This window comes from Nocardioides marmoraquaticus (assembly GCF_054777915.1).
On record NZ_BAAHAA010000017.1, the window covers coordinates 1 to 82,289 of the forward strand.

The 82,289-nt window shown below is 69.6% G+C and carries 81 protein-coding genes and 2 pseudogenes; 29 read left to right on the plus strand and 54 right to left on the minus strand.

The window, feature by feature from the left end:
- The 4 genes from ACYU8I_RS13030 to ACYU8I_RS13045 form a co-directional block, all read right to left on the minus strand.
- A partial coding sequence (locus tag ACYU8I_RS13030; RefSeq protein WP_460841483.1) for a flavin-containing monooxygenase occupies window positions 1-865 on the minus strand: 865 nt, incomplete at its 3' end.
- On the minus strand, window positions 862-1,650 hold the full coding sequence (locus tag ACYU8I_RS13035; RefSeq protein WP_460841485.1) for an SDR family NAD(P)-dependent oxidoreductase: 789 nt from the start codon (window positions 1,648-1,650) through the stop codon (window positions 862-864). The genes ACYU8I_RS13030 and ACYU8I_RS13035, both read right to left, overlap by 4 nt.
- Window positions 1,647-2,519, minus strand: a complete 873-nt coding sequence (locus ACYU8I_RS13040; RefSeq protein ID WP_460841487.1) for a cytochrome P450 — start codon at window positions 2,517-2,519, stop codon at window positions 1,647-1,649. The genes ACYU8I_RS13035 and ACYU8I_RS13040 overlap by 4 nt, the downstream gene beginning before the upstream one ends.
- The gene (locus tag ACYU8I_RS13045; RefSeq protein WP_460841490.1) at window positions 2,428-3,177 is read right to left on the minus strand and encodes a cytochrome P450; all 750 of its coding nucleotides are present in this window, start codon (window positions 3,175-3,177) and stop codon (window positions 2,428-2,430) included. The genes ACYU8I_RS13040 and ACYU8I_RS13045 overlap by 92 nt, the downstream gene beginning before the upstream one ends.
- Before the next feature lie 187 nt (window positions 3,178-3,364).
- On the opposite strand from ACYU8I_RS13045, the gene ACYU8I_RS13050 reads away from it, so the two are divergent.
- On the plus strand, window positions 3,365-4,414 hold the full coding sequence (locus ACYU8I_RS13050; RefSeq protein WP_460841492.1) for a helix-turn-helix domain-containing protein: 1,050 nt from the start codon (window positions 3,365-3,367) through the stop codon (window positions 4,412-4,414).
- 27 nt (window positions 4,415-4,441) lie between these two features.
- Here the strand turns inward: ACYU8I_RS13050 and ACYU8I_RS13055 are convergent, their stop codons facing one another.
- From ACYU8I_RS13055 to ACYU8I_RS13065, 3 genes are all read right to left on the minus strand, one after another.
- Window positions 4,442-4,693, minus strand: coding sequence for an adenylate/guanylate cyclase domain-containing protein (locus ACYU8I_RS13055; protein ID WP_460841494.1), 252 nt, complete (start codon window positions 4,691-4,693; stop codon window positions 4,442-4,444).
- A gap of 288 nt (window positions 4,694-4,981) precedes the next feature.
- A complete protein-coding gene (locus ACYU8I_RS13060; protein WP_460841496.1) occupies window positions 4,982-6,094 on the minus strand; it encodes a TerC family protein in 1,113 nt (370 codons plus the stop codon).
- A gap of 659 nt (window positions 6,095-6,753) precedes the next feature.
- The gene (locus tag ACYU8I_RS13065; RefSeq protein WP_185254967.1) at window positions 6,754-7,053 is read right to left on the minus strand and encodes a DF family (seleno)protein; all 300 of its coding nucleotides are present in this window, start codon (window positions 7,051-7,053) and stop codon (window positions 6,754-6,756) included.
- A gap of 294 nt (window positions 7,054-7,347) precedes the next feature.
- On the opposite strand from ACYU8I_RS13065, the gene cmtR reads away from it, so the two are divergent.
- Together cmtR and ACYU8I_RS13075 are read left to right on the plus strand one after the other, a co-directional pair.
- Window positions 7,348-7,707 (plus strand): Cd(II)/Pb(II)-sensing metalloregulatory transcriptional regulator CmtR, encoded by a 360-nt coding sequence (gene cmtR / locus ACYU8I_RS13070; protein ID WP_284536484.1) that lies wholly within the window; start codon window positions 7,348-7,350, stop codon window positions 7,705-7,707.
- Window positions 7,704-8,303: a cadmium resistance transporter gene (locus tag ACYU8I_RS13075; protein ID WP_284536485.1), complete on the plus strand. Its 600-nt coding sequence runs from the start codon at window positions 7,704-7,706 to the stop codon at window positions 8,301-8,303. The genes cmtR and ACYU8I_RS13075 overlap by 4 nt, the downstream gene beginning before the upstream one ends.
- Before the next feature lie 177 nt (window positions 8,304-8,480).
- Here ACYU8I_RS13075 and ACYU8I_RS13080 read toward each other — a convergent pair whose 3' ends face one another.
- Window positions 8,481-8,900 (minus strand): hypothetical protein, encoded by a 420-nt coding sequence (locus tag ACYU8I_RS13080; RefSeq protein ID WP_460841500.1) that lies wholly within the window; start codon window positions 8,898-8,900, stop codon window positions 8,481-8,483.
- 264 nt (window positions 8,901-9,164) lie between these two features.
- A complete protein-coding gene (locus ACYU8I_RS13085; protein WP_460841502.1) occupies window positions 9,165-10,019 on the minus strand; it encodes a helix-turn-helix transcriptional regulator in 855 nt (284 codons plus the stop codon).
- Between the two features lie 101 nt (window positions 10,020-10,120).
- Between ACYU8I_RS13085 and ACYU8I_RS13090 the strand changes: the two genes are divergently transcribed.
- Window positions 10,121-10,879 (plus strand): SDR family NAD(P)-dependent oxidoreductase, encoded by a 759-nt coding sequence (locus ACYU8I_RS13090; protein ID WP_460841504.1) that lies wholly within the window; start codon window positions 10,121-10,123, stop codon window positions 10,877-10,879.
- A gap of 101 nt (window positions 10,880-10,980) precedes the next feature.
- Here the strand turns inward: ACYU8I_RS13090 and ACYU8I_RS13095 are convergent.
- From ACYU8I_RS13095 to ACYU8I_RS13110, 4 genes and pseudogenes are all read right to left on the minus strand, one after another.
- A pseudogene (locus tag ACYU8I_RS13095) lies at window positions 10,981-12,295 on the minus strand (IS256 family transposase).
- Between the two features lie 41 nt (window positions 12,296-12,336).
- Window positions 12,337-12,471, minus strand: a complete 135-nt coding sequence (locus tag ACYU8I_RS13100) for a hypothetical protein (protein ID WP_460841506.1) — start codon at window positions 12,469-12,471, stop codon at window positions 12,337-12,339.
- A 153-nt stretch (window positions 12,472-12,624) separates the two neighbouring features.
- Window positions 12,625-13,230 (minus strand): alpha/beta fold hydrolase, encoded by a 606-nt coding sequence (locus tag ACYU8I_RS13105; protein WP_460841508.1) that lies wholly within the window; start codon window positions 13,228-13,230, stop codon window positions 12,625-12,627.
- Between the two features lie 280 nt (window positions 13,231-13,510).
- Complete coding sequence (locus ACYU8I_RS13110) at window positions 13,511-14,485, minus strand: hypothetical protein (protein ID WP_460841510.1); 975 nt, start codon at window positions 14,483-14,485, stop codon at window positions 13,511-13,513.
- A gap of 169 nt (window positions 14,486-14,654) precedes the next feature.
- On the opposite strand from ACYU8I_RS13110, the gene ACYU8I_RS13115 reads away from it, so the two are divergent.
- On the plus strand, window positions 14,655-15,245 hold the full coding sequence (locus ACYU8I_RS13115; protein ID WP_460841512.1) for a TetR/AcrR family transcriptional regulator: 591 nt from the start codon (window positions 14,655-14,657) through the stop codon (window positions 15,243-15,245).
- A gap of 61 nt (window positions 15,246-15,306) precedes the next feature.
- Here the strand turns inward: ACYU8I_RS13115 and ACYU8I_RS13120 are convergent, their stop codons facing one another.
- The 4 genes from ACYU8I_RS13120 to ACYU8I_RS13135 all read right to left on the minus strand — a co-directional run bounded on the left by ACYU8I_RS13120 (window position 15,307) and on the right by ACYU8I_RS13135 (window position 19,637).
- Entirely contained in the window at window positions 15,307-15,852 is a 546-nt protein-coding gene (locus ACYU8I_RS13120) for a hypothetical protein (protein ID WP_460841514.1), read from the minus strand.
- Window positions 15,853-16,035: 183 nt separating this feature from the next.
- Window positions 16,036-17,454, minus strand: a complete 1,419-nt coding sequence (locus tag ACYU8I_RS13125) for an alpha/beta hydrolase (protein ID WP_460841516.1) — start codon at window positions 17,452-17,454, stop codon at window positions 16,036-16,038.
- A gap of 465 nt (window positions 17,455-17,919) precedes the next feature.
- Window positions 17,920-18,585 carry a response regulator gene (locus ACYU8I_RS13130; protein WP_460841518.1) on the minus strand — a complete coding sequence of 222 codons (666 nt, stop codon included), beginning with the start codon at window positions 18,583-18,585 and terminating at the stop codon, window positions 17,920-17,922.
- Between the two features lie 14 nt (window positions 18,586-18,599).
- On the minus strand, window positions 18,600-19,637 hold the full coding sequence (locus ACYU8I_RS13135; protein WP_460841520.1) for a sensor histidine kinase: 1,038 nt from the start codon (window positions 19,635-19,637) through the stop codon (window positions 18,600-18,602).
- Window positions 19,638-20,176: 539 nt separating this feature from the next.
- On the opposite strand from ACYU8I_RS13135, the gene ACYU8I_RS13140 reads away from it, so the two are divergent.
- A complete protein-coding gene (locus ACYU8I_RS13140) occupies window positions 20,177-20,527 on the plus strand; it encodes a DUF6968 family protein (protein WP_460841522.1) in 351 nt (116 codons plus the stop codon).
- Between the two features lie 95 nt (window positions 20,528-20,622).
- On the opposite strand, the gene ACYU8I_RS13145 is transcribed toward ACYU8I_RS13140, so the two are convergent.
- The 6 genes from ACYU8I_RS13145 to ACYU8I_RS13170 form a co-directional block, all read right to left on the minus strand.
- The gene (locus tag ACYU8I_RS13145; RefSeq protein WP_460841634.1) at window positions 20,623-20,751 is read right to left on the minus strand and encodes an aromatic-ring hydroxylase C-terminal domain-containing protein; all 129 of its coding nucleotides are present in this window, start codon (window positions 20,749-20,751) and stop codon (window positions 20,623-20,625) included.
- A gap of 21 nt (window positions 20,752-20,772) precedes the next feature.
- The gene (locus ACYU8I_RS13150) at window positions 20,773-20,985 is read right to left on the minus strand and encodes a hypothetical protein (RefSeq protein WP_460841525.1); all 213 of its coding nucleotides are present in this window, start codon (window positions 20,983-20,985) and stop codon (window positions 20,773-20,775) included.
- A gap of 171 nt (window positions 20,986-21,156) precedes the next feature.
- Window positions 21,157-21,318: a hypothetical protein gene (locus ACYU8I_RS13155; protein ID WP_460841527.1), complete on the minus strand. Its 162-nt coding sequence runs from the start codon at window positions 21,316-21,318 to the stop codon at window positions 21,157-21,159.
- A 122-nt stretch (window positions 21,319-21,440) separates the two neighbouring features.
- Window positions 21,441-21,884 (minus strand): FAD-dependent monooxygenase, encoded by a 444-nt coding sequence (locus tag ACYU8I_RS13160; protein WP_460841530.1) that lies wholly within the window; start codon window positions 21,882-21,884, stop codon window positions 21,441-21,443.
- A gap of 57 nt (window positions 21,885-21,941) precedes the next feature.
- Window positions 21,942-22,811 (minus strand): DNA-3-methyladenine glycosylase family protein, encoded by an 870-nt coding sequence (locus tag ACYU8I_RS13165; RefSeq protein ID WP_460841532.1) that lies wholly within the window; start codon window positions 22,809-22,811, stop codon window positions 21,942-21,944.
- A complete protein-coding gene (locus ACYU8I_RS13170) occupies window positions 22,811-23,614 on the minus strand; it encodes a DUF5131 family protein (protein ID WP_460841535.1) in 804 nt (267 codons plus the stop codon). The genes ACYU8I_RS13165 and ACYU8I_RS13170 overlap by 1 nt, the downstream gene beginning before the upstream one ends.
- A gap of 104 nt (window positions 23,615-23,718) precedes the next feature.
- Here ACYU8I_RS13170 and ACYU8I_RS13175 point away from each other — a divergent pair, with 104 nt between their 5' ends.
- Window positions 23,719-24,639 (plus strand): NAD(P)H-binding protein, encoded by a 921-nt coding sequence (locus tag ACYU8I_RS13175; protein WP_460841637.1) that lies wholly within the window; start codon window positions 23,719-23,721, stop codon window positions 24,637-24,639.
- A 127-nt stretch (window positions 24,640-24,766) separates the two neighbouring features.
- Here ACYU8I_RS13175 and ACYU8I_RS13180 read toward each other — a convergent pair whose 3' ends face one another.
- From ACYU8I_RS13180 to ACYU8I_RS13205, 6 genes are read right to left on the minus strand one after another with little or no spacing between them, the layout of a single operon-like run.
- Complete coding sequence (locus ACYU8I_RS13180) at window positions 24,767-25,612, minus strand: TauD/TfdA dioxygenase family protein (RefSeq protein WP_460841536.1); 846 nt, start codon at window positions 25,610-25,612, stop codon at window positions 24,767-24,769.
- A complete protein-coding gene (locus ACYU8I_RS13185) occupies window positions 25,609-26,670 on the minus strand; it encodes a D-alanine--D-alanine ligase family protein (RefSeq protein WP_460841538.1) in 1,062 nt (353 codons plus the stop codon). The genes ACYU8I_RS13180 and ACYU8I_RS13185 overlap by 4 nt, the downstream gene beginning before the upstream one ends.
- Before the next feature lies 1 nt (window position 26,671).
- Window positions 26,672-27,985, minus strand: a complete 1,314-nt coding sequence (locus ACYU8I_RS13190; protein WP_460841540.1) for an ATP-grasp domain-containing protein — start codon at window positions 27,983-27,985, stop codon at window positions 26,672-26,674.
- 10 nt (window positions 27,986-27,995) lie between these two features.
- Entirely contained in the window at window positions 27,996-28,808 is an 813-nt protein-coding gene (locus tag ACYU8I_RS13195; protein ID WP_460841542.1) for an O-methyltransferase, read from the minus strand.
- Window positions 28,805-30,043, minus strand: coding sequence for a sedoheptulose 7-phosphate cyclase (locus tag ACYU8I_RS13200; RefSeq protein ID WP_460841545.1), 1,239 nt, complete (start codon window positions 30,041-30,043; stop codon window positions 28,805-28,807). Before ACYU8I_RS13200 ends, ACYU8I_RS13195 begins: the two co-directional genes overlap by 4 nt.
- On the minus strand, window positions 30,040-30,690 hold the full coding sequence (locus ACYU8I_RS13205) for an HAD-IA family hydrolase (protein WP_460841547.1): 651 nt from the start codon (window positions 30,688-30,690) through the stop codon (window positions 30,040-30,042). Before ACYU8I_RS13205 ends, ACYU8I_RS13200 begins: the two co-directional genes overlap by 4 nt.
- A 171-nt stretch (window positions 30,691-30,861) precedes the next feature.
- Here ACYU8I_RS13205 and ACYU8I_RS13210 point away from each other — a divergent pair, with 171 nt between their 5' ends.
- Window positions 30,862-31,380: a TetR/AcrR family transcriptional regulator gene (locus ACYU8I_RS13210; protein WP_460841549.1), complete on the plus strand. Its 519-nt coding sequence runs from the start codon at window positions 30,862-30,864 to the stop codon at window positions 31,378-31,380.
- Window positions 31,381-31,800: 420 nt separating this feature from the next.
- Here ACYU8I_RS13210 and ACYU8I_RS13215 read toward each other — a convergent pair whose 3' ends face one another.
- From ACYU8I_RS13215 to mobF, 10 genes and pseudogenes are all read right to left on the minus strand, one after another.
- On the minus strand, window positions 31,801-32,712 hold the full coding sequence (locus ACYU8I_RS13215; protein ID WP_460841552.1) for a LysR family transcriptional regulator: 912 nt from the start codon (window positions 32,710-32,712) through the stop codon (window positions 31,801-31,803).
- A gap of 9 nt (window positions 32,713-32,721) precedes the next feature.
- Window positions 32,722-33,969, minus strand: a complete 1,248-nt coding sequence (locus ACYU8I_RS13220; RefSeq protein WP_460841554.1) for an LVIVD repeat-containing protein — start codon at window positions 33,967-33,969, stop codon at window positions 32,722-32,724.
- Entirely contained in the window at window positions 33,966-34,487 is a 522-nt protein-coding gene (locus ACYU8I_RS13225) for an aldehyde dehydrogenase family protein (RefSeq protein WP_460841638.1), read from the minus strand. Before ACYU8I_RS13225 ends, ACYU8I_RS13220 begins: the two co-directional genes overlap by 4 nt.
- Window positions 34,484-35,062 carry an aldehyde dehydrogenase family protein gene (locus ACYU8I_RS13230; RefSeq protein WP_460841640.1) on the minus strand — a complete coding sequence of 193 codons (579 nt, stop codon included), beginning with the start codon at window positions 35,060-35,062 and terminating at the stop codon, window positions 34,484-34,486. The genes ACYU8I_RS13225 and ACYU8I_RS13230 overlap by 4 nt, the downstream gene beginning before the upstream one ends.
- Window positions 34,986-35,411 (minus strand): annotated as a pseudogene (locus ACYU8I_RS13235) (aldehyde dehydrogenase family protein); the annotation flags it as partial. The gene ACYU8I_RS13230 and the pseudogene ACYU8I_RS13235, both read right to left, overlap by 77 nt.
- Window positions 35,408-35,926: an SRPBCC family protein gene (locus ACYU8I_RS13240; protein WP_460841556.1), complete on the minus strand. Its 519-nt coding sequence runs from the start codon at window positions 35,924-35,926 to the stop codon at window positions 35,408-35,410. The pseudogene ACYU8I_RS13235 and the gene ACYU8I_RS13240, both read right to left, overlap by 4 nt.
- On the minus strand, window positions 35,923-36,897 hold the full coding sequence (locus ACYU8I_RS13245) for an alcohol dehydrogenase catalytic domain-containing protein (RefSeq protein ID WP_460841557.1): 975 nt from the start codon (window positions 36,895-36,897) through the stop codon (window positions 35,923-35,925). Before ACYU8I_RS13245 ends, ACYU8I_RS13240 begins: the two co-directional genes overlap by 4 nt.
- Complete coding sequence (locus tag ACYU8I_RS13250) at window positions 36,894-37,499, minus strand: carboxymuconolactone decarboxylase family protein (protein ID WP_460841559.1); 606 nt, start codon at window positions 37,497-37,499, stop codon at window positions 36,894-36,896. Before ACYU8I_RS13250 ends, ACYU8I_RS13245 begins: the two co-directional genes overlap by 4 nt.
- A 76-nt stretch (window positions 37,500-37,575) precedes the next feature.
- Window positions 37,576-37,941 carry a tautomerase family protein gene (locus ACYU8I_RS13255; protein ID WP_460841642.1) on the minus strand — a complete coding sequence of 122 codons (366 nt, stop codon included), beginning with the start codon at window positions 37,939-37,941 and terminating at the stop codon, window positions 37,576-37,578.
- Window positions 37,942-38,374: 433 nt separating this feature from the next.
- Complete coding sequence (gene mobF / locus ACYU8I_RS13260; RefSeq protein ID WP_460841562.1) at window positions 38,375-45,124, minus strand: MobF family relaxase; 6,750 nt, start codon at window positions 45,122-45,124, stop codon at window positions 38,375-38,377.
- Window positions 45,125-45,520: 396 nt separating this feature from the next.
- Between mobF and ACYU8I_RS13265 the strand changes: the two genes are divergently transcribed.
- Complete coding sequence (locus tag ACYU8I_RS13265; RefSeq protein ID WP_460841563.1) at window positions 45,521-45,961, plus strand: hypothetical protein; 441 nt, start codon at window positions 45,521-45,523, stop codon at window positions 45,959-45,961.
- Between the two features lie 4 nt (window positions 45,962-45,965).
- Window positions 45,966-46,466 (plus strand): hypothetical protein, encoded by a 501-nt coding sequence (locus ACYU8I_RS13270; RefSeq protein WP_460841565.1) that lies wholly within the window; start codon window positions 45,966-45,968, stop codon window positions 46,464-46,466.
- A 388-nt stretch (window positions 46,467-46,854) separates the two neighbouring features.
- On the opposite strand, the gene ACYU8I_RS13275 is transcribed toward ACYU8I_RS13270, so the two are convergent.
- Together ACYU8I_RS13275 and ACYU8I_RS13280 are read right to left on the minus strand one after the other, a co-directional pair.
- Window positions 46,855-47,097, minus strand: coding sequence for a hypothetical protein (locus ACYU8I_RS13275; RefSeq protein ID WP_460841567.1), 243 nt, complete (start codon window positions 47,095-47,097; stop codon window positions 46,855-46,857).
- Between the two features lie 94 nt (window positions 47,098-47,191).
- Window positions 47,192-48,808, minus strand: a complete 1,617-nt coding sequence (locus ACYU8I_RS13280) for a ParB/RepB/Spo0J family partition protein (protein WP_460841569.1) — start codon at window positions 48,806-48,808, stop codon at window positions 47,192-47,194.
- 334 nt (window positions 48,809-49,142) lie between these two features.
- On the opposite strand from ACYU8I_RS13280, the gene ACYU8I_RS13285 reads away from it, so the two are divergent.
- Window positions 49,143-49,610: a hypothetical protein gene (locus tag ACYU8I_RS13285; RefSeq protein ID WP_460841571.1), complete on the plus strand. Its 468-nt coding sequence runs from the start codon at window positions 49,143-49,145 to the stop codon at window positions 49,608-49,610.
- A gap of 79 nt (window positions 49,611-49,689) precedes the next feature.
- Here ACYU8I_RS13285 and ACYU8I_RS13290 read toward each other — a convergent pair whose 3' ends face one another.
- Window positions 49,690-50,037, minus strand: a complete 348-nt coding sequence (locus tag ACYU8I_RS13290) for a hypothetical protein (RefSeq protein ID WP_460841573.1) — start codon at window positions 50,035-50,037, stop codon at window positions 49,690-49,692.
- The gene (locus tag ACYU8I_RS13295) at window positions 50,034-51,212 is read right to left on the minus strand and encodes a TRAFAC clade GTPase domain-containing protein (protein ID WP_460841575.1); all 1,179 of its coding nucleotides are present in this window, start codon (window positions 51,210-51,212) and stop codon (window positions 50,034-50,036) included. Before ACYU8I_RS13295 ends, ACYU8I_RS13290 begins: the two co-directional genes overlap by 4 nt.
- A 741-nt stretch (window positions 51,213-51,953) precedes the next feature.
- On the opposite strand from ACYU8I_RS13295, the gene ACYU8I_RS13300 reads away from it, so the two are divergent.
- From ACYU8I_RS13300 to ACYU8I_RS13330, 7 genes are all read left to right on the plus strand, one after another.
- On the plus strand, window positions 51,954-52,769 hold the full coding sequence (locus tag ACYU8I_RS13300; RefSeq protein ID WP_460841577.1) for a GIY-YIG nuclease family protein: 816 nt from the start codon (window positions 51,954-51,956) through the stop codon (window positions 52,767-52,769).
- An 81-nt stretch (window positions 52,770-52,850) separates the two neighbouring features.
- Window positions 52,851-54,047 carry a DNA cytosine methyltransferase gene (locus ACYU8I_RS13305; RefSeq protein ID WP_460841579.1) on the plus strand — a complete coding sequence of 399 codons (1,197 nt, stop codon included), beginning with the start codon at window positions 52,851-52,853 and terminating at the stop codon, window positions 54,045-54,047.
- Complete coding sequence (locus tag ACYU8I_RS13310; RefSeq protein ID WP_460841580.1) at window positions 54,044-54,448, plus strand: hypothetical protein; 405 nt, start codon at window positions 54,044-54,046, stop codon at window positions 54,446-54,448. Before ACYU8I_RS13305 ends, ACYU8I_RS13310 begins: the two co-directional genes overlap by 4 nt.
- Window positions 54,449-54,495: 47 nt before the next feature.
- A complete protein-coding gene (locus ACYU8I_RS13315) occupies window positions 54,496-56,958 on the plus strand; it encodes an ATP-binding protein (RefSeq protein WP_460841582.1) in 2,463 nt (820 codons plus the stop codon).
- A gap of 155 nt (window positions 56,959-57,113) precedes the next feature.
- On the plus strand, window positions 57,114-58,739 hold the full coding sequence (locus ACYU8I_RS13320) for a DEAD/DEAH box helicase family protein (protein ID WP_460841644.1): 1,626 nt from the start codon (window positions 57,114-57,116) through the stop codon (window positions 58,737-58,739).
- A gap of 61 nt (window positions 58,740-58,800) precedes the next feature.
- Complete coding sequence (locus ACYU8I_RS13325) at window positions 58,801-59,382, plus strand: hypothetical protein (RefSeq protein WP_460841584.1); 582 nt, start codon at window positions 58,801-58,803, stop codon at window positions 59,380-59,382.
- Between the two features lie 149 nt (window positions 59,383-59,531).
- Window positions 59,532-60,833, plus strand: a complete 1,302-nt coding sequence (locus tag ACYU8I_RS13330; protein ID WP_460841586.1) for a sigma factor-like helix-turn-helix DNA-binding protein — start codon at window positions 59,532-59,534, stop codon at window positions 60,831-60,833.
- A gap of 4 nt (window positions 60,834-60,837) precedes the next feature.
- Here ACYU8I_RS13330 and ACYU8I_RS13335 read toward each other — a convergent pair whose 3' ends face one another.
- From ACYU8I_RS13335 to ACYU8I_RS13365, 7 genes are all read right to left on the minus strand, one after another.
- Window positions 60,838-61,326, minus strand: a complete 489-nt coding sequence (locus tag ACYU8I_RS13335) for a very short patch repair endonuclease (protein ID WP_460841588.1) — start codon at window positions 61,324-61,326, stop codon at window positions 60,838-60,840.
- 7 nt (window positions 61,327-61,333) lie between these two features.
- Window positions 61,334-63,214 (minus strand): ABC transporter ATP-binding protein, encoded by a 1,881-nt coding sequence (locus ACYU8I_RS13340; RefSeq protein ID WP_460841590.1) that lies wholly within the window; start codon window positions 63,212-63,214, stop codon window positions 61,334-61,336.
- A 202-nt stretch (window positions 63,215-63,416) separates the two neighbouring features.
- Window positions 63,417-65,012 (minus strand): hypothetical protein, encoded by a 1,596-nt coding sequence (locus tag ACYU8I_RS13345; RefSeq protein ID WP_460841592.1) that lies wholly within the window; start codon window positions 65,010-65,012, stop codon window positions 63,417-63,419.
- 5 nt (window positions 65,013-65,017) lie between these two features.
- On the minus strand, window positions 65,018-65,356 hold the full coding sequence (locus ACYU8I_RS13350; protein ID WP_460841593.1) for a hypothetical protein: 339 nt from the start codon (window positions 65,354-65,356) through the stop codon (window positions 65,018-65,020).
- A 662-nt stretch (window positions 65,357-66,018) separates the two neighbouring features.
- Window positions 66,019-67,257: a nucleoside/nucleotide kinase family protein gene (locus tag ACYU8I_RS13355; protein WP_460841595.1), complete on the minus strand. Its 1,239-nt coding sequence runs from the start codon at window positions 67,255-67,257 to the stop codon at window positions 66,019-66,021.
- Between the two features lie 67 nt (window positions 67,258-67,324).
- The gene (locus tag ACYU8I_RS13360) at window positions 67,325-68,668 is read right to left on the minus strand and encodes an NUDIX domain-containing protein (protein WP_460841597.1); all 1,344 of its coding nucleotides are present in this window, start codon (window positions 68,666-68,668) and stop codon (window positions 67,325-67,327) included.
- A 10-nt stretch (window positions 68,669-68,678) separates the two neighbouring features.
- Complete coding sequence (locus ACYU8I_RS13365; RefSeq protein ID WP_460841600.1) at window positions 68,679-70,580, minus strand: BTAD domain-containing putative transcriptional regulator; 1,902 nt, start codon at window positions 70,578-70,580, stop codon at window positions 68,679-68,681.
- A 481-nt stretch (window positions 70,581-71,061) separates the two neighbouring features.
- Here ACYU8I_RS13365 and ACYU8I_RS13370 point away from each other — a divergent pair, with 481 nt between their 5' ends.
- The 4 genes from ACYU8I_RS13370 to ACYU8I_RS13385 all read left to right on the plus strand — a co-directional run bounded on the left by ACYU8I_RS13370 (window position 71,062) and on the right by ACYU8I_RS13385 (window position 74,731).
- On the plus strand, window positions 71,062-72,519 hold the full coding sequence (locus tag ACYU8I_RS13370; RefSeq protein ID WP_460841603.1) for an ATP-binding protein: 1,458 nt from the start codon (window positions 71,062-71,064) through the stop codon (window positions 72,517-72,519).
- A gap of 160 nt (window positions 72,520-72,679) precedes the next feature.
- Window positions 72,680-73,720, plus strand: coding sequence for a hypothetical protein (locus ACYU8I_RS13375; protein ID WP_460841605.1), 1,041 nt, complete (start codon window positions 72,680-72,682; stop codon window positions 73,718-73,720).
- A gap of 2 nt (window positions 73,721-73,722) precedes the next feature.
- Window positions 73,723-74,151, plus strand: coding sequence for a hypothetical protein (locus ACYU8I_RS13380; RefSeq protein ID WP_460841608.1), 429 nt, complete (start codon window positions 73,723-73,725; stop codon window positions 74,149-74,151).
- On the plus strand, window positions 74,138-74,731 hold the full coding sequence (locus ACYU8I_RS13385; RefSeq protein WP_460841609.1) for a hypothetical protein: 594 nt from the start codon (window positions 74,138-74,140) through the stop codon (window positions 74,729-74,731). The genes ACYU8I_RS13380 and ACYU8I_RS13385 overlap by 14 nt, the downstream gene beginning before the upstream one ends.
- On the opposite strand, the gene ACYU8I_RS13390 is transcribed toward ACYU8I_RS13385, so the two are convergent.
- Entirely contained in the window at window positions 74,728-74,955 is a 228-nt protein-coding gene (locus tag ACYU8I_RS13390; protein ID WP_460841611.1) for an Lsr2 dimerization domain-containing protein, read from the minus strand. The two genes, ACYU8I_RS13385 and ACYU8I_RS13390, sit on opposite strands and share 4 nt — an antisense overlap.
- 179 nt (window positions 74,956-75,134) lie before the next feature.
- On the opposite strand from ACYU8I_RS13390, the gene ACYU8I_RS13395 reads away from it, so the two are divergent.
- Window positions 75,135-76,229: a DUF4192 domain-containing protein gene (locus ACYU8I_RS13395; protein ID WP_460841613.1), complete on the plus strand. Its 1,095-nt coding sequence runs from the start codon at window positions 75,135-75,137 to the stop codon at window positions 76,227-76,229.
- A 423-nt stretch (window positions 76,230-76,652) separates the two neighbouring features.
- Complete coding sequence (locus ACYU8I_RS13400; protein ID WP_460841615.1) at window positions 76,653-77,417, plus strand: hypothetical protein; 765 nt, start codon at window positions 76,653-76,655, stop codon at window positions 77,415-77,417.
- A 55-nt stretch (window positions 77,418-77,472) separates the two neighbouring features.
- On the opposite strand, the gene ACYU8I_RS13405 is transcribed toward ACYU8I_RS13400, so the two are convergent.
- Window positions 77,473-77,730 carry a hypothetical protein gene (locus tag ACYU8I_RS13405; protein ID WP_460841616.1) on the minus strand — a complete coding sequence of 86 codons (258 nt, stop codon included), beginning with the start codon at window positions 77,728-77,730 and terminating at the stop codon, window positions 77,473-77,475.
- 191 nt (window positions 77,731-77,921) lie between these two features.
- Between ACYU8I_RS13405 and ACYU8I_RS13410 the strand changes: the two genes are divergently transcribed.
- From ACYU8I_RS13410 to ACYU8I_RS13430, 5 genes are all read left to right on the plus strand, one after another.
- Window positions 77,922-78,176, plus strand: coding sequence for a hypothetical protein (locus ACYU8I_RS13410; protein WP_460841618.1), 255 nt, complete (start codon window positions 77,922-77,924; stop codon window positions 78,174-78,176).
- Window positions 78,173-78,955, plus strand: coding sequence for a hypothetical protein (locus ACYU8I_RS13415; protein ID WP_460841620.1), 783 nt, complete (start codon window positions 78,173-78,175; stop codon window positions 78,953-78,955). The genes ACYU8I_RS13410 and ACYU8I_RS13415 overlap by 4 nt, the downstream gene beginning before the upstream one ends.
- Before the next feature lie 101 nt (window positions 78,956-79,056).
- Entirely contained in the window at window positions 79,057-79,659 is a 603-nt protein-coding gene (locus tag ACYU8I_RS13420; protein WP_460841622.1) for a helix-turn-helix domain-containing protein, read from the plus strand.
- Window positions 79,656-80,261, plus strand: a complete 606-nt coding sequence (locus tag ACYU8I_RS13425) for a thermonuclease family protein (protein WP_460841625.1) — start codon at window positions 79,656-79,658, stop codon at window positions 80,259-80,261. The genes ACYU8I_RS13420 and ACYU8I_RS13425 overlap by 4 nt, the downstream gene beginning before the upstream one ends.
- Before the next feature lie 137 nt (window positions 80,262-80,398).
- On the plus strand, window positions 80,399-80,635 hold the full coding sequence (locus ACYU8I_RS13430) for a hypothetical protein (protein WP_460841628.1): 237 nt from the start codon (window positions 80,399-80,401) through the stop codon (window positions 80,633-80,635).
- Between the two features lie 447 nt (window positions 80,636-81,082).
- On the opposite strand, the gene ACYU8I_RS13435 is transcribed toward ACYU8I_RS13430, so the two are convergent.
- The gene (locus ACYU8I_RS13435) at window positions 81,083-81,343 is read right to left on the minus strand and encodes a hypothetical protein (RefSeq protein WP_460841630.1); all 261 of its coding nucleotides are present in this window, start codon (window positions 81,341-81,343) and stop codon (window positions 81,083-81,085) included.
- Window positions 81,344-81,361: 18 nt separating this feature from the next.
- Window positions 81,362-81,961 (minus strand): hypothetical protein, encoded by a 600-nt coding sequence (locus tag ACYU8I_RS13440; RefSeq protein WP_460841632.1) that lies wholly within the window; start codon window positions 81,959-81,961, stop codon window positions 81,362-81,364.
- Window positions 81,962-82,289: the final 328 nt, after the last annotated feature.

Sequence of the window (82,289 nt, forward strand, 5' to 3'; positions counted from 1 at the left end):
CGCCCGTTCCCGAAGCTCCTCGGGATACTTCCTCGGTGCTGCCATGACTCTCATCCTTCCGTGGAATGAGAGCCTCCATCAGACCCGGCACGCGACACATCTCGACGAATCCTTGGCTGATCAGCCGGGTCGCGCTGCGCCCCCCGGGCGCGCTCAGCGCCCGCTGCACCCACCGTGGCACGGGTAGGTCGGGCTTGGGGAGGCACCAGATCGGGGTGCGCTGGAACACCGTCAGGGTGTCCACCTGCTCGGCGATGGCCGGGATCAGCTGGATCGCCGAGGCGCCGGTGCCGATGACGGCCACGCGCTGGCCGGACAGGTCCAGGTCGTGGTCCCAACGCGCGGTGTGCACGGTCGTCCCGCGGAAGGTGTCGATGCCCGGGAGGTCCGGGGCCTTCGGGGTGGTCAGCACACCCGAGCCGTTGATGAGGAAGCGGGCTCGCACGGTGGCGCCGTCGTCGAGCTCCAGGCGCCACAGATGCTGCTCCTTCTCCCAGACGGCGCGGACGACGTGGGTGCTCAGCCTGATCCGGCTCGTGAGTGCGTAGCGTTCGACGAGCCATTCGGCGTACTGCTTGAGCTCGTCGCCCGGGGCGTAGGTGCGCGTCCATGTGCTGCGCTGGGCGAACGAGAACTGGTAGCTGAACGACGGGATGTCGACCGCCACGCCGGGGTAGGTGTTCCAGTGCCAGGTGCCGCCGACGCCGTCACCGGCCTCGAGGACGACGAAGTCGTCCAGGCCTGCCTCGCGCAGCTTGATCGCGGCTCCGATGCCGGAGAAGCCGGCCCCGACGACCGCCGTGTGCAGGACCGCTGCGGCCTTCGCATCGGCCTGCACCCCGTCGTGCGTGACGCCGGCGCTCACAGCCGCCCCACGAGGTCGCGCGCCCTCGAGGGCAGGAGCCGGATCCCCAGGTAGCCGAGGGTCGACTCCAGGCCGACGGGCGACACGGCGGTGTTCTTCGACGCTGCCTTCACGATCGCCCTCGCGACGGCCTCCGGGGGGCGGGCGTGGCGGAAGGTCCAGGTGAGCCGGCCGTGCTCGTCCTCCCCCACGCCGCGCAGACGACTCGTGTCGATGATGGGGGTGTCGATGACACCAGGGCAGATGGCGCTGACCCCCACGCCGTGCCGGGCCCAGTCGGCGCGCAGCGACTGCGAGAGCATCAGCACCGCGGCCTTGGTCGCACAGTACGCCGTGGTCCGTCGGCTGGGGACGTAGGCCAGACCGGACGACACGTTCACGACCTGGCCCCTGCCGCGTTCCCGCATGAACGCGCCGAAAGCGTGGCAGCCGTGGACGACGCCATCCAGGTTGATCGACCGGATCCAGGCCCAGTCCTCCAGGGTGCAGTCGAGAAAGTCTCCGGCCAGACCGACACCCGCGTTGTTGACCAGGACGTCGACCGGTCCGTGGTCGTGCTCGATGTGTCGCGCCATCTCGGCCACGTCGTCAGCGACGCTCACGTCGCACTCGTACGCGTCGGCGTGGCTCCCGCACAGCCGGGCCGTTTCCTTGGCCGAGACGTGGTCGACGTCGACGCAGACGACGGCGCTGCCGGCGCGGGCGAAGGCTCGCGCCGTGGCACGGCCGATGCCGCTGCCGGCTCCGGTGACGACGACCCGGTCGGGGTTGTAGATGCCAATCATGACCGTCCTCCGTTGGTGGGGTCGACGTGCACGGGACACGGGTCGGCGGCGCTCGCGACCGACCCGGTGCCCGGTGACGCCGCGGTCAGGGCTGGGCAGCGACGGCGTACGACGGTGCGCAGCCCGTGCTTCGGCCTCAGGGTCAGCGACTGGGCCAGCACCACCGGGTGACCCGGCTCCAGGTCGAACACGTACCGCTGGCTCAGCGTGGCCGCGATGGCCACCATCTCCATCAGGGCGAAGCTCTGGCCGATACACACCCGACGGCCACCACCGAACGGCAGATACGTCGAGCGCACCGGGCGCGCCGCACCCGGCATGAACCGCTGGGGGTCGAACGCGTCGGGGTCGTCCCAATAGCGCTCGTCGTGGTGGATGGCATGGACCGGGATCAGGACCGAGGTCCCCTTGCGGATCCGATGGCGCCCGAGGACGTCGTCGGCGAGCGCGGTGCGCGGGATGAGAGGGACAGCACTGTAGTAGCGCTGGGACTCCATGACGCAGGCCGTCGTCCACGGCAGCTGGCTCAGGTCGTCGGCGGTGACCCTGCGCCCCGCCAGCACGCTGTCGACCTCGTCGAGCATGCGCTCGCGGTGCTGGGGATGCAGCGCCATCAGGTACCAGAACCACGACAACGCGTTGGCCGTCGTCTCGTGCCCGGCCAGCATGAAGGTCAGCGCCTCGTCGCGGACACGCTTGCGCGACCAGGAGCCGTCATCCGCCCCGATCAGCATGTTGAGGAGGTCAGGCTGATCGGTGGGATTCGCGTAGCGCTCGTCAAGCACGCCGGTGACGGCCGCGTCCAGGCCGCCGGCCACCTCCTGCAGGACGCGGAACGGCGGCGGGGCCGGCACCCGCGAGTAGGACATCCGGGTCAAGCCCCCACACACGAGGAGGCAAGGCCCCCACGAGCCCGATCCTCAGCAGGACCTCCGTCGCCTCGAGCCCCCTGGTGGCCAGATCGTGCATCCTCTCCACGACCTCGCCGAAGTCCTGGCTGAACAACGCGTTGGCCACCACCCGCAGCGTCATCTGCACCATCTGCTCGTGGATGTCCACCACGCTCCGCCCGTCGGCGCCCGCGAGCCCCTCCGCCATCTCCTCCGCCATCTCTTCCACCGGGTCGACCATAAGCGCCACCAGCCGATGGAGGCGCCGCTTGGCGAACATCGGGTTCACGGCGCCACGGTGCTGGGCCCACGACTCACCCTCGTCGGTCAACAAGTTGAGTCCGGCCGCGGCCTTGATGGGCTCATACTCCAACGACTTCACGTAGTTGAGCCGATTGGCGTGCAGGACATGATCGATGTGGTCGACGTTGGTGACGACCACGAAACGCCGGGTGCCGATCCGCGTGCGGGTGAACTCGCCACGCGTCAGCTTGCCCAACACCCCGCGGTGGGGATCGAGGCCGACGAGCAGCGTGTCGATCGTCGCCGAGAGCGTCCCCAGGGTCGTCGTACGAGACTCGTCCACCACCGGATCGGGCACCCCACGATCGCCTGGTCCCGCGTCCTGCGTGGTCACTGACATGCTGCGGCTCCTTCGTCGCGGACCGCCGGGTGAGCCCGGCGCGTCACTAGACACTAGGAACCGTTTCCCCCTCCCGTAATGACTCCAACGGACGCGCGCTTGATAGTTTCGGACAATGAAGCTGCAGCCGTCGGCGGCGTCCTCACCCCCAGACTCGACCTTGTCCATGCTCGGGTTGGCGATGCTGACCGATACCGCGCGCACGACGTGGGGGGTGAGCCCGGCGACGGTCCTGGCCGGCACCCACGTCGACGCCGATCGGCTCGAGGAGCGGCACTCCACCATCGCCTCGAAGCAGCAGTTCCGTGCCGTTCGCAACGTGGTCGGACAGGGCCCCGACCCACTCTCGTTGGGCGTCTCGGTGGGGTTGGGCACCAGCCTGACCCAGTTGGGCCTGTTCGGCTTCGCGGTGATGGCCTCCCCCACGATCCGCGAGCTCATTGCCATGGCGCTGCGCTACTTCAGCCTGACCACCCTGGTCCTGACGGTCGATCTGCACGAGGACGCCGAGGGGGCCCGCCTGGTGCTCGGCGACTCCCACCTGCCCGACGACGTGCGTCCCTACTTCGTGGGGCGCGACGCGACCGGGATCGCGACCGTCGTCCTGCCGTTCCTCGGCACAACGCTCGAACGGTACGGGCGGCACCTAGTGGTCGCGCTTCGCCACGACGACTCCCCCTTGGCCACCACCCTCTCGCAGTTCTCGGTGGGCGCGATCGAGGTCACCGAGAGCGATCGACTCGAGGTGCGATTCCCGACCGCACTGCTCGACGAACCCCTGCCCCAAGCAGACCGACACACGGTGCAGACCTGCCTGGAGCAGTGCGAACGACTGCTGCAGCGCCGGTCCGCGCGCTCCGGGCTGACCGCCCAGGTCCGCACCCAGCTGCTCGCAGACACTCGCATCCCGGCCACCTGCGACGAGATCGCGGCCGCGCTGAGCGTCCATCCACGCACCCTGCGCCGACACCTGGCCGACGAGGGGACCTCGTACCGGCGGCTGCTCAACGAGGTGCGCAGCGGGCTGGCGGCCGAGCTCCTCACCGAGGTCGGCCTCACCGTCGAACAGGTCTCCCTGCGCCTCGGGTACACCGAGACCGCGGCGTTCTCCCGCGCATTCTCGCGCTGGTACGGCGTGCCGCCCAGCAGGTACCGCCGACTCGACGCCCCGAGGCCGTCGCCGCAGGAGGCCGCACCGGCCGCTCCACCGCGGACGAGCCACGTGACCTGACCCGGCCATCTCGAGCAGACCCAGGACTCACGACCCGGACGACGTCCACGGGATCCGGTGCACCAGATGGGAACCCGCCAGCCCCGTGAGCGCCACCTCACGGGAATCGGCGACGTCTGCGTCCTCGTCGAGCGCGGCCAGAGTGGACTCACTCACCAGGATCTCGGCTCCCACGGCGAGGTCGGCCACCCGGGCGGCGTAGGCGACGTTGCGGCCGAACAGGTCGTCGTCGCGGCGCACGGCCGTGCCGCGATGGATCGTCACGCGGAGCGTGACCACAGCCGGATCGTCACGCGGAGCGTGACCACAGCCGGATCCTGTACTGGCACGCTCCGCGAGCCAATCCTGCACTGGCGCGCTCCGCGAGCCGATCGGCTCGCGGAGCGACCCCGGTGCCCGATGGGCTCGCGGGTCCGAGGGTTGGGTGCGTGGTAGCTCCACACCTCACTGGGAGGTCTTTGTCATCGCCCAGCAGGCGCACCCCGCATCCGTGGTCAGTTCACCCTGCTAGCGCCCGGAGGGCGGCTGTGGGCCTTCTAGCGGCCGCGTCTTGACCGCTAGACAATGTCAGTGGATGGTGGAGTCGAGGCTTCTGCCGGGACCGTCCATGTTGTCGAGTCCGAGGCGTCGGCGCTGGCGTCGGGTGCCACCGATGATCTCGGCCGGCGTGTCGTCCCCGTACTCCGCTTCGTGGCCGGCTAGCAAGCCGCCGTCCTCGTCCCGGACCCGGAACGGCTGCCGGTCGGCGACCTCTGGTGCGTGCCGGTCCTGTCCGCGGGTCTTGCGCATCGACAGAGCGATGCTGGTGCCGATGATCGTCGCGACCACAGCCAGGCTGATCGTCGTCGGGATGTAGTAGACGTCGATCTTGAGGAGCATCTTCATCCCCACCCAGATCAGCACCAGCGCGAGACCGGCCTTGAGGTAGACGAAGCGGTGGATCAGGTCGGCGAGCAGGAAGTACATCGCCCGCAGACCCAGGATCGCGAACGCGTTGGCGGTGAAGACGAGGAAGACCTCGTCGGTGACGGCGAAGATCGCCGGGATCGAGTCGACGGCGAAGATGATGTCGGTGACCTCTACCAGTACCAGCACGGCCAGCAGCGGGGTAGCCACGAGTACGCCGTTGCGGCGGATCCAGAACCGCTGGCCGCGGTACTCGCTGATCATCGGCACCATCCGCCGCAGGGTCGCGAGCGTGCGCGATTGGGACGGGTCGATGTGGGAGTCGCGCTGCATCAGCATTTTCGCGCCGGTCACCAGCAGGAACGCGGCGAAGACGTAGAGGACCCACGAGAAGCTGGCAATCAGCGCCGAACCACCGGCGATAAACACCGCCCGGAACACCAGCGCACCGACGACGCCGTAGAACAGCACTCGGTGCTGGTACTCGCGCGGGACGGCGAAGAAGGCGAAGATGATCGCCCAGACGAACACATTGTCGACCGCCAGTGACTTCTCGATCAGGTAGCCGGCGAAGTACTGCTGCCCGAACTCGGCGCCGTACACGCCCCAGATCAGCATCCCGAAGGCCACGCCGAACGCGACCCACACGGCCGACCAGGTCGCAGCCTCGCGGACCGAAATCACGTGGGCGTCGCGATGCATGAACAGGTCGAGGACAAGCATCGCCAAAATGACCCCGAGTACAGCGGCCCACGCCCAGAAGGGGACGTCCATCAGTAAAACCTCGTTTCATCGCAGAAGGTGAAACGAAGGTCTCCCCCGAGCCGTCAGACCCGGCCAACGAGTCATCGCTCCGCAACGCCGGAGCTGTGAGGCTCGAAGTGGCGACGTTACGAGGGTGGGGTACTCCCCTTCGATCCGCGTACGCGGAGTAACGATTATGACGACATCAACCTCGGCCTGTCAAAACATGGGCCCTGATTGGTGCCCGGTCGCGCCGCTGCGGTGCGCGCCGGCGGACCCCTGCGTGGTCACAAACCGCAAGCCGATCGCCGAACGGAACGTCCGGACATGCCGAATTCCGGACGACCCGCTGTGGTGGTGGTCTTATTCCCCTAAACGAGCCCCACCGAACTCCAAGTCCGCTCTGTCAGGGATTGATCGCGCGACACCACAGGGGCCCACGGGTCCTCGGTCGCCCCGGCGCCGGATTCCCGTCGGCTACGCCTGCGCGTGCTCCAGAGTGGCCTTCTCCTGAGCCGTGTGAGGACCGCGGTGCCGCCACGGAAATACCCACCGGAACGGGCTCAAACCCGGGCGCTTGCACCAGCAGTCGTCGGCGCAGCCGCACGTCATCATGCCCGCTGCTTCCGCGACCTTGTTGCCGACCGCGACGAGCAGGTACCCCCCGAGAACGATGAGTACGAGGCGCTTCACGACAACACCTCCACCAACTGCTCGACCGTCGGCGAGCCACTCAGACCCTTCGGGGTCGAGTAGACCCGGCAGGCCAGCCCGACGTGCTGCTCACCGGTCGCGAAGGGGTCGCGGCCGTCGACCCGGATCGTCGGGGAGCCGGTGAAACCGAACTCTTCGGCCTGAGTAGTGGTCTCCACCTGGCGTCGTTCCACCGTGATGTCGTCACGCCTCAGGGTCGTCAGCGCCTGCGCCAGCCGCTCATCTGCCACGGTCCAGTTCGGGCAGCCCTCGAAGTAGAGCAACTCGACCTTCATGACCAACCTCCCGAAGCCGCGTGGTGGGTCACCCCGACCCCTTGACCTTTAGTATCTCCCGGGCTCCCTCGACGGGAGCGTGGCGCTCGACCTCCGATCCGGACACGTCCTGACAGCCGCGATGAGTACGTCTCTCCACCGCCTGTCGGCGTACCGGAACACCCGGAACTGCGATGAGAGCGCGTCGGCATTCTGTCGGCCACACTCGCGGATGCGCGTCGAGCCAACGGCCGACATAGGGCAGGGCTACCCCCCACAGATCAACAGTTCAGCGACTGCTGTATTGTCTCAGCCATGTTGACCGTCGCCACGCGCCTGGACGTGATGAATCGGCTTGGTCGGGCAATGGCCGATCCGACCCGTTCGCGTTTGCTCATGATCCTGTTGGAGCGGCCCGCGTATCCCGCCGAACTGGCGGCAGATCTTGGCTTGACCCGATCCAACGTGTCGAACCACCTCTCGTGCCTGCGGGACTGCGGCATCGTTGTCGCGGAACCGCAGGGTCGCCAGATGCGTTATGCCATCGCTGACCCGCACCTGGCGCGAGCACTCACCGCCCTGGTGGAGGTCACGCTCGCGGTCGACGAGAGTGCACCGTGCATCGACCCGGCCTGTTCCCTGCCGGAGTGCGGCAGCGGAGGGGTCGGCGCGTGATCCTGACTTCCGCACTTCAGGCGTTCGGGCTGTTCATTGCCACCAACATCGACGACATCATCGTGCTCTCGCTGTTCTTTGCCCGAGGAGCCGGACGAAGCGGGACCACAACTCGAATCTTGGCCGGTCAGTACCTCGGCTTCGCTGGCATCTTGGCCGCAGCGGTGCTCGTCTCATTGGGGGCAGGAGCCTTCTTGCCCGAGGAGGCAATCCCCTACTTCGGCCTCATCCCGTTGGCCTTGGGCCTCTGGGCGGCATGGCAGGCTTGGCGTGACGGCGACGATGACGATGACGAGGCGAAGGTCGCGGGCAAGTCTGTGGCGGCCTGGACGGTCGCCGCAGTCACCTTCGCCAACGGTGGTGACAACATCGGGGTCTACGTTCCTGTCTTCCTCAACGTGGGTCCCGCCGCGACTGCCGCGTACTGCGTCGTATTCCTCATCCTGGTGGCGGCGCTGGTCGTGCTGGCGAAGTTCGTTGCCACTCGTCCGGGTATCAACGAGGTCCTTGAGCGTTGGGAGCATGTGCTGTTTCCGATCGTCCTCATCGGACTGGGCATCGTGATTCTGTGGGGCGGCGGAGCGTCCGGCCTCTGATGTGACGACGCGAGTTGGACTCTAAGGTGGAGGCCGTTGCGATGTCAGGTGGCATTTTCGACCGGTGCGGCCATCTGGATCTGCCGCGTTGAGGGCGGCTACGCTCGTCCGGATCCCCGTTGCGGGCATCGCATCCTGCTATGGCCGTGATCTGCGCTGACAGCTCGACGAGCGGGCTCAGACCCTCCCTGCGCCCCGTCGACGATCGGTCAGGATTCGGAGCGCGAGAACGTTGACAAGCGCTGCGCAGGTCAATGCGAGGACGCCGACGACGTCCGTGGTGACCACAAACCAGTGCGGCAGACCTCCTGTTGCCGATGAGTTGCACTCGCCAGCCGCCGTGCACGATGCAGAGCCCGAACTCCCAGAGGGGTTGGCACCGGGAACAAGCGCCAGTAGGCCGTACGCCAGGTAGTAGCCGGGCACGGCAATCATGCTTGCTGGAAGCGACAGCACTGCGGCGAGCAGAATCGTGGAAGTCGAATCGCCGGCGAATCCCACACCCGCCACGACGGCCACGCAAAGGGCATACATCGCGCCGACCGACCGCTGCAACGGCGAGACTTGCCGCACAGTGCCTGCCAGGCCACCACCCATGCCGTGAGGCTAACTGGTAGTTCTCGACCTACCCCCTGCAACCGCAGGATCTGCCGCTGGGGTCTGCTGCACGAGCAGGTGACAGGTTGGCTGTCAGTGCCCTGAGTGGATCGTCACGCGGAGCGTGACCAGTGCGGGATCCCGCTGTGGTCACGCTCCGCGTGACGATCCCGCTGTGGTCACGCTCCGCGTGACGATCCCGCTGTGGTCACGCTCCGCGTGACGATCCCGTTCCGGGTCTGCATTGTGCAGGCTGCGCCGAGGTCAGCACCGCGAGTCGGGCGTGGTCGTGGCGGTCGACCAGCTGGTTAGCAGGGTCAGGACCCGAGCGGTCGCTGAGTCGGGCTCAACGGTGTACACAACCAGACGCTGGTCCGGGTCGTGCGGTCCAACCACCGACTCGATACCGAAGACCAGCGGCCCCGCGACGGGGTGGTTCACGCGCTTGATCAGCGAGGTGCGGAAGGTGACCCGGTGGTCGTCCCACCACGCGGCGACCTGCGGATCGCCGGCGCGGAGCTCGGCCAGCAGCGCGGTGAGCACCCGGTCATCCGGATGACGGCCCACCTCGTAGCGCAGCGCACCGACGGCGGAGGCGGCGAAGTCGGCCCAGTTCGCGATCCGCTCGTGGGCGGCGGGATCCAGGAACAGCCATCGGACGAACGAGGCGCCGGTCTCGGCCGGCCAGCCGATGACCTCGCGAAGCAGCGCGTTGGAGGCCAGGACCTCGGAGCGGCGCCCGAGCAGCAGCGTCGGGACGTGGTCGAGCTGTGCCATCAGCCGCAGCATCCCCGGGTCCGCGCGTGCCGCGAGGTCGCGCGCCACGCGTCGCCGTGCGGCGGGAGCGGCCAGGTTGCGCAGGTGCGCGGCCTCGACGTCGTCGAGGCGCAGGGCACGCGAGAGCGCCTCGACGACGTCGTCGCCCACGCTGTGTTGACGTCCCTGCTCGAGCCGGCTGTAGTGATCGGTGCTCAGACCGACCAGGGCCGCCACCTCCTCCTTGCGCAGGCCCGGCACGCGGCGCGCGCCCGGCAGGGGTGTGATGCCGGCCTGCGAGGGGGTGAGCCGGTCGCGTCGGGAACGCAGGAACGCGCCCAGAGCGGAACGGTCGGTCGCCATGCCTGCACTGTAGGAGCCGCCGGCCACGCCAGCCTGGGCATGGCGTGCCCATGCACCGTTCGTCCTGGCATCCGCGGCACGCCCCGAGCACCGTGGGAGCCATGAACTCTTCCTCCTCAGTTCGAACCGCGCTCGTCACCGGGTCCACCAGCGGCATCGGCGCGGCCACCGCCCGCACCCTGGCCGCCGCCGGGTGGCACGTCGTCGTCACCGGCCGTGACCGGTCCCGCGCGGAATCCGTGCTCGACGCCATCACCGCATCCGGTGGCCGGGCCGACTTCGTGCCCTCCGACCTCACCGCGGGCCCCGAGGACCTGCGCTCCTTCGTGGCGGCAGCGACCGAGGCAGCCGCCGGCGGCCACATCGACGCCGTCGTGCACAACGCCGCGCTGTGCCCACCCGTGGACACCGTGGCGCTGACCGACGCCGACCTCGAGGCCACGCTCGCGGTCAACCTCCGAGCCCCGCACGTGCTGACCGCCGCGCTCGCGCCGGCGATGGTCGAGCGCGGCAGCGGCGCGATCGTGGTCATCGGGTCGTGGATGGCCCACGTCGGCCACGCGTTCGTCGGCCTCTACTCCGCGACGAAGGCCGCCGAGATCCAGCTGGCTCGCAGCTGGGCCGCGGAATTCGGACCCCACGGCGTTCGCGTCAACACCGTGTCGCCGGGCGCCACCAGAACCCCGATCAACGCCGCCGACGACGACGTCATCGCCCAGATGACGGCCGGCACTCCCGCCGGGCGACCCGGCACACCCGAGGAGGTCGCCGCCGCGGTGGCGTGGGTGCTGTCGCCCGACGCGGCCTACCTACACGCAGCCGAGCTCGCCGTCGATGGCGGAATCACCGCGACCCGTTGATCGAACCATCTCATCGGTCGGCGATCCTGCACTGGCGCGCTCCGCGAGCCGATGTGCTACCGGGAGCGGGTCTGTCAGAAAGTTTGTGTTCGCTTCATCGGCTACTGAAGACCCAGGCGGTCGCCGTAGGTCATGGACAAGACGTTCAGGACGCTCTTCCAGCTGTTGATCCGTCCTGAGGGATTGGGCCGATCCTTCTCCCGGTGACGTGCGGCCAGGTAGAGAATCTTGAGCGCGGACTGCTCGTCGGGGAAGTGACCCCGACGTCTGGTCGCGGCCCGGAACCTGGCGTTGAGCGACTCGATGGCGTTGGTGGTGTAGATCATCTTGCGGACCTCGACTAGGAACGCCAAGAAGGGCGTGAACTCCGGCCACGAGCGTCGCCACATCTCGATCATCGCGGGGTAGATCGGCTCCCACTGCTCGGCGAAGTCCGCGAACGCCGCCTCGGCGGCCTCGACGGTCGGCGCGGTGTAGATCAACCGCAGCTGCTTGGTGATGGTCGACCAGTACTTCTTCGAGGCGTACCGCAGCGTGTTGCGGACCAGGTGCACCACACAGGTCTGCACCGAGCCCTGCGGCCACGTGGCCGTGATCGCGTCCGGCAGGCCCTTGAGGCCGTCGCAGCACACGATGCATGCGTCGAGGATTCCACGGTTCTTTAGTTCGGTCAGCATGTTGAGCCACTGCTTTGCTCCTTCGCCGCCGGTGGGTCCGACCCACATCCCGAGGATGTCGCGTTCGCCGTGAGGTTGATCCCCACCGCGACGTAAACCGGCCGGTTCCCTACTGTGGCGGCGCCTGAAGCGGACCCGGCGTTGGCGCGTACCTAGAGCACGATCGCGTCGATGAGGATCACCGGATAGACCGGGTCCAGCGGCCTGGCCTGCCACTCCCGCATGTCGAGCAGGACCTGGTCGATGACCTTGCTGACCAATCGCGAGAGATCTCGGTGTCGTAGACCTCTTCGAGGTGCGCGGCGACGTCGCCGGTGGTCATGCCCTTGGCGTAAAGGCTGATCACCGCTTCGTCGAAGCCGGCGAGGCGGCGTTGGTGCTTGGCCACGATCTGGGGCTCGAAGGTCACCAACCGGTCCCGGGGGACGCCGATGGTGACCTCGCCAATCTCGGTACGGACCGTCTTCGGGCTGGTCCCGTTGCGCAAATTCGGACCACCGGCCAGCGACCGGCCCACCGGGTCGCCCTTCTCATAGCTCAAGTGCTGGGCCATTTCGACCTCGAGGGCGGCCTGCAGGACCTGCCGGGTCAACGCGGTCAGCAGGCCGCCCTCGCCGGTTAGCTGGACGCCGCGGTGGGCAGCAGACGCGACCAGCTCCTCAGCCAGCCGCGACATGTCAGAGGGATCGAAGCCGTCCCGAACCGGGACAAGCTCGCCGAACGACAAGTTCTCTGTCATGGACGTGATGTTCCTTCCGCCCACGGCCACAGCCGCGGACCTCACGCCGACTCAGAAACACAAAGTTCCTGACAGACCCAGTCGTAACCCATGGCGCTCGGGAAACGGCGGCCGGTGACCATCTTTGCCTCGCCGTTGCGATGGTTGATGTCCATCGGGTTGAGCGCGGTCGCCACCACCCGAACCGACACTTCGCACGACCAGGGATCGGGGATCGACCTCCTCGAGTTGCGTGACCTCGGGTCCGCCGTAGCGGTGGTACTGGATTCGCTGCATGATGTCCACCGTGAGCGTGATGAGCTTTGATGGTGGCATCTGCACTGGCCGGATCAGGTGAGGCGGTCCCAGAACGCACCGAGAGCGTAGGCGGCCTGATCTGGGTCTTGCACCATCCACCAGTGCCCGACGCCGTCCAAGGTGGCTACCTCGGCGCCGGACGCGTCGGCGACGTCGTGACACATCGCCTTGGTGCCGGTCATGTCGTCGTCGCTGGCGTGGAGAATGAGGCCGCGTCGGGTGGTGGCGGTGGGGAGGTACCTACCGGCCTGCGCCATGGCCGGTTGTGTGGCGGAGCGGTCGAGCGTCAGGATGGCGCGGCCCATCTGCTCGTCCAGTGCAGCCGCGAGCCGTTCGGCGACGGGGCTGCTGATGCCCAGGTCGTGCATGGCAGCAGTGCGGTCTGTGAGCGGTGGAATGATCATTGACGCGACGAGGTCTTCTCCCTCGCCCGGGGTCTGCCAGGTTCTCGCGAGTGAGTGCCACTCGTAGCGGGGGTGAAACACGGCCGCGCTGTCGGTGACCCAGCTCCGAACCAGGTCCGGACGCTTCATGACCGCGTTGAGGACGTGAACGCCTCCCCAGTCGTGGCCGATGAGATCGACCGGGGCGGCAAATGCCCGTAGCTGGGCGATTAACCAGTCTCGGTAGCCCGGCATGGTCGCGTTGAACCAGTCGGGGAGGTGTGTGCCGAAAGCCTGGCGGGGAGAGGCACATCACGTCGTCGCGGTTGAGACTCGCCAGTAGCGGCTCCCACACGGCTGCGCTCTCCGGGTTGCCGTGGACGAACACCTTCGTCGGTTGTTGCGTTGGTGTCGTAACTCCCATGAGTGGTCCAATTCCGGTCGAGTGAACCGATGTCTGCACGCTGCACGGGGCGAGATCTGACGGTGATGAGCGCTTGGCCGCTTGACGAGTCTGTCTACTTGGAGCTGCGCACTACCACGCGCGGCGTGCGTGGCGCCGTATCGCGTGGGCGGCGAGGGACGCGATCATGCCGGTTCCCGCGAGCAGTGCCCCGGTGAGGCGGTCGATCCGGGTCACGGGTTGTCCTCGGAGGGCCTGTTGAAGGGTGATCCCGGTGATCGCGGCCCAGGCACCGGCCGTAGTGGAGACGATTCGCGTTCGGGTTCCCTCCGCGACTTCATCCCGTGCGAGACCTCGAAGTGCGAGGGCGAGAAGTGGAAGCCCTTGTAATGCGTGCATCCCCACGAAGTGCGCTACGCGAAGGTCGCCGTGCTGGGTGTTCCAGCCCAGGAAGGGGAGCCCTCCAGTTGGATCGTCGCCACCGACTGAGTGCGAGCCCAACATGGTCGGGCGGTCTTCTGCTCGTTGTTCTGCTGTCGGCCGACCCATCGCGAACCCGACGGACAACCCTGACACCCCGATCGCCAGACCAGACCGCAGAGCCCAATCCAAGGACCGGTCGCCCAGGGACCGGCTGAAGACAGTCAGCAGGGTGCCGATCACCAATGTCACGCCGTAGACCGCCGGCAGGGCAAGGCCCATCACCGCGTACAGGCGCGAGTCCAGCGCCGTCGAGACATTGAAATGGCTCCGACGCTGCCGCGCGGCCTGCAGCGAGATGACGGCGATCTCGACAAAGGCGGCCACGGCCCCGAAGGTCCCGGCCCACCAGCCGATGCGATGCAACGAGGGCTTGGACACCTTCGAGAGCATCCACGCCAGCGTCACGGTGTAGGTCCCGAGCGAGATCGTGAACTTGAACGGCTTCACCCACACCGAAGCACCGTCGAGTCGCCGTCGGTCCACCAACGAGCCAAGTCCAGCCGCAGCACCCCAGACCACCATGAGAGAGGTGAACCCGACCAGCGGGCGATGCCAGCCGTAGACGATGCGAGCGCTCATCCTCAGGGAGCTCAACGAGGTGAGCGAGAACGCCTCGTCGGTCACCAGTCGAGAAGTTGGGTCATGTCCAACAGGACCCATGAGATCTGAGCGGAGGCCCGACGTATCGAGCCGTCGGGCGGCAGACGTCGCGGCCAAGGGCATACGGGGTGTTGAAAACACCTCTCCAAAGTAGGCACCGCCTACTTATGTTGTCAACGCCTACACTGCTGCCGTGGTCCAGGATCAACGTCGCTATCACCACGGCTCCCTCAAGCAGACCCTCCTCGAGGAGGGGCGCCGGTTGCTGGTCGAGGAGGGCGAGGGCGCGGTATCGCTTCGCGAACTGGCCCGCCGGGCCGGAGTCAGCCATGGCGCACCCCGACGTCACTTCGCCGACCGTGAGGCTCTTCTCGACGCACTCGCCGCGCAGGGGTTCGACGAGCTCAGTGCGCAGCTGCTCGAGGCCAGATCGCCAGGCGACATCGAACAACGGCTCGCCAACTACGCTCGAGCGCACGTCGCCTTCGCTGCCCAGAACGGTCCATTGATGAGGCTGATGTTCGCCCGACCTGGCCGCTTGGCGAGGCCTGAGTCTGCCGCCTCCGTGTCTGCGGCGAGGTTCGCCGGCATTGGTGCTGCGATGTTCGAGCCCGAGGAGGACGGCCGGTTCGACTCTTTGCCATGGGTGCTGACCGCGACCTTGGAGGGGATCGGCGGACTCCTCACCAGTGGCCGACTGCCGTTGGAGCACGTCGACGACGTCACCGCTCACGCGGTGAGGATGTTGCTGCCCGCAGTACGTGGCCGCGCTCGAACCACATGACGAGGGAGCCTTTCGTTTTTCGCCAGACCGGACTCGTAGGTCCCCTTCCGGTGGTCGATGGTCACCTGAGCACGAGAGCCACCGCGTAGCCGGCGGCGGTGGCGCAGGGCACGGTGAGCCAGAACGACCGCGTCAACGACCGGCGGAAGACACACACAAGAGCAACGGCGACAGCGGCGTCGAAGCAAGGGTGAGCCAGAGCTCGCCGAACGCGGCTTGTGTGAACGCCACCTGCGTCATTCGGGCGAGCTCGCCACACAGCAACCCGATGACCGCGGCCAGCGAGACTCCTGCGCGTGCGGAGCCCGGCGTCGTGAGCTGGGTGTCCGAGGTAGCCGAACACAGGCCCGGACACCAAGGAGAGGGCGCCGAAGGGAAGGAGTCCCAGCAGGTAGTAGTCGAGGTTGGTCGCGAACGGAACGTAGTACACGATGCACATCGACAAGAGGAGCGTCGTGGATGCCCGCCTCGATTGCCTGAGGTCGGAGGCCCAGAGTCCAGCCAACACAGCCGCGACGACGTAGAGGCAAAGTTGACTCATGAAGACCTCGACCGTGTTGGCTACTCGGTAGCCGAAGGCCGCCACCGCACCGAGCAGGCCGCCCATCCACGTGCAGTGAAACACGGTCTCGCGAGATCCGAGGTGGTTCGACTGCGGAACTCTCGACTGCGGCGCTTTGGACTGCGGTGCTGACGTCTCATCACGGCTCGACAAAAGGAGATTGCCGCCTCTCGCGTGGCTGGTTCAGCACGGCGGGTAGCCTCCAAACGTGCTGCAGCATGGTCGGCATCAATCCGACTCGGGCCGGAAGGGACCGCGATCCTGCCGACAGACTGTGCCCACCGCCGGGAGCGCTCCTCGCAGCAGATAGCGGTTGACCGCTCGGTCTATGCAGGTGCTCTTGTTGAGCATCGCGGTGTGCCCGCCGCCGGTCTCGGTCAGGAGGCGGGCATGGGACAACTGGCGCGCCATGCGGATCGAGCCGCTGAAGGCGGTGTTGGAATCGGCCCGAGTCCCGATGACCAAGACCGGCGAGGTACTGCGATCCCACGGACCGGTGTATCGGTCGGCGTCACGAGCTCGCCACGTGGCGCAGGGTTGCGCGAGCCAGGTCCACGTGCGGCCGAGTCCGAAGGGCTTACGCCGCTCCGCGAGGCGCCCCTGGCGGTCGTAGGCGTACGGATTGCTCGGGTTGGGGCTTTCGCCGCAGAGCACGCCGAGCGTCCCGGCGGGACTCGCGCTCGGGGTCTGGGCGAGCTGCCTGAGGAGCTCTTCGACCTCAGCCGGCACCGGTTGATTCGACCGGGTCTGCCGCCAGATCGTCTGCAGCAGGCTTGCCAGCTCCCGCCACCCCGGCGACGCCGTGGTCGCGACCTGCGATGCCAGCAGGGACCCGGTCAGGCTGGCGGTCTGCGCGAAGGTGAATCGGAACGAGCCGACCGTGACGGGCCGCTCGTCGAGACGAGTGAGAAGCACTCGGTACTTCCGGGTGGTCGCCCGGGGAGAGTTGTCGGCGAAGGCGCATCGTGATGTGCCGGCGGTGCCGCATCGCCGCAGGAACAGTCGCAGACCGCGGTTGGCGCCGCGCGGGGATCTGATGCGGGAGAAGGTGTTGATGCGGCCGTCGGCGGCGGTGCCGTTCCACTGTTCCGGCGGGACGTTGCCGTCCAAAACGATCCGGCCTGCGCGTCGGGGGAAAAGGTTGAGGTAGGTCGCGCCGAGATAGGTGCCGTAGGAGGGTCCGTAGTAGTTCAGCCTCGGTTGGCGAAGGATCCGCCGGAGGAGATCCATGTCGCGAGCGACGTTCGCGGTGCTCATGTGCCGTTGGATGGGTCCCCCGTTGCGGGCACACGCGTCGCTGTACTGCCGGTAGGTCCTGACTGCTCGACGCACCTCGCGGGCTCCGTTCGGGAACCCGGCGGGCAGTCGGGACAGCAGCGCGGCCTCGTCCTCGGCGCTGTCGAAGCAGGTGAGCGGGGTCGAACGTCCGATCCCGCGCGGGTCCAGCGCCACCACGTCGAACTTGTTCCGCATCGCGGAGGCGAAGAGAGGGAGGGTTCCGGACAATGCGTCGGTGGGAGCTCCGCCAGGGCCGCCCGCGTTCCAGAAGATGATCTTTCTAGGTGAGGAATTCCGAGACGGCAGGGTGGCGCGATGCCTGATCACGGCGACGTCGATGGTCCGCCCGTGCGGATCGTCGTAGTCCAAGGGCGCCGTCATGGTGGTGCACTGATAACGCGTCGCCTGCGGGCAACGAGTCCAGTTCAACCTCTGGCGCACGTAACGAGACAGCGCGGATCTTTCACTATCTGACACGCGTTGAGGGCCGACCAGCCCATCACTCGCGATGTCTGCCGACAGACCTGGCCGAGGATCGCGACCGTCGTGGTAGGTAATTGCGGCCGGCGTCGAGACAGTACCCGTCGCGGACGTGCTCGCCGCGGACGGACCTGTCGTTGGCGCGCTGAGTAGGGCGATGGCGGCTAGAAGAGTGACGGCCGGTCGGAACGTGCGACTGCGGGAGGCCATCGGCGCTCCTCCTGGAACTGGTGGGTATTCGTGCTGACCTCCTCGACGCTAGGGACGGGTGTCTCGACACCACCAGAGCCGAAGGACGCAACTGTGGACCTGCACCTTTGGGTGCAAGACCCCCGAGATGTCCCTGGCGCGACGTCAATCAGGCAATTCGACGACGCGGTTGCGGTAGGCCCACACTGCGACTTGCAGCCGGGACTGCGCGCCGAGTTTCGGCAGGATGCGCGCCATGTGGGACTTCACCGTCGCGGTCTCGACGACGAGCTCGCCAGCGATCTCGTCGTTGGACAGCCCCTGTGCAATCAGGTGGACGATCTCCAGTTCGCGCACGGTGAGGAGTGCGACGGGTCGACCGGAAGGAAGCGGACGTTCTCGTCGGCGTGCGACGACCTCGCTCAGGACTCGCTTAGTCAGCGAGTCGCTGAGGGTGCCGTTGCCAGCGGCGACTGATCGCACGGCGCGGACGAGGACGTCGGGGTCGGCGTCCTTCAGCTGGAATCCAGACGCGCCCGCCTCGAGCGCGGCGAAGAGGTAGTCGTCGAGCTCGAAGGTGGTCAGCACGAGAACCGGCACCGGGTCATCGACGTCGGTCCGGCACAAGGCACGGGTGGCGCTGATGCCGTCCATCACCGGCATTCGAACGTCCATGCAGACCACGTCGGGGCGCAGCCGGGTGACCAGATCGACGGCCTCGCGTCCGTCGGCCGCCTGGCCGACGACCTCGATGTCGGCTTCTGCGCCGAGCAGGGTCGCGATCCCGGTCCGGGCGAGGGGTTGATCGTCGGCGACGACCACGCGGATCACGGACCTCGTCTCAGTCATGGGGCCGCCGCGACCGGCTCGCGGGGCAGGCGCATGGTGACCTGCCAGCCACCGTCGTCTGTCGGACCGGCCTTGAGGTCGGCGCCGGTCAGTTGAGCGCGTTCTCGCATGCCGAGCAGTCCGTAGCCTCCGCGGGACGGGCCGTTCGACGATGAAGCGGCGGGGGCACACGGCCGTCCGTTGCGGACGGTCACGATGACGGCGTGGGGTGCCCGGGCATCGAGATCGACCTCGCACGCCGCGCCTGGCGCGTGGCGAGCGGCGTTGGCCAGGGCCTCCTGAACCGCCCGATACGCCGCGAGCTGAGCCAACGGACCGACGCCACGTCCTGGGTCATCCTGGCCGTCGGCAACGAACTGCCGACCGTCAGCAGTGAACTGCACGTCCACTCCGGTGGCCGCAACTCGTGCCACGAGTTCGGGCAGGCTTCCCAGCGCCTCGGGGCCGAGGGTGTCGCCGGATCCGGGTTCGCGGAGCAACCCGATCAGGCGCCGCAGGTCGCTGAGAGTGGCGGTGCTCTGCGCTCGTACCTTCACCACGGCCTCGGTGGCGGCCGCGGGGTCGGTGACGATCTGCCGCTCCACCGCTGCGGCGAGCACGGCGATCGCGCTCAGGTGGTGCGCGGCGATGTCGTGGAGCTCGCGAGCCATGTTCGCGCGCTCGCGGGCCAGAGCGGCATGCACCATTGCGTGGTGCTCCCTGGCGACGGCGCGGTCCTCGGCGGCCCGAGCGGTGCGGACCTCGCGCTGCGCTCGAACCCACGTCGCGGCGAGGATGGTCAGCAGCAGTGTGCCGACGTACTGCAGCGTCAAGCCGATCAGATCACCCTGCGAAAGAGTGTCGTAACTGGCGATGGCCATGGCACCGCCGAGGATCAGCAGCCCGGCCGTGCCGAGAAGAGCCGGGACCAGTTGTAGCAGTGGGTGGCGGCTGACGGTGGAGAAGACACCGATGACCACTGCAAGCGCAGCGATGGTCGTGGCGTCCTCCGCTCCTGCGAGCGCGACCCCTGGCGCGGTGAGCGCGAGGATCACGATCCCGAGCCGGGGAAGCGAGCGTGACAGCGGGAGAAGAAGAGCCTGGAGCGTCAGGATCGCCCCCGTTGCCCACCAGGTGAGGGAGCCGGTGGCCGGTAGGACCGCAGCCTCGTCGTCCAACAAGCCCGCGACAGCGAGGGACGACACGGATAACGCCGCGCATGCCGCAGCAGCCACCAGGTCTGGTCGTCGGGGGACCTTTTTCACCGCTCACCTCCACTGACGAGGATGGTAGCGACGGAGAACGCCCTCGCCGCGGGTCTCGCAACCTCACCGAAGGGCGCACCGGCGCCACACCTCCGGCCGCCGACCGTCGAAGCCCACCTCGAGCGGCGTGAGTGGTAGCCGTCGGCACTGCGATCGGATACAGGTCCTTACTCTCTCGTCACCATCACGAGGGGCCAGAACCTCGGTGGCGTGCTTTGGACAGCACACGACGATCCGAAAGGCTTGGCTACGACGGTCTGATGCGCTCGCAAAGTTTCAGGAGAACTCCGTGCCCCAATCACGAGAATCGGCTCAGTAGACTTGCCGGCATGGTCGGCGGAGACGAACCCCGCGAAGTTGACGTCATCGCCGCGCGTTCGTTGAGGGTTGGGTCAGGTCGGGTCGAAGTGGCATTCGGTCGACCCCGATTGGTTGCCGACGACGAGTGGGCATGCCGCTTCAGGATCCGCGGCTCATCAAGCAGTCTCGTCGCTGATGGTCACGGCATTGACGCTGTTCAAGCGCTCCTCGATGCCGTGACGCGCGCTGGTAACAGCCTGGCCAGGGATGAAGACGTGCACTGGGCCGGCGGGGCTGGCTCGGGCCTGCCCGTGTCGACCTGGGATGCCCACCTGGGCGAGGTGCACAGCGTGTTGGTCCATCAGCTGCGGCGGGATTAGTCGTTCTGCGAGGGGTGAAGCGAGAGGTCGTGATGGTCGAGGTTCCATGCGGACCCACCTGCAGTCACGCCTCGACTCGCGAAGGGGCGGGGTCATCACCGTGAGCGCCCGAGCACAGCCGACAAGGTACGGCGAAGTTCGGCGTACGGGTCTGGACCCTGAGTCATGGATCGCCAGGCAATGTGCTTGTCGTGTCGGACGAGGAGGGCACCGCTCTCCTCGATCTCGGGGAGCTTGGCCCAGTCCTAGTAGAGATCGCTGACGTCGCGACCCGGGCCGATGACTACGGCTCGCAGCGAGATGCCGAGCTCGTCGGCCAGCCGTGGTGCGGCGTCGGCCCACGCCTCGCCGGCGATGCCGGTGACGATGGTGAACTTCGTGTACGGGGCGAGGTCCATCATCGCGAGGCGGTTCATGGTGTCGCCGACCCAGGCGTGTGGGAGCCGGGAGCCGGGCACGGTCGAGGCCTCGTAGAAGAGGTCGGGGTCGCGGGTCGGTGTGGGTCGCGGGGATCCCGTCGGGCATGATCGCCGAGGATTCGTAGGACTGGCCCAGCTCGACGCCGTGGGCGTTGAACTCGTACTTTTGATCTCCATCGCCTTGATCAGCGCTTCGCGCTTGGCGGCGCCCTAGGGGGTCTTGGCCTTGCGCTCCTCGATCTGGCGCACCATCTCGGCCTCGTCCTCAGCCTCGGTCACACGGAGGGCGACGAAGAGGTCGGAGAACTCGCGGCTGGACTTGTTGGCCCGCTTGACGACCTGCTCGGCGATCGGTGCCCGAGCGGGCGCCATCGGCGTCGATGAAGTACTTCGCTTGGACGACCTGGTGCTCGCCGGTGAGCCGGTCGAGGGTGAGGACGTCGACGCCGTCCGCGTCCCTGGGTGTGGGAGACGTACTCGGTCGAGGAACGCGCCTAGGTTCCGCGTTCGGCGGCGTTGCGGACGAGGATGGGCTCGAGGTAGGTCTGCGGGATGTCGACGGTCAAGCAGGGTGACGCGAGCCGGTAGTCGGCCTTGCGATCGGGCCGGGTGCCCCAGGTGCGGATGCGGCCGATCTCCTCGCCAGCGATGGAGGTGCAGAACACGGTGTCGCCGACGAGCTCGTGCGGGGTGGCATCGGCCAGCACCTGCTCCTGGACGCCGAGGTCGCGAAAGACCTCCATCGCCCGCTGGTTGGTGATGTGCGCTTGCGGCGTGTTCGCTGTCCAGCGGTACTTGGTGATCATGACGTTGGGGACCCCGAGGCTGGAGAGCAGCAGCGCGGCCGCGGCGCCTGCGGGTCCCGACCCCACGATCAGCACGTCTGTCTCGATTGGCGTCCGGTCCGCTTCGGTGTTGTCCTGGCCGTTGCTAGTCATGGTTCGAGGTCCCCGGGCTTTCTCGGCTGGTTCAGAGCGGCTGCGTGTCCATTGTGGCTAGGCACGTTTCGGCGTCATTACATCTAGCCGCTCCGCTGCAGATCGGATGTACAGCTGGCTCCAGGTTCGCCACGGTGACCAGTTGTCCGCGATCCGTTCCAACTCATCGGGGGTGGCGTCGTGCCCGAGGTGGTAGAGCTTGCCGACGAGTCGGTTCAGCTCGGTGACGGGGCTCGCCAGGTAGTCGGTGTGGCCGAGTGACCGCACGACGATGATGGCTGAGGAGAAGGGCCCGATACCCGGGATATTCTCGACGTGCCGACGCGCCTCCTCCGGTTCCATCGCGCCGAGTTCGTGGGTGTCGAGGTGGCCGTCGTGGGCGGCGCGCGCGACGGCGATGAGCCGTTGGCGGCGGGTGTCATCCAGACCGGGCAAGTCGGGGGGATCGAGGAGCCAGGCCGGTGGCGGTAGGCAGGTGACCCTGCTGCCGCGGACATCGAGCAGCGTTCCTGCCGCCTCGGCGAGGCGGGTGCGCATGTGGCGTGCCTGGGCGCCGGAGCGGCGGGCGGTGAGGATGCAGAACACGGCTGCCTCGTAGGCGGAGTGGATCTGTGGGGGGCGTAGTCCTGAGGCGGCGTGCTGTAGGTCGGCGATCAGTTGGTCGCGGTCCCCGACATCGGCGAAGGTTGAGGCGTCGACGTCGAGGCCGAGGATGCGCTCGACCTGACCGCGTGTGCCGGGGTCACCGTGGACCTTGACCGTGCCGTCGTCGAGCTGGGAGACGGCGACCGCAGTGGGCTCCAAGGATCCGTCGTGGCAGAAACCGAGGAGCAGGTGTTCACCGGAGGTCTGGGGCTCGCGGTCGATGTAGGCGAAGTTGATGGTCTCGGCGAGGTTGAACGGTCCTCGGGGCTTGATGGTGTACATCAGGCGGCTCCCGCTCGACCCGATGGGCCAGCCTGCCGGCCGGACGGGCCGGCCTGTCGGCCGAACGATGCGAGCTCGCGGGGCAGGCCGTTCCACTCCACCCCGTCGAGCTCGCGACCCTGATCGCGGGTGCGGGTGCCGCTCCACTGCTTGAAGTAGAAGGGGATGTCGGCGGCGAGGGCCTGGTCGCGCAGGCTGCGCGCCCACTGCGGGTCCATCGGACGGTGCCCCCTCCCGGCCTCGCCGGCGACGGTGACCCAGCTGATGTCGGTGAGGTCGAGTCCGTCGAGGGGGCCGAGCAGCGGCTCGCAGAACAGCATCTTGACCGGGGCCGCGCTGCGTTGGAGGTCAGTGAGCCGGTGCAGATAGCGCTCGCTCTCCACCGAGGCCCCCAGCCACAGGTTGTCGGGCCAGGCGTGGCTCTCAGCGATCCTGCGGGCCCGAGCAGGCCTCTTGGTCAGCACCCAGTAGGCGTGCTGCGGGGTGCGAGCCACCACGTCGAGGACATCGGCGATGAAAGAGGCAGGAACACGAGGATGGAACAGGTCCCCCATCGAGGACACGAAGACCACGCGCGGTTTCCTCCACCGCAGCGGCTGCGCGAGCGTGCCCTGGTGCCAGGCGATGCCGAAGCCCGGCCCGGAGGTCCGTGGGTCGCCATCGGTCTGGTACTTCGCCTGACCGTAGGCCTTGAGACGACGCGACAGATTCAGCGCATAGCAGTGGTCGCAGCCGGGTGAGACCTGGTCGCATCCGGTGACTGGGTTCCACACGACGGTGCTGAGCTGAGGAGTGAGTTGCATGAGACGCCCTTCCATTCGAGAAGACACTCTGTATGCTACTAAACAGATTGTTCACTAACAAGCAGTCGGTAAGGACTGCTTCTACTCAGCTCATGGAGGACCTCATGATCGTCGTCACTGGCGCCACTGGACAGCTCGGACGAGATGTCGTCAGGCACCTCCTCACTCTCGTCGTCCCAGAGAGGATCGGCGTGAGCGTGCGCGACCCGCAGGCCGCCACAGCATTGGCTGAGCGAGGGGTGCGGGTCCGGCGGGGCGACTTCGCGGAGCCCGAGAGTCTGTCCGCCGCGTTCGAGGGCGCGGAGATCCTGCTGCTGATCTCCTCCAACGCGGCTGCCTACGGCGGAGATCCGTTGCAGCAACACCGCGATGCCTTCAAGGCCGCAGCGAAGGCAGGGGTGGGTCACGTCGTCTACACCAGCCATCTCGGCGCCGGCCACGAGTCCGCGTTCCCGCCCTGCCGCCACCACGCCGCCACCGAGGACATGCTCGCCGACCTCCTGACCGGCTCCGCCACACGCTGGACGGCCCTGCGCCACGGCTTCTACGCCGACACCGCCATCCAGACCGTCACCACGGCGCTCGACGAGGGTGCGGTCCGTCTGCCCGCTGACGGGCCGGTGTCCTGGACCGCGCGCGCCGATCTCGCGGTCGCGGACGCCGAGATCCTCGCCCAGATCGACGGCGGCAGCCAGGAGTGGGACGGCGTCTCCGCGCCGCTCGCCGCAGCGGAGACCCTCGACGCCAGCGGGCTCGCGCAGATCGCCGCGACGTTCACCGGTCGCGATGTTCCGCGCGAGGTCCTCACCGACGATCAGGCGCGAGCACGATTCACGGGCCTCGGGATGCCCGACAGTGCGGTGGAGCTCACCCTCGGCATCTATCAGGCCGCGCGAGCCGGCGAGCTCGCCGCGACCGGTCCTGACTTGGAGCGTCTCCTCGGCCGCCGGCCGACCTCGGTCCTCGACGCGTTCGAGGCATCCCGGCCGGACGAGCAGGCCGGACAGACCGACCACCCGGGCTGAGACCGAACGCGGCGTTACGGCTGGCAGGACTTCGGTACCTGCCCGCCGGAGCCGTCACCGGAGATCCGGTGCGCCGCAGCTCGTACAGGACACCTTCCAGTCGTTTGCGATACCAATTGAAGCCGACTCAACGCCCGGCGAGGTAGGCCGAGCCCGCAACCATGCCGCGGTGCATCACCCGATCGCCCTCCACGCCCGCGTGGTCGGCGCGGTGAAGGACGCAGGCGTTGTCCCACACGACCAGGTCGCGCGGCGCCCAGGCATGGGACAGCGTGTTGTCGGGACTAGTGGAGTGCTCGAGCAACTGGGCGACCAGCGCGGCCGCCTCGGTCTCGTCGAGTCCGCTGACCCCGGCGCAGCGCGCAACGGTGGTCAGGTAGAGCGCCTCGCGGCCGGTGATGGGGTGCGGGCGCAGGATCGGGTGGTCGGCCTCGATCTCGACGCCGTCCTCGCCCGCGGTGGGCTCGACGCCTGTGACGACGTGGCGGATGGTGCGGCCCTCAACGAGCCGGCGCAGGTCGTCGGGCAGCGACTTGGCGGCGCGGTACTGATTGGTGAACTGCGTGGCGCCCCCCCGCTCGGGCACGGTGACCGCCCGCAGCGCGGTGTAGGCCGGCGGCGAGCTGACGTAGCTGGTGTCGACGTGGAAGCTGCTCTTCGGCGGGGTCCCGCTGTCCCAGCGGCCGACGTTGCTGATCACGTTGAGGTCGGGGTAGCCCTCCAGCGGGGTCTCGCCCTCGGTGAACGTCAACTCGCCGAATGCATGCAGGAATTCGAGGAACTGACGGTCGTCGAGCACCTGGTCGGGCAGCACCGCGACGCCGTGCTCCGCGAGCAGCCCGCGCAGCATCGGTACGGCGGCCGCCGGTTCGTCTGCGATCTGCAGCCCGGTCACGCGGACGCCGACGGGGTCGAGGACCTCAGTCTCGATGGCCCTGATGGTCTGGTCGGGGCTCTGGTCAGGAGTGGTCATGCGCTCACCTCACGTGGACGGCCCTGGCGGGTGGCCAGGGAGACGGATCGGTCGAGCAGCCGGGCGAGCGGGATCCCCGCGGCCTCGGCCATCACCACGACCACGGAGGTCGGGGCGAAGGAGCAGTAGAGCGACGCCTCGAGGAAGTGGGGCGTGCCCTCGGGGTCGACGCGGAAGTCGAACAGGCCGTGGTGGCGGCAGCCCAGCGCGTCGTAGGCGCGCAGCGCCGCCTCGTGCACGACCTCAGTCAGCGGGTCGTCGAGCGGCACGACCCAGGCGTGGGCGGCGTCCTTAGCCACCAGCCCCAGGTCGCCCTGGTCGTCGCGGCGCAGCTTGTCGGCGTGGTCGCGCACCGGCTTGGTGGTCGCTTCGACGGCGTACTCCTCGAGCGGCAGGCACACCGGGCCCTCGCCGAGGTCGACGACGCCGGCGCGGACCTCGCGGCCGAGCTCGACGTAGGCCTCGACCACGGCGCGGTCGCTGTGCTCACAGGCCGACCGCACCGCGTCGTCGTACGCCGCCGGCTCGCGGACCAGGGTGACCCCGAGGGAGTTGTCGGCGTCGGCGGGCTTGACGACCACGGGCAGCGCGAGGCGCAGGTCGTCGACCGGGTCGCCGGGGCGCACGACCTGCGAGGCCGGGACGGTGACGCCGGCGGCGGCCACGACCGCGGAGGAGCGGGGCTTGTCGGCGCCGAGCGCCATCACCTCGGGCGGGTTGCCGACGTAGGGGACGCCGAGCAGGTCGAGCAGGCCGCGGTAGGTCGTCATCCCGGGTCGGCAGAACATCTGGGGCAGCGCGGCGTCGACGTCGAGGGTCGCGAGGTGCGCGACGGCGTCGGGGATGGCGAGCTCGGGCGCGGCGGCCAGGGCGGCGTCGTCGAGGGAGGCCGGGAACCGCCAGGCGCCGCCCGGGGAGACGTGGGCGACGACGTGGTCGTGGTCGGTGCCGGCGGCCTCGAGGCAGCCGCGGGCGTAGAGCCGCGAGACGTCGTCGAGCAGCGGGTCGACGGCGGAGCCGGTGAGGTGCAGCAGGGTGCGGCGGGTGGTGGGGGTCATCTCAGTCCCCCGCCGGCTCGACGAGCTTGCCAATGTTGACGTCGACCTTGAGCCACGGGCGCCCGGCGCGCAGGTTGCCCCACAGCAGCGACGGCAGGTGCAGGTGGTGCAGGGCGAGGAACGGCAGCGGGTCGTGGCCGTCGAGGACGGCCTCGGTGCCGCGCGCGATCGTGCGCAGGCGGGTCGGGGCGGTCGAGGGGTGGCGCAGCACCTGCCACAGCTCGTGGTGCAGCCAGTAGGTCGGGCGGCCGCCGACGGGCGGCTCGACCGGCTCGGCGCCGTCGTCGAGGTGGGCCGCGGCCACCTCGGACCGCCCGGCCAGCAGGGTGATCGCGGAGTGGGTGCGCGGGTTGCACTCGATGGCGCGCACCGTGCCGTCGGCGTCCTCCATGAAGTCGAAGGAGACCTGGCCGGTCAGGCCGTGGGCCGCGACGAAGGTCTCGACCCAGGCGCGGATCGCGGGGTGCTCGACCTGCTCGTAGGTCAGCTGCCACGCCGAGGAGCGGCAGCAGACGTAGACCTGCAGCCGCCCGGACCGCGCGGTGCCGTGGGTGCACCACTCGGTGCCGGTGAGCAGCTCCTGCAGGATCCAGGGCTGCTCCGGCGAGATCGGCAGGTCGCGCACGAACGCCGCGGTCTCGTCCGGCGTCGGGCGCGGCAGCGGGGTCAGGTCGAGGCGGCGCACGGGGTCGTAGGGGATCGACTTGAGCACCCACGGCCCGGGGTGGGCGGCGAAGTCGAAGTCGAGCACCTGCTGGGGGTCGGTGATCCGGTGCGTCGCGGGGACGGCGAGCCCGACCTCGGCCGACATCTCGGCGAAGGCGTGCTTGTCGTCGACGCGGCGCAGCGTCTCGGTGTCGAGGTGCACGACCTCGCAGTGGCCGTCGAGCAGCTCGGCGGCGCGGGCCTCGGGCAGGCTGGAGGCGGGGCTGGAGACCGGCACCCAGACGTCGACGTCCTCCTCCTTGACGATGCGGAGCAACGCGTCCGCGTAGTCGGGCGAGGACAGGTCGGGCACGACGTGGAAGGCGTCGACGGCGCGCGAGAAGCGGTGGCCGGTGTAGCGGTAGCGGGCGGTCTCGACGAGCACGACCCGGTGGCCCGCGGCGTGGAACAGCCGCGCGAGCACCAGCGCCTTGGTCATCTTGCCGCCGCTGACCAGGACCGTACGACGTCCCGCGAGGCCCGGGTCGGGCGCGCTCGGTCGCGGCCCGCGGCGGGCCACGGCCGCGCCGACGAGCAGCAGGTTGAGCGGCAGCGTCGCCTCCAGCGCGGCGATCGCGGCCAGCGACTTCGCGCGCGCGGCCAGGCTCATGCCACCCGCCTCATCGTGCCCGCCTCACCAGGGTCACCCCGTCGCGCAGCGGCAGCAGGACCTGCTGGACGCGGTCGTCGGCGGCGACGCGGTCGTTGAAAGCGGCGATGGCCTCGCCGTTGGCGGTGCGCTCGCCGGGCAGCCACGGCTGGCCCTGCATCAGGGTGTTGTCGACGACGACCAGGCCGCCGTCGGCGAGCAGGTCGAGGTCGAGCAGGGCGTCGAGGTAGCCGGCGTAGCCGGCCTTGTCGGCGTCGACGAACACCAGGTCGAACCGCTCCCCCGCGTCGGCCAGGCCGCGCAGGGTCGATGCGGCGTCACCCACCCGCACGTCGACGAGCGCGCCTGCGGTCGTCGACGCGAAGGCCGAGCAGGCGATGGTGGCGGCGTTCTCGTCGACCTCGCAGGCCACGAGCCGGCCGCCGTCGGGCAGGGCCTCGGCCATGGCGAGCGCCGAGTAGCCGGTGAACATGCCGATCTCGAGCACCGAGCGGGCCCGGGTGGCCGCGACCAGCATCTGCAGGAACACGCCCTCGACGTGGCCGGAGAGCATCTCCTGCTCCAGCCCGGCTTCCCACGCCTCGGTGCGCGTGCGGATCTCCAGCGCCACGAGGTCGTCGGAGGCGGGGGTGGTGCAGCGTGCGACGTAGTCGTCGAGCCCGGCCACCAGGCCGTGGGCCCGCTCGAGGTCGCGTCGTACGTCGTCGGGCAGGTCGGCGCCACCGACCCGCGTGACCAGCGAGGCCAGCAGGTCGGCGGCGATGCCGACCGGCGTGACTGGTCGCGCCACGGCGGGGACAGCCGGACCGGTCGTGAGGCTCACGACTTGGGGGCGGTGTACTGGTCGATGCCCTCGCCGCTGCGCGGGTAGGTCGCGCACACGGCCTTGTGGACCCCGAGGATCTCCTGCAGCTCGGTGATCGTCAGGTCGTTGACGAACTGGCAGGTGCCGATCGGGTCGGGGACCGCCGCGCGCAGCATGCCGTCGCGGGTCTGCATAATCGACGGGGTGGCCCGCTCGAGCAGCTCGCCGGTGAAGTACGGGCTGTCGATCGCGAGGCCGACTGAGCTGAACAGCCCGAGGACCCGGTCGCGGTCGGCGGTGCTGATGTAGCCCCGCTGCTCGGCGATGGTGGCGGAGTAGGCCATGTCGACGCTGATCGCGTGGCCGTGGAACAGCGGCGGCTCGGGGGTCAGCTCGAGCGTCGGGCTCCACGTGTGGCCGTAGGCGATGACCCGGTCGAGGTCGAGCTCGTGGAGGTTGGGCACCTCGAGCTCGAGCATGGTCTTGATCGCGTCGTAGGTGATCGTGTCGGCGACCTCGCGCAGGTGCTCGGCGCCCTCGGCGTGGCCGAAGGAGCTGTGCAGCAGGTCGTCGGCGTACTTCTCCAGCGACTCGAAGATGCCGAGGTGCGAGACGGTCGCGATCTTGATGATCTCGGCGATGCCGTTGCGGACCTGGTCGACGGGCAGCGTGCGCAGCAGCGAGAAGTCGAGGAAGACCTGCTTGGACGCATGGTAGGCGCCTAGGCGGTTCTTGTGCTTGCCGTGGTTGGCGCCGACCTTGATCGAGACGCTGGCGTCGATGAGGCCGATCAGCGTGGTCGGGATGCGCATGTAGTCGGTGCTGCGCTTGTACGACGCGCACGCGAAGCCGGCGACGTCGGTGGTCAGGCCGCCGCCGACGACGAGCACCCGCTCCTTGCGGTTCAGGCCGAAGTCGGCGAACGCGTCGACGATGGTCTCCAGGGTGCGCAGCGACTTGGCGGTCTCGGCGATGCGCACCGGGACGACGGTCAGGTCGATGCCGTGGGCGTCGAAGTAGGCGCGGGCGCGGTCGCCGTGCAGGCGCAGGACGTTCTCGTCGATGACCATGAGCACGCGGCCCTGCTCGCGGAACGAGTCGGCGAGGTCGGTGTTGTCGACGTCGAAGACGCCGGCGACGTACTCGAGCGTGTAGTCGATCTTTTCGTAGGCCTCGACGCGGAACGTCGTGTCGGTGGCCGTCAGGCGCGCGGTCGGGGTCGCGCTCGGGGTCCCGGTCTGGGTCTCGGTCATGCGCGGAGGTCCTCGAGGTCGACGGTGTCGACGCGGCGCACCGAGCCGAAGTCCTGGCCCTGCGTGTTGCCGTTGGGGAACGCGACGACCGCGACGCCGGCGGCCTTGGCCGACTCGACGCCGCCCAGGTTGTCCTCGATCGCGACGGCGTCGGAGGCGTCCTCGCCGAGCTGCTGCAGGGCGTAGGCGTAGGCCTCGGCGTCGGGCTTGCGGTTGCTCACCTTGGACTGGTCGACGACGACGTCGAACTCACCGAACGGCACCTTGTCGCCCAGGGCGTCGCCCAGCGCGGCCAGGTTGTCGGCGGAGGTCGTGGTGACCAGGCCGACCTTGAGGCCCTGCTCCTTGGCGGCGCGGAAGGTCTCGGCCACGCCGGCGCGCGGCTGGATGTCGGTGGAGCGCAGGGTCTCCTGGTAGATCCGCGACTTGGTCGCGTGCACGGCGTCGGCGTCGACGTCCTCGCCGCGGTCGGCGGCGTAGGCGGCGACGCGGTCGCGCCCGCCGTTGGAGCCGAGCAGGCCGGCGTACTCCTGCTGGTCCCAGTTCCAGTCGAGGCCGTGCTCGGCGAAGGCCTGGTTGAAGGAGTCGCGCTGGATCTCCGAGGTGTCGGAAAGGGTGCTGATGGAGCCGAACAGGATCGCGGACATTCAATTCTCCTGAATAGAGGTAGGGTGGCAGGGTCGTCTAACGAACAATCTGTACAGTAGTAGACCTGAAGTTGAGATCGCAACCCTCTGGTAGGCAGGACTCATGACGCTTGGTGGCGCACCCGAATGACCGACCCTCGCATTGTCCGAACGCGTAACGACATCCTTCCGATGGTGCTCGATACCCTTCTGCGTGATGGGGTCGACGTGGTGACGCATTCGCGCGTGGCCGCTCAGAGTGGTTACAGCAAGGCGACGATCTACAAGCACTGGCCCACGCGTGCGGCGTTGATTGCGGAGGCTCTGCTCAGGGTCGGCGAGGTCGAGCATCACACGACCGACGGGCACCTGCCCACCGATCTGTTCAATGAGCTGCTGGTGTATCGGGACGAGATGGAGAAGCACCAGCTGGACCGCGCCCTGGTGACCCTGGTAAGCCTGCTTCCCTCGATGCCCGAGCTTGAGGGGGTCAGGATCAAGCTGGTGACGGACGGAGAGCGCACCCTTAGGCGCATCCTCTCCACCCGACTCGAGGGAGAGGCCCTCGAGGCGGCCACCCTGATGATGGTCGGGTCGATCCTGCAATCCGCCCTCCTGCATGGCAAGTTGCCTAGCCGCGAGCTCGTGAGGGTTGTCGTCGACACCATGTTGCGCAGCATGGACGCGCCCCAAGATCCGGCCAGCAGTTGACGCCACGTGTGAGGTGGACTCGTCAGCCGGCTTTGTCGCGAGCTCCGGCAGGGCGCATCGGCGGGTATTGCAACCGATCGGCAACCCCAGCGACCGTCGACACCCGAAGCGGACTCTTGAGCACGTGACCGCCGCCGGTCCGGTCCGCCTCCGAGATGGTCATCGGAAGCACTAGGCGTGTTTCTTCGCCTGTGGCGATCTCAGCTCCGTGCAGGTAGGCCGCGTTGTCGGAGAGCGCCCAAGCGACCGAGGCGGCTATCTCTTCGGGCGTGCCGGGGGCCGGCCGTCACTCCACGATCACGTCGCCGTCCCCGCATGTTGAGGAGCACGAATGCCGCGGGACGCCGCGGTGGTTCGGACCAACTGCAGTTCGGCGCCCCACGCGCGCGTTCTCGCCTTTGATGTGATGGGCGGGACACCTCACGGCTGTAAGAGGTCTTCGGAGATGTCGCGGAGGCACTCGATCAGCTCGCCCAGACGGTCCGCTCGGTGTCCGGGCAGGGTGGCGAGGACCGCGCGTCGTGACACGGTGGGCCCGTCGACGATCCGCACGGCGCGGATGCCAGCGGGCGCCGAGCCCAGCACGTACGGCGGGACCGTGGTGGCGCCGACCCCGGCGGCCACCAGGGTGAGCTTCGACCACCAGTCACGCGCCTGGTGCACGACGCGTGGGCGGCCGGGAAGGGCTGGCCACACCCCGAAGCCCGGATCCTCGCTGGTGCGCGGACTGTCGATCCAGGCCACCTGGTCGAGGTCGGCGAGTGTCGCTCGCCCGTCGGGCCCGAGAGGGCTGTCGACGGGCACGGCCACCACGAGCTCGCCTTCCAACAGCGTCGCCAGCGTGAGAGCAGGCTCCCGATCGTCGAATGCCGCGTAGGGAGGCTGGGCTCCGAGGACGGCGAGGTCGACGGTGGAGGCGCGCAGGCTGCGCAGCAGCGACGGCGTCGACCCCTCTCGCGTGACCAGGGTGAGGTGGGGTGCTCGCTCGCGGAGCAGCTCGAGCACGGCGGGCAGGAGAGGCGGGCCGAGGCTGGTGAACACCCCGAGCCGCAGCACGGTCGACCTGCCCCGGGCGCCCCGGACCGCATCGACGGCGCCGTCGAGGTCGTCGAGCGCCGTCGACGCCGTGGCCATCAGCGTCCTCCCCGCGACCGTCAGCCTCGCTCCGCCGGGCGTGCGGTCGAACAGGCTGACGCCGATGGCCTGCTCGAGCGACGCCACCTGCCGCGAGACCGCGGACTGCGTGTAGCCCAGCGTCTCCGCGGCCGCGGTGAAGCTGCCTCGCTCGGCGACCGCCCGGACGACCCGAAGGGAGGTCGAGGTCCACTCCATCGGATCAGGCTAGGCGGGGGGAGCCGTCATGCGGAGCACCCAGAGCCCCTGGTTCTTGTCGGTGACGTAGATGAAGCCCCGCCGGTCGACCAGGACGTCCTCGGACTGGACGACGAGGTCTCCGTTCGGCAGTGGGCCGTACCTCCGCGTGGGGTCCGGTGGGAGGAACCACGCGACCTCCCTCGGTTGGCGGGGCTCGGAGACGTCGAAGACCCGCAGCCCTGCGTTGAAGTACGTGACGTGGACAAGGTCGCCTTGAGGCGCCACGTCGGGGTTGTGGTGCAGCTGACTCTGGTTGTGCGGGCCGCTCCAGCCGGGACGGTCGAGGAAGTCGGCGTAGGACGCTCCGGCCGGCGGCAGCGGGCGCGGGAAGATCGAGACCAGCTCCAGGTTGCCGGGGTCGGAGATGTCGACCACGGAGATGTGGTCGTGGCCGCGGAGGAAGGGCGGGACGGTGCCCCGAGGTTCCACGACGCCTTCGGAGTTGAGGTAGGCCAGGGAGCGCTCCTGGTGCAGCACGATGCTGTGGACGCCGAACTGCAGGCGGAAGGGCGGACTGAACGGCAGGTCACCGACCAGCCGGGGCGCCGAGACGTCGCTGATGTCCAGCACAACGGCTCCGGCGGAGCCGTAGGGCAGGTAGACGAGGTCGCCGTCGAGCACCGGAGGTCCGTGCAGCGAGATGCCTGGCTTGGTCGGGGTCTGCCCGCCGGCGGTGTGCTGGCCCGGGACCCACCAGCGTCCGGCCTCGACCGGGTGCTCAGGATCGGCCAGGTCGAGGATGACGTAGATGTTGCCCTCGTAGCCGTCCATGTTGGCGGCGAGATGGGCGTACCTGCCGCCGTAGTAGCCGTTGCGGTGGGTGCCGGTGCCCCCGGTCCTGAACTGGCCCAGCCGGCGCGGCGACGCGGGGTCCTCCAGGGACCAGATGAGCACTCCCTCGTCGAACGGCCGCGACGGATCTCCACCGAAGCCGCTCATGTGCTTCTCGAGCGCGGTAACCAGGTAGTCCTCAGCCAGGTCGACCTGCAGCGTGGCCGTGTTCTCCGGCCCCTCGATGAACCTCAGCAGCTCGGTGCGGCTGGGGTCGGTGACGTCTAGGATAGACCAGCCCGAGTCCCAGAAGTGCGCGAGATAGAGCAACCAGCGCTCACCGGACTGCCTGATGGTGATCTTGAAGCCCGGCCGGCCGGCCAGGTCGTGATATCCCACGGGCTCGATGCCGTGCCCCTGCCAGTCGCTCGGCAGCGTGCTCACAATATGTCCTCTCGTCGTTGCCAGAACAAGGCGCGAAGGATGCGCGTCTTGACAGCTGTGTAGGGCGGGTAGGCTGCGGAGCGGTCGGGCCACGTCGGCTTGCGCAGGACCGCCCGGTGGTGGCTGAAGGTGTCGAAGCTCCACCTGCCGTGGTACGCACCCATGCCGCTCGCGCCGACGCCGCCGAAGGGCAGGTCGTTGACCAGCAGGTGGTACATCAGGTGGTTGACGACGGCGGCACCGCTGCTGGTCCTCCTCAGGACCGACCTCGCCGTGGCGCGACAGGAGGTGAACAGGTAGAGCGCCAGCGGCCGCGGCTCGTCGTTCACATGTGCCACCGCGTCGTTGATCGACCCGACGGTCACCACGGGTAGGACCGGGCCGAAGATCTCCTCCTGCATCACGGGCGACTCCGGGCTCGGGTCGCAGACCACGGTGAGATCGGCGCGCTGGCGGCCGATGTCGACGGCGCCGCCGCCGATGAGGCGTCCACCGGCAGTGGCGACCAGGTCCCTCATGCGCTGCGCCTGGCGCCGGTCGACGAGAGGGAGCCCGGTGGTCGGTCGTGACTCCAGGGCGCGCGTGAACTCCCCGAGGAACTCCTCGCGCACCGCTCGCTCGCGAGCACGTAGTCCGGGGGGATGCAGGTCTGACCGCTGTTGAAGGTCTTGGCCCACACCAGGCGTCGCGCCGTGACCCGCAGGTCGGCGTCCGCCGCGACGATCACCGGGCTCTTGCCACCCAGCTCGAGCGTGACCGCTGTCAGGTGCTTCGCAGCAGTCGCCATCACGGCGCAGCCGACCTGGGCGGATCCCGTGAACAGGCAGTGGTCCACCTGCTGCTCGAGCAGCGCCACCGTGACGTCGGCCTCCCCTTCCAGGACCGCTACGGCTGCGGGGTCGAGGTAGCGCGGGACGAGCTCGGCCAACAGCCTTGAGCAGGCAGGCGTACCCTCCGAGGGCTTCAGGATGGCGCAGTTGCCGGCAGCCAGCCCCCCCCACCAGCGGTGCCAGCAAGAGCTGCACGGGATAGTTCCACGGCGCCACGACCAGCACCACGCCCAGCGGCTCGGGCACGACTCGTGCGCTGGCAGGCAGCAGGCCCAGGGGGAGCGCGACGCGCGAGCTCCTGGCCCACCGCCACAGGTGGCGCCGTGCGTGCGCGGCCTCGCCAGCAACGGGGGCGAGGTCTGCCAGCCAGCTGTCCACTGCGCCGCGACCGAGGTCGGCGGACAGCGCGGCCACGAGCTCGTCCTCGTGCTCCTCGAGCATCCTCACGAGGCCGGCGAGCTGCTGCCTGCGCCACGACAGAGACCTGGTCCGTCCCGATCGATACGTCGCGCGCAGCCTGGCGACCGTCTCGCCCGCGACTGCGGCTGCCGGCGCACCCGGATCGACCGCGGCCGCGCCGGCGGCCTGGTCCGTGATCCCGTCGCCGTTCACGTCCGGGCCGATCGTTCGCGTCGGCTGAAGTGGCGCCTCGCGGCGCGAGCCGTACGCGCAAGTGACCAGCCGTTGAGAAGTGCCGCAGGGCCGAACAGGCCACTCACCCCAAGTTCCGGTTCGATCGCCACGGTCCACACGAGCGTGCTCACGCCGTCACCGCCGATCACTTGGTAGTCCTCCGCGAACGCCGCCAGGCCGCGCCGGTTGGCGGCGAGCGCGGCGAACGAGTAGCGCGACCCCTCCTCCCACCGGAAGAACCGCTCGCGCAGCCGCAGCCGCGTGGGCAGGGTCACGACCCGGGTGGTGCCGACCCCGAAGGGACGCGGCGAGGTCCACTCGCAGCGAACACCTAAGCCAGGGTCGGTGGGCCACGCGCCGATGCTCTTGTCGGAGACCAGGCAGGCCCACACCGTCTCGGCGGGGACGTCGGCCTCGATCTCGAACCGGTGGACGCGAGCGGCCGAGGTGAAGATCGACTCGTCCACCGACGCCTGTGCGTGCCATGCGTTCATGCGGACCCGCGCCTCTCGCCCGGTTGGTCATCGGGGATGAGCGCGAGCTTCCCTCCGGGGTGTCCGGTCCTGACCAGGTCGAGGGCACGCTCGGCCTCGGAGAGCGCGAAGGTGCGTGACATCGGCACCGTGAGCGCCCCCTGCTCGGCAAGGTCAGCCAAGGCGGCGCGAGCACCGAGCCGGAACCGGTAGCTCTCCGGGTCCCGACCCTGAAGGAACCGGATCCCCAGCCGCAACGATTCCTGGTGATCTGCGATCGAGACGATGCGGTCGCGGTCCTCGACGAGGGCGAGCGCGGCCGGTGCGCCCTCGGCCGCACTGGCGCACAGGTAGGCGGCGTCGAGGGATCCGCCGGACAGCTCGTGGAGCCTCTCCGGCAGTCCGGGTCCGTAGACGAGTGGCTTGGCACCGAGACGGCTCACGAGCGGGAAGCTCGCCTCGCTGCAGGTTCCCAGGACGCGCGGACCGCGGCCGCGCAGCTGCTGGAGCAGGCTGACCCCCACCGCCGAGGAGGCTCCGTGGACCAGGACGGTGTCGCCGTCGACTGGGGACACGGCATGCAGCATCTCTGCGGCCGTGGTGCCGGCGACCATCAGGTTCGCGGCCTGCTCGAAGGCCAGGGCTCCCGGCTTGGGCGTCAGCATCTCCGCCTCGACCACCAGCCGCGAGGCGTACGCACCGAGCACGGGGTAGACGATCACCTCGTCGTCCACCGACCAACCGGTCACGTCGGCCCCGATCTCGCTGATCACGCCGGCCGCCTCGAAGCCGACGACCACGTCCTCGGCTCGGGGCTCGGTCGTGGAGATCGACTTCCAATCGGTCGGGTTGACGCCGACGGCGCGTACCGCGACGACGACCTGCCCGGGATCTGCCGGGATCGGCTCGACCGAGCGGTGCGCGAGGGTCTCGCCGACGACACCGGCCGGTGCGTACACCTCGAAGACGCGGCCGTCACCCCAGCCGGTCATGCGCGCTGCTCCTCGACCAGACGGTCGGTGGGCACCGGGACGTCGAAGCAGACCAGGATCGAGGACACCATCTGGTACTGCGCGATCAGGCCCAGCAGCGACACGACCCCGCCCTCGCTGAAGCTGTGGACGGCCTCGGCATACACCGCTGCCGGAACCTCCTGTCGCTGGACGAGGCCGCTCGCCAGGCGCTGGGCCGCCGTGGCCTCGACCCCGAGTCCGGACGGCTCCTCGCCGGCCAGGATCGACTCGACCGCCGCACGCGGCAGACCCTCGGCCGCCGCGGCGCGGGTGTGTGCGTAGACCTCGTAGTCGGCGCGCCAAGCGGCACCCACCGTGAGGATCACGGCCTCACGCACCTCTGGTGAGAGGCCCGCGGCACCCACGGCAGCGGTCAGCGCGCCGAAGCCGCGGGTGACCGCAGGATTGCGCAGCATGGCGTTGAAGGGTCCGACGAACCGGCCGTCGGCCGTCCGGGCCAGGAAGTCCCCGTGCTCGGACTCCGGAACCACCAGGCCCGACAGGACCTCGTGGATCCCACGCTGGTCGCCGTCGAGGTCGTCGACCCCGATGAGCGGTATCCGGCCGCCCAGCTCGTTCACGTCGTCAACAACAACTGACACGTCATGCACCCTTCTCTTGCACCTGGTGTCGATCTGGTCGTCGTGGGAGCCGGGCCTAGGCGCCGGGCACCTTGTCACCCGTGATGCGCTCGTCGAACCCAGTGTTCGGGTCGAGGACCCGGCCGTCCGCCCACCAGGCCTCGGACGGGGACGGCACCTGGTTGAGGTAGATGTCGCGGGACTCGAGGCCCGCCAGCTCACCGAGGCGGACCACGGTGGCCTTGAAGAGCTCCTGCAGGGTCTCGGTTGGCCGCGGCCCGAAATAGAACTGCACGAAGACGGCCTCCCGGCGTCGCTCGAGCCCGAACGCCACGGGAGCCGAGATCAGATTCTCGTCGTCGAGTTCGTGGAATACGTGGTAGAGGTCGTCTTCGGGAATGCCCAGCACCTCGACAAGCGACTGGTGGATTGCGTCCGAGATCGCCTGCTTGTTCGGCGCTCGATCCGGTCCTCATGTAAACCTTGGTCATCGGCATGAGTGCTCTTCCTTCCTCCGTGTGGTCGGTCTCCTCGACCCAACGTTGCATCGGGGCATGATTCAAGCGAGAATTAGGCACCCCCTCCATGCGTGCAACGCATGGAGGGGGTCCACGACCGCGCAGGGCGGTCCCTCAACACGGCGCTCTTCGTCGAACGTCCCTGTACCGACGCACTCGACCGCGTCATGCCAGTCCCAGATAGACCAGCGACACGGCAGCAATCAGCGCGACAGAGAACTCCCGTGAGCCTCGTCGTCCCGGAAGTTGAACCACGTACGACGACGCTGCAGGACACCACAGGCGAGCGACCGTCCGCGTCCCGCAAGCCCCGTCCGGAGAGCTTCCCGGTGACGGTGCCCCGTCCAGCACGACGGCTCACCTACTTGGACGACCTCTTCTGGTGGCGGTCGGTTCGTCAGGGTTCATCGCGGGAGGTTCGTCAGTCTTCCCGGCATCTCGACAGCCGCCGCCGCCGCGCGACGGCTGGGAAGGCTCGGAACGATCGCGGCCAGGCGCGGCAGGTGTCTGGGGCTGACCCTCGACAGGGTCCGGGCTCGTCGACCTGGGCGGGTTGACGTCGTCGAAGTCGGGAATCTCGATGTTCAGCCGACCCACGAGCCGGTAGCGAAGGTCTTGGGCCGGTCGATCGCCCAACGGTCGCTCGCCGACGAGCTCGCGAGCGGCCGCCGCGACGTCGTGGCCCTGGTCGTGGCCGTCCTGGATCATCATCGCGGCCGCACCCCAGTCCGGCTCGTGTGGCAGCCGGGAGTCGAGCGAAGCACCAAGCGGCGCCCACCGCTGCCCGGGCGTGAGCGCCTCGGTCGCGGCGAGCCGCTGCCGAACCTGATGGATTCCACCGAGGGCCTGCTGTGCAGGTCGACGTGGGTCGCGCTCCCGCGCCTCGACGGCGTCGAGGAGGTGCCGCTGAACCTGCTCGACCGGCTGGTGCAGCCGCTCCGCGATCCGGGCGACGTCGTCCATCCACCGTTCCGGGTTCTCGGCGGCGACCAGCCGCGCGAGCTCGGTCGCAACCGCATCCGGTAGCGCTTCGCCGGCTTGGGCGATCTGGGTGAGTCCGGTGCGCTCGAGGTGGGCCAGCCGCTCGTCCAGCAGCTCGGCAGCCAGCGGGCTCGCGGCCGCCAGCGCACCCGCGACCGAGGCCGGCCCACGCCTCACGAGGAGGTCGGCGGGGTCCGAGTGCGCCGGCAGCCGCGCGTAGTCGGGGTCGATGCCGTGCGGGGACAGCATCCAGTAGGCCCGCTCGGCTGCCACCCGGCCCGCGATGTCGGGGTCGGTGGCCACGATCGGCCTGATCCCGGTGCGGTGATGCAGCGCCGCCAGCTGGGTCGCCTGCTCCTCGGTGAGGCTGGTGCCCAGCGGCGCGAGGCCGACGTAGGCGCCGGCGCTGGCCACCGTGACGGCGATCGCGTCCATGGGGCCTTCCACGACGACCGGGACCGCGCCTGCCTCGAGCAAGGCCCCGATGCCGGCGGATTGGGTGTCGCCGTAATAGCCGGCGTAGAGCTGTGCACCCTTGTGGAACACGAGTGTGTCGGCGGTGTTGAGGTACTTCGGCCCGGCCTTGGTGTTGCGCTCGCCGGTCGCCGGGTCGACGTCGACCAGGTCGGGGTGGCGGCGTCCGACGAACCCGAGGACCTGCACCGGGCCGCGCTCCCTTTGTCCATCGCCGCTGAGAGTCGTGCGGCCGGGAGCGGAGATGGGAAACACCAGTCGGTCGCGGAACCGGTCGATGAGCCGCCCGGTGCTGGCCGTGGTCGCCAGCCCGGTGGCCAGCATCTCGTCGTCGGTCACGCCTTGGCGGCGCAGGTGTTGGACGAGGCCGGTCCACCCGGCCGGTGCCTGGCCGGGCCGGAACTGGTCGCGGAGCTGGCTGGTGACCGGGTCGAGTCCGAACCGGTCACGCAGGTGCCCCTCGCCCCATGACCCCGGAAGATACTGCTCGAAGAACGTGTGAGCCATTGCGTTGACCTCAAGCATCCGGGCCTCGCTGATCGGGCTGGCCGCCAGGTCGACCTCGCGCTCGTAGGCGCGGCCCTCCTCGGCGTCCGACGGCGGCAGCTGGATGTGTCGGGCGGTGTCGATGTCGCGGGTGAGTGCGGCCTGCTGCAGCTGGCGGAAGACCTCGGTGGCATCGACGTCGACGGGCACGCCGGCCTGGTCTGGGTCGAGGCCCTCGTCGAGTGCGTCGAGTGCGTCGAGGTCGACGTCCGGCGGCGGGTCGACGTACAACGCTTCGTGTTCGGGGTGCTGGGGGAGATAGCCCTCCCACAAGTCCTCAGGCGGAGCGCCGGGGCCCAGCGGGTCGGGGATGCTGGCCTCGTCCGACAGCTCGGGGTCGTCAGGGTCGGCTGGCACGGGGTCGAGGGCGATCGAGGCACGCCAGACCATCGCCTGGCACTCGTCGAGCCCGTCATCGAATCCGGCGGCGCTCGCCGATCCGGCGGAGATAGTGCTGGCCTCGGAGTCGGTGGCAGCACCGGTGTCACCAGATCCATCGGGCGCGTTGGTCGCCGTGCTGGTGCTGAGGAGAGTGTCGAGTTGCCAGCCGCGCTGGAGCGCGTGGTCGACGACAGTCACCAGGGTTGGCCACCAGGTGCTCGCCTGGATGCGGTCGGCACGCTCAGCGCCGACCAGCTCGGCCAACCGCGGGGTCCAGGGTGTGGTGAGGCTGTGCGGTCCGTGCTCTTGGTCCAGTTGCGCTGCGACGGCGGGGGACAGGCGCCCCGCGATGCGCCACCACAACGCGGCCGCGGCGTGATCGTCGGGCAGCGCCGCGGCGGAACCGCCGGGGGAGCCCGGGGAGCCACCGGGATTCGCCGCCTGTCGAACAAGCCGCGCGGCGTCGATCCCGGCCCGCGAGATCGCCGAGAGCCGCTCGGCGAGCTGGGGGGCGAAGTCGTCGGCGCGGACTCGCGGCGACACGGCGGCCAGGACGTGACCCCACTCCTGCATGGCGGGCGTGCGGTCACCGGTGATGCGTCGGTTCAGGCTCCGCTGGTAACGCGCCTGTGCCTTCTGCAGCATCGGCCGGCCGGTCGGTCGGCGGTCGTTGCCGTCGACCAGCATGGCGGCACGCCAGACCTCGACGTCGGCGATCACCCGCTCGTCGGGCAGCAGACCGTTGCGCGCCCACACCGGGGTCGCAACGGTGTCGACGGGCCGATCCGGGGCGCGGTCGACGTCGGAGCTCACGACCGGACCCGGCTGGTCGCTGGTGTGGCCGAGCGCCCGGTCGCGGACCTCCCCGGCGAGCTCGGCGACGAGGTCGGACCGAGCCAGGAGGTACTCGCCCCACTCGGGGTGATCACGCAGCGCCGCCGGCACCGCCGGCATCCACGGCAGCGGGCACGCTACCGCTGCAGCCAAACGGGTCCCACGGTCGTCGACCACGGCTGCGTGCTGGTCGACGCTCTGGCCACCGCTGGAGCCCGACGAGCGAAGCCCGGTGTCGTCGAGCCGCCAGTCGAGCACGGCGGCGACGTCGCGCGCGGAGTCCAGCTCGTCCTCGGCCGCGGCCGCGTGCAGCTGCGCCACCGGGTCTTGGCCGGCGGCTGCCAACAGCAGCAGGTGGGCACGCAGCGCGGGCCAGGCGGCCTCCTCGGCCAGTCCCGGGGAGATCTGCTCCGCGGTTCGGTTCAGCTGGTCGAGGAGGTCGAAGCCGGCCCGCTCGTTGGCGGTGTCCTCGGCTGCCACGTAGAGGGCGTCGAGGTACCGCGTCGCGGCCTCGCCGAGCCGGGTGGCGGGGTCGTGCAGCTCGCGCCGCAGGCTGGTGGCCGAGGTCGGGGACTCATCGCGGGCGAGCATCCGCTCGAGCAGATCGGTCGCGGTCTGCGGGAGGACCATCTCCGGGCCGATCACCGAGTGCGGGTCACCGTCGCCCACGACGGGCATGTAGAGGTGGTTGGCCAGTCGACCGCGGGTGAGCATCGTGTAGAGCAGTTGGCGAGACAGGTCGTCAGTGGCCAGACCGTGCGTGGCATCGGCCGAGACACCCTGCGCGGTGTGAACGGTCGTCGCGTAGCCGAGCTCGACCGACTTGCCCACATAGTCGGCGGGCAGCCGCACGATGCGGCCGGTCTGGGTGTGCTGGACGGTCAGGTCACAGGAACCACCGGGGGCGTCGGCCGCGGAGCCGTCGTGAACGCCGTCGTGAACATTGAGGACCATCCAGCGGTCACCGTTCTTCACCCAGTCCGAGGCGCTGGTGCGCAGCCGGCGGTCGTTCTCGCGGCTGATCACCAGCTCCCCAACGCTGGCCCGGTTGCCGTCGCTGAGCAGGGTCTCCGAGGCCCCGCCAGCCAACCCAGCCTCACCGGTCAGCCCGTTGAGCCGCTCGGCGCGAGCGCGCTGGTTGAGCTCGGAGACGAGGTCGCGGGTGGGAGCGAGCATGATCGCGTCCAGGCCGGCGGCGCGGTCCGCGCGCCAGGCATCGAAGACGTCGTCGGTCATGGTGGCGAGGTCGCCGACGTGGACGCGGTCGTGGTCCAGATAGAACCCCAGCGCGGTTGTGTCTCCCTCGCGCAGCGCGAGCGAGGCGGCGCCTTCGGCGGGGTCGACGAACCGCATCAGCTCGCTCAGCTGGAGCGCGCCGTGGGTGGCGGTGATGTCACGCAAGACGCCGCCGGCGCCGATCGCGGCGAGCTGCTGGTCGTCACCGATGAGGCGCACGCTGCCGCCGCGAGCGAGAACGAACCCGATGGCTTGGTCGAGGGAGACGGTGTCGGCCATCCCGGCCTCGTCGATCACGACCAGCGTGTCCGGGCCGATCGCCTCGACCCACGCCGGCATCGCGAAACGCCCCTGGTTGGCGACCGCGAAGGTCAGCTTGGCCAAGGTGTCGGTGTGCACCCGACCGGTACGTAGGTCGGCGGGGGAGTCGGTTACGTCGGGGGCGCTCTCGACCCCTGCGCGACCGGCGCGCTGCGCTCGATTGGGTGCGATCGCGTCGCCGAGCTGGCCCGCTGCGGCCGCCGACGGGGCGAGCCCGACCACGGTGCCGCCGCCCTCGGTCCAGGCACCGGTCAGAGCGTTCATCGCGGTCGTCTTGCCGGAGCCGGCGGGGGCGATCGCGAGCTGGACGCGGGCGCCGGAGGTCGCCATCTGGCGGACCAGCGCGGTCTGGCCGGCGTTGAGGGTCAGACCGTTCGCGGCCGACTCGAGCAGCGCGACGTCGACGCAGCGGTCAGCGACGCGGTGACCGTCCGTCTGGCCGGCGGCAGCGACGATCCGCTGCTCGGCGGCCAAGACAGACGTCGAGGTGTACAGGTCAGCGCCGGCGACCGTGTAGACGCTGGAGCCGTCGCGCCGCCGCAACTTGGCCGGCTCGGCGGGCTCCTTCCTGCCGCCCAGAGCGTCACCTGGAGCGGCGCCATCGGATGCGGCTGTGGACGGCCGGGCGAGGCTGACCGAGTGCGTGCTGAGGACGTCGTCGACGAGCAGCTCGACCAGTCGGCCGACCTGCTCGGTGCTGAGACTGGTGAGGTCCGCGGCACGGACCTGGGTTTGCGCCCGTGAACGAACACGGAAGGTCTGCCAGGTCGCCATCTCGCTCTCCAGCTGGCGAAGCACGCGCGCGGAGGCGTCGCTGAACCACGCCGCGTCCGGCTTCGGCGCCGGGTTCTTGCCGGCGGGGGAGAGGGCGGTGTGGACCATCGCGGCGAGCTGCTTCTCACCGCCGTCGCCGCCGCCGAACACCTCCACCGCCTGGGCGCGCCAGGCGGTGCGCTGCTCGGCCAACGACCGCGGCTCGTGCTTGGCCTCGCGGGTCTCCAGGGTGGCCTGCTGGGCCAGTTGCAGCGCCTCGACGGGGCTGGGTGGGCGGCCGTGCGTGGCCTGGAACGCGGCGGCCAGTTCGCTGCGGCGGGTCTCGATGCTGGCTCGCCGTGAGGACCAGCGGGTGTTGAGCGCGGCGTCGACTCCGACGACCTCGCGGATCGGGCGCTTGCGCCGGTCGGCGCCCGCCGGCTGGCTGCCCGGCTGGTTGGTGGAGCGGGCGGCGGCGACCGTGGGACCGTCCACGCGCGGCTCGAACCGCAGGCCGAGGGTGTCGCCGAGGTGCTTCTCCAGGGCGGTGTTGTAGGTCTCCGAGGCGGCGACCGCGGCCTTGTAGAGCACCCGGCCGTCGATCGCCAGCCACCGTCCCGGGGTGCCGTCGGGCTCGAGGACCTGGACCTTGTTGGCCACCGCGACGTGGGTGTGCAAGTCGGGGTCGCCAGCACGGGAGTCGCGGTGGGTGAACGCGGTGGCGACCAGCCCGGTGACGTCGACCTGGCGTACGCCGTTGGCGCCGGTCCGGGTGAACAGGGCGTTCTTCTCGATGAAGTCCAGGGCGTCCTTGATCGCGGCCTGGTGGGCCAGCTCGATCTTCGCTGCGACCGTCGGCTCGGCGATCGCCCACAGCGTGGAGACGCTCTTGACCGGGGAGAAGGTGAGGTCGAACCCGGCCACCGCGGTGGTCTTGGGGCGGGAGTGCTTGGCGATCGTGGCCGCCAGCTCGCGGGCGTCGGCGGCGTCGCGGCCGTGCTCGGCGCGGAAGAACTCAGCCGCGACGTTGGTGCGGATGCGGGCCCGCTCGGCGGCCGGAACAGGCCAGTCGCGGGGCAGGCCGGCGGCCTCGTTGACGGCCTCGATCCGCTTCGCGACCTCGACACGGAACGGGGAGATGTCGTTGTCGTAGACCTTGAACGGGGTCCCGAGTCGGCGGGCCTCCCGGCGCTCGGTCTCGGTGATCGGCTCGGCCAGCCGGGTCCGGCCTTCGCCGCGGCCGCCGGCCTCCTGGGTCGCGGTGCGCTCGCGTGCCCGCTCCTGGGCCCGGTCCTGGGCGCGCTGCGTGCGGACCTTCTCCAGCTCGGCCTCCCGCTCGTCGGCCAACGGGTGGTGCCCGGAGCCGAACAGACTCTGCATCTGTGCCGGCGTCACCAGGTCGCCGGCGTCCAGCCCGTCGATGCCGGCAACCCCGGAGCCGATCCACGCACCCGGGGTCTCGCCGCGGGCGGTGTAGTAGGACGCGAGGCCGACCCCGCCCTTGTCCGTGGCGTCGAGCGCGGCCACCTGCCGGGTCAGATAGGTGTATCCGGACCCGGCGGTGAGCTTGTGCAGGCTCATCGTCACACCTAGATAAGCGCGGGACCCCCCTCCTGGCGATCAGTTACCGCGCAGTAACTTCCGAGAATGCAAGAGGTGTGTGGGTGATAGCGGTTGAGGAAATCGAGGGGGGAACGCGGCGGTCGAGGGTGTCGGCGTCGGCCGCGCGCTCGTGCTGGGTGGTCGACGGCGTCGTTTGGCGGCGTCGAAGTGAGCGGTCGAGCGTGCTGACGGGCTGGTGTCGAGGCTGGTGAGGGCGGGGTGCCGGGCGGGTGGCGAGCAGGAATCTGAAACTCGTGGGCGTCGAGTGATCGCCAGGAGGGGTCGAAATGTCGTAACCGACTGAGAGGTTGTTGCCACGCGGGCGACGGCCGTGACAATCAGCCGTCGACCGGCTGGTCACCAGGAGGACGCGAGATGAGTGTGAAGACGCAGCGACAGGACGCGCGGCGGCGAGCCCGTGAGGCGCGCTCGGAGCAGGAGCGGGCACGCAAGGCGCGCGAGAAGCGGCTCGAGGATCTGGCGGTGACGGTGCTGACGTCGATGGACGCGGTGGTCGAGCACGAGCGGCGTGCGGGGGAGGCGCTGCGGACGATGGTCGAGGAAGAGGGCCTGAGCCTGCGCGAGGCCGTGTCGTGGTGCGGCGACGAGGTGAGCGTGCGCACCGCCGCACGGTTCAAGCGACTGGTGACCGGCGAGAGCGGCGGTGAGCCGGCCGCCGGCGACGAGGACGCCGGTGCGGCCGACGCCGAGTCTCACGGCGACGACGATGCCGGCGACGGTGCGGGCGACGGTGCCGACGCGGCGCGGGCCGGCGGCGGGCGGTCTAGCACGGCGGCAGTGGCGGCGGTCGGGTAACGCGATGCCGGTGCGGCGACTCGACCAGGACGGCCTGGCGGCGGTGCAGGCGGCGCTGGGCGATGCCCGGGTGTTGGCGCGGTACCGCTCGAAGATCGTCACGGTCCCGGGCAGCGAGTGCTTGTGGTGGGCGCGGGCAGTGAGCGGGCGCGGTCACGGGCGGTTCTGGATCGCGCGCGGCCGCGTCGTGATCGCGCACCGGTTCGGGTTCGCGGTGATGCACGGCGTCGAGGCGCTGGCCGAGGCTCCGCTGTTGGGGCATCGGTGCGACAACCCGCTGTGTCAGCGGATCGCGCCTGGACACGTCGAGGTGTCCTCTGCGCTGCGGAACCGGCGCGACTGGGCGATCCGGCGCAACATGCCCGACAGCCCGCTGGCCGACCCGCGCGGGCCGCGCCGTCGAGCGCGCGAGCTGCGCGACATGGCGGCGACTGATCCCGAGCTCGTCGCCGCCGACATGGAGCGGCTGCGCCAGCTACTCGGAGAGCAACTCACCCTGTGGTGAGGCCACCGGGCGCAGTCGCCGCGCTGCCGGGCCATCTCGCGGGCACGTCCGGGTCCCCGGCCACGGCGCGTCGCTCGGTGTCGTCGGGCCAGGGTGATCCGACTGTCGTGCGGACGGTTGCCGAACACGCCGTGCTCGCTGGGGCGACGGCATCGCACGCCGGGAGTGGCGTCGCAGCGCGGGCACGGCAGTGCGCACCAGCAGGTCTCCGCTCCGTCACCGGACCCGAGCAGGGCTGCTCCGCACCGTTGGCATGGGCATTGCACGAGCACCGCCCCGCCCGTGGTGATCAGCAGGCCAGCGTCGAGCAGCGCGCAGAACTCCTCGACCGTGCGTGGTGGCGGCCGGTGGCGTTGGACCCGCTCGGCGCGCCGAGCACGCGTGGTCGTCATCGCTGGATGGGGGAGTGGAGCCGGTCGAGGGCGGAGTCGACCAGGCGGGCGGCGGCGTCGAGGTCGCGGCGCGCCTCGCGATGAGCGTCCTGGCGGGCGTCTCGGTGTGCGTCGTCGCGCCCGGTGTCGTCGGTGGGTGCCGACAGGCGGCGCAGTCGGTGCGCGATCGCTGCGAGGTCGCACACAAGGTCCATCAGGTCGGCCGCGTCGGTGTGGTGGACGGTGGTCGAGGTCGTCATGACATGTCTCTCCGGGTGCGTGAGGTTGGTGCCGGTGGCGGGCCGGCCGTGGAGGCCGCAGCCCGCCACCGGGGCAGGGGGTGACGCGGGCCGGTCAGGCCGCGTCGGTGGCGTCCTCGCCGAGCAGCAGCCGCTCGACCTCGCTGGGCTGGTAGCCCCACTCGATGAGCGCGCCGAGCACGCGGGCGTCCCAGGCGCTCGGGTTGCGCCAGGTCTGCTTGCCGGTGCCGTGCTCCCAGGCGGCGACGATGGTCGCGAGGGTGAGCATCGTCGCGGCCTTCGGCGTGGCGGGCTTGGCCGCCAACTCGTGGCACTCCCTGATGCCCGCTCCGTAGTAGCCGCTCGACCGCTCGATGCCGAGCAGGTCGAACAACTGCGGGTGTCGGTGCTCCATCGCCTTGGTCAGCGAGTAGTGGCCGGTGACGACGGCCTCGCAGATCAGCGCCTCGGCACCCTTGGGCGCGGTCTTGCGCTTGACGAACTCCGTCAGCCACTCGCGGCGCACGGTCTCGGCCGAGGTCCAGGCCTTGTTGTTCGCGATCACGGTGCGCCGCTCGTTGCGGCGCGCCTCGGCCTCCTCCTCGCTCTCCCCGGCAGCATCGGTGGTGCTGCCGCCCGTGATGCCGGTGACGCTGCGGGTACGAAGCCCGGAGGCGGCGAGGTCGGTCACCACCCAGACCGGCACGAACACCTGCACGGGGTCGGCGTACTCCGGCTCCTCGTCGTCGTCCTCGCTGGCGTCGTCCTCGCTGACCTCGGCCGCATCGCCCTCGCCGTCAGCCGTGTCGGCCTCGGTGTGCTCGTCGGTCGCCTCGTCCAGGTCCTCGGGGTAGACCCACTCGATGGTGACAAGCACCTGCGCGCCGGGCACCTGGTCGTGGGCTTCGTCGTCGACCGGATCGCCCTCGGCGGTGAGCAGGTTCGCGATGCGGTGCAGGGTGCCGTCGCGGCGTGCGGTCTCGGCGTCCTCGTGGGAGAGCACCGGCAGGCCCTCGGCCCGCAGGCGCTCGACCTCCGCGTCGTACTCGGCGCGCTCGGCGGCCTCGTCACGCAGCCGCTGCGCCTCGTGCTCCAGCCCGTGGCCCCAGGAGAGCCGCTGGTTGAGCCGCGCCGTGGCGTTCTCGTCGTCCTCGAACTCGGCCAGGATCGCGGCCTGGTCCAGGGTGAGGTCACCGGCCTCGACGCGGGCGCGTGCCTGCTCGCCCTGGGCGACGGCCAGGGCGGCGTTGACGGTCGGGCGGGGGACCGCGAGCCGCTTGGTGATCTGCGCGGCGCTCACGCCCAGCAGGGAGAGCTGCTCGACGCCACCGAGGATGTCGGCCTCGCGCATGCCGTCGCGGTGGATGTTCTCGACCATCTGGTCGGTGATCCGGTCGGCCTCGTCGGGCCGGGCCACGACGTGGGCGGGGATTGTCCCGGTCGGGGTCCCGACGGTGGTCGCCTCGACGGTGCGGCGCTGGCCGTAGAGGCAGACGTACTCGCCGTCCTCGTCGCGGTAGACGGTGATCGGGGTGAGCACGCCGCGCTCCTTGATCGAGCGGCGGAAGTCGCGCGCGTCGGGCAGGTCGGTGCGGACGTTCGCGCCGACCTTGACGGTGGCCGGGTCGAGGTAAACCAACTCGGCCGAGACCGGGGCGCTGTCGGAGACCTCGGCGGTCTCGACGTCGGTCTCGGCGGTGGCGGACTTCTTGGTGCGGGTGGCGGTGGCCATGAGGGTGATACCTTCCTGCCAGTAGAACACTTGGAACCTTCAAGACCTATGCTCGTCGGGTTCGTCGTCTCCTGCTCGGGTCGGCGTGGCCTCTGTGGACAACCCAGGAGTCCTGCACTATGTGGATGAATCGAGCGCGACCCAGACGCACGATCCCGAGCTCTGCGGCTCGACTGCTCGCCTCGCTGCCTGGTCGTGGCGCCGGCCGAGGAGACGGGGTTGGGTCCGGCCGCGCCCGGGGATGCAACCGGGTTGGTGTTAGCAGCGGCGCCAGCTGCGACGTCGCCCGAGGGCCCGCGTGATGTCGCCGGCTCGGCACGATGACGAGGACCAGGTGCCGACGGGGATCTACTGGCATCGCAGCGCGTGGGATCGGGCCCGGTCGGCGTACGTCGCCGACCTCGATGCGGACCCCGACCCGCCCGTGAGCCTCATCGCGTGGCTGCAGCGCGCGATCGCAGCCCACGCCGAGCTCACGCCGGCCGCCCGCGCCGCCGTGCTGGCCCGCTCCGTCGCGGAGCGCGGGCCGACTGCGGGCGAGGCCGTGGGCGCAGAGGCCAGTCGCGGCGGGTTCAAGCGGACCCTCCTCCTCGACGCCGCGGTGTTGCGTGCGCTCGAGTCAGCCGTGCTGGAGGATCGCTCGACCTTGGGCCGGGTGGTCTCGCGCTCGGAGTTCGTCCGCGAGGCGGCAAGCGTCGCCGCCACCGAAGCCGAGGCGCGACTCGGTCGGGAGCTGCCACCGCCGCCGTCCCGGCTCCCCAACCGCCCGGTCCTGCGAACCAAGCCGAGTGAGGTCCGATGAACCACCGAAACGAATCAATCGCTCGGCGCAAACGCGGCGACCCGTCGGAGAAGGCGAGTCCCTCTTACGCGATCCGCAGTTAGCCGGACTCGTGTGAGGGTGTGCCGTCTGCCTTCTGCCAGACGTCGGCGTACTCCTGCTCGACGAGTGGCCAGACCTTCTCGAGGGCGTCATCGACGGTGTCGACGCCGTCGGACAGAGGTGGGATGAGGACGAACTCGTGCGGTATGGGTCGGCCGGCGGCGTCTTGGCGTCCAAGGGGGTCCAGGAAGCGGACGGCAACGGTGGTGCCGGCGCGGTGGCAGGTGGTGCCGGAGGGAGCACCACTGAAGGCGTGCTCGTAGTACGGGAGCGGGTCGTGGTGGCTTCCGTCGCGGAGGAAACGGAAGCCCCAAGATCGGCCGCGGGTCGCCCAGATGAAGCTCATCCGGCGCTCCGCGATAGCACCTGGTGCTGTTCGGCTTGGTCGAGGTCGTCGCGGAAGCCGTGCAGCGTGGCGGCGAGATTGTCGCGTTTCGTCGTGGCCACCTGGTCGGCGGCTTCGAGGCGTTTGCCGGCCTCCTTGATGGCGTCCTCGAGGCGGGGGCCGAGCCGTGCGAGTGCCAGGCCGACGGCGCCAGCGACCTTGTTCTTCTTTCCGATGAGGATTGCGGCGACGTTGGTGGCGGCGCCGAGGCCGGCGGCGACGAGCTCGGCGTTGCCGACAATGGCGCCGGCGACCCGGCGGGAGAGCTTCTCGGCTGCGGCCCATCGGACGTGCCGCTCGAGGGGGAGGACGGCCGCCATCGGCAGGACGAGGTCGACGCCGACGCGGTCCGTGACCTCGATTGCTCCGGGGCTGAACTTCGCCGAGGAGATCCGCACGTAGTCGTCCCCGACCGATAGTGCGTCGCTGGACTCCACCAAGCTGGCGAGGACGTCGCGTAGCTCGATGACGTCGCGGCCGACTCTTTCGATGATGAGCTCCTTGAACGCCTGGACGTCGAGATCTGGGAGCAGGTCGGCCTTTGACAGCGCGATGACCCAGATGCGGGGGAACGATGCCAGCGGAGTGTCGTCCTCGACGAGGTGGTCTCGTATGAGAAGGAGCGTGTTGCGGACGTTGCCGAACAGCGACTTCAAGTAGCGCTCCTCCTCGCCCGCGTGCTCGAGCAGTTTCTGTCCGTCGACGAGTAGCAGCGCCACATGTGATCCCAGGAGGGCGCGGAAGGTCTCGACGCGACGCCTGGCCTCCTCGTCTCCGCTGGGGCCCTGCTCGAACCACTCGCCCGGGTAGTCGTGCCACACCAGCCTGAGCGCGTCGAACGGCTTCGCCTGCAGCGGCCCGGTGTTTGCGCTGCCCTTGAGTCGCAGAAGGAAACGGTAGGGTTCAGCAGAGAACTTCGTCGCGTCGGGCACGGTCGCTGACTTCTTCATGCCGAGGTAATTCTGGTGCAAGCGGGTTCCCTGGCCGTGGTTCTCCGCGACCAGGTTGAACGTGCCCGTGCGGATGTTGGCTGGCTCTTGCTCCGAGCCGTAGAACGACGACAGCAAGACCGTCTTGCCGCTCCCGCTCTCCCCGAAGACGGCGATGTGCTGCTCGAGGACCTTCTGACGTGGCATGCCGCGACAGTAATCTCATGAGTCCGGCACGCCCACATGAGTGCTCAGGCGATGGGTCGAACGGACAGCTAATTCTTGCGGGTTGATCGTCGCGACCTCCAGGATGGTCGGGCCGGGCCCGCGCCTCCATCGGTCGCTCCGGGGACCGCAGGCCAAGGATTCAGGGCTCCCAGTTGGGATCGACGGGTATGGGTACGGGGTTGGTCTTGGCGATCCACTCCATCTTTTCTACGGGTCTGAGGGCGGCGTCGTCGAAGTAGATGACCGACGCTTCACGAGAGCGGCCTTGCCCCTTCCAGTCGAGGATCAGCCCCCGGCGCGGGCGTGGCATTCCGACGCTGCGGACCAAGACGAACCGGATGTCTCGCAATGTTGGCCAGCGGTCATTCTTGGGAGGGTTGGCTCGTCACTGATGTCTTGATGCAGAACTGTCATCATCCCGCGACATGACAGTGAAGATGCTGGCGACTGCGCGGCCGACGGGGGCGCCTCGGCGCAATCCCCATAAGTGGGAGGTCGAGGAAGCCGAGTACGACCGCGCCCTCGAGCAGTCCGCGCCGAAGTGCCGGCCGGCTCGACGCTGCGCCACATCCGCGACGAGCGCTGAGGGGGCGAGCCCTGGAGAGTGGTCCTCGCGAGCCTGAGCTCGCTGGCCGCCTGACCAGGTCGAGGCCCGGTCCGCATGAGACCGTGGCGGCGACCAGGACGCCGAAACAGGCGGCGCCAGGACCAGAAGGGCAGATGCCCGTGACCCTCACGTTCGCTGCGGCGCTTGCGAGCGCGGGCATCGACCCCGCTGATGCGCTGGTCATCCGGCACGCCTACGTGCGTGAGCACGAGGACGGGACGGTCGGCATCCACGGGGACTCCTCCGAGGCCGAGATCCTGGCCTACACCCGAGTCCAGTCGTCCAACACCCGCACGTTCCCAGCGAACCCTCCCGGCACCTGGATCGTCTTCTTGCCCGAGGGCGGCGATCGCGCCCGCCTGTGGTCGGTCCTGGCCAACCGCGGCGAGGTCGCCCACGACGGGGAGCGGCGGACCTTCGAGCTCGAACCGACCGAGCTCCTGGCCGACCTACGAGGTCGTCTCGTGATCGGCTGGCGATCGCCGCGCACCTGGCGGATCAACGCCACCACGGCGGCCGGCTACCCGGTCATGGAGATCGCCGACGCCGAGCCGGTGCGGTTCCCCGGATTCGATGCCCTGACGCTGGACTACCCGCAGCTGCAGGCCGTGATCCGCGAGCACCGGTACGCAGCGTGGCGCACCGCCTTGTCCTCGGTGATCGGCATCTACCTCATCACAGACACCCGCGACGGCCGCCACTACGTGGGCAAGGCCGACGGCGCGGAGACGATCCTCCAGCGGTGGGCCGCCTACGCGACCAACGGTCACGGCGGCAACGTCGAGCTGCGCAGCCTCACCCCGAGCACCTTCCGACTCTCGGTGCTGAGGGTCTTCGACCCGTCGACGCCAACTCGAGAGATCGACGCCGCCGAGAGCCACTACAAGCACGCCCTGGACTCACGGCGACACGGCCTGAACCGCAACTGACCCAACTCCCACGGCAGACTCGCGTGGAGGGCCCGGTTGATCTGCCGGGCTCGAGCCGGATCCTGGGATAGCGTCCGCGGTATGGTTCACCTCGCCACCGCATCGGCCGCCGATAGCGGCACCTGCATCGAGTTGTTCTCCGGCGGCGGCGGCCTCGCGATGGCCTTGCACAAGGCCGGCTTCAGACACCTGTTGCTCAACGAGTCGAACCGACGAGCGTGCGCGACGCTGCGAGCCAACCAGGCGGTCGACTACCTACCCGACGAGTCCCCGCCAACCACCCTCTCGGACCCTTGGCCCCTCATCGAGGGCGGTATCGAGCGCGTCGACTTCTCGTCCTTCGTCGGTGACGTCGACGTGGTGGCAGGAGGAGTTCCGTGCCAGCCGTTCAGCCTCGGCGGCGCGCACAGGGGACACCAGGACGAGCGGAACCTATGGCCCGAGTTCAACCGGTGCGTCCGCGAGACCCGGCCCCGCGTGATCGTCGCGGAGAACGTGCGCGGTCTCCTGCGCCCCTCCTTTGAGCCCTACTGGGACTACATCCGCCGCGAGCTCGCCGCCCCCTTCGAGCAGAGGATCGAGGGGGAACCGTGGGCGGACCACGATCGGCGGCTCACCAAGGCCCTGCGATCGGGCGGTGATCCGACCGAGCGCTACGACATCGCGTTCAAGCTGGTGAACGCGGCGGACTACGGCGTGCCCCAGAGCAGGTGGCGTGTGGTCCTCGTCGGCTTCCGTAAGGACCTCGGTGTCTCCTGGACCTTCCCCAAGGCCACGCACAGCGCCGGTGCCCTCCTCCGATCACAGCTGTCGGGGGAGTACAGGGACAGGCACCCCCTGGCACCGCTCATCGGTCACCCGGGGGTCACGCCGCCAGAGGACGGACTGCTCCCATGGCGCACGCTCCGCGACGCCATCCACGACCTCCCGGAACCCCTTGAGCGTCAGGAGAGCCCGGGACTGATCCATCACGTGGGGTGGCCCGGGGCTCGTGAGTACCCGGGCCACACGCCGAACGCCCTGGACAAGCCAGCGAAGACGGTGAAGGCCGGGGTGCACGGCGTCCCCGGCGGGGAGTCGGTGCTGCGCCGCGACGACGGGAGCATCCGCTACCTGACCGTGAGGGAGGTGGCCCGGATCATGACGTTCCCGGACGACTGGCGTCTCGAGGGCCCCCGCGGCGAGCAGATGCGACAGCTCGGCAACGCCGTCCCGGTCGACCTTGGCGCCGCCATGGGCCGGGGGATCGCCAACGCGCTGGAGGGATCCCCGAGGTGAACCCGCGGACACGTGCCGAGCGCCCGGATCCCCGTCGCTACCTGCCGGCCGCCGGGCTGACGCGGGCTCAACGAGCCGTCGAGCAGGACACCGCGGCGGGCGACCGAGAGGGCCGCATCCTCACCCGAGAGGACGGCTCGGCAGTGCTCGGCAGCGTCGCGCTGCGGTGCTATCCCGCAAGCCGCCGCGTCTACGCCTACCTTCGCTGGTCCTCCGAAGCGCGCCGCACCGCCGAGCGGTACATCGGGGACGTCTCCGACTGCCCCGACCGCGCCACCGCGCTCCGCGACGCGTGGGCACGGGTGCCAGGCCTTATCAACCCCGAGGGCCGACCCTTGCCACCCACCGCCCAGCCCACCGCCCAGCCCACCGCCCAGCCCACCGCCCAGCCCATCGGCTAGCCCGTCGGTCGCCCCGACAGAGCAACATCACCTACTGAGAGGTCCCCGTGGACATCACCCCGTCCCCGCGCATCCTGCGCATGCTCGGCGAGATCGAGTTCGACGAGTGGCAGTGCGTCGCCGAGCTCACCGACAACGCCTTCGACGACTTTGCCGAGATCCTCGCGACCGACCAGGCCTGGCCGGGGGGCTTCAAGGTGAGCGTCACGCTCCCCGGCCCCGGCGCGAACCTCGCCGGCGCGGAGGTCGTGATCAGGGACACCGGTCGCGGCATGACCCGCGAGACACTCGAGCAGGCCGTCAAGGCCGGATGGTCCAGCAACGACCGCTTCGACAAGCTCGGCCTGTTCGGCATGGGCTTCAACGTCAGCACCGCCCGCCTCGGTCGCCGGACCCGCGTGCTCACCACCCGCGCCGGCGACCCCGAGTGGATCGGCGTCGAGATCGACCTGGACAAGCTCGGCCCGGACTTCCAGGCCCCCGACGTCACCGAGCCCAAGGAGGACCCCAGCGACCACGGCACCCGCATCGTCGTCAGCCAGCTCCACCGGGACCGCGCCGAGTGGCTGCAACGCAACGCCGAGAACCTCCGCACCACCCTCGGCCGCGTCTACGGCTGGCTACTCGACAACCGTCCCTACGAGCTGTGGGTCCAGGGCACCAGGGTCAAGCCCCGACGAGCCTGCCGCTGGGGTGACGAGCGCTTCGTCATCTACGGCAGCGGCGCCAGCGCCGAAAAGATCCCGGCCTACATCGCGATCGACGAGACCTTCCAGCCCGCCGACGCCTGCGAACTCTGCGGGAACTGGCAGAACCCGGGCAAGGGCGCCTGCGACCAGTGCGGGAGCACCCAGCTACGCCAGCGCGAGCGGCGTCTCCACGGATGGCTCGGCGTGCAACGACACCTCGACAAGCGTGAGTTCGGCATCGACTTCCTCCGCAACGGCCGCAAGATCCTCCAGCACGACAAGCGCCTGTTCAGCTGGACGAACCCCAACGACCCCACCGCGTCCGTCGACGTTGAGTACCCCGTCGAGCTCGCCAACCAAGGTGGGCGGCTTATCGGGGAGATCCACCTCGACTACGTCCCGGTCCACTACGACAAGACCGCCTTCGAGTACAGCGACCGGGCCTGGAAGGCGGCCGTCGACTACCTGAGGGGCGAGGCTCCCCTGCAGCCGCAGAAGGCCAAGCAGGCCGGCTATCCCGAGAACGCCTCACCGCTGTCCCGCCTGTTCAAGGGCTACCGCCGCAACGACGCCGGCGCCCGCTACCTCATCCCCGGCGACGGCTCACGCCCGCTGCATGAGGAGACCCGCCAGTGGGCCCGCAGGTTCTGGGCCGGCGACCCCGACTACCAGAGCGACGAGCGCTGGTGGCAGCAGGTCCAGACCCACGAGGACCGCGTCAAGGCCGCCAAGCTGGCCAAGGCCACCGGCGGGACCAAGGACACCGCCGACGAGGACGCGGTCCTGGCCGCGCTCGGCGACCCCACCGGCGCCGACGCGAGTGACACCTCCCAGGGCGACGCGGACACCCAAGCGAGTGACGGCGCCGACGGAGGCGGCACGGCCGACATCGGCGCCAGCGACGCCCTCGCCACCGTTCAGGAGACCGTTCAGGAGCGACTGACCAGGTACACGGCCACCGGCGTCTCCATGCCCGAGCTCAGCAGGGACTTCGGCCTGGCGGATCTGGGTCAGCTCGTCGTACAGACCAGGGCGCTGAATGAGCGTGTCCTGGACGCCGAGGGCAACCCCACGCCCGTCTGGCTCGCACCCGGCGCGGGAGGCACCGCGACCGCGCTGGTGGACATGACCCACGACGCGTTCACCAGGCTCGGCCTGGAGCCGGCGGACCTCCTTCTCGCCGAGGTGAGCGCCGCGCTCAAGGTCAAGGCCGACAGCCACCTGACTCACTCACAGATCTCGACCCGCCTGCGTGCTGCCTGCCTCCCCGACACCGCCGTGGACCCCGCCGTGGTGCGGGCTCAGGCCGCCGAGCTTCTCGCCGATATCCGCCAACGGATGGCCGACCACGTGGCCCAGGACGTTCAGCGGGCGCTCAGCTACCTCGACCCGGACCAGCAGACCCAGACCGAGAACGCCGTCATCGCCGACGGCGGCGACGCCCTCAGCGCCTCCCTCGGCGCGAACGGGCAGTTCGTCCTGCACACCCCACCCCTTTACCTCGTGCGGCTCCTGGAGAGTTGGCCCGAGGCGTTCATGGAGGGCAACGTGTTCTCCGGACCCTATGGCTCCCTGACGTCGACGTCCTCACGGCGGCTCAGCCTCGCGCGCGTCGTGGGCTACCTCAACGACATCGCGACGCTGATGACCTTCCAGGCCACACCGAGCGTGACGCAGTTGCGACGGACACGTCTGAGCGTCCACCTCCTCCAACAGGAGGTCGCCCCGGACCATGGTGCCGGGCAACCCGAACCGCCGCCTCAGACGGCTGCGGGTCAGGCGACAGCCGCAGCACCAGGTCAAGGACCGGGGTCGTCGTGAACCAGCCAGAGTCCGACCAGAACAGCGCTCAGGACCACCATGACGCCGCACGATCAGGTGATCCGGGTGCGTCGGCAGGGTTAGGCGGCGATGATCTCCCGCGAGCCTCTGGCTTCCTCTCGCCTCAGGCCCTCCTCGACGGCGGTCCGCGAGGCCTGACCCTTGCCACCGAGCGCGCCCTGTGGCACCTCGGCTTCACCGACGTCCGCGTCATCGACGGCTCGGGGGACGAGGGAGCTGACATCCTAGCGGTCCGCGGTCGCGAGCAGTGGGTGCTTCAGTGCAAGTTCTCCAGCCGTGGCGCCGTCGACCGCACCGGTGTCGACGACGCCGAGCGAGCCCGCTCGCGCTACGGCGCGGATCACGCGGTCGTCGTCACCAACACCCGCCTCAACGCCTCCGCCGAGACGCGTCGTAAGGCCCTGGCCGGGATCGGCGTCAAGATCGACGCCTGGTCGGGCGCGACACTCGTCGCGCTGTTCGACCGGATGCCCGACCGTGTCCCGTCCCCCTACGAGTTGCGGTACTACCAGAAGGCGGCGGCAGACGCGATCCGGGCGGACCTAGCCGCCAGTGGCCGCGCACTCCTCGTGCTCGCCACTGGACTGGGCAAGACGGTCGTCGGCGGGGAGGTCATCCGCCGGCACCTCGAGGACACGCCCGGGGCTCGGGTCCTAGTCGTGGCGCACATGAAGGAGCTGGTCGAGCAGCTCGAGAAGGCGCTGTGGCGCCACCTCGACAAGTCCGTGCCCACCCAGGTACTCACCGGCGACACCAACCCCACGTCCTTCGAGGGCGTCACCGTCGCCACCATCGACTCCGTCCTCGGGCTGGTCCGCACCGGCTGGCGACCCACCCTCGTCATGGTCGACGAGACCCACCACGTCGGCGAGACGGGCATGTTCGCCCGGCTCCTCGACGAGTGCGACGACGCGGCCCAGTTCGGGGTCACCGCCACGCCCTGGCGCGGCGACAAGTTCGACATCACCGCCCGGTTCGGTCAGCCGTCCTACAGCCTCGGCATCGCCGAGGGCATGGCGAGGGGATACCTCGCCAAGGTCGACTACCGCATGTTCGTCGACAACCTCGACTGGGACTTCGTGCACCACGCCAGCGAGCACGGGTACTCCATCAAGGAGCTCAACAAGGCCCTGTTCCTGCCCCAGCGCGACGAGGAGATCATCGACCACTTCCGCGACGCCTGGCGCGGCATCAAGGACCCACGCGCCATCGTGTTCTGCCAGACCATCGAGCACGCCGAGCGCATTGCCAACCATCTCGCCGGATCCGACCAGAGCTGGCGCCGCGCCGCCTACCTGCACAGCGGGCTCAGCCGTCAGCAGCGCCAGGTCCTCCTCAACGCCTTCCGCCTCGGGCGCGTCCCCATCATCACCTGCGTCGACGTGTTCAATGAGGGCGTCGACGTACCCGACGTCAACCTCATCGCCTTCCTCCGCGTCACGCACAGCCGCCGCATCTTCGTCCAGCAACTCGGCCGGGGGCTCCGACTGCGCGAGGGCAAGGACAGCCTCAAGGTCCTCGACTTCGTCACCGACGTCCGTCGCGTCGCGGCGGGGCTCGACCTGCGACGGAGCCTGTCCGCTATCCGCGGCGGCGACATCGAGGAACTCGCCCTCCCGCTACCCGGCGGCTCCGAGATCACCTTCAGCGACGAGACAGCCGGCAGCCTCCTCGACTACTGGATCCAGGACGCCGCCGACCTCGAGACAGCCGCCGATGAGGTCCGGCTCCAGTTCCCGACCGCGATCGGCCTCGACTAGCAGTGACACGTTCCAAGACACACCTGATCGGGCCACGACCGATGGGACCCAGCCGATGCCGATGAGAATCCCCCGCGAGATCGAGACCAAGGTCGTCAGCCGTCTGTACGCCGACGCGATTGACACCGACTGGCCGTCCCTCACCTCACAGGAGCACTCGGCCCAGTACGCGCGATGGTTGCGGGACAACGAGATCGGTGGGCGGCTCCGCGAGTACCTCACCGAGGGCGAGGTCCGCGTCTGGATCAAGGACGGGCCCATGAAGGAGCTCAGTCGCGCCATGAGCGGGGTCGGCCGGTACGCGGCGCTCATCCCCGGAGCAGACCAGATCCCCGCTCGACTGGTCCTCAAGGCACTGGGGGAGGGATGGGAGGTGGTCGCCGGCAGCGTGCGCGGCAAGCCGCTACGCCTCACCGCGCTCCGCGCCGAGGACGACGCCGAGGCCGTCGTGACCTGGGGTCAGCCCACCGACCTCAAGCACCTCGTCTGGGCCGCCCTCGTCGCGAGCGCGGAGGGCGACGCGCGCCCGTGGACGCTCTGCGTGACCGAGACCTTCACCCGCCCGACCCCGGCGAACGAGAAGAAGGCCCACCAGCGCCTGGCGACCCGCTGCGACCTGACGGTCAAGCACGTCAGCCTATGAGCGCCCCGACCAACCCGTCTGGGCGTGCCGCCGACGCGGCCGATCCCACCGCACCGCTCAGCGCCACACCAGCGAACCCAACCGCACCACCCGCCCACGACCGCGTGACCGACGACACCGGGGCCAGCGCCTCGGGCCAATCACCAGTAATGGACTGGCTCGCTTACACCTGGGCGGAGCTGCCCGAGCGGTCGCGGGAGGTCTTGGGAAGACGCATCGACGGAGACACGCTCGACCTGATCGGCCAGGAGCTGACCCCCACGCTGACCAGGGAGCGCGTCCGCCAGATCGAGTCGCGCGCGAACGGCGCGCTCCTGGTCGCGCAGGCCCACCACGCGCCGACCCTGCGTGACGACCTCGAGACGGCCACCGTCGACTACCCGATCAGCACGGCTCACGCACTCGACCTCATGGGCACCGCCATCCCGACCGCCGGCTCGGCGCTTCTCGTCGCCCTCGGCTACCGCCACCCCCGGGGATGGGCCCGGCCCCTACGGGACCACTGGACGACCGACAGGGATACGCTGCTGCGCCGGCTACGCCGGCTGGTCGCCCTCGCACCCCTCACCGACGACGAGATGGGGGAGGCGGCCGGAGCGCTCGGCCTCCCCGAGGACCCGACCCCGCGATCGCTCCTCGACGAGGTCGACAAGCTCGAGCGCCACGAGCTCGGCTGGGTCCGCACCGCGCGGCGGACGAGGGACCTCGCCTTCCTCTGGCTCCGAGCCGAGGGCGAGCCGCGCCCCGTCGCGGACATCGCGCGCGCCGCAGGATGCGCCGACCAGGCCGCGCGCGAGAACATGCGACGCGACCCCGCCTTCGCCCAGCTCCGCCCCGAGGGCACCTGGGCCCTGACCGACTGGCGATCCCCCGGCGCCGAGAACCGCTACTCCTCCGCCCTGGACGTTCTCATCGAGACGCTGCGCGACCTCGGGCCACTGGGCCAGGATGAGCTGCGAGTCGAGGTGCAGCGGCGGTACCCGGTGACCGACTGGCGGGTCACCCAGTGCCTGTCGAGCCACGCGATCGGCCGGACACCCGACGGCCGATGGGACCTCGCCGAGCGCGGCGCCGTGCCCGTCGAGGACACCGAGCCCACCCAGCCCGACACCATCAGGTGTGTCGGGACCGTCGTCGGCGTCACCCTGCCCGTCAACCACGACCTCCTACGGGGAAGTGGGCTCGGCGTGAGCAGGTGGCTCACCTGGCGGCTCGGGCTGCGCACCGCGCCGACCACCCGGGAGTTCCAGCTGCCCGATGACCTGGGCACGGTCCGGGTGACCAGGTCGATCAGCAACTCCCAGGTCTCGAGCCTCCGGCGCGTCGCCCAGCGCCTCGGCCTCGTCGAGGGATGCGACCTGACCCTGCTGCTGCACGTCGACGACGACACCGCGACCGTCCGGCACACATGCGCCGCCCACGCGTGTCCCCGACCGCCCGAGGATGCCTGACCGGCTAACGCACCTCTCCTGCCCCCGGGGCCCGCCCACGCACCGCCGCCTCCACTCGTCGGACGACGTCGGACATCGCGTCGTCACCTGCGGTCTCGTGCTCCCAGAACCTCAGCACCACCCAACCGGCCGCCGCCAACACGAGGGTGGTCTCCACGTCCCGCTCTCGGTTGCGGTCGAGCTTCGCGCGCCAGAACTCGGTGTTGGTCCGTGGGGTCATGCCGTGCTCCGGGCAGCCATGCCAGAAACAGCCGTCGATGAACACCGCTACCCGCGGCCCCCGGAAGACGACGTCGGCGCGACGCCTCAGACCGGCCAGCGGCGCGATGTCGACCCGGTACCGCAGGCCCCTCGCGTGCAACGCCCTGCGCACCCTCATCTCAGGGCGCGTGTCGCGTCGACGGTTACCGCGCATGACCGCCCGCACGGCGGACGACGACGCCCACGAGGTCGACACCTCGTCGGCGTCGTCATCCGGTTCGTTAGTCGGCATGGCGGGATCACTGCTCGGTGGTGGCGGTCCACGGCTCGCTGTTGAGCATCGCCGAGAAGGGCCCACCGGCGACGGCGAGGTCAGCGTAGGCGCCGTCCTCGACGATCTGGCCCTCGTGGAGCACGACGATGCGGTCCATGGTCTCCAGGGTGCTGAGCCGATGGGCGACCACGAGCATGGTCACGCCGTGCAACTCGTCGATGGCCCGCTGCACGACCGCCTGCGAAGGCCCGTCGAGGGCGGAGGTGGGCTCGTCGAGCAGCATGATGGACGGGGTGCTGAGGAGGGCCCGGGCGATGCAGAGGCGCTGCTGCTGCCCGCCGGAGAAGTTCTCGCCCTTCTGGGACACGACCGCGTCGTAGGCGCCGGGCCGGGAGCGCACGTGCTCGAGGATGTCCGCCTTGCGGCAGGCCGCGTCGAGGTCGGCCTCGGTGATGCCGGGTCGGCCCATCACGAGGTTGTCACGGATGGTGCCGGGGAACAGCGTGGGCCGCTGCCCGACGTACCCCATCTCCTGGGCCATGCTGGCGCGGTCGATGGCTCGGAGATCGCGGCCGTTGACCGTGATCGAGCCGGTGTAGTGGTGGTGCAACCGCTCGAGGAGGTCCAGGATGGTGGACTTGCCGCAGCCCGCCGCGCCGACCAGCCCCACGCGCTCGCCGCGTGCCACCGACAGCGTGACGCCCCGAAGCACCAGTCGGCGAGTGCGGTCGGTCCCCTCCGCACCGTTCTCGTACCCGAAGGACACGTCGCCGAGGGTGAGGGCCGGCGCGCGGGTGGTCGTGGCGGCGATGCTCACCGAGCCTGGGGCGGGGGCCGGCGTCCTCGCCAGCGCCCCGGTGCCGTCGTCCGGGCCCTCGAACGACTGGTCGGTGGGGGTGGCGAGGTCGTCGAGGAGGTCGCGCGCCTGCAGGGCGGCCTCGGAGCTCTCGTCGATGACACGGTGGAGCTCGTTGAGCGGTCGTGTGAGCGCGGCGTAGAGGAGGATGACCGACGCGAGGTCGCCGGGGGTGTCGGCGAGGTCGAACTGGATGGCGACGATGACCGTGACGACGAGCCAGAGGACCTCGTTGGCGGCCTTGCCGCAGTCGAAGAGGCTCATGACGATGTGGTGGCGCAGCTCGGTGGTCCGGAGGTCCTGCACCTCCTCGTCGACGCGGCCGTCGAAGTAGGACTCGGTGCCGCTGGTGCGGATGACCTTGAGCATGGCCAGGCAGGAGCTCACCCAGCCGTCGATGCGCTCCTTGGTGTTCTTGAGCGAGACGCGGATGCCGTTCTGCGAGGAGATCTGCCACGCGACGAGGCCGAACCCGGTCGGGATCACGACGGACATGAGCAGCCCGAGGAGGCCGTGGCGGGCGGTGGCGATGCCGATGGCGAAGACGGCGACGAGGATCGCGGGCAGCAGGTCCGCGGAGCCGAGCTTGATGAGGCGCACCGAGCCCTCGACGGAGCGGTTGGCGCGGCCGTAGATCGCGCCGTCCGTGCCGGTGTGGAACCGCTGCAGGGGCCAGCGGAGGAGATGAGCGTAGATCCGCGTACGGGCCTCGGCCTCGAAGCTCGTGGTCACGGCGTGGACCTTCTGGTGCCGGATCACGTTCATCAGGCTGATCAGCGTGTAGGCCACGAGGAGGGTGACCAGCGGCCACAGGGCCTGGTCCAGGCCGACGAGCTCGCCGTCGTCGTAGACCGCGTCGACGAACATGCCGACGATCACCGGGATGCCGGCGGTGGCGAGGCTGGCCACCGCCGTGGCGAGGACGGCCTGCAGGAGCCGTCGACGGTCTGCGGCAGGGAGGTGCGCGACGAGCTGGCGCCACATCGCGACCGAGGCGGCGACGGGCGAGATGGCGGCGCGGAGTCCCCGGCGCTGGGTCGCGTCAGCCATGGGGGTGTGGGTCGTCATCGGTTCGTCGCCTTCCGGATCGCGGTGGTCGTGGCCCGCCGGGCAGCGTGGCGCAGGCCTCGGCGAAGGAGGGCACGGGTGTGGGTGCGCAGCAGTTCGCCGACGGTCTCACGGCCGGGACCGAGGCCCCGGTCCGCCAGGGGGCGGGCCGGGGCCTCAGCGTCGAGGGAGGGGTGGGTCATTGTCACCGCTCCTCGTGCGACCAGTCGAGCGTGATGACGCTGCCGACGGTGGGGTAGTGGACGACGGCGATGAACTCGACGGAGTTGTCGGTCTCGCTCATCGTCGGCGGGACCAGCGAGGTGTCGACGACCTCGGCGTTGGTGTCGTGGGTGATGCTCAGCCGCGCCGGGGGCAGCGGGGCCGGGGGGTGCTCGAGGACGACCCGGATCACGACGAGGCGCGTGGGGGCGGTGACCCGGACACGGTCGGCCGTCAGGAGGTCATCGAAGGTGGCCTCGAACGCGGTGTGGAGGACGTCGTCGGCCTCGAAGGTGCCGATGCGCGGGGCGTGGGTCTCGGTGAAGACGTAGCCCTCGGTGCTCGACGCGCGGCGGTTGTCGTCGTCGGTGACGACCACCGGCAGCGCGTCGGCGCCTCGGCGCAGCCGGGTGATCGACGCCGTCGTGCGCGGCGTCTTGGTGGTCAACGCGACGGTGGTGGAGTGAGTCGGCTGGCCGTCCTGGGTGAATCGGGTCGTGGTCAGGCTGCGGGTCGTGGAGCCCTGGGCGCCGACGTTGACCTGGTGGCCGAGGCTCTCCACGCCGTACCCGTCGGCGTCGAGGCTGTCGCTGAGGTAGCGCTGCCGGGGCGCGGTGGCGATCCGCTCGGTCCCGGGGAAGGGCGCCATCAGCCACTTCGAGGGGGTCGCGAGGCCGAGGCTGGCGATCCACCTGGTGACGGTGAACGCGCTGGCCATCGGGAGGGTGTTCATCATCGCGGCCGGCTTGCGGGCCGCGACGAGCTGCGGGGCGACCTGCCCGATGCAGAGCACCATCAGGGCGCCGGGCACGCCGATGCCGAGCAGGATCTCAGCGGAGTGCGGGATCCCGACGTTGGTGAACGGCAGCGCCGTCATCCCGGCGGTCCGGGTCACCTCCGCGATCCCGAACACCACCAGGACGACACCGGCCTGGCGGCCCGCGAGGTAGTGCTCGAGGCGCTCGCTGGTCGCGACGAACGGGTGCAGCTTGAACACCCGCGGGTGGGAGTCGCGGAGCTGGCTGACGTCGGCGGTGGAGAGCGCCACGGCGGCGATGTGCGCGGCCTCGAGCAGGGCCAGGAGGCCAAGGCAGAGGGCGAGCGCGCCGAGGACGAACGTGGGGGAGGTGTGGTTCGCCATGGCGTTCTGGCCGGTGAGGACCCCGCCGAGGACGAGGTAGAGGCAGAACGTGAACAGCGCGCCGGCGGTCACGTCGCGGAGGTGTCGCGCCGCGCGGGTGGCGGGGGAGGTCAGGTCGATCGACTCGAACGAGCCGAGCTCGAGCTCCTCGACCGCCTGGATCAGCCGGCGCATGGTGGCACGGGTCGGCATGGGGGCGTCGCTGTCGAAGCAGTAGATGACAGCCGTGTCGAGGCTGGCGGTCGTTCCGGTGGACGACAGGGTGCGGAGCATCGACTTGAGGGTGGCCTCGTCGATGCCCTTGGCGGTCGCGGCCTCGCGGACCGCGGCCGCGGCCGCGGCCACCGGCTTGTTGCCGGTGACCGCGACCAGGCGGGCGAAGCTCAGCGGGAGGACGGTGACCCGCAGGAGTCGCTGGAGGTTGGAGGTGCGCGACATGTCTGTCACGCCTCCCCGACGGCGCGCTGCGGCGCGCCGAACTTCGGACCCCGGTTCCAGCGGGCGTGGCGGGTGGTGGCGAACTCGCTCCAGGCCGCGTGGATGCGGAACACGAACTCGCCGTGGTGGTTGCGCTCGAACACCGTCTCCTTGTCGACCTCGTCGGGCATGGGGATCAGCACGCCCTTGAAGGTGAACTCGGGGTTCTCGGCGACGAGCTTGCCGAGCTCCTCGAGCTCCCGCCCGAACTCCTCGCGGGTCATCGTCTCGCTGTCGTGCTCGATCCAGCCGTGCCCGTGGTGCGGGCCGTGCGGACCGTGGTGGTGCGGGCCGTGGTGCGGCATGACGCTCTCCCTGTCCCCGAAGGATTACCCCCGGACTGTCGGCAGCCCCAGTTGGCGGCCGAAACCAGTGGAACTGGCCTTGATCTCGGGAGGGGGTCGGACGGTTCGCGCACGTTGCGACTCGGCAACACCCCGCCGCTGATGCACCTGCGAACCGAGTGCGATCTCTCCAACTCGTGGGGCCTCCCACACGGCACCGCTTGTGTGTTGGCGACCAACTCGGCCAGGAGAGCCGCCGACAATCACTTCATACTCGGCCAACACCTGGTGTGAATCCCCCGGGGTGGTGGAAGGAGCGGGACCAGCCTGACCACGTCCAGCCCTCTGTGCGGGATGATGTCGCGACGTCGGCGGGTGACCGCGTGAGGATCGGCGAGAAGACACTACTCAGCTGGAAGAACAGGACTGCGCGATGACCCCGGACCGAGGCATCACGCAGCGCCGACGGCGGCGACATGGTCCGCCAACTGCTCGGCTTCATTCTCCCAGCCCAGATCGACGCCGAGGCCACCAGCATGATCGGCGCCGCGCCCCATCAGCGCACCGAGGACCGCGTCAACCAGCGCAGCGCAACGGCACCCGGCCCAAGCGACTTCACCACGGCCGGCGACCTCACGGTGACGACCGACAGAACCGGCGAGGTCCTGCGGACTACGACCCCCTCACGTCAACGCGGGCGCGTCAGCGGCCGTAGGGGCATATCGCTGGATCACCCCGAACATTTGATCGTAGAGATCCTCTTTAAACGAGGTATTGAGCAGAACGTGGTCGAACTCGTTGATGTGGTCCATATAATTCTCGTGTACTTGCCTAATCTCACGGATCCTTTCTTCAGCCTCAACCGCCGTCGAGTTGTTCTGATATTGGAACTCGCGAACGTCGGCCTCGGGTCGAGTGGCGTGAAGATATACGAAGACGACGCGACCCGGGAAACGCTCAAGGAACTGCGGAAACACGGCGATATTGGAGATGACAACAGCGCTCACGCCGCGCTCAAGCGCGGCACGCACGCGAGCTGTGCTTATGGCGTATGGCGTGCCTGACTCGTGAAAGCTCCAACGGAAGTCGAAGTCCTCAGAGAACGTTCCATCCACTCCGAGGGCGCGCATACCGTCACGTCCATCATTGGGCTTAGGCGCTCTGAGCGCCTGCTTCTCGACGATCTCGACCCGATCACCGAAGACCCGCTTGACGGTCTCCATGACACTGCCCTTCCCCGCGCCGGAAGCTGCGGCGATAACCATGAGCACCGGTCCTTGATCGGGCCGCATCCCCGGGGTCGATGACACAATCTGGCGCATCTGACGTGTCATGTCCTCTGGGCCGCCGTAGTTCAGCACAACGTGGTCAAAGAGCGTAAGTCCCTGGATGTACTTCAAGTGGAATGAGCGCACCTTCTCGGCTCGGATTCGCGTCGTCTCAGCGCGAGGAACCACTTCGCTCCAGTCTCCCAAGAGATCCACCATTCCGTCGAAGACATTCAGCCATCGATTCAGTTGAGCGGCACATTGAAGGCGGTAGAACTGTCGTCTCAGCATTGAGGACTGCTCCTCCGTAGGTCGGAACTCCGACTTATGCCGGTCGGCCATGACCTGTTGGACCCTTGTCTCGGACATCGGAGCAGAGATGTAGACCGTTGTCGCCTGAGAGCCGAAGCGGTTCTTCAGCTGCTCCACGACGCGAAAGTCGCTCAACACAATGAATGTGTTCAGTCCTTCGTCCAATTGTTGCTGAATCGACTTGGTGTCAACCCCGTAGTAGGTGTCGTTGATGACATATATCAGGTCGCACTCGCCATCCTCGATCCGCGCGACATTGACGATATCGTCGCCCTCTCCTCTGTGAGGCCGCTCGGAGAACTTCTCCGCTCTGACGCACTGCAGATCGTCCTCGCGGAGCATCTGCGCGACGAGAGTCGTCTTGCCACATCCAGAAGCGCCCGAGACGATATAAAGTTGCCCGCCCACCTCATGCCTCCGGAGTGACGTACTTGGCGAACTCGGCAATGGCTTCGAGCATTTCTCTGTGCTCTAGGACCAGGTAGAGGAGGTCGTCGGTGAAGGTTTGCTTATCAGTGCCAGCGCGCTCAGCAGCATCGAACCAATCGAGCAGTTCGGCGACCGTGAGAAGCTTGTGCTCTGAGGCTGCGGCTTGTGAGTCCTCAGCCAGATCGTTAGCAAGAGTCTCGCCTGAGAGAAGGTGTCCAGCCGGCGCGAGGAAGAAGTAGACATCGCTAATGAAGACCGTTTTGCGCACGCTAGGTGGCTTGTCGTCAGAGTCGTGCCACAGTCGCTCGGAGATGCGGTTGACCGTCATCGGAAGATCTGTTCGTGGGTCCACCGCACGAAACATCACCCAATCGTCTTGACCCAGCGCACCGAAGGCTTCGCGGAAGTATCGTTCAGGCCGCTTTCGTGGGTTCCACTCGCCGAAGTCAATGATGTCGGCCAGATCGGCACGCATGTGCTTGGTGAACTCTGCGCGCGGAAGGTACATCTCCTCCACCAACTCACGCTTGGCGGTCGTGGACGTCGACGCGTCGCTTAGGTCAACGTGACCACCTGTCGCCTTGTCCCAGAGGCCGCGATTATCCTTTGTGGTCGGGCTCCGCCGTTGCAGCAGCATTTGTCCGTTGCGGTTGAATACCAAACCCCACACCGAGTAGCGCGCGTAGCGAGTGGTGTAGAACGCCGCGCGGGGGAAGATGCCCCGCGCCACACCGGCTCGGTCGTACACCCAGATGAGCTCATCTCCGGGTTCTGACGCATAGATGCCAGCGGCGGAACCGTCATGCAGCCCGTCGACGAACGTCTGAATGTCCTCGTAGGTGTTGGATCCCTCGGGAACTTCAACGTAATCCTCGATCGTCGCCGATCGGGTCAAGACCGTGCAGGTCCAGATACGGCTATCGGCGACTATTACATTCAGCGGGATGCGCAGGTTGAGTTGCTTGACAGTTACCCGGTTGCGAATGGAGCGCGCCTGCTCGGCGTCGGGGGTGAGATCCTCAATGGCTCGCTTTAGGCCTGCGCGCGCCTGGGTGCCGGCGACTCGGTCTCGGTGAATGGTGAGCTCCGCATAGCTATGAGACCGGCGCGAGGCCCCCCAATCGACGGCCGTAGAGACCGACTGCCCGAAATTCTCGTTGTCGCTCTCGCAGTAGATCGAGAGGTGAAGATCCTGCTGGGCACCCATGTACGTCTGGAAGTACGCGGCACTTTCCTCGAGGTGGGGTAGCAGCGGATTGACCCCGATGATGATGACCCGCCGTTCGGCATTCTCGATGAATCGCGACAGTTCGGAGCTGGTCATTCCAGGCCTTTCATGGTTTGAGCGCGGTGGTGTTGGCGAGGACGTGTGCGAGTTCGGCGTCGAACAAGTCGAAGAGGCCGTCTTCGAAGTTCTTCAGTTTCATAAGGTAGGAGTGGCTTCCCTCTTCGTGAGAAAGGTACGAGCCGACGTACATCGCTTCGTCGCAACGAAGGAAGAAGTGTCGAACAAGGAACCCGACGGTATAGGTACGGAGGTCAACAGAATCGTCGGAACCGGAACGTTTGTTGAAGTTACGTTGAAAACGCGTGAGGGCGGCGCGGCCGGCCTCGGTCTTGTTTGCGAGTCGCTGTCCTCCCGCTTCAGAGCCTCGGTGGGGAATCTCGGCGGTGGCCATCACGATCGTGATCTTCAGGTTGGGATTTTCCCGACGAGCCGAAACGAGCGACCGAAGAATGTTGGGGTCGTTGAGGATGTCGCTAAGAGTGCTGACCCCCTGCCCAGCAACGACAAGCTGCTCTCGACAGCCCAAAAGTGACTGGCGGATGTCGTTGTGGGCGGCCGGACGGTAGCCCCAGTACATCTGAAGTTCCTGGCCGTCGCCACCGGTGAACGCCTTCTTCCGCAGAAGTTCCAACGATGGGTCGCGGCTCAGCACCCGTTGGTTGAGTTCGACTAGAGCGGCGCCTGGTTCCGTCCCGTAGTCACGGCGCAACCGTCCGCGGTACTCACGGAACTTCTGCGCGGCGGGGACGTACTGTCCGCTGCGGTAAAGAGCGAGCATCACCAGCTCGACGACCTGCTCGTTGAAGGGTTCCTCTCCAAGGAGCAGGGCGCCGTGCATCGACACCGCGAGATCGTTGCCCTCCTCAAGCTGCAGCTCCAGAAGCTTGATGCGTGCCGCAAGAAACTCCGCTTCTAGTGCCTCAACTTGGCCGGCGAAGAAGTTGCTCTCGCTTACCCCGGCCAAGGCGCCGCCTGCTACGGGGCCCTGCCACAGTGCGATTGCCTCGCCGAGAGCACCGATTGCGTCGGCATTGCTGCCGTTAGAAGCGAGTTGGTTCGCGACCCTTGAGAGGTGACGGAACTGAGCGACATCCGTCGTCACTTGGAGTTCGTAGCGGGGCGGCACATCACGCTGGGTCAAGTAGGTCCGCAGCTGCTCCTCCGAGAGGCCTAGCGACGTACGGAGCCTGGAAAGTTCTTTCTCCGCTGCGGTACGTGCCTTGCGTTCATCCTCCGGATCCGGGACGCCCCAGGCGGCCTTGTACAGGTCGAGCGCACTCACCGATTGTGGTGCGGCGAGCCCGAGCAGCGCGAGCAACAGCGCGCTCTTGCCAGACTGTTGCGTCACCATGTTGCCTCGGACGAGCCGGACTCCGCCGAGTAGGCGCAGTTCGAGTTCCTCCACCGGTGGGAACCGCTCTACCAGGAAGTCCTCGAGAACGTCGTGCACCACAGCTCTCTGTAGGCCCCAAGCACGCCAGTCGCGCCCTCGACTCTCGCCGAGGATGTTCGTGTTGGTTTCGGCGAGTTGCTCCAGCGTCGCCGAGATGGAAGACAACTCACCCAAATCGACCCACCGCACGTGCGTTAATTCGTCCGACGACGGTGTGGCCGGCCCTGTGCCTTGAAGCTCGCCTACATACAGGTACGACGTGAAGTCCGTGTGTGCGTACAGCACGCGCGCGACGGGATGAAGGTCGGCAACGTCGTCTGCGATGAGCCCGACCTCTTCGAAGGCCTCCCGGAAGAACGCGTCGCGAGGTGACTCGCCATCCATGACGCCGCCGGATGGCAGCCTCCAAGCCTCCTCCGGGTAGGAGTGCTTGCGCGAGACGAGAACCCGCCCGACTGGGTCAACTAGAGCCATGCAGACCTCCGCTGGGAGACCGTCGGTGCGGCCCGTGTGTTCCACGGCCGCCGAGACGGTCCCCAGTGCCCATTTCTCCATAGTGCAGAGCCTCTCGCTGGCGCTTGTCGCAGCATTCTCCAACCGTTCGCGCTGCTTGCGAATGCAGACTCGCGCCTCAGGAGTGGCCAAGGTTGATGCCAGGCACCCCTCGCTCGAGTGGTGGGCGTCCAGCTGGCGAGCCGGAGACGGCGGGTCCTGACCCGCGCCCTGCAGCACACTGACTGCCACGGACCCGGCTCGGAAATGGCACCTGATGATCATGGTCGGTCGGCCCGCAGGTTTCATCCGTGCAATGACTGCTCCGGGTTCCTGCCCCTCGAGTCATGACCCCCGGCATCCTAAGAGCGCTCCCGGCCTCGTCGACGCCCCGATCGTCGCACTCGACGCCCGCGCCCTGCCTCTGCGGCGCAAGTCGCCGTCCCCCCGACCTCGCCACCTGAGCGTCCGACCCATCGACTTTGCCAACATAAGAGCGTATAAACAGAGGTAGTTATACGGAGTTATGCGAGAGGCGGTTCTGGTGGACAGTCCCTACAGCCCGGGCTTCGGGGCCCGGCCTGCCGTCCTGGTCGGCCGGGAGGCCCAGCTGACCCGTGCCATAGCGAGCCTGACCCGGGTAGCCAACTCTCGCACAGCCGCCGCCTCGGCGCTGGTGCTCACCGGCGCCCGCGGCCTGGGCAAGACCGTCACCCTCGGCGTGATCGCCGAGACCGCCGAGGAGCGGGGGTTCGTGACCGCCACGGTGGCATTCGACAGCGTCTCGGACAACGTGCAGCTCCTCGCCGGGCGAATCGCGGAGGCGATTGCGCCGCTGGAGAGCAAAGCCACCAGAGCCAGCGAGGGCTGGGCCCGGTTGCGGCAACGGCTGGCCGGGCTGTCGGTCGAGCTCAACGCCGGCGTCGTGAAGATCTCTTCCGCTGCCAGCCCGGACTCTCCCGACCCGGCCGGCGCCGGGTCGACTGGGTCGGGTGGTGGGGCCGGCCAGCGGCAGGTCCTCACCGACCTGCTCTCCGGGGCCGCCCGGCTGGCCACCGAGCACGACCGACCGGGCCTGGCCGTTCTGCTCGACGAGCTGCAGGAGGCGCCGCACGCGCAGCTGGTCGTGATCGCCAACGCCATCCAAGACGCCCTGACCAACGGCGGGGCCAGCGGCGGCCGCAGCGGCGCGTCTGGGGGCATGGCTGGTGGGGCACCGCTGGTCGTGTTCGCCGCGGGCCTGCCCGAGACCCCGGAGCGGGTCATGGCCGCGGCCTCGTTCACCGAGCGCTTCGACTTCCGGGGCCTGGCCCGGCTGGACGTCGACGCTGCCGAGCGGGCCCTGATCGAACCGGCCAACCAGGCGGGCGTGACCTGGGACGTCGACGCCGCGGCCGCGGTCCTCGAGGCCGCCGGCGGATCGCCCTACCTGATCCAACGCCTCGGAGACGAGACCTGGCTCCTCGCCGACCCGGGCCCGGGCGAGGCGATCGCCCTCGAGCACGCCGAGGCTGCGGTGAGCGAGGTCCGCGACAACCTCGCCGGCGGCATGTTCCGCGGCCGCTGGGTCAAGGCGACCCCCCTGGAGCGAGCGTTCATGGTCGCCGTCGCCCAGGTCGTCGACGACCAGGGCATCGCCCAGACCCGACACATCACCGCGGTCACCGGCCGCACCACGCCGCAGTGGAGCCGCGTGCGCGGCTCCCTGATCGACAAGGGCCTGGTCGAGTCGGCCGGGACCGGCACCCTGCGGTTCACCATGCCCGGCTTCGCCGAGTTCGCCCGCCACCGCGTCGACGCAGCCTGGCTGTGGGACGACATCCGCGCCGGCGTCGTCTTGGAGCCCCAGCCCCTCGCGTCCCGCGAGCTCGGACTGCCGGCACCCGGTGCCGGCGCAGCCGACGGACCGCGCGAGCTCCCGGTCATCGAGCAGGTCGAAGACCCTGGCGACGACATCGGCGATGGCCTCGACGTCGGCCCCGACGAGGAGGGCCCGCAATGACCCCGCAGCCCGCACCCATCGCAGCCCGGGCACAGCAGACCCGTCGGTGCCCGCGCCTACCGTGGCTCGCCACGAGACCGCCCGGGCACTCACGCCAACGCCCCGATCACCGCCCAGATCACCGACCGCAGACCGCCCAGACGACTGAGCGGAGAGCCCGATGACCACCACCGAGCAGGACCCGGGCCAGAGCGCGGAGCCGGTCACCCCCACCGAGGCATTGCGCCGCGCCTACGGCGAGAAGCTCCAGGAGGCGATCGCGGCGCTGACCGACGCCGCCCGGCTCGCACGGCCACGGCTGCAGCGCACCGAGGAGGGACAGTGGGTCGATGACCCCACCAGCATCGGCGGACAGGGCGACTGGGCCGAGTTCGTGACGCTGGCCCTGGCCGGCGCGGCAGCGAACTTCGGTGGCGTCGACGCCATCCTGGCCGGCCGCTCCGGCTCCTGGGAGGCCGCCGGTGTGCGGCAGGTGCTCGAGTCCACCGTTGGCCCGGACGAGCACGCCCTGTGGGAGCACCGCACGGAGCCGCTGGAGATCACCCTCCTGGTCGACGAGCTCCTGGCCGACCGGAGCGAGGCGTGGGTCCAGTACGACGATGCCCAGCGCGAGCTCGGCAGGCGATTCGAGGAAGCCGAGGCCGCCGAGCCCGAGATCGACTACAGCCGCTACGTGTGGGAGTACGACCGCGACGCCAGTGGCCAGTGGGCGCCCCGCGACCCCGAGGGACCGGCGTGGTCGCTCGAGGCCTGGCGGGCCAGCCTGGTCGCCGACGGCGTCGACCCCGACGAGGTCGACGAGCTGCAGGAACGCCTCCTGGAGACCGCCACCGGCGTGCACATCCCCAAGTCCGCCGCCGCCTTGGCCGAGCTGCGCCGTCTCGAGGACGAGCGCGACGCCCGCACCGGCGTAGACCTCGACGATCAGCTCGAGCAGCAGCGGTTGCGGGAGTGGACCGCCTACGGCGAGGCGTTGAAGACCCGGATCGAGACCGCCGCGGCCGCTATGCTCGGGCTCAGCGTGCCGGTCTCGGTGGTCGTCGACGTCGACACCTACCGATCCCCCTCGGCCCGCTCCGGTGACCTCGGGCTCGGGCTGACCCTGGCCGAGCGCCTGATCGAGACGGCCGTGATGCACACCCCCACCCCCGAGGATCTGCCCGGCACTCCACTGGACCGACTCACCAGCAAGGAAGCGTGACGGTGACCGCGCACAGCGACCAGCCCACCACTCAGCCCGCTGAGGACGGGGCCGGCGCGAACATGGACGAGGCAGACACCAGCCTGGCCGCGGCGCGGGCGGTCGAGGACGCCACCCAGGACCTTTGCCGAGCCACCGTGGCCCGCCCGATGCTGGCGCCCTCCGAGGTCGACGTCGTCTTGGCTCACCTCGCCGCGGCTGCGGCCGCGCTCCCCCAGGCCTACGCCCAGCTGTCGGAGATCCTCGACGACGCCAAGTCCGACCAGGTCCTCGAAACCGACGGCATGGCTGACACCGACGACCCGACACTGGCCGTCGACACCGCCCGCATGCACCTCGACGAGGCCCGCGACGCCGCAGTGGCACTTCACAAGCTGCTCGACGCCGCCCACGCCCAGACCGCCCACGTGATCAGCCATGCAAGCCTCTGACGCGTCGCTACCCCGCTGGACATTCGGCAGCCGCCGGCTGCTGGCCGCGATGGTGGTGGTGAAGGCGTTCGCCTTCGAGCGCACCATGTTCCTGACCGCCGGCACACTCGCCACGATCTGGGCGCTGGCCACTTTCGACCAGGTCGATGCTCCACCCACGATCGTGATCTGGCTCATCGTGTCGGCTCTGGCCGGCTGCGTCCTGGCACCCTGGTTCCTCGCCGGCTTCGTGCTCCTTCGGCCGGCCGAGTGGCACATCCGCAGCGAACATGTCCTGGACGGCGGGCACGAGGGGCAGCAGGTCATCGCAGTGCTAGCGACGCGTCCCGCCGGAGCCTGGACCGAGGCGCACTGGTTCGCCGTAGGCCGACGGGGCACCGGAGTGGGCCGCGAGTTGGGCCGGCGAGTTCGCGACCAAGCGCACGCCGAGGGTCGACCACTGCGGATCACAGCCTGGCCGAGCATGGCGCAGAAGTACGAGGAAGAGGGCATGGTGATCACCAGCCGCCCCGTGCTCGGCCTGCTCGGAATGGTCCGCCTGGAGGACCAGCGCCCCCTACCGGCGCGCGCCCACCGCTAGGTCGTGCGCGGGCGACGTCGACGGCCGCCTCGGCGACCGCCGGGGTGACGCCGGCCGGCGGCGATGTAGGGCTGGAGCGCGGCCCGGAGTTCTGCGGCGTGCTCGGGACCGAGGTCGATCTCGTACGCCGTCCCGTCGAGCAGGAAGGGCACTGTCTCGCCCCGATCGGTGATGTCGACACCGTCGAGGTCGTCGACGAGCTGGATGACCGTACGTCGTGCCACGCCACCGCACCCTAGGCGAATGCGAGCCATTTTCCCGGGACCTCGCCGGGCACCCTCACCGCCCGGCCGGAAGCAAATTCCCAAACTCGTCCCGCCACGGTGATCGCCAGGACCCCCTCCGTCGCCTTGACCTAGTCGAAGGGGCACGTGGCCCCGCCGGCGAAGGGGAAGCAGCACCGATGAAGATCAACGCGAAGGGACCCGACGACCTGGTCGCGGCACTCCCCTACCTGCTCGGCTTCACTCCCCAGGACTCGGTCGTCCTGGTCCCCGTCTCCCCTGGGATGCCGGCCGCGCGCGTCGACATGCCCTACGACGAGGCCGATCGCGCCATCATGGCCGACCAGCTGACGGCCCCGTTCCTGCGGCACGCCCACACCGCCGGCCCGGACCCCATGCTGGCCCTGGTCTGCCTGACCGAGGACCGAGAAGCGGCGACCAAGGCGGCCGAGGCTGTCGCCGACGCGCTATGGCCCCGAGTGTCGGTGCCGGTGAAGGTGTGGGCCACCGACCGGGACTGGACCAACCTCGACACCGGAGAGCAGGGCGTGCGCACCACGGAAGCGAGCAGCCGGCTCGCGGCCGAGGCCGTCGCCGCCGGCCGTCAGCTCCCCGCGGCCGCACGCGAGGACCTCGCCCGCACTCTGACCGGCGAGGATCGCGACGCCCTGCGCGGTGCTCTCCCGGGCGCCCTGGCAGCGTTGGAGACCTCGGGCCTGGACCAGGAGCGCCGTTGGGCGGAGAACCGGATCAACCGGTTCCTCGACGACGGAATCGCCCTCCCCGAGGCCGACGCAGCGCGCCTCCTGGTCGGCGTGCAGGCGCTTCCGGTCAGGGACGCAGCGTTGGCGATGATGACCCAGGAGGACCACCACGCCCACCGCGCTCTGTGGACCGACCTCACCCGCCGCGCACCCGACGAGGTCCGCGCCCCGGCGGCGACCATGCTGGCCTTCTCCGCCTGGCTGGGCGGAGACGGCGCAGGTGCTTGGACCGCCCTGGATCAGATCCCGGCCGAGCAGTCCGACTACCGGCTGGCCGGCCTGATGAGCAGCGTCCTGGAGAGCGCGGTGCCGCCCTCGCAGTGGACCACCACGATCCGTCCAGCTCTGCTGGCCCACGATGCCGAGCCCCCGTCGCCGCCGGCCCGCGACATGGGCCGAGACCACGCCGGCCACAGCCCCGACCTCAACGGCGCCGGCGTGCGACCCCGCCCCGAGCAGCAGCCACTCCCGCAGTCCGCGATCCCGCAGCCGCGGCCGCCGGCGCGATGAACGAACAGCCATTCGCTCGACCAGCGACGACGCCCCCACCCCGAGGAGAAGGAACCTCATGGACACCCCGCCCCGCACGCCGCACACGACTGACTGCCGCACCGACTCGACCAGCCCCTCGTCCCGCCGACCGCAGCCCCGGCCACCGTCGCCGGCCAACGCGCTCGAGGTGCAGCTGGAGGCACTGGTGGTGTCACGGTGCGGCGTCGACGCGGTGCTGCCGCGCCACCGAGCGACCCACCGTGTCGACTGGTTCCCGGCTGCGACCCGCGCCCCACGCGCCCGCCGAAACGACTACCGAGACGCCACGTAGGCGTCCGGGCATCAGGAACGGCCGAAGAAATCTCGGACCAGGTGATCGCCAGGACCCCCTCCGCTGACTTACCCCAAGTGAAGGCCAATTCCTCAGGCTCGGAGGCAGACATGAGCACCGGACGGCACCACAGCGACGAACCCCACACGAACCCAGCGGCCAGCACGCACCACGGCCGCGACGCCGGCAGCAGTGACGTCGGCAGCAGTGACGGACCTGGAACCGACACGGGCGTGGTGGTCGCCTTCACCCCGCGCGGCCAGGCCGCCCTCGAGGAGCTCGCGGACTCACTCACCGCTGACCTCATCGCCTCCCTCCCCGACGATCCCGCCAGCCTCGACGAGGCCCCTGTGCCGGCGATCGAGGCGCTGCTGGGACAGGTGATGAGTGCCGACGTCGAGAACCTGGCCGCCGGGCTCATTGCTGCCGACGCCGCCCACAACGGCGGCAGGGACCGGCTTCACGGCGACCCCGACATCGCGCCAGCACCGGCCTGGGAGCCGGAGTGGGAGACCGTGAGGGCTGCGATGGTCCGACCGGGCGACCTGACCCCTGCCGGCCGCGTCGACGACGTCGACCTGCACGGAGGAGTGCGGCGCGTCGACCTGACCATCGACGGTGTCACCTACGGCCGCGGCTTCGACGACCAGGTGGACCGGGCCCTCCCTGAGACGGGCAGCGCACCGGGAGACGATGAGCTCGATCTCGGCCTGGACCTCGACGTCGACCAGCACGTCGACCAGCACGTCGACCAGCACGTCGACCGGCAGGATGCGGCCGCGGTCGACGAGGTCGCACGCCGGCGACTGGGGCGGGCACCCGAACAGCGCCTCCGCCCGACCGCTCCACCACCGTCAGCCGCCCCCGGCCGCTGAGGCCGCCGGAAGCCCGCACGGTGTTAGGGGCCCGCTCCAGCCTCGGCCGGCGCAGCTACACCGTTTTGCGCGCCGCCGCAGGCAGGGCAGTCTCCAGGCCGGCTACCGACTCTCCGAGCGGCGTCGGCATCGCGTCGTCCGCGACCGCGTCGAGCAACTCGTCCTCGCCGCCCAGCGTGGGGGCCATGTAGGCGTCGTACTGCTCGACCGCCTCGACGAGGCGCGCGTAGGCCAGCACGTCGGCAGGCACCCGCATGTGCGCGGATGCCGCTTGCGCGACGCGGCGCGCCAGGAGCGCCTCCTGGTCGTCCATTGGCCCATCCTGCCTGCGGCCAGCGCTCGCAGGGAAGGGGTGCGCCCGGATGCCGGGTCTGCCCGGCGAGGCGGGTGGCCCAAGAAAGTTCGGCGCCGGTGATCGCCAGGAGGCCTCTTCGCCCCTTGACCTAAGTGAGCGACCTCCGCACGGACTCGGTCGCAAACAGATCTGAGACCAGGGAGCAGCCCGTGAGCAACCACCCGCCGAATGACATCTCGAGCGACCAGCCGAGCGACCAGCCGAGCGGGCGATCGGGTGCCGCAGGGCGAGGGCCGGGGCTGGACCCGGTCGCCGAGCTCGCCCAGGTCCGCAGTCACCTGCAGCAGGCGCTCGCCGCCGCCGACCGCCTCGCCGTGCGGCTGGGGGTCGAGCCCGACGCCCAGCCCGACCGCGGCGGCCAGGGCCGCCAAGGCGGCACTAGGAACCGAGGCGAGGGGCGATGAGCGAGGTCACCCAGACCCAGCAGCCCCAGCCGCAACGGCCCGGACCGATGGAGGCGGTCCAGGACGCGCATGGCCACCTGATGCGGGCCCGCGGCAGGGTCGAGGAGCTCCGGACCAGCGTCCGCTCGGCCAGCAGGGTGGCCGAGGACATCGCTCAGGCCGTCGAACAAGCCCACGGCCGCGACCACGGCGACGATGACCCGGGGCGCGTCGCGGTGCAGCTGGCCGCGGTCGCGGAGGACCTGCCACGTCTGCACGCCCGGTGCGAGCTCGCCGAGGAGGTCGTCGAGGCGCTGCGCGGCGACCTCGACCAGGCCAGCGAAGCGATCACCCGAGCCCGACACCTGGCCACCGGCGAGCAGCGCGACCGCCTGGTGCCCCGCCTGGACGCGCTCGAGGACGCGATCGACGCCACCCGCCCGATCGCGGAAGCGGCCGCCTACCACCTCCACTGCGCCGGTGACACCAGCGCCGACGTCGACCCCGCCCGAATCGCCCGCCCCCAGCAGCTCGAACACCGCCTGGCCACCGCCGACCGCCGACTCGAGCGCGTCGACGAGGACGTGCGGTTTCTCGACCTGGCCACCGGCCGGGCCACCTCAGCGGCCAGCCGGTCCACCGCCGCGGTCGCAGACCCGGAAGGAAGCGAGGCAGTCGCCATCGACGGGATCTCCGCCGCCGCCCAGCGACGTCTCGGCCGGGAGCAATTCGCGGCCACGTCCCCCTCCCCCACCGCCGGCGACCTCCCCGACCTCGGCCGAGCCGGCCCGACTCGTTAGGAGCACCCCGTGGCCACCCCGACACCAACCCCCACGACCACTTCCGTACCGGCGACGTACAGGCTGAGCACGACGTCGGCGGCCGGCGCGTCGCGGCCGCCGTGGCCTCGCTGGCGGCCGCCGGCGACAACGACGGGGTCCACCAGCTCCTCGCGCCCCTGGAGCCCGACCAGCTGCGCGCACTGGTGCTCACGATGGCCACCAACCAGGCAGCATCACCGCAGCACCGCACCCACACGGCCGCCGTGGACGTCGACCTGTCCAGCCCCTCGGCCGTGTGCGACGTCGCCGTCACCCAGGCCGCCCAGGGCTTCGGCACCACTCCCGAGGCCATCCTCGGCGCCGACCGGCACCGCACCGTCACCGATGCCCGCGCAGTCGCCATGACCGCCGTACGTCGCAGCGGACTCACCCTGACCGCCATCGCCGACCACTTCGACAAGGACCACACCTCGGTGATCCACGCCGTGCGCCGCACCGAGGACAACCCCCGGCTGCTCAGCGCGGCCACCAGCATCGGCGAACGGATCGCCTCCCGCTACGAACAGGGCGCCATCGAGCCGGTATCCGACCTGCCGGCCGAGGGTGCTGCTGGTGGCAGAGCCGCCGCGCGATCGGCGGGAGCGGTCGAGGAGCAGCGCCGCCCCCAGCCCACCGCGGTGCCCGCCGGTGGCCAGGGAATCGGTCAGGGAATTGGCCGGTGAACGGACCGACGGGCGTGCGTCCGACGAACACCACCACGTCGCGGCGCCGGATCGTGGTCCATCTGGCTGGCCTGGCCGTCTCGTTCGTTCTGAGCGTCCTGACCGGCTGCGCGGCGCTGCCAGGGGAGCGGGCCAACGGATCGTCGAGCTCTAACCAGGAGGGCGCCGACGTCGAGACCAGCCGGGCCCGGGTCACCGCGGTGCTGGACGGGGACACCCTCCGGGTCGAGACCCTTGGTGGCGCCGATCTCGGGCGGGTGCGGCTCTTCGGCCTGGACGCACCCGAGGTGGCGCATGGCCAGGAGCCGGCCGAGTGCTACTCCGCGGAGGCCACCGACCAGCTGAGCCAGCTGACTCCCGTCGGCAGCACCGTGACGCTGCGCAGCGACCCAAGCCAGCCGACCCGCGACCGGTACGGGCGGATGCTCCGCTACGTCGCCAGCGCGCACGGCGGCGAGGGCGACGTCGCGCTGCAGCTGCTCGAGCACGGCGCCGGCGAGCTGTACCGCAGCGACCCGCCCCTGGAGCGCGCCGAGGACTACGTCGAGGCCGCCGCACGCGCCGAGGAGACCGGCGCCGGCCGCTGGAGCGCGTGCATCTGACCCCTCACCACCTCGTGGCCGCGACTTCGCGCAGATTCGTCCGGATTGGGCAGTTCCAGGTGATCGCCAGGACCCCCTCACCCGCCTTACCAGCAAGTGAGAGGCCTTCAGCCACACCGCAACGAACGGAGCCCACCATGACCACCGACGACGCCAACCGTTACGAAGACGCACGCGAGGAGGACGCTCGCCAGCGAGCGCTGCAGATCGAGGCTGCCGAGGCCGCCGCCGACCGTGCTGCCGACGAGGTCGGGCCGACACCTGACGCCGAGATCGCAGACGCCGCGCGGTCCGGCCGCCAGCACGACTACGACGACTCGACCGCGTACGGGCGCAGCCGACCGGGCCGCCGTCGATCCGGCCCGGCCCGCTGAGCGCGCCGAGGGCCCGGAGCGGACGCCATGACCACCCTCACCGCCTGGACGCCGCCGCGCACCGCGGCAACGCCGCTGCGGCCGACAACACCCACAGTCGCCACCGCCCCGCCGGCGCCGGCGAGCCACGCGCGCACGACGATCTGCCGCCACGAGCTCGGTGGACTCCCCTCTGTGAACGAGCGACCCCACCCCGGCGGCGGCCGCGGGTGCGTGCACATGTCGACCTCCGGGGTGCCGGACCGCCACGACTACGGCGACGACGAGTAGCCCGCCACCCGCGATCCCGTCGACGCCAGCTGATGAACGCAGAAGCGACGCGTCAGGTCCCTCGGGAAGACCCATCGCGTCGCTGGACCCCGACCCTACCGCCGCGCCTCAGCGCGCCGACGGTTCCTATAACTCACCTCGAGTTGTCGGAACCTATGGCGCCAGGCGAGCGGTTGGTCAGGACGGCACCAGGTGCAGCCGGCGCGCGCCGGTGGCGTCTACTGCCGCGGACGTGGCGCCAGGGCCGCCGTCTCGGATGCGGGCGGTGCGCTTCATGTCCGGGGTCGGCGCGCCCACGAGGTACATCGCTCGCAGCAGTGCCGGGCCCAGGCCGCGGGCCGTGACGTAGTGGTCAGCAGCGACCTGGAGCCGGGCGCCGCGAGCTCGCCGGGCCGCCGGCGTGGTGTAGGTGGCGGTCAGGAACAGCGCGACCAGCACGGCCGAGACCGTCCGGCCCTAGACTGCCGACTGTACGACCGCCACTGCCGCGACCACGAACCGCAACCGCCAGGCGAAGCTGACGAACGGCACCCACCGCGCGGCAGCACCGATCCGGGAGGCCGCGGCGGCGACCGCGCGCCAAGGCAGGGTCAGGGCCGCGATCGCCACGGCGCCGCGCGTGGGCTGGGCGCGAAGCCACCCGATGTTGTGCACAATCAGCGCGACCGCGTCCTCGACGCCGAGCTGGCGTCGGAACACCGCCTCGGCAAGCACCGGCGAGACGACCACCTGGTCGCGGCCGAACGGCCGCACCGGCGGGTACGGGCGCGCCGAACGACTGACCAGCAGGCGCATCGGCTCGACGTCGAGCTCGAGCATCCGGGCCAGCACCGGCTGCAGCGCGGTCAGCTCGGCGGCCGTGGGCTCGCGAGCGCCGGCCAGCACGGTCCCGGCCCGGTCGACCAGCCGACCGGCTCGTCCCGATCGCGGCAGCCACAGCAACGCCAGCGCTGCCGGCGCGAGGAGCAGCAGCAACCCAGCCACGCCGCTCGGCAGCAGCGCCGCCACCACCAGCCACAGCACCGTGCTGACCACCACGGCGGGCGCGATCGCCACCGCCCTCAAGGTTCGGGTCCACGCATCCATCGCCTGCTCCTCACTTCTACTTACGCACTAGTGCTAGCGAACTCGACTTCACGGATCAGTGAGCACCAGGCCGGGGTCATCGCCCCTATCCGAGTGAGACCAGTTTGCCCCCAACCACCGACAGCACCCCGAGTTATCCACAGGCCCCGGCCGAGGCCGGCGAAGACCGACCCGAACGTGGGCGAATGGCAACGCGACAACTGTCGCGTGCCGGGTCTGATGGAGGCTCTCATTCCACGGAAGGATGAGAGTCATGGCAGCACCGAGGAAGTATCCCGAGGAGCTTCGGGAACGGGCG

What these genes read in the sequence shown, in the direction of transcription:
- ACYU8I_RS13035 (WP_460841485.1), bottom strand. Translation starts at nt 1,650, where the DNA reads ATGATTGGCATCTACAACCCCGACCGGGTCGTCGTCACCGGAGCCGGC.
- ACYU8I_RS13040 (WP_460841487.1), bottom strand. Translation starts at nt 2,519, where the DNA reads ATGTCCTACTCGCGGGTGCCGGCCCCGCCGCCGTTCCGCGTCCTGCAG.
- ACYU8I_RS13050 (WP_460841492.1), top strand. Translation starts at nt 3,365, where the DNA reads ATGCTGACCGATACCGCGCGCACGACGTGGGGGGTGAGCCCGGCGACG.
- ACYU8I_RS13060 (WP_460841496.1), bottom strand. Translation starts at nt 6,094, where the DNA reads ATGGACGTCCCCTTCTGGGCGTGGGCCGCTGTACTCGGGGTCATTTTG.
- ACYU8I_RS13065 (WP_185254967.1), bottom strand. Translation starts at nt 7,053, where the DNA reads ATGAAGGTCGAGTTGCTCTACTTCGAGGGCTGCCCGAACTGGACCGTG.
- cmtR (WP_284536484.1), top strand. Translation starts at nt 7,348, where the DNA reads ATGTTGACCGTCGCCACGCGCCTGGACGTGATGAATCGGCTTGGTCGG.
- ACYU8I_RS13080 (WP_460841500.1), bottom strand. Translation starts at nt 8,900, where the DNA reads ATGGGTGGTGGCCTGGCAGGCACTGTGCGGCAAGTCTCGCCGTTGCAG.
- ACYU8I_RS13085 (WP_460841502.1), bottom strand. Translation starts at nt 10,019, where the DNA reads ATGGCGACCGACCGTTCCGCTCTGGGCGCGTTCCTGCGTTCCCGACGC.
- ACYU8I_RS13090 (WP_460841504.1), top strand. Translation starts at nt 10,121, where the DNA reads ATGAACTCTTCCTCCTCAGTTCGAACCGCGCTCGTCACCGGGTCCACC.
- ACYU8I_RS13105 (WP_460841508.1), bottom strand. Translation starts at nt 13,230, where the DNA reads ATGCCGGGCTACCGAGACTGGTTAATCGCCCAGCTACGGGCATTTGCC.
- ACYU8I_RS13120 (WP_460841514.1), bottom strand. Translation starts at nt 15,852, where the DNA reads ATGGGCGGCCTGCTCGGTGCGGTGGCGGCCTTCGGCTACCGAGTAGCC.
- ACYU8I_RS13140 (WP_460841522.1), top strand. Translation starts at nt 20,177, where the DNA reads ATGGTCGGCGGAGACGAACCCCGCGAAGTTGACGTCATCGCCGCGCGT.
- ACYU8I_RS13155 (WP_460841527.1), bottom strand. Translation starts at nt 21,318, where the DNA reads ATGGCGCCCGCTCGGGCACCGATCGCCGAGCAGGTCGTCAAGCGGGCC.
- ACYU8I_RS13160 (WP_460841530.1), bottom strand. Translation starts at nt 21,884, where the DNA reads ATGACTAGCAACGGCCAGGACAACACCGAAGCGGACCGGACGCCAATC.
- ACYU8I_RS13165 (WP_460841532.1), bottom strand. Translation starts at nt 22,811, where the DNA reads ATGTACACCATCAAGCCCCGAGGACCGTTCAACCTCGCCGAGACCATC.
- ACYU8I_RS13170 (WP_460841535.1), bottom strand. Translation starts at nt 23,614, where the DNA reads ATGCAACTCACTCCTCAGCTCAGCACCGTCGTGTGGAACCCAGTCACC.
- ACYU8I_RS13175 (WP_460841637.1), top strand. Translation starts at nt 23,719, where the DNA reads ATGATCGTCGTCACTGGCGCCACTGGACAGCTCGGACGAGATGTCGTC.
- ACYU8I_RS13180 (WP_460841536.1), bottom strand. Translation starts at nt 25,612, where the DNA reads ATGACCACTCCTGACCAGAGCCCCGACCAGACCATCAGGGCCATCGAG.
- ACYU8I_RS13185 (WP_460841538.1), bottom strand. Translation starts at nt 26,670, where the DNA reads ATGACCCCCACCACCCGCCGCACCCTGCTGCACCTCACCGGCTCCGCC.
- ACYU8I_RS13190 (WP_460841540.1), bottom strand. Translation starts at nt 27,985, where the DNA reads ATGAGCCTGGCCGCGCGCGCGAAGTCGCTGGCCGCGATCGCCGCGCTG.
- ACYU8I_RS13200 (WP_460841545.1), bottom strand. Translation starts at nt 30,043, where the DNA reads ATGACCGAGACCCAGACCGGGACCCCGAGCGCGACCCCGACCGCGCGC.
- ACYU8I_RS13205 (WP_460841547.1), bottom strand. Translation starts at nt 30,690, where the DNA reads ATGTCCGCGATCCTGTTCGGCTCCATCAGCACCCTTTCCGACACCTCG.
- ACYU8I_RS13210 (WP_460841549.1), top strand. Translation starts at nt 30,862, where the DNA reads ATGGTGCTCGATACCCTTCTGCGTGATGGGGTCGACGTGGTGACGCAT.
- ACYU8I_RS13215 (WP_460841552.1), bottom strand. Translation starts at nt 32,712, where the DNA reads ATGGAGTGGACCTCGACCTCCCTTCGGGTCGTCCGGGCGGTCGCCGAG.
- ACYU8I_RS13225 (WP_460841638.1), bottom strand. Translation starts at nt 34,487, where the DNA reads ATGAGGGACCTGGTCGCCACTGCCGGTGGACGCCTCATCGGCGGCGGC.
- ACYU8I_RS13240 (WP_460841556.1), bottom strand. Translation starts at nt 35,926, where the DNA reads ATGAACGCATGGCACGCACAGGCGTCGGTGGACGAGTCGATCTTCACC.
- ACYU8I_RS13245 (WP_460841557.1), bottom strand. Translation starts at nt 36,897, where the DNA reads ATGACCGGCTGGGGTGACGGCCGCGTCTTCGAGGTGTACGCACCGGCC.
- mobF (WP_460841562.1), bottom strand. Translation starts at nt 45,124, where the DNA reads ATGAGCCTGCACAAGCTCACCGCCGGGTCCGGATACACCTATCTGACC.
- ACYU8I_RS13265 (WP_460841563.1), top strand. Translation starts at nt 45,521, where the DNA reads ATGAGTGTGAAGACGCAGCGACAGGACGCGCGGCGGCGAGCCCGTGAG.
- ACYU8I_RS13270 (WP_460841565.1), top strand. Translation starts at nt 45,966, where the DNA reads ATGCCGGTGCGGCGACTCGACCAGGACGGCCTGGCGGCGGTGCAGGCG.
- ACYU8I_RS13275 (WP_460841567.1), bottom strand. Translation starts at nt 47,097, where the DNA reads ATGACGACCTCGACCACCGTCCACCACACCGACGCGGCCGACCTGATG.
- ACYU8I_RS13280 (WP_460841569.1), bottom strand. Translation starts at nt 48,808, where the DNA reads ATGGCCACCGCCACCCGCACCAAGAAGTCCGCCACCGCCGAGACCGAC.
- ACYU8I_RS13290 (WP_460841573.1), bottom strand. Translation starts at nt 50,037, where the DNA reads ATGAGCTTCATCTGGGCGACCCGCGGCCGATCTTGGGGCTTCCGTTTC.
- ACYU8I_RS13295 (WP_460841575.1), bottom strand. Translation starts at nt 51,212, where the DNA reads ATGCCACGTCAGAAGGTCCTCGAGCAGCACATCGCCGTCTTCGGGGAG.
- ACYU8I_RS13300 (WP_460841577.1), top strand. Translation starts at nt 51,954, where the DNA reads ATGCCCGTGACCCTCACGTTCGCTGCGGCGCTTGCGAGCGCGGGCATC.
- ACYU8I_RS13305 (WP_460841579.1), top strand. Translation starts at nt 52,851, where the DNA reads ATGGTTCACCTCGCCACCGCATCGGCCGCCGATAGCGGCACCTGCATC.
- ACYU8I_RS13325 (WP_460841584.1), top strand. Translation starts at nt 58,801, where the DNA reads ATGAGAATCCCCCGCGAGATCGAGACCAAGGTCGTCAGCCGTCTGTAC.
- ACYU8I_RS13330 (WP_460841586.1), top strand. Translation starts at nt 59,532, where the DNA reads ATGGACTGGCTCGCTTACACCTGGGCGGAGCTGCCCGAGCGGTCGCGG.
- ACYU8I_RS13335 (WP_460841588.1), bottom strand. Translation starts at nt 61,326, where the DNA reads ATGCCGACTAACGAACCGGATGACGACGCCGACGAGGTGTCGACCTCG.
- ACYU8I_RS13340 (WP_460841590.1), bottom strand. Translation starts at nt 63,214, where the DNA reads ATGGCTGACGCGACCCAGCGCCGGGGACTCCGCGCCGCCATCTCGCCC.
- ACYU8I_RS13345 (WP_460841592.1), bottom strand. Translation starts at nt 65,012, where the DNA reads ATGTCGCGCACCTCCAACCTCCAGCGACTCCTGCGGGTCACCGTCCTC.
- ACYU8I_RS13350 (WP_460841593.1), bottom strand. Translation starts at nt 65,356, where the DNA reads ATGCCGCACCACGGCCCGCACCACCACGGTCCGCACGGCCCGCACCAC.
- ACYU8I_RS13355 (WP_460841595.1), bottom strand. Translation starts at nt 67,257, where the DNA reads ATGCTCCGCGAGGACGATCTGCAGTGCGTCAGAGCGGAGAAGTTCTCC.
- ACYU8I_RS13360 (WP_460841597.1), bottom strand. Translation starts at nt 68,668, where the DNA reads ATGACCAGCTCCGAACTGTCGCGATTCATCGAGAATGCCGAACGGCGG.
- ACYU8I_RS13365 (WP_460841600.1), bottom strand. Translation starts at nt 70,580, where the DNA reads ATGGAGAAATGGGCACTGGGGACCGTCTCGGCGGCCGTGGAACACACG.
- ACYU8I_RS13375 (WP_460841605.1), top strand. Translation starts at nt 72,680, where the DNA reads ATGACCACCACCGAGCAGGACCCGGGCCAGAGCGCGGAGCCGGTCACC.
- ACYU8I_RS13385 (WP_460841609.1), top strand. Translation starts at nt 74,138, where the DNA reads ATGCAAGCCTCTGACGCGTCGCTACCCCGCTGGACATTCGGCAGCCGC.
- ACYU8I_RS13395 (WP_460841613.1), top strand. Translation starts at nt 75,135, where the DNA reads ATGAAGATCAACGCGAAGGGACCCGACGACCTGGTCGCGGCACTCCCC.
- ACYU8I_RS13400 (WP_460841615.1), top strand. Translation starts at nt 76,653, where the DNA reads ATGAGCACCGGACGGCACCACAGCGACGAACCCCACACGAACCCAGCG.
- ACYU8I_RS13405 (WP_460841616.1), bottom strand. Translation starts at nt 77,730, where the DNA reads ATGGACGACCAGGAGGCGCTCCTGGCGCGCCGCGTCGCGCAAGCGGCA.
- ACYU8I_RS13415 (WP_460841620.1), top strand. Translation starts at nt 78,173, where the DNA reads ATGAGCGAGGTCACCCAGACCCAGCAGCCCCAGCCGCAACGGCCCGGA.
- ACYU8I_RS13430 (WP_460841628.1), top strand. Translation starts at nt 80,399, where the DNA reads ATGACCACCGACGACGCCAACCGTTACGAAGACGCACGCGAGGAGGAC.